This is a genomic window from Paenibacillus sp. JT31N7 (genome assembly GCF_059692095.1).
In genome coordinates this window covers 575069-690411 of sequence record NZ_JCAUAT010000003.1, presented here as the reverse complement: position 1 = coordinate 690411, position 115343 = coordinate 575069, and the positions used below count along the sequence as shown (strand labels likewise).

General features: G+C 56.2%; 92 protein-coding genes, 1 pseudogene and 1 riboswitch (1 of these 94 cut by a window edge). Of the genes and pseudogenes, 27 read left to right on the top strand and 66 right to left on the bottom strand.

Annotation, left to right across the window (positions count from 1 at the left end; translation table 11 throughout):
• Positions 1-167: the 3' portion of a hypothetical protein gene (locus AC58P5_RS17705; RefSeq protein WP_497388743.1), read on the top strand. It extends 16 nt beyond the left edge of the window; 167 of the gene's 183 nt are visible here — the last part of the coding sequence; its start codon lies off the left edge, out of view; its stop codon occupies positions 165-167.
• A gap of 259 nt (positions 168-426) precedes the next feature.
• On the opposite strand, the gene AC58P5_RS17700 is transcribed toward AC58P5_RS17705, so the two are convergent.
• The 17 genes from AC58P5_RS17700 to AC58P5_RS17620 all read right to left on the bottom strand — a co-directional run bounded on the left by AC58P5_RS17700 (position 427) and on the right by AC58P5_RS17620 (position 19915).
• The gene (locus AC58P5_RS17700) at positions 427-786 is read right to left on the bottom strand and encodes a Rieske (2Fe-2S) protein (RefSeq protein ID WP_497388741.1); all 360 of its coding nucleotides are present in this window, start codon (positions 784-786) and stop codon (positions 427-429) included.
• Positions 787-804: 18 nt separating this feature from the next.
• Complete coding sequence (locus AC58P5_RS17695; RefSeq protein ID WP_497388739.1) at positions 805-1869, bottom strand: amidohydrolase family protein; 1065 nt, start codon at positions 1867-1869, stop codon at positions 805-807.
• 49 nt (positions 1870-1918) lie between these two features.
• The gene (locus AC58P5_RS17690; RefSeq protein WP_497388737.1) at positions 1919-3481 is read right to left on the bottom strand and encodes an extracellular solute-binding protein; all 1563 of its coding nucleotides are present in this window, start codon (positions 3479-3481) and stop codon (positions 1919-1921) included.
• A 275-nt stretch (positions 3482-3756) separates the two neighbouring features.
• Positions 3757-4617 carry a carbohydrate ABC transporter permease gene (locus AC58P5_RS17685; RefSeq protein ID WP_497388735.1) on the bottom strand — a complete coding sequence of 287 codons (861 nt, stop codon included), beginning with the start codon at positions 4615-4617 and terminating at the stop codon, positions 3757-3759.
• A gap of 13 nt (positions 4618-4630) precedes the next feature.
• Positions 4631-5551: an ABC transporter permease gene (locus AC58P5_RS17680; RefSeq protein ID WP_497388733.1), complete on the bottom strand. Its 921-nt coding sequence runs from the start codon at positions 5549-5551 to the stop codon at positions 4631-4633.
• A 186-nt stretch (positions 5552-5737) separates the two neighbouring features.
• Positions 5738-8023 carry a helix-turn-helix domain-containing protein gene (locus AC58P5_RS17675; RefSeq protein ID WP_497388731.1) on the bottom strand — a complete coding sequence of 762 codons (2286 nt, stop codon included), beginning with the start codon at positions 8021-8023 and terminating at the stop codon, positions 5738-5740.
• A gap of 320 nt (positions 8024-8343) precedes the next feature.
• Positions 8344-8781 (bottom strand): GNAT family N-acetyltransferase, encoded by a 438-nt coding sequence (locus tag AC58P5_RS17670; protein ID WP_497388729.1) that lies wholly within the window; start codon positions 8779-8781, stop codon positions 8344-8346.
• A gap of 91 nt (positions 8782-8872) precedes the next feature.
• Complete coding sequence (gene cysC, locus AC58P5_RS17665; RefSeq protein ID WP_497389107.1) at positions 8873-9397, bottom strand: adenylyl-sulfate kinase; 525 nt, start codon at positions 9395-9397, stop codon at positions 8873-8875.
• On the bottom strand, positions 9390-10304 hold the full coding sequence (locus AC58P5_RS17660; protein ID WP_497388727.1) for an STM4011 family radical SAM protein: 915 nt from the start codon (positions 10302-10304) through the stop codon (positions 9390-9392). Before AC58P5_RS17660 ends, cysC begins: the two co-directional genes overlap by 8 nt.
• Positions 10301-11701: an STM4012 family radical SAM protein gene (locus tag AC58P5_RS17655; RefSeq protein WP_497388725.1), complete on the bottom strand. Its 1401-nt coding sequence runs from the start codon at positions 11699-11701 to the stop codon at positions 10301-10303. The genes AC58P5_RS17660 and AC58P5_RS17655 overlap by 4 nt, the downstream gene beginning before the upstream one ends.
• Positions 11702-11727: 26 nt before the next feature.
• Positions 11728-12510 carry an STM4013/SEN3800 family hydrolase gene (locus AC58P5_RS17650; protein ID WP_497388723.1) on the bottom strand — a complete coding sequence of 261 codons (783 nt, stop codon included), beginning with the start codon at positions 12508-12510 and terminating at the stop codon, positions 11728-11730.
• Positions 12507-13922: an STM4014 family protein gene (locus tag AC58P5_RS17645; RefSeq protein ID WP_497388721.1), complete on the bottom strand. Its 1416-nt coding sequence runs from the start codon at positions 13920-13922 to the stop codon at positions 12507-12509. Before AC58P5_RS17645 ends, AC58P5_RS17650 begins: the two co-directional genes overlap by 4 nt.
• Positions 13882-14727, bottom strand: a complete 846-nt coding sequence (locus tag AC58P5_RS17640; RefSeq protein WP_497388719.1) for an STM4015 family protein — start codon at positions 14725-14727, stop codon at positions 13882-13884. The genes AC58P5_RS17645 and AC58P5_RS17640 overlap by 41 nt, the downstream gene beginning before the upstream one ends.
• Positions 14728-15075: 348 nt before the next feature.
• Entirely contained in the window at positions 15076-16221 is a 1146-nt protein-coding gene (locus tag AC58P5_RS17635; RefSeq protein ID WP_497388717.1) for a ComEC/Rec2 family competence protein, read from the bottom strand.
• Between the two features lie 80 nt (positions 16222-16301).
• Positions 16302-17933 carry an extracellular solute-binding protein gene (locus AC58P5_RS17630; protein WP_497388715.1) on the bottom strand — a complete coding sequence of 544 codons (1632 nt, stop codon included), beginning with the start codon at positions 17931-17933 and terminating at the stop codon, positions 16302-16304.
• A gap of 94 nt (positions 17934-18027) precedes the next feature.
• Positions 18028-18915 (bottom strand): carbohydrate ABC transporter permease, encoded by an 888-nt coding sequence (locus tag AC58P5_RS17625; RefSeq protein ID WP_497388713.1) that lies wholly within the window; start codon positions 18913-18915, stop codon positions 18028-18030.
• A 16-nt stretch (positions 18916-18931) separates the two neighbouring features.
• Complete coding sequence (locus AC58P5_RS17620) at positions 18932-19915, bottom strand: ABC transporter permease (RefSeq protein ID WP_497388711.1); 984 nt, start codon at positions 19913-19915, stop codon at positions 18932-18934.
• Positions 19916-20105: 190 nt separating this feature from the next.
• Here AC58P5_RS17620 and AC58P5_RS17615 point away from each other — a divergent pair, with 190 nt between their 5' ends.
• From AC58P5_RS17615 to AC58P5_RS17595, 5 genes are all read left to right on the top strand, one after another.
• Positions 20106-22733 carry a helix-turn-helix domain-containing protein gene (locus AC58P5_RS17615; RefSeq protein WP_497388709.1) on the top strand — a complete coding sequence of 876 codons (2628 nt, stop codon included), beginning with the start codon at positions 20106-20108 and terminating at the stop codon, positions 22731-22733.
• A gap of 166 nt (positions 22734-22899) precedes the next feature.
• A complete protein-coding gene (locus AC58P5_RS17610; protein WP_497388707.1) occupies positions 22900-24177 on the top strand; it encodes an ABC transporter substrate-binding protein in 1278 nt (425 codons plus the stop codon).
• Entirely contained in the window at positions 24174-25106 is a 933-nt protein-coding gene (locus AC58P5_RS17605; protein WP_497388705.1) for a carbohydrate ABC transporter permease, read from the top strand. The genes AC58P5_RS17610 and AC58P5_RS17605 overlap by 4 nt, the downstream gene beginning before the upstream one ends.
• A gap of 138 nt (positions 25107-25244) precedes the next feature.
• On the top strand, positions 25245-26006 hold the full coding sequence (locus AC58P5_RS17600; RefSeq protein ID WP_497389106.1) for a carbohydrate ABC transporter permease: 762 nt from the start codon (positions 25245-25247) through the stop codon (positions 26004-26006).
• Between the two features lie 204 nt (positions 26007-26210).
• Positions 26211-26753, top strand: a complete 543-nt coding sequence (locus AC58P5_RS17595) for a DUF1697 domain-containing protein (RefSeq protein ID WP_497388703.1) — start codon at positions 26211-26213, stop codon at positions 26751-26753.
• A 237-nt stretch (positions 26754-26990) separates the two neighbouring features.
• Here the strand turns inward: AC58P5_RS17595 and AC58P5_RS17590 are convergent, their stop codons facing one another.
• Both AC58P5_RS17590 and AC58P5_RS17585 read right to left on the bottom strand, forming a co-directional pair.
• The gene (locus AC58P5_RS17590; protein ID WP_497388701.1) at positions 26991-27317 is read right to left on the bottom strand and encodes an antibiotic biosynthesis monooxygenase; all 327 of its coding nucleotides are present in this window, start codon (positions 27315-27317) and stop codon (positions 26991-26993) included.
• Between the two features lie 61 nt (positions 27318-27378).
• Positions 27379-27690, bottom strand: coding sequence for a GNAT family N-acetyltransferase (locus tag AC58P5_RS17585; protein WP_497388699.1), 312 nt, complete (start codon positions 27688-27690; stop codon positions 27379-27381).
• A gap of 41 nt (positions 27691-27731) precedes the next feature.
• Between AC58P5_RS17585 and AC58P5_RS17580 the strand changes: the two are divergent.
• Positions 27732-27896, top strand: a pseudogene (locus tag AC58P5_RS17580) (spore germination protein); the annotation flags it as partial.
• A gap of 61 nt (positions 27897-27957) precedes the next feature.
• Here AC58P5_RS17580 and AC58P5_RS17575 read toward each other — a convergent pair.
• Both AC58P5_RS17575 and aph(3')-IVa read right to left on the bottom strand, forming a co-directional pair.
• Positions 27958-28473, bottom strand: a complete 516-nt coding sequence (locus tag AC58P5_RS17575) for a DUF6886 family protein (protein ID WP_497388697.1) — start codon at positions 28471-28473, stop codon at positions 27958-27960.
• Between the two features lie 72 nt (positions 28474-28545).
• Positions 28546-29334: an aminoglycoside O-phosphotransferase APH(3')-IVa gene (gene aph(3')-IVa, locus AC58P5_RS17570; RefSeq protein WP_497388695.1), complete on the bottom strand. Its 789-nt coding sequence runs from the start codon at positions 29332-29334 to the stop codon at positions 28546-28548.
• A 308-nt stretch (positions 29335-29642) separates the two neighbouring features.
• On the opposite strand from aph(3')-IVa, the gene AC58P5_RS17565 reads away from it, so the two are divergent.
• Positions 29643-30026 (top strand): hypothetical protein, encoded by a 384-nt coding sequence (locus AC58P5_RS17565; protein WP_497388693.1) that lies wholly within the window; start codon positions 29643-29645, stop codon positions 30024-30026.
• Positions 30027-30138: 112 nt separating this feature from the next.
• On the opposite strand, the gene AC58P5_RS17560 is transcribed toward AC58P5_RS17565, so the two are convergent.
• The 5 genes from AC58P5_RS17560 to AC58P5_RS17540 all read right to left on the bottom strand — a co-directional run bounded on the left by AC58P5_RS17560 (position 30139) and on the right by AC58P5_RS17540 (position 39746).
• On the bottom strand, positions 30139-35028 hold the full coding sequence (locus tag AC58P5_RS17560) for an S-layer homology domain-containing protein (RefSeq protein ID WP_497388691.1): 4890 nt from the start codon (positions 35026-35028) through the stop codon (positions 30139-30141).
• 111 nt (positions 35029-35139) lie between these two features.
• Entirely contained in the window at positions 35140-36633 is a 1494-nt protein-coding gene (locus AC58P5_RS17555; RefSeq protein WP_497388689.1) for an extracellular solute-binding protein, read from the bottom strand.
• Positions 36634-36735: 102 nt separating this feature from the next.
• Entirely contained in the window at positions 36736-37659 is a 924-nt protein-coding gene (locus tag AC58P5_RS17550; protein ID WP_497388687.1) for a carbohydrate ABC transporter permease, read from the bottom strand.
• A 16-nt stretch (positions 37660-37675) separates the two neighbouring features.
• Positions 37676-38632 carry an ABC transporter permease gene (locus AC58P5_RS17545; protein ID WP_497388685.1) on the bottom strand — a complete coding sequence of 319 codons (957 nt, stop codon included), beginning with the start codon at positions 38630-38632 and terminating at the stop codon, positions 37676-37678.
• A 358-nt stretch (positions 38633-38990) separates the two neighbouring features.
• Positions 38991-39746 carry an NAD-dependent epimerase/dehydratase family protein gene (locus AC58P5_RS17540; RefSeq protein WP_497388683.1) on the bottom strand — a complete coding sequence of 252 codons (756 nt, stop codon included), beginning with the start codon at positions 39744-39746 and terminating at the stop codon, positions 38991-38993.
• 23 nt (positions 39747-39769) lie between these two features.
• On the opposite strand from AC58P5_RS17540, the gene AC58P5_RS17535 reads away from it, so the two are divergent.
• A complete protein-coding gene (locus tag AC58P5_RS17535; protein WP_497388681.1) occupies positions 39770-39955 on the top strand; it encodes a tyrosine-type recombinase/integrase in 186 nt (61 codons plus the stop codon).
• A gap of 182 nt (positions 39956-40137) precedes the next feature.
• Here AC58P5_RS17535 and AC58P5_RS17530 read toward each other — a convergent pair whose 3' ends face one another.
• The 9 genes from AC58P5_RS17530 to AC58P5_RS17490 all read right to left on the bottom strand — a co-directional run bounded on the left by AC58P5_RS17530 (position 40138) and on the right by AC58P5_RS17490 (position 50227).
• Positions 40138-41736 carry a response regulator transcription factor gene (locus AC58P5_RS17530; protein ID WP_497388679.1) on the bottom strand — a complete coding sequence of 533 codons (1599 nt, stop codon included), beginning with the start codon at positions 41734-41736 and terminating at the stop codon, positions 40138-40140.
• Positions 41733-43574 (bottom strand): sensor histidine kinase, encoded by a 1842-nt coding sequence (locus AC58P5_RS17525; RefSeq protein ID WP_497388677.1) that lies wholly within the window; start codon positions 43572-43574, stop codon positions 41733-41735. The genes AC58P5_RS17530 and AC58P5_RS17525 overlap by 4 nt, the downstream gene beginning before the upstream one ends.
• Positions 43571-45163 carry an extracellular solute-binding protein gene (locus AC58P5_RS17520; RefSeq protein ID WP_497388675.1) on the bottom strand — a complete coding sequence of 531 codons (1593 nt, stop codon included), beginning with the start codon at positions 45161-45163 and terminating at the stop codon, positions 43571-43573. The genes AC58P5_RS17525 and AC58P5_RS17520 overlap by 4 nt, the downstream gene beginning before the upstream one ends.
• A complete protein-coding gene (locus AC58P5_RS17515; protein ID WP_497388673.1) occupies positions 45145-46260 on the bottom strand; it encodes an SGNH/GDSL hydrolase family protein in 1116 nt (371 codons plus the stop codon). Before AC58P5_RS17515 ends, AC58P5_RS17520 begins: the two co-directional genes overlap by 19 nt.
• A gap of 160 nt (positions 46261-46420) precedes the next feature.
• On the bottom strand, positions 46421-46651 hold the full coding sequence (locus AC58P5_RS17510) for a DUF2188 domain-containing protein (RefSeq protein ID WP_497388671.1): 231 nt from the start codon (positions 46649-46651) through the stop codon (positions 46421-46423).
• Positions 46652-46826: 175 nt separating this feature from the next.
• Positions 46827-47717: a non-homologous end-joining DNA ligase gene (ligD, locus tag AC58P5_RS17505; protein WP_497388669.1), complete on the bottom strand. Its 891-nt coding sequence runs from the start codon at positions 47715-47717 to the stop codon at positions 46827-46829.
• Positions 47714-48619: an ATP-dependent DNA ligase gene (locus tag AC58P5_RS17500; protein WP_497388667.1), complete on the bottom strand. Its 906-nt coding sequence runs from the start codon at positions 48617-48619 to the stop codon at positions 47714-47716. The genes ligD and AC58P5_RS17500 overlap by 4 nt, the downstream gene beginning before the upstream one ends.
• Positions 48620-48622: 3 nt before the next feature.
• Positions 48623-49549, bottom strand: a complete 927-nt coding sequence (gene ku / locus AC58P5_RS17495; RefSeq protein WP_497388665.1) for a non-homologous end joining protein Ku — start codon at positions 49547-49549, stop codon at positions 48623-48625.
• A 132-nt stretch (positions 49550-49681) separates the two neighbouring features.
• Entirely contained in the window at positions 49682-50227 is a 546-nt protein-coding gene (locus AC58P5_RS17490) for a GNAT family N-acetyltransferase (protein WP_497388663.1), read from the bottom strand.
• A gap of 127 nt (positions 50228-50354) precedes the next feature.
• Here AC58P5_RS17490 and AC58P5_RS17485 point away from each other — a divergent pair, with 127 nt between their 5' ends.
• Positions 50355-51011 (top strand): D-glycero-alpha-D-manno-heptose-1,7-bisphosphate 7-phosphatase, encoded by a 657-nt coding sequence (locus tag AC58P5_RS17485; protein ID WP_497388661.1) that lies wholly within the window; start codon positions 50355-50357, stop codon positions 51009-51011.
• On the opposite strand, the gene AC58P5_RS17480 is transcribed toward AC58P5_RS17485, so the two are convergent.
• From AC58P5_RS17480 to AC58P5_RS17465, 4 genes are all read right to left on the bottom strand, one after another.
• A complete protein-coding gene (locus AC58P5_RS17480) occupies positions 51008-51679 on the bottom strand; it encodes a hypothetical protein (RefSeq protein WP_497388659.1) in 672 nt (223 codons plus the stop codon). The genes AC58P5_RS17485 and AC58P5_RS17480 overlap by 4 nt on opposite strands.
• Positions 51676-52125: a flavodoxin gene (locus AC58P5_RS17475; protein ID WP_497388657.1), complete on the bottom strand. Its 450-nt coding sequence runs from the start codon at positions 52123-52125 to the stop codon at positions 51676-51678. Before AC58P5_RS17475 ends, AC58P5_RS17480 begins: the two co-directional genes overlap by 4 nt.
• 221 nt (positions 52126-52346) lie before the next feature.
• Complete coding sequence (locus AC58P5_RS17470; RefSeq protein ID WP_497388655.1) at positions 52347-53069, bottom strand: class I SAM-dependent methyltransferase; 723 nt, start codon at positions 53067-53069, stop codon at positions 52347-52349.
• Positions 53070-53197: 128 nt separating this feature from the next.
• Positions 53198-54712, bottom strand: a complete 1515-nt coding sequence (locus tag AC58P5_RS17465) for a serine hydrolase domain-containing protein (RefSeq protein WP_497388653.1) — start codon at positions 54710-54712, stop codon at positions 53198-53200.
• Positions 54713-55078: 366 nt separating this feature from the next.
• On the opposite strand from AC58P5_RS17465, the gene helD reads away from it, so the two are divergent.
• Positions 55079-57487 carry an RNA polymerase recycling motor HelD gene (gene helD / locus AC58P5_RS17460; protein ID WP_497388651.1) on the top strand — a complete coding sequence of 803 codons (2409 nt, stop codon included), beginning with the start codon at positions 55079-55081 and terminating at the stop codon, positions 57485-57487.
• Between the two features lie 140 nt (positions 57488-57627).
• Complete coding sequence (locus AC58P5_RS17455) at positions 57628-57924, top strand: DUF3817 domain-containing protein (RefSeq protein ID WP_497388649.1); 297 nt, start codon at positions 57628-57630, stop codon at positions 57922-57924.
• Positions 57925-57983: 59 nt separating this feature from the next.
• Here the strand turns inward: AC58P5_RS17455 and modB are convergent, their stop codons facing one another.
• The 7 genes from modB to AC58P5_RS17420 form a co-directional block, all read right to left on the bottom strand.
• Positions 57984-58673, bottom strand: a complete 690-nt coding sequence (gene modB / locus AC58P5_RS17450) for a molybdate ABC transporter permease subunit (RefSeq protein ID WP_497388647.1) — start codon at positions 58671-58673, stop codon at positions 57984-57986.
• Positions 58674-58676: 3 nt separating this feature from the next.
• Positions 58677-59507, bottom strand: a complete 831-nt coding sequence (gene modA / locus AC58P5_RS17445) for a molybdate ABC transporter substrate-binding protein (RefSeq protein WP_497388645.1) — start codon at positions 59505-59507, stop codon at positions 58677-58679.
• Between the two features lie 172 nt (positions 59508-59679).
• On the bottom strand, positions 59680-60135 hold the full coding sequence (locus tag AC58P5_RS17440) for a GNAT family N-acetyltransferase (RefSeq protein ID WP_497388643.1): 456 nt from the start codon (positions 60133-60135) through the stop codon (positions 59680-59682).
• Between the two features lie 41 nt (positions 60136-60176).
• Positions 60177-62747 carry an ATP-dependent helicase HrpB gene (hrpB, locus tag AC58P5_RS17435; RefSeq protein ID WP_497388641.1) on the bottom strand — a complete coding sequence of 857 codons (2571 nt, stop codon included), beginning with the start codon at positions 62745-62747 and terminating at the stop codon, positions 60177-60179.
• A gap of 248 nt (positions 62748-62995) precedes the next feature.
• Entirely contained in the window at positions 62996-63214 is a 219-nt protein-coding gene (locus tag AC58P5_RS17430; protein WP_497388639.1) for a hypothetical protein, read from the bottom strand.
• Positions 63215-63231: 17 nt separating this feature from the next.
• The gene (locus AC58P5_RS17425; RefSeq protein ID WP_497388637.1) at positions 63232-77796 is read right to left on the bottom strand and encodes an Ig-like domain-containing protein; all 14565 of its coding nucleotides are present in this window, start codon (positions 77794-77796) and stop codon (positions 63232-63234) included.
• 215 nt (positions 77797-78011) lie between these two features.
• On the bottom strand, positions 78012-79295 hold the full coding sequence (locus tag AC58P5_RS17420; RefSeq protein ID WP_497388635.1) for an MFS transporter: 1284 nt from the start codon (positions 79293-79295) through the stop codon (positions 78012-78014).
• A gap of 174 nt (positions 79296-79469) precedes the next feature.
• Here AC58P5_RS17420 and AC58P5_RS17415 point away from each other — a divergent pair, with 174 nt between their 5' ends.
• Both AC58P5_RS17415 and AC58P5_RS17410 read left to right on the top strand, forming a co-directional pair.
• Entirely contained in the window at positions 79470-80288 is an 819-nt protein-coding gene (locus tag AC58P5_RS17415) for an EcsC family protein (protein ID WP_497388633.1), read from the top strand.
• Positions 80289-80541: 253 nt separating this feature from the next.
• Positions 80542-81882, top strand: a complete 1341-nt coding sequence (locus AC58P5_RS17410; protein ID WP_497388631.1) for an MFS transporter — start codon at positions 80542-80544, stop codon at positions 81880-81882.
• 69 nt (positions 81883-81951) lie between these two features.
• Here AC58P5_RS17410 and AC58P5_RS17405 read toward each other — a convergent pair whose 3' ends face one another.
• A complete protein-coding gene (locus AC58P5_RS17405; RefSeq protein WP_497388629.1) occupies positions 81952-82626 on the bottom strand; it encodes an SOS response-associated peptidase in 675 nt (224 codons plus the stop codon).
• Positions 82627-82944: 318 nt separating this feature from the next.
• On the opposite strand from AC58P5_RS17405, the gene AC58P5_RS17400 reads away from it, so the two are divergent.
• The 6 genes from AC58P5_RS17400 to AC58P5_RS17375 all read left to right on the top strand — a co-directional run bounded on the left by AC58P5_RS17400 (position 82945) and on the right by AC58P5_RS17375 (position 89570).
• On the top strand, positions 82945-84822 hold the full coding sequence (locus tag AC58P5_RS17400) for an LTA synthase family protein (protein ID WP_497388627.1): 1878 nt from the start codon (positions 82945-82947) through the stop codon (positions 84820-84822).
• 242 nt (positions 84823-85064) lie between these two features.
• The gene (locus tag AC58P5_RS17395) at positions 85065-85505 is read left to right on the top strand and encodes a MarR family winged helix-turn-helix transcriptional regulator (RefSeq protein ID WP_497388625.1); all 441 of its coding nucleotides are present in this window, start codon (positions 85065-85067) and stop codon (positions 85503-85505) included.
• Between the two features lie 6 nt (positions 85506-85511).
• Positions 85512-86162, top strand: coding sequence for a beta-barrel domain-containing protein (locus tag AC58P5_RS17390; protein ID WP_497388623.1), 651 nt, complete (start codon positions 85512-85514; stop codon positions 86160-86162).
• A gap of 14 nt (positions 86163-86176) precedes the next feature.
• A complete protein-coding gene (locus tag AC58P5_RS17385) occupies positions 86177-87826 on the top strand; it encodes a DHA2 family efflux MFS transporter permease subunit (RefSeq protein ID WP_497388621.1) in 1650 nt (549 codons plus the stop codon).
• Positions 87827-87871: 45 nt separating this feature from the next.
• Positions 87872-88408, top strand: a complete 537-nt coding sequence (locus AC58P5_RS17380; protein ID WP_497388619.1) for an NAD(P)H-dependent oxidoreductase — start codon at positions 87872-87874, stop codon at positions 88406-88408.
• Between the two features lie 25 nt (positions 88409-88433).
• On the top strand, positions 88434-89570 hold the full coding sequence (locus AC58P5_RS17375; protein ID WP_497388617.1) for a hypothetical protein: 1137 nt from the start codon (positions 88434-88436) through the stop codon (positions 89568-89570).
• Between the two features lie 108 nt (positions 89571-89678).
• On the opposite strand, the gene pdxK is transcribed toward AC58P5_RS17375, so the two are convergent.
• The 5 genes from pdxK to AC58P5_RS17350 all read right to left on the bottom strand — a co-directional run bounded on the left by pdxK (position 89679) and on the right by AC58P5_RS17350 (position 93858).
• Positions 89679-90491, bottom strand: a complete 813-nt coding sequence (gene pdxK, locus AC58P5_RS17370) for a pyridoxine/pyridoxal/pyridoxamine kinase (RefSeq protein ID WP_497388615.1) — start codon at positions 90489-90491, stop codon at positions 89679-89681.
• Positions 90492-90715: 224 nt separating this feature from the next.
• Positions 90716-91243 (bottom strand): ADP-heptose synthase, encoded by a 528-nt coding sequence (locus tag AC58P5_RS17365; RefSeq protein ID WP_497388613.1) that lies wholly within the window; start codon positions 91241-91243, stop codon positions 90716-90718.
• Positions 91244-91372: 129 nt separating this feature from the next.
• Positions 91373-92362: an L-glyceraldehyde 3-phosphate reductase gene (gene mgrA, locus AC58P5_RS17360; protein ID WP_497388611.1), complete on the bottom strand. Its 990-nt coding sequence runs from the start codon at positions 92360-92362 to the stop codon at positions 91373-91375.
• Between the two features lie 26 nt (positions 92363-92388).
• The gene (locus AC58P5_RS17355) at positions 92389-93060 is read right to left on the bottom strand and encodes an SGNH/GDSL hydrolase family protein (protein WP_497388609.1); all 672 of its coding nucleotides are present in this window, start codon (positions 93058-93060) and stop codon (positions 92389-92391) included.
• A gap of 132 nt (positions 93061-93192) precedes the next feature.
• Positions 93193-93858 carry a YjgB family protein gene (locus AC58P5_RS17350; RefSeq protein WP_497388607.1) on the bottom strand — a complete coding sequence of 222 codons (666 nt, stop codon included), beginning with the start codon at positions 93856-93858 and terminating at the stop codon, positions 93193-93195.
• A gap of 268 nt (positions 93859-94126) precedes the next feature.
• Between AC58P5_RS17350 and AC58P5_RS17345 the strand changes: the two genes are divergently transcribed.
• A complete protein-coding gene (locus AC58P5_RS17345; RefSeq protein ID WP_497388605.1) occupies positions 94127-94489 on the top strand; it encodes a VOC family protein in 363 nt (120 codons plus the stop codon).
• An 82-nt stretch (positions 94490-94571) separates the two neighbouring features.
• Here the strand turns inward: AC58P5_RS17345 and AC58P5_RS17340 are convergent, their stop codons facing one another.
• A complete protein-coding gene (locus tag AC58P5_RS17340; RefSeq protein ID WP_497388603.1) occupies positions 94572-95804 on the bottom strand; it encodes a VPS10 domain-containing protein in 1233 nt (410 codons plus the stop codon).
• A gap of 344 nt (positions 95805-96148) precedes the next feature.
• Here AC58P5_RS17340 and AC58P5_RS17335 point away from each other — a divergent pair, with 344 nt between their 5' ends.
• On the top strand, positions 96149-97018 hold the full coding sequence (locus AC58P5_RS17335) for a cation diffusion facilitator family transporter (protein ID WP_497388602.1): 870 nt from the start codon (positions 96149-96151) through the stop codon (positions 97016-97018).
• Positions 97019-97101: 83 nt separating this feature from the next.
• Positions 97102-97752, top strand: coding sequence for a hypothetical protein (locus tag AC58P5_RS17330; protein ID WP_497388601.1), 651 nt, complete (start codon positions 97102-97104; stop codon positions 97750-97752).
• A gap of 181 nt (positions 97753-97933) precedes the next feature.
• Here AC58P5_RS17330 and AC58P5_RS17325 read toward each other — a convergent pair whose 3' ends face one another.
• The 7 genes from AC58P5_RS17325 to AC58P5_RS17295 form a co-directional block, all read right to left on the bottom strand.
• A complete protein-coding gene (locus tag AC58P5_RS17325) occupies positions 97934-98425 on the bottom strand; it encodes a cysteine dioxygenase (RefSeq protein WP_497388600.1) in 492 nt (163 codons plus the stop codon).
• Between the two features lie 476 nt (positions 98426-98901).
• A complete protein-coding gene (locus tag AC58P5_RS17320; RefSeq protein WP_497388599.1) occupies positions 98902-99711 on the bottom strand; it encodes an HAD family hydrolase in 810 nt (269 codons plus the stop codon).
• A complete protein-coding gene (locus AC58P5_RS17315; RefSeq protein ID WP_497388597.1) occupies positions 99704-100480 on the bottom strand; it encodes a DeoR/GlpR family DNA-binding transcription regulator in 777 nt (258 codons plus the stop codon). The genes AC58P5_RS17320 and AC58P5_RS17315 overlap by 8 nt, the downstream gene beginning before the upstream one ends.
• 196 nt (positions 100481-100676) lie before the next feature.
• The gene (locus tag AC58P5_RS17310) at positions 100677-101630 is read right to left on the bottom strand and encodes an L-lactate dehydrogenase (protein WP_497388595.1); all 954 of its coding nucleotides are present in this window, start codon (positions 101628-101630) and stop codon (positions 100677-100679) included.
• A 73-nt stretch (positions 101631-101703) separates the two neighbouring features.
• Complete coding sequence (locus tag AC58P5_RS17305; RefSeq protein ID WP_497388593.1) at positions 101704-102576, bottom strand: hypothetical protein; 873 nt, start codon at positions 102574-102576, stop codon at positions 101704-101706.
• A 2-nt stretch (positions 102577-102578) separates the two neighbouring features.
• A riboswitch (cyclic di-AMP (ydaO/yuaA leader) is annotated at positions 102579-102711 on the bottom strand.
• A gap of 253 nt (positions 102712-102964) precedes the next feature.
• Positions 102965-103504, bottom strand: coding sequence for a DoxX family protein (locus AC58P5_RS17300; protein WP_497388591.1), 540 nt, complete (start codon positions 103502-103504; stop codon positions 102965-102967).
• A gap of 62 nt (positions 103505-103566) precedes the next feature.
• Positions 103567-103773 (bottom strand): hypothetical protein, encoded by a 207-nt coding sequence (locus tag AC58P5_RS17295; protein WP_497388589.1) that lies wholly within the window; start codon positions 103771-103773, stop codon positions 103567-103569.
• 590 nt (positions 103774-104363) lie between these two features.
• On the opposite strand from AC58P5_RS17295, the gene AC58P5_RS17290 reads away from it, so the two are divergent.
• On the top strand, positions 104364-105434 hold the full coding sequence (locus tag AC58P5_RS17290) for an acyltransferase family protein (protein WP_497388587.1): 1071 nt from the start codon (positions 104364-104366) through the stop codon (positions 105432-105434).
• 540 nt (positions 105435-105974) lie between these two features.
• Here the strand turns inward: AC58P5_RS17290 and AC58P5_RS17285 are convergent.
• Together AC58P5_RS17285 and AC58P5_RS17280 are read right to left on the bottom strand one after the other, a co-directional pair.
• Positions 105975-108329, bottom strand: coding sequence for a YcdB/YcdC domain-containing protein (locus AC58P5_RS17285; RefSeq protein WP_497388585.1), 2355 nt, complete (start codon positions 108327-108329; stop codon positions 105975-105977).
• 69 nt (positions 108330-108398) lie between these two features.
• Complete coding sequence (locus tag AC58P5_RS17280) at positions 108399-109118, bottom strand: potassium transporter TrkA (protein WP_497388583.1); 720 nt, start codon at positions 109116-109118, stop codon at positions 108399-108401.
• A 211-nt stretch (positions 109119-109329) separates the two neighbouring features.
• On the opposite strand from AC58P5_RS17280, the gene AC58P5_RS17275 reads away from it, so the two are divergent.
• Entirely contained in the window at positions 109330-110385 is a 1056-nt protein-coding gene (locus tag AC58P5_RS17275; protein ID WP_497388581.1) for an FUSC family protein, read from the top strand.
• A gap of 105 nt (positions 110386-110490) precedes the next feature.
• Positions 110491-110703 carry a hypothetical protein gene (locus AC58P5_RS17270; protein ID WP_497388579.1) on the top strand — a complete coding sequence of 71 codons (213 nt, stop codon included), beginning with the start codon at positions 110491-110493 and terminating at the stop codon, positions 110701-110703.
• A gap of 171 nt (positions 110704-110874) precedes the next feature.
• Here the strand turns inward: AC58P5_RS17270 and AC58P5_RS17265 are convergent, their stop codons facing one another.
• From AC58P5_RS17265 to AC58P5_RS17255, 3 genes are all read right to left on the bottom strand, one after another.
• Complete coding sequence (locus AC58P5_RS17265; RefSeq protein WP_497388577.1) at positions 110875-111264, bottom strand: hypothetical protein; 390 nt, start codon at positions 111262-111264, stop codon at positions 110875-110877.
• A 110-nt stretch (positions 111265-111374) separates the two neighbouring features.
• The gene (locus AC58P5_RS17260) at positions 111375-111620 is read right to left on the bottom strand and encodes a hypothetical protein (protein ID WP_009672463.1); all 246 of its coding nucleotides are present in this window, start codon (positions 111618-111620) and stop codon (positions 111375-111377) included.
• A 356-nt stretch (positions 111621-111976) separates the two neighbouring features.
• The gene (locus tag AC58P5_RS17255; RefSeq protein ID WP_497388575.1) at positions 111977-112258 is read right to left on the bottom strand and encodes a DUF1294 domain-containing protein; all 282 of its coding nucleotides are present in this window, start codon (positions 112256-112258) and stop codon (positions 111977-111979) included.
• Positions 112259-112495: 237 nt separating this feature from the next.
• Between AC58P5_RS17255 and AC58P5_RS17250 the strand changes: the two genes are divergently transcribed.
• Positions 112496-114370 (top strand): ABC transporter substrate-binding protein, encoded by a 1875-nt coding sequence (locus AC58P5_RS17250; protein ID WP_497388573.1) that lies wholly within the window; start codon positions 112496-112498, stop codon positions 114368-114370.
• Between the two features lie 48 nt (positions 114371-114418).
• Here the strand turns inward: AC58P5_RS17250 and AC58P5_RS17245 are convergent, their stop codons facing one another.
• Entirely contained in the window at positions 114419-115123 is a 705-nt protein-coding gene (locus AC58P5_RS17245) for a SanA/YdcF family protein (RefSeq protein ID WP_497388571.1), read from the bottom strand.
• Positions 115124-115343: the final 220 nt, after the last annotated feature.

Genomic DNA, 115343 nt, shown 5'->3' with positions numbered 1-115343 from the left:
TTGTACTATCAGCTATGGTATTTAACGTTATCTTCATGTTATTTGCTATATATGGTCAGAGCTATGTAGAATATGCTCCAACTATCGGATGGCTAGGTGCTTTGATGACAACCTTGGTCATTTTCATTTCATACCTCACAACAACAAAAGGAATCGCGCGTCGGTAATAGCTGTTGTAAAGGCTGTGAAGTCAACTTTACCCAACATCTCTCATTAAATAATTACAGCAACTTTACGCACACGCTCACACTCACACCTCGTTCACTTCAAGACAAGCTAGTGGCTTATTGCAGTACGTTTAAGGTAATACTGTTTTTGCGGGGAGTCGGTTTCATTATGCGAAGTCTCTACTTACAGGCCGCTACCCTGTTCTAAACAAAAAAAAGAGCTGCGCAACGCAGCTCTTGGCCATTTTGACGGCTATGTTCATCGGGTTCCAAGCACAATACCAATCCGGCCGTCCTTCATTTCCAGTTCGTATTTCTTAACCCGGGTCCGGTCGCTGAACAAGGACTTCCCGGTTTTGATATCGAATTCCCAGCCGTGCCAAGGGCAGCGCACAATCTCGCCCTTGCGGCTGTACTCGTATTCGTAGACGTCCGACGGAAGATTCGTTCCGGAGACAAGACCCGAACACATCGGTGCTCCCTGGTGCGGGCAGTAATTATGAAGCGCGTAGAACTCCCCGCCAATCCGGTAAATGCAAATTTCCCGCCCCTCCACCTCGACCAGGACATGCCCGCCTTCGGGTACGTCTGCCGCATCCAGCACATCGTGTACCGCCATAATCAAACGGCCCTCCGTTTACGTTAAGTTGTACAGCTTTTTCGCATTCTCGTAAAAGATTTTGCGCCGGGCTCCCGGCTTCAGCTTGCGCAGGATCATATCCGGCGCATCGAAGTCCCAGTGCGGATAGTCGCTGGAATAGAGAATCATATTCTCCGCGTCGAACATGTTGAACAAGTCGACCAGATGCTGCGGATTGTCCGGCTCCTCGATCGGCTGCGTCGTCAGGAAGCAGTGCTCCGCGACATATTGGCTCGGCATCTTCGTCAGCCACGGAACCGTGGAGCGGAGCGCCTTGTAGTTCTTGTCGAGCCGCCACATCAGCGGCGGCAGCCAGGCAATGCCGCCCTCGACAAGCACAACCTTCAGGCCGGGGAACTTGGCGAATACTCCCTCGCATACGAGGCTGACCAAATGGGCCATGAACATTTGGGACAGGCACGTATGCCACTCGATGTATCTCGCCGGATACCCGGCCGCCGTAGGCGCGGTCGAGCTGCCCCCTCCTTCGGCACCCGGATGAATGGCGACGGGCAGGCCGTGCCGCTGCGCCGCTTCGTAGATCGGGTGGTAGAAGCGGTGCCCCAGCGGCCAGCGTGCGGCGCTGGAGATGATCACTTCGACGATGTCGGGATGATCCCCGACCCGGTCGATCTCCCTGGCGGCGAGCTGCGGGTCCAGCGTCGATACCGCCATGGCGCCCTTGAACGCCTTATGCTTGCCGAGCCACTCGGCGATAAGGAAGTCGTTGTAGGCGGAGCAGACGGCCGCCGCGTAATCCGGGTCGTGCGTCGTCGAGATGTTGTAGACGACGCCCGTCAGGACGGCGTACTCGACGTTGTAGCCTTCGATGAGCTGCTTGATCATGAAGTCGGGATCGGAGCCGGCTCTGCCTCCTCCCGGCGGAATCGAGTCCTTCTTCATGACGCCTATCGGCGAGTAATAACCGGAGCCCGAATAACCGATGCCCGTTGCCGCGACCCTGGATTTCCATGGCTCCGGCAAATAGGGAATCAGGGCCGAGTCGTTCTGTTCGTTGTGAACGTCGGTATCGATGACTTTCAGCTTTTCCGCTGCTGCCACAACTTTCCCTCCTTCGTACTGATGCTGCCCTTGTACCCGGGCTCCAGGTTTACTTTTTGCCGTACGTCCGGGTATAGGCCGTATTGTACATGTTCAGCAAATCGTCCGCTCCCATCTTCTTAACCTGATCCAGGAACTGCTGGTAAGTCGTATCGTTGATCGGTGTTTTTCCGGTGACGAACTCCGTTAATTTCTGCTCCAGGAATTTATTGAGGTTGTTTAGCTTCGATTTTTCCAACTCCAGTTCTTCCTCCGTTTTCACGATCTGTTTCGGGGACGGCACGATAAACGGCTCATACCGCTTGTTGATATCCTTGCTCTTGTCGCTCAGTCCGCGTTCCCAAACCTCGCGGGATTTTGCGTTGTCCAGAGTGATCAGGTCGTACCAGACGCCCCAGTCCTTGCGCAGCGTATTGAACGGGGAAGCGCCGAATTCTTTCATATAAACGGGCTTGCCGTTTTCCATCGTGTAGGTTTTGCCCTCGATTCCGAGGGACAGGTAGTTCGAGCCTTCCTCGCTGACGAGATAGTCCAGGAACTGGACCGCCCGGTCCTTGTCTTTGACCTTCGCGGAAATCGCCCGCCCGACGGCTCCGATTACGGGGCGGGAGAACTGGTAATTTTTAATGCCGTCCGCGGCAAACTGCGGGATCGCGTCGAGCTCGAAGGTCGAAGTGCCGGCTTTGCGGCCTTTGTCCGTTAACGATTCCAGATCCGCTTTCCAGAAGTAGGTCACGAGCGACTTGCCTTTCAGAATGCGTTCCTCCCACTGGGCCTGGGTGAGCAGGGAATACTCGGGATCGAGCAGCTTTTCGGCATACAGCTTATTCAGGAAAACGAGCGAATCTTTGTAGCCTTTGTGATACGGGGCGAACGCATATTTATCGGTTGTCGGGTCGATGTTGAAGAAGCCCTGGATGCCTGTAAACGCCCGGCCGAACACCGTATACAACCCTGTATCGCCAACGATCGCATTGGGAATGAGCGGATACGAATTCGGTTCTTTCTCCTTATACGCCTTCAGGAACTGGTAAAATTCATCCAAGGTACCCGGCGGCTTCAGGCCATACTTATCCATCAAGTCTTTGCGGGTGTACCAGATGAAGTTAAAGCCTTTGCCCTCGGCGTCCCCCTCGATTACGGGCACCGTGTAAATGCCGCCGTCCGCTCCGCTGGCGACCGCTTTGGCTTCCGGGTATTTCTCGTAGAACGCTTTCAGGTTCGGCGCTTTGTCCAGGTAGTCCTTCAAGTTCAGAAACACTTTGTCGGGACCGTGCTCCCTGCCCTCCTGGGTGCTCACCTGGATAAAATCGGTGACGGAGTTCGTGGCGATCATGATTTGTCTTTTCTCGGTGAGTCCTTCCTGGCTGACAATCTGGAAATCGATGCTGACGCCGGTCTTTTTCTCGATCTCTTTGAAAATGTCCCAGTCCTGCCGCACTTTTCCCTCTACCCGGTCATACGCCAGCCATGAAAATTTCACGGGTTTCTTGGCGTCCGATCCTCCGCCCTCCCCCGGTGATGCCCCCTGGTCCTTGCTGGAACATCCCGCCGCAACGACTCCGGCAAGCAGAGCGACTGTCAAAATCACGGCAAACGGTCTTTTTTTCATTTCCGAACCTCCCCTTAATGGTAGCTTCCGCTCTACTGGCTTGCTTTACTGGTTCTGCTGTGCTCGTCGTACTGTGCTGGTCACGCTTGTCACGCTGATCACGCATGTCACGCTGGTCATGATGCTCATGAGGGTTATGCTGCTCATACCGGAAGCGGAAGTGCTGCCGCATGGCCAGGACGGACTGTACTCCCGATCATCGCGCAGCCCCGCGTATCGCGGATTTTGCTCTATAGCCATGAATTCCAAGGGGAATTCAGAACTATCCCCGCTGTCTAGCCTTTAATGCCGCCGATCATGCTGCCCTGTACGAAATATTTCTGGATAAACGGATAGACGCACAGGATCGGAAGCGTAGCGATCATGATCATCGCGTATTTGAGCGTCTCCAGATGATTCAGATCTCCCTCGCCCTGAACGCTGGTTCCGGCGATGAGAATGTTGCGCAGCATAATTTGCAGCGGGTACATGCTTCGGTCATTGAGATAGATCAGCGCGTCGAAGAAAGCGTTCCACTGGTTGACCGCGGTGAACAAGCCGATTGTCGCCATGACAGGCATGGAAAGCGGCAGGACGATCCGCAGCAGCACCTGCAGCGAACTACAGCCGTCTATCGTTGCGGCGTCCTCCAGCTCCTCGGGCAGCGCCTCGAAGAAGGTCCGCATAATAAACAGATACCACGTGGAAATCAGGGACGGCAGGACAATGGCCCAGATCGTATCCAGCATGCCGAGCTTTTGAACGACCAGGAAGGTCGGAATCATGCCGCCGCTGAACAGCAGCGTAAACGCGGCCAGGAGCAGAATGGTTCTGCGGCCAGGCAGCCATTTTTTCGATAAAGGATAGGCCATTGCCGCCGTCACGATGAGAGTAAGCGCCACATGAAGAACGGTGTAGCGGATCGTATTCCAGTAGCTGATCCACAGATCGGGGTTGGTGACGAGCCGTTCGTAGGCGACCAGCGTGACCTGCTTCGGAAATAGCAGCACCTCTCCGCTCGCCACCAGGGCGTTATTCGAAATCGACGCCGAGAACACGTACACCATCGGATAAATCATGACGATGACAAGAAGCAGCATCAGAATGATGTTGAGGATGTCAAACACTCTGGACGCTATGCTGGTTTTGATTTTCATCGCTGTCCTCCTCCTACCACAGACTCGTCTCGGAATATTTGCGGACGATCCGGTTGGCCGTTACGACCAGGATAAGCCCGATGATAGACTGGAACAGGCCGACGGCCGTGGCGAAGCTGAAATCGGAATCGAGAATGCCCCGCCGGTACACGAAGGTATTGATGACATCCGACGTTTCGTAGTTCATGGAGTTGTAGAGGAGCAAAATTTTCTGGAAGCCCGTCTCCATAAAATGACCGAGCGTCAGCACGAACAGGACGATCATGACCGGCAGCATGCCGACAAGCGTAATATGGCGGATCTGCTGGAACCGGTTCGCTCCGTCCATTTTGGCCGCTTCATACAGCGTAGGATCAATGCCGGCGATAGCCGCCAGGTACAGAATCGTTCCCCAGCCGATCTTCTGCCAGATTTCGGAGCTCACGTAAATCGTCCGGAACCACTCGGGAATGCCCAGGAACATGACAGGCTCCATTCCGAACACCTTCACGAGAAAATGGTTGACGACTCCGGTTGACGGAGACAGAAACGTCACAAGAATGCCCGCGATAACGACTGTGGAGAGGAAGTGGGGCATATAGCTGATGCTCTGGACAAACCCTTTAAACCATTTGTTCCGCAGTTCGTAGAACAAGATGGCCAGAACAATCGGTGCCGGGAAATGAAACAGCAGGTCGTATACGTTGAGCAAGACCGTATTGCGGATCAGCTTCCAGGAATCCGGCGTGACGTAGAAGAATTCGATGAAATGCTTCAGCCCTACGAATTTGCTTTCGAGGATGCCCCGGCCGATGGAGAAATCCTGGAAAGCGATAATGATGCCGTACATGGGCACGTACTTGAAAATGATATAGTACAAGATCCCCGGAAGCATCAGCAGGTAAAGCGCTTTGTGTTTTCTGACGAGATACCAGAAGCGGGCACTCTTCGCCATGGCCTCTTCCTCCTTTCAAGTAAGCGCTTGCAATTGGTGATGGCCTAACTATAGAGAACCCGCCTCTTCCCGTAAAGCGTGCAAATTTGTGCCCGGGTGCCATTTCCTCTATGCCTTGCCGGCCGGGGCTTCCGGGTACGTTCAGGAAAAAAAAGAGACTCCGGAAAATAAGGAGTCCTGCCATTTTCACTGATGGATCGTCCGGTATTTCGCCGGGGTGATGCCTTCGTATTTCCGGAACATGCGGATAAAGGAATTTCTTCCCCAGTAACCGACTTTTTCGGCGATATCGTCCATTTTCAAATCCGTTTGAAGGAGCAGTTCTTTCGCTTTCACCAGCCGGTATTTGGCGATATACTCCACGCACTTCTCCCCGACTTCCTCCTTGAAGGTCCGGCTGAAATGGCCTACGGACATATTCATCGATCCCGCAAACTGTTCGATCGACAATTCTTCATCGTAATGCTCGTGAATATACGTCAGAATTTCGTTGAATTTGCAGGCCCGCTCATCCGGTTGAGCCGTTTGGAACAACAGCCCGTGAAACTCCCGGAAGCAGCGCTTCACTTCCTCCAGCGTCATACAGGCGTTCACCTTATCGAACAGTCCCGCATAAAAAGGCACGTTGAAGTCTTTGCGGTCGGTTTCCACCGCACGTACCCACGTATTTAAAAGGTCCGTGCACAAATATTTGATCTGAACGGCCGTAGCGTTTTTGCGCACGGCTTCTTCCACCATTTCATAGGCCGACTGCAGCAGCTTGTCGTAGTCGCGCGTTTTGTAGCGGTTCAGAATGCGGCCCACCTCCTGCACGCTCAGGAATGTATCGCACTGGGGCGAATCCGGCGCGCTCTGTCCGCTGCAAATCTCGACGCCCGCGCTCAGTCCCCGGCGCTGCAGAACCGATACGGCTTGCTCGTAGGACAGGTGAAGCTCCTCGATGCCGTATACCGTCCTGCCGATGCCGATCGTCGCTTTGAAGTAGCCGCCGTACAACTGCAAAGCCGCCCGGATCAGGTTCGCGTCCTCCTCCGGACTCAGGCTGAGGAAGGGGTCCTTCTGAATGACGCAGACGAGCAAATCGGGCTTGGTTCCGCACAGCCAGATTGTGGAGGGAAGAAGCTGGAGAATGCGCTCTTTCAGCTCCGCCATCAGGAACGATTTGGAGGTTTCCGTAAGCTGGCCGTACACGTGCGGATCGTAGTGCAGCGCTATGCCGAGGACGGTCCGTGCCGCTTTTTTCGTATAGGTAAACCCGATTTCCCTGGCGTACGTCTCGATGGAGAGAGCGTCCCTGTATTCGCCCAGCAAAATTTTGGTCACAAAATGCTCCTGCACGATCGGAAACATGCCCGCCACCCGCTGGGTAAGCTGTTTGTTTTCCGAAATGATCAGCTGCGAAAACCGTTTAATCACATCGTAATCGTTCCCGTCGCTTCGCATTTGCAGCGCCTGGGCCGATCCGTGCGATTTCAGGCCCTCTTTGATCTCCAGGATGGGCCGGTACATGCGGCGGCTCAAATAATACGAGACGAAGCTCCCCACCACAATGAAAAAACCGAGAAAAATCCAGCTGATGAGCCGCGTAAGATGGGCGGGTTTCATAAGCGTCGGCAAATCGACGAGACTCAAATAGTAGGAAGATTCGTCAAAACCCGATTTGACCAGCGAAATCGCTTTGTCCTCCGTGATCATAAATTTGGAGTCTTCCGAGGCAGCCGCCAGGGGCACCGGAAGCCGGCTGATTCCGTCCGATACAACCCCGTTCGAGCTGATGATTTCTCCTCTGCTTCCGAGAATCGCGGTACCGGCCACCCAGTTTTCCCGGATGTCGATCAAATGCTGCAATTTGTCCCTGTTTACATCTACCACCAGGTACACGTCGGGAACATTCGTATTGAACGGATAGCTCATCAAGGCCGACAAGGTGGAGCCATCCGGCTTCGGTTCCGTGAACTCCATCATTTTCTTGTTTGTAAACCGTGCCAGATAGGCCGCCTTCTCCTCCGCACCCATCGGATAACGGAAATCAAAATAGTACGATTTATCCGTATACGTATCCACATCAATGACAAGGTCATGACGAACGAACACCAGGTATGCCTTGGTCACCAGCTCATCCGATTGCAGCTTGATCAGCTGCTCCCGCAGAGAGTGGATCAGCTCCATACGTTGGGGGTTCTCGCCGGATAGATCGCCGGCTTCTTTAATCAGGCTGCGGATGTTGGAAGTACTGAGCATGTTAATCATGTTCGTTTTCAGGGAATTAAAAGCGGTGTCCGTCTGTTCGGAGAAACGGCTCATAATGACGCGGTTTAATTTCTGCGCATCCTTCTCGATCAGAGAGACGACGAGGAAATGAGCCAGCGTGCAGGCAACAATAACGGGAATCAGAATAATGACGAAATAGTTGGCGAAATGACGCCAGAACAGGGCAATGCGGAAAGAACTCGGTTTCGGGATCGGAATCATTATCTGCCTACCACCTTTTCACGGAAGGTTGAAAGAAAGCAATGCAGGAAAGAAAACGGGGACAAAAGGAATCGCGGGACGAAGAACTAGCATCACCGGCTCGGTCAAAAAAAGAAACAGACCCCCGGCACTATGGAATGAGAGCGCTCTCACGCCACCCTTAGTTGTATTATAGTGGGGGTGAAATAATAATTCTACAATTTTGTGAATTTTGAAATATTATTTTCTGACCCATTTAAAAAAGCCTATTTCCTCAAGGGGAAATAGACTTTTATTCAGGCCGGCAGGCTCTTCGTTTTCCTGCTGCGACAATCGGCATGTCATAAAGGAAGGGTCATCGTAATCGTTCTCGGAGCGAAACCCAGCGACTCATACAGATGAAGCGCGTGATTTCCGGCGTATACACTGAGCCTTACTTCAGGGTATCCTTGGCTTTTAAGCTGCTCCACCGCTTCCTGCATAAGCTGCCTGGAGATACCGCGTCCTCTGAACGGCTCAAGCACATAGAGCTCGTACACAAACCCGATCGTCCGGTCGGTAAACGAATCTTTGCTCTCCCCGATCAGAACCCATCCGGCCAGCCGCTTCTCTTCCGCTGCGATCAGGTAATAGCAGCCTTTTTTCAGAAGGGGATTTACGAGTTGCCTCACTTTGTCCCGGTTCGGCTCGGCATTGCCGAGCGTTCCCTCCGACAGAGCCTGCGGCGAAAGCCTCCGGATCTGCTGAATTTCCTCCGGAATCGGTTTGCGGATTTCCACGTCGTTATCTGCCTCCTTTGCATTCCCATTTGCCCGGCTTCTACTCTTCCGTACGGTATAACATACGACCCCGCAGGACAGGTTCCTTCTTTCACCCGTAAAAATCGAGCAGCTTCTGCACATTATGCTCCAGCGTGCCCCCGTTCGTACGGATAACCAGCTCCGGGTTTTCCGGAGCTTCGTACGGGTCACTGATGCCGGTAAAAGCCGGGATCTCGCCTGCTCGCGCCTTCGCGTACAGCCCTTTCACATCCCTGCGCTCGCATTCCTCGAGAGGACAATCGACGAACACTTCGATAAAACGCGGCAGGTTCGCTCTGGCGTACGTCCGCATTTCGCGGTACGGGCTGATCAGGCTGACTACGGTCGTAACGCCGTTGCGGTTAAGCAGGCCGCTTATGTAGACGGCCCTCCGGACATTCTCCATCCGGTCTTCCCGGCTGAAGCCCAGGCCCCTGCCGACCTGCTGCCGAAGCTCGTCCCCGTCGAGACACTCGACGGCGTGCCCCCGGGCCGCAAGCTCCGCAGCGAGGGCTCTCGCCGTCGTGGTCTTGCCCGACCCGGAAAGTCCCGTCAGCCAGTAGGCAAGGCCGGCCGATACCGTTGTATTAAGCATGTGCGTCACAGTTGTCCGCTCCTTCTTCGTAAACGTATGGTATTTGCCGCGAACCGGCCCCTGCGATGCGTTCGAGCAGCCCGCCGCCGTATCGTTTGCGAAGCTGCAGTTCCGGCATATGAATGTAGCCGATATAGCAGTCGCAGCAGTCCATCCGGCACGGGCGCGGCTGCGAAAGCGCGTCCAGGCCGTCCCGGTACAAATGGCCGATGACCCGCCGGTCTTTGTAGCAGCGCTTCACTATGCCGGGCCCCTGCACGTAGAAAACGTCGAGACCCGTGCCGCACGCCCGCCCTCTGCTCTCGTAATCCTCGGCGTTGAGATCGAAAAGCGGGTCGAGGCTTCTCAGGAAAGCCTTATCTTCTTCCGAATAATAATCCCGCTTGTCCTTGAAGGCATTCACCCACATATACACGTCGGAAGGCAGCGAACGGCGGAGCGACTCCAACCGGCCGAAAGCGCTTCTGACGCCCACCGATCCGACACTGAACGGTATTCCCCGGTTATACAGCTGCAGAACCTGCTCCAGAAATTTCTCTTCCGTCGTCTGTCCGGGGTGATATGAGACCCAGAAGGCAGTCTTCCTCGGGTCCAGTTCCCCGGTCCATGCGAGGCCGGCGGACAAATTCGTCTGGATCGCAACTTTATCCACGTGTTCCATGTGCGAGAGCCGGACCATGGCCTCCTTATACCAGCGGTGAGTCAGCCCTTCCCCGTAGGGATTGAAGAAAACGGACAGGCGGTGGCCTTCGGCTCCCTGGCTTTCCGCCCAGCCCGTAAAGGTTTCGACCTGCTGCCGGTCCTTCGCCAGCGTTGCGGCGCTGTCCTTGTTCTTGCTGAACGGACAGTACGGGCAGTCGTAATTGCACGACGACAGGCTCCCCCGGTAATACAGCGTCGCCTTCATGCGAAGGTGTATCCTTCCATCAGGGCGCGGGTCTCCGTGGAGATGAACCAGTCTCCGATAGAATCGGAGAGGGCGAGCCCGTCGTCCGTCAGCCGGAAACAACCGTCCCCTCCGCCCGTTCCGGTCTGGGGAACCCGCTCGGCCAGACCGGTCTCCGTCAGCCGGTTCAGCTCCGGGTGGTCCTCCAGCGCTTCCGTGCCGAACCGGCGGGCGTAGGACGCGAGTTCCAGCCCTTCCCGGTGGAGGAGCGCCTTCAGAATGAAGCGCCGCTTCTGTTCCGCTTCGTTCAGGACAAAGCCGTAGTCGACGAGGTCATGACGCTCCGCAGCGACATAATCGGCGATAATGCCGGCCGTCGCGCTGCGGCTGACCGCATAGCGGGTCGCGTAGTGGACGCTGTGCGTGTACGAGCGGGCCCCGCAGCCGAGACCGACCATGCCTTCTTCCTGACAGCCGTACGGCAGAAGCGTTTTGGGCGAGGAAGCGTTCTCTCTGGCGAACCTCCTCATCGAATACTGCGTATACCCTGCGGCCAGGAGACGGTCGCGCGCCGCCGTGTAGCAGGCCATGCGGATATCCGTGCCCCGCTGCCGGATCTCTTCGGGCTTGACGATCGTATGCTCGCGCGTGTACAGCGGGTATATAAAGATTTCCTCCGGCTCGTAGGCAAGCGCCCGCTCCAGGGAGTAAAGCCAGGTGTCCACGGTCTGGCCCGGCAGTCCGTAAATCAGGTCGAGATTGAGGATCGGGAACTTGACCCGCTTCAACTGCTCCAGCGCCTTCTCGACCACCAGCGGCATTTGCGGGCGATAAATGGCCGCCGCCTCCGCTTCCACAAAGCTCTGGATGCCCATGCTCACCCGGTCCACTCTGTGCGCCTGCAAAATATCCAGGCGCTCCGCGGTGACCGTCTCCGGCGAAGTTTCGACCGAGATGGAAGCTTCTCCGCTGTCCAGCCCCATAACGTCCTCCGCGATCCGGAAAACACGGTCGAGCAGCGCCGGTTCCAAAAGCGTAGGGGTTCCTCCTCCGACGGCAAAACGCGCGAATTTCTTATGCGCGACATGGGGAGCCCACTGGCGGGCCTGCCGCTCCAGCGCATCCACATACTGCTCGTGGGCGCCGGTACGTTTGTCCGGCAGCGTAAACAAATTGCAGAAGCCGCAGCGCGCCCCGCAGAACGGGATATGCATATACAAGAAGAAGGTGTCCGCCGGTTCGTCCGTCCACAGCTCCTCCAGTGGGATTTTTCTCTCCAGCTCGCGATAAGCCGTCTTATGCGGATAGGAATACAAATACGAGCGGTAAGGTGCGGAACGAAGCGTTTCTTCCCAAGCGGAAACGGACATTTCTTCAGCTGCCGGCACCGGTTGGTTCCTCAGTTGAGAAGAGGACATCGGCCGTTCACTTCCTTTTCGTCAATCTATAGAATAAACTCGCGGTAAGGCACATTCCAGACCGCTTCATGAGCAAGCCGGTGGCCTTCGTAGCCGTCTTCGCCGTAGCACGTTCCGTGATCGGAGAAGACGAGGCAGAACACGGGCCGCTCCCGTTCTCTCATCGCTTCGAACAAACGGCCCAACTGGCCGTCCACGTACCGCAGCGCGGCCCTCTGGCTCTCGACCGAATCTTTCTTCGCGCCGGGCAGAAAATAATGATTAGGCCCGTGTATGGCCGAGACGTTCAAAAACATAAACAGCTTCTCATCCGGCTTCGTCCGCTCGAGAAGCTTGAGCGCATGATTGACCTGATGCTCGGTGGAACGCGGGTTCGTCACCCCGAAGGTCATACGCCAGTAGCTTTCCTGGAAATAGCCGGGGAGCACCCGTGCGAGCGGAACTTTTTTCGTAAAAAAAATTACACCCCCGATACAGATCGTCCTGTAGCCTTCTTCCCGAAGACCGGACACCAGATCGGGTGTGTCGAAGAGCCATGTATGGGGATGGGTTTTAAGCCCCGTGTTTTTGGAATGAAAAAGCCGGATATGCTGCGATTTGTCCGTCGTCGCCGGAGTCGGCAGAAAACCGCCGAAAAAAGCGTGATGCGCCGCATAGGTAAAGCTGCCGGGCGTGTGACGCTTTTCCCAGGAGCCGCCGCCGCACAAATTCGGGCAGTTGGCTTCCTCCAGGACGGCGGCGTCGTAACGCAGCGTGTCCAGCGTAATCATCAAGATGTCGTGAGTACCGACGATATCGTTCATATTCATCGAAGCGTTCCTTCCCCGTCCGGTGAAGCCGCTCCGGCTCTCGGCTTCCCTGAAGCTCCGGTTCCGGTAAATCCGGCAAACCCGGCGGAACCCGCGGCTCCCGCAGACCCCGCAGACCCGTAGGCTGCGGCAGCTGCGCCGGAGCCTCCTGCGAGCCGGCTCATCTGCCATTCGTAAGGGTCCATTCCCTTATGAACGACACGGTACAGCAGATCCCCGAACGGATTGATGTCAAGTATGTAAGGCGCATGCGAGGCGCTGTCGAGCAGGACGTCGATACCCGCTGCGGCGGAGCGCGGAAAAGCGGCCAGCGCCTTTTCGGCGCAGGCCGCAGCTCTTTCCCGGACGCCCGGCGCCAGGCCGAGGTCATCTACGCTCACCCGCTCGCTGCGCAGGTGAAGGTTCGTGATCGGCGTGCGGCTTACACGGGCGATGCTGTGGCAGGCTTCTCCCGCCACGACAAGCTGGCGGATGTCGTACGTCCGGTCGCCGTAAGAAGCTTTGGCGATCCACTGCTCGACGTGGGCGCCGTGCCTCAGAAGCCAGTTCAGCACCTGGCGGATCGCGGACGGGTCCGTGTAACGCCGCAGCTTCATCGCGTTATAGAAAACCGGGGCGCGGGCGCCGTAGTTCTCGACGCCGACGGTCGTGACCGCCTGCTCCGCGCCCGTAAGCGGGTTGATGCGGTAAGCGACGACGCCGCAGGCGCCGGAGCCGGAAGCGAGCTTCACGAAGACCCGGTGAACCCGCCGGGACAGCATCAGCCCGCGAAGCGCCTCGTAGTCTGCGATCTCCTCCGGCGGAGCCAGGAGGCGGGGCACCGGCACGCCGGCAGCGGACAGGATGCGGTGCGTCTGCCGCTTGTCGAACATGCCGGCGATGTCGTCCGGCGCGTTCGTCCACTGCGGCTGCGGCCACAGCTCCTCCGCTTCCCGCCGCAGGCGGGCAAGCAGCCGCGCGAAGCCGCGGAACCATTGGGACGGGTGATACTGCCGTCCCTCTTGCTCCGCGAGTGCGAGCGCCGACCGCACGGAGAGCGGCTGCGGATCGCTGCGGTGCCCGAACGGAAGCAGGCGGTCGCCGTACGCCGCCTCTTCGTGATCGAGAGCGCCGAGGGCGATCAGCCCGCGCTCCACCGCGAAGAGCTCGCCGGGGGCGTCCAGCCGCAGCAGCGGGGCGGGTTCGCCCGCCAGCTGCGACGCCGCTCCGGCGAGGCTTGCCGCCTGCGCGAGCGAGGCGCTGCCGTCCAGCAGCCCGGCGTAGGGCAGCACGACGGCCGGAGGCAGCCCCAGCTTCGTCCGGGCGTTCTGCAGCCCTGCCGTGCGGCGGTTGCCCGGGTTGCCGATCAGGATCATCCTCTGCGGCATGCCGTTATTCCGTGAGCGACGGATACCGGTAATCGTCGTCTTCATCCATATCCTGCTGATCGTCCGTGTTCACGTTAAGGCCGGACGATTTCCAGCGGTTTACCATTTCATCGGACATATAATGATGGCTTAAGTCCAGAAACTGCAGCTTTTTCACTTTCTCGCTGTTCAGCAGCGCTTCCGCTCCCGTATCGGTCAACGTTCCATCCGACATGTCGAGGGTGTGCAGCCCGTCCAGAATCGGGGCATCCGCCAGCGCGACGGCCAGCTCGTCCTGGATTTCGCTGTTTTTCAAACCGAGATAAGTCAGTTCGGGAAATTTACCGGGTTCCGTCAGCTTCAGCACGTCTTCCAGGCTGCCGTCGAATCCGTATTCATCCACACCGAGATACAGCTCCAGCTTTTTCAGACGCGGAAAAGAACCTTCGTAAATTTGATGGATCACGTCCTTGCCCAGGCCGCCGCAAATAATGGTCAGTTCCTCCAGGTTTTCGTGACGAGCCGGGTTCAGATCCAGTCCCGTGCTTCCTTTGACCGTAAACGACCGGAGAGCGGGGTAAGCCTCCAGCAGCGGGGCCAGGTTGGACTGCATAATCCAGGACACTTCGCATTCCTCGAAGCTCATGTCTCCGATAAACAAACTCGTCAGTTTCGAAAACCGGTCCTTCAGCGCGACAAGCGTCTCGACCGTTTCTTCGGAATCGTTCTCATAAGCACCGCCCCAGTCACCGATAATGAGGCTCGTCAGCTCTCCGCTTTGCGGGCTGTCGGCAAGCTCTTCCAGCAAATCTTTCATTTTCTTGCCGGCTTCGTACTGCTCGTAATCAATTGATAGTTTAATTTCGGACATAACGGTCCCTCCCGTGTCAACTTTTTCCTTCTATGTACGATATAATCCTAACTATAAACGATTCTAAAAAAGACTTGCAAACATTTCCGGACAACCGGCCCCGTCTTCTGCCTTGTTTCTTTTTCGTTTTTCTGGGTCTGTTTCGTATGGAAGCCGCACCGGATGCGGGTTTTGCGCGACGGATAACGTCTTCTTTCCATGGACCTATTCGTAAAAAAAACCGCCGTGCAGATTGCACGGCGATCAGAGGGACTGCCAGGTTCACAGACAGCAACCGCACCGGATGATTGATTGCAGGAGGGAAAAGCAGCGGCTTTCGGGCACCAGTTCACTTGGAAGCAAGGAATGTTACGGCTTGCTTTTCTTAGGCGCCAGCCCGTCTTTTTCCGTCAGCACCTCGATCTTGGAGCCGTCGGATGTAAGCAGAATATTCCCGTTAAGTCCCGTGGAATATACGGTTGAATTTTTCTTTTCCAGCCGTTCCTTCAAGTTCGGACTCTGAAAATTGGTCTGGCTCATGACCACGATTTGGGGGGAAACGGCGTTCAGAAAAGCTTCGGACGACGAAGTCGATTCGCTTCCGTGGTGAGGGGCGTCCATCATATCGGACTTCAGTTTGTCTTTCCACGGTCCGGAGGACAGCTCGATTTCGCGATGTTTATAAATATCCGCCGTAAACAAAAACGATTTTTCGCGGAATGTCATTTTCAGCACCATGGAGTAATCGTTGATTTCCGGTGCGGAAAATACTTTAACCGCGTCCGGCAGAGCGCCTTTCGGGGGCGAGAGCACTTCGAACTTGACTTCGTTTCCCAATTGGAAAACGTCCCCTTCCTCCAGCGTCTGCACGGGAACCTTTTTCGCTTCGAGAGCGGCCATGGTGTTGTTGTACGGAGTCGATTTGGCGTAGGGCAAATTCACCTGATAAAATCGGCCGATCGGTTTGTTCCCGGCAACTGCGGCAAATCCGCCGACATGGTCGATGTGCGGATGTGTATTGAGCGCAAAGTCGAGCTTATCGACGCCAAGCTTGTTTAAATACCCGATCACCTGCGCGCCCGCTTCCGGTAAACCGGAGTCGATCAGCAGCGTCTTGCCTTCCGGCGACGTGATCAGGAAGCTGTCGCCCATCAGGTTCTCGCCTCTCAGATCGAAGTAACGGATACTGAGCACGCCTTTTCCCGATTCTTTATTGAAAATTCGCGCCGTACGCGGTTCCGTGCTTTGGGGTGCAGGTACTGGTGAAGCCGCTGCCGGTTCGGACATGGAACTTCCGGTTCCTCTGGTACTCCCGTTTTTCCCCGATCCCTCTGCGTTTCCGGCTTTTCCCGTGCCGCCCTCATTCACGGCGCCTCCCGGGCTGCCTGCCGGTTGAACGCTTCCGGCACTGCCGGAGCCGGGTGCCGAGCATCCTGCCGCCGTCAGCAGAACTAAAGCGGCGGCTGCAAGCCTTAAACGCGATGTAAAGCTATGTGTGCCTCTCAGCCGGGACATGGACGTTTCCCCTTTCTTCCTTACTAGGCTGTAAAAAAGGGAGAAAGACATCACGTCCTCCTCCCGTCTGCCGGAAGCTCTTACTTGCTGCTCTTATACCGCTCGTAAGACTGCTTGTAAATCTTCACATATTCGTCCACGCCCATCTTTTGAACGGTCGCCACATATTTGTCCCACTCGGACATCGGCTGGGAGCCGGTAATGAATTTCGCTTCCATTTCGCCGATATACGTTTCCATGTCCTTGCCCACCGTCGAGCGGAATTCGGTCTCTTCTTCGGTGAAGTTGAAGTTGTTCCACAGCTCCTTCACGGCGTGAGGCTCCGCTTTCTTGCCCGTTTCCACGGATTCCGGCAGCGTCTCCGAGCCTTTGAAATACTTCTGCTGCACGTACCCCGGGTAGCTGCCTCCGAGCCAGGTGATGTATTTGGCCAAAGCCTGGTCCATCGTCAGCCCGTTCGGATTTTTCGTGATTTCCTCGACGAATTCGAGCTTTCCGTCCGCCGTTTTCTTATAGGTCTGGCCTTCGATTCCCATGAAATAGAACGTCGCGCCTTCATCGCCGTAAAAATGGTCGATCCACCGTACGGTCGCTTCCGGATTCTTGTTCTTGTCCGTAATGACGAACGCGCCCGGCCAGACGGCCGGCACCTTGACGTGCGAGTAAAGCTGGTCGCCGTGAGGGCCCTTCAGAGCACCGAGCCCGAAATAGCCGGTCTGGTTCATCTGGGTTTTCGGATTCGGATTGATGGTGGCGCCGAACACGCCTTTCTGTCCTTTGGCGAACAGGGCCGCCGTCTTGATCGTAAAGATTTCTTTATCGATCAAGCCTTCGGTATACAGCTTGCGCATGTATTCAATCACTTCTTTGTAGGCGGGGTCCGTCCGGAAAAACCGCAGGTCGTTCGTTTTCGGGTCCACATCGACGAATTTGTGGCCGAGACCGCGGTTTCCGAAGCCCCACGCCCCGCGCAGCTGCTCGATCAGCGGGTTGATTCCCTCTCCCGCATATGGAATTTCATCCGCCTGCCCGTTCCCGTTCAGGTCGGTTTCTTTGATCTTTTTCAAATACTGGTAAAATTCCTCCGTGGTGGCCGGCTCCTTCATGCCCAGCTTATCCAGCCAATCCTGCTTGACCCAGAGCGGAGTCCCGATAAGCATCGGAAGAAAATCCGGGCTGTAGAAGGAAGGGAACGAATAAATGTTGCCGTCCGGCATCGTCAGGCCTTTTTTCAAATCCGGGTATTTCTCCATCAGTTTCTTGAAATTCGGAGCGTACTGGTCGATGAGATCGTTCAGTTTGACGAAAGTCCCCTGCGCCCCGTACTTCATCAGGTCGGAGGAAGGAACGCGGGCCGAATAGAAGGCGTCGGGATAGTCCCCGCCGGCCAGCGCGAGATTGCGTTTTTCCGTCAAATTTTCAAACGGTACGAGCTGGAACTTGATGTTCATGTTAGTCATTTTGGCGTATTCTTTCCAAACGAGTGTTTCTTCGAAGTTATTGCCGTTCGTCGCCGCCTTCCCCGTGAAGAAGGTGAGCGACACCGGCTCCTTGGCGATGGGCATTCCCGTCGGGTTCAAATTCGCCACTTCTTTCTTGCTGTCTTTGCCGTCCGCGCTTCCCGCGCTTTCGCTTCCACCGCTGCATGCCGACAGCACGCTCACGGCCATGGCGACGGTTAACGTCACGGCTGTCCATCTCATTGTTCTCATCAGCAAATCTTCCTCCCTTAGTCCATTGTATCTATCGGCAGCCGGGGTGTCAGCCCCGGCGGACCCGCAAAGTCTTCCGTTCCTTCCCTTCCAATCAGCCTTTGACCGAGCCGATCATGACGCCTTTGACAAAATACCGCTGCAAAAACGGGTACAGCATCAGCACCGGCAGATTGGCCACAATGACGACGGCGTATTTGATCGCTTCGCCCTCCATCACATTCCGGGCATGGGAATCGTCTCCGACCCCGAGCATTTCCTGCATCTGCCCCTGGATGAGAATTTCGCGCAGGAAGAGCTGGAGCGGATATTTGTCGCGGTCGGTCAAATACATCAGCCCGCTGAAATAAGAATTCCAGTGGCCGACGCTGTAAAACAAGATCATGACGGCGATGATCGGCATGGAAAGCGGCAGTACGATTTTCCAGAGAATGCCGAGGTTGGAACAGCCGTCTATCGAAGCCGCTTCCTGCATTTCGCCGGGGATCGAGCTCTGGAAAAAGGTTCGCATGATGATGATGTTATACACCGATACGGCTCCCGGAATAATCAGCGCCCACATCGTGTTGAGCATGCCCAGGTTTTTCACGAGCAGGTAACTTGGAACCATACCCCCGCTGAAAAACATCGTAAACACCATGAGGGCGGAAATCGCGTTCCGTCCGGCAAAATCTTTGCGCGAGAGCGGATAAGCGGCCGCGACGGATAGAATCAGATTGATCGCCGTGCCGACGACGGTGTACACAATCGTGTTCAGGTACCCCGTCAAAATTTCGTTGTTCTGAAAAATTTTCGTATAGCCCATCCATGTAACGCCTTTGGGCCACAGCCATACTTCTCCCCGCATGACCGCTTCCGGACTGCTGAAGGAGGCAACCAGGACGAAGACAAGAGGGTATAACACAATCAGGGAAACGAGAGACAACAGCGCGTAAACGGCCCAGTCGAACGCTTTTTCCCGGGTGCTTTGAATGGTATTCATCGGGCAGTCCTCCTTTCTACCACAAGCTGGTGCTGCTGACTTTGCGGGCGATCCGGTTCACGGTAAGCAGCAGAATAAAGTTGATGACGGAATTAAACAGGCCGACTGCCGCCGAATAGCTGTATTGACCGTCGATAATTCCTTTCTGGTACACATGCGTAGAAATAATGTCGGATGCCTGCATGTTCAGCGAGTTTTGCATGAGATACACTTTTTCGAAACCGACGCCGAGCAGCGATCCCATATTCAGAATGAGCAAAATGGTGATTGTCGGCATAATACCCGGCAGATTAATATGGAGGATGCGCTGCCAACGGCTTGCCCCGTCGACCCTCGCCGCCTCGTGAAGCTGCGGATCGATTCCCGTGAGGGCAGCCAAGTAAATGATGGAGCTCCAGCCCATCTGCTGCCAGACGCCGGACAGGACGTAGACGCTTTTGAACCAGGCGGGATCGGTCAGAAAGTTAACCGGTTCCCCCCGGAACCACGTCACGACCATATTCAGCAGACCGGTCTGCGGCGAAAGGAAAATAAATACCATACCCACCAGAACGACCGTCGACAGAAAATGCGGCGCGTACGTGACCGTCTGGACGAACTTGCTGAACTTTTTAGAGCGAACTTCATTGATCATGAGGGCCAGAATAATCGGAACCGGAAAACCGACGACGAGCTGGTAGAGACCGATGCCCAGCGTGTTGGTCAGCAGCCGCCAGAAATAATAGCTTTCGAAGAAACGCTCGAAATGTTTGAAGCCCACCCACGGGCTGCCCCAGATTCCTTTGGTCGCGATAAAATTTTTAAAGGCAATTTGTACGCCATACATGGGAAAATACTCGAAGACCAGGAAAAACACGAGGACCGGTAAAATAAGCAGATACAGATCCCAATTTCTCCGGACCCGTTTAAAGACCGCGGATCGTTTCGGTTTACGGACGGCCGAAGCGGCCGGGGCTGATGCCGGAGCCGCTGTTTGTGACGATGACGCTTCTTGTGACAAATCCCCACCCCACTTTTCATGTATTCTTTCCGGAGCATAGCAAACGGGGCCGCCGACGGGTATTTACACTTCTTTATCTCCTTGGCCCCAGATTCGCCGGATAAAAAAAAGATAAGAATCTAAAAAAAGGCTTATTTGTTCCCCGGCATTCTTTGGATAAAATAAGAAGACAACACGGTAAGGGAGCTTGATGCGCTTGAAACGGGTCCTGCTTAACCGGCATTCGCTGGTCTACAAAATATTTTTCAGCTTTCTCGGCATTCTGCTGCTGTTTTCCGTTTTTAACGGCGTGTCCGTCTATTTCTTTAACAAAAGCATGCAAAACGAAATTATCCAGTACAACCGGCTGATGCTTAAAAATACGGCCGAACGGTACGAGACCCATTTCGAACGGATCAAAACGATGCTGTTCGACCTTTATTCGAATGAAGCGCTCGTGGCGTTCAACCGCCAACTGCTGACGAAGGCGGAGCCGGACATCGAATACTGGAAGGCGTCCGAGGTTTTGAAAACGGTCCGCACTCAGGCTTACAATCCGATGTTTTATCTCAATAACCTGCTGGTGTATTACGATTCCCATTCGCTGATCGTGGAGAAAGAAGGCAGCGTGAACGCGCCCATGCTGTTCGAGCGCTTTTACCGGAGCGCGGATTATCCGCTTGCTTATTGGAAGGAACAGTTTGCGCGAAGCGGGAACTACGTGCTGCATCCGCAGTCGTCATTCAACGTGACGACCTTAAACTCGTCGGTGGATGTCGAGCTTATCCCGTTCTCGTTCCGCATGCCCGGCTCCAACTACCAGACCGTTGCCCTCCTGGACGCCCGCGCTCTACAGGAAGCGTTCTACGGCCCCGGAGACAGCCGGGAATTTATGATCCTCCGGGAAGACGGTTCCCTGCTGTACCGGTCTTCATCCGCCTTCGGCGCCGGGGATATCCCGTCCTTCGGGCCGGAAGGAGCCGGGTATGTAAAGGCGGGCGACACGTATTTTTTTGCCGAAAAAGATCCCCTCACCCGGCTTACATATGTAACGGCGCTGCCGTACGCGAATATTACGACCAAGGTGCGCAACGCGAGCCTGACGCTGCTGCTTATTTTTGCAGCCGCTCTTCTGCTCGGCATTGCGGCCTCGCTCTTCTTCAGCCGCAGAATTGACCGGCCCGTCAAACAGATGCTCAGCTCCATTGCGAGCCGTGACCCTGTCCGGCCGAAGAGCGCGATCCGCGAGTTCGACCTGATCCATCAGAACCTCCACGAGCTGATACAGGAAAAAGAAGCTGTCCAGAAAGAGCTTCTCGGGAAAAAGTCGCTTCTGACCAGCTTCGGTTATATCAATAAATTGAAAGCGATTACATCGGATATTAACGATTGGCAGGATATCGCGGACATGGACGACCCGTTCTGCCTTGTGCTGACCCAACTGCAGTTCAAAACGGAGCCGGGTCGCGACGGCCATACCCGGACGGACCGGATGGCCTACTATATCCGGGAATATATCAACGTTGTCATGACCGAGCATCTTCCCCATTCGCACACGTTCCAGATTGATACGAATCAGATTTTGACGCTCGTAAGAGGCGGAGATGAGCCGGAAAAACTCGAGGAAGCGCTGGAGAAGCTGAAGCCCATCCTCGACCGGGACAAATCTTATTTTCTCGTCACGCTCGCCGTCGGTTCGGTTCACGAAGGGTCCGGCCAGTTCAACGCCGCCTACAAGCAGGCGCAGGAGATGGCGCAGCAGGCCCGGCCTCTGGACGAGTGCCAGATTATCCGCAGTCACCGCGTTTCGCCTCCCTTCGCGCTGAACGCTGCCCAGGAGCAGGAGCTGTTCCAGCACATCCAGGCGGGAAATCTCGCCCACTGTGTGTCGCTGACGGAACGCATCCTGGAGCAGATGGAGAAGAAGGAGGCGGGACTCGCGCAGTACCGGCAAATCGCCGAGAGCATCCTGCTCCGCGCCGCTAGAGCCGTCGAGCCTTACCACCGCGCCGGGGCAGCCGCAATGGCGGGGCAGGGCAAGGACGCCGAGCCTGACCCGCAGGCCCCGGCGGCGGACAGTAGCGCTCACCGTTCGGCGGAGAAGCCGCCGGACGCAAGCGCGGGCCAGCAGGCCTACGCAGCCAGTGCCGCAGGCCATATTCCCCGGTCTTTGCCGGGGAATATGATGGAGAGCGGCGGGGGCACCGGCCATATTCTTCGGACTTTGCCGGGGAATATGGCGGGGAATGGCGGGGACATTGGCGGAGCCGGACCTGCGGTTGCCGAGACGGCCTGCACCTGCGGCGGAGATCCCGGCGCGCCTTGCGAAGCGGCCTGCGTTTGCGGCGGGGCTTGCGGCCCGGAGGGAGGCCTCTCCTTCCAGGAGCGCCACCAGCGCCTGCTGAGAAGCTGCTACACCCCCGGCCAATTCGCGCAATTTTACGCGCAGCTGCTCAAGGAGGCGGCCGGGATCATCGCAGCGGGCAGGGAAGAGCGGGATTCCGTCATCGAATTCGTGATGAACGAACTGGAAAACAAGTTCGCCGACGATATTTCGCTCGATCTGCTCGCGGATAGGCTGAACTTGTCGGCTGCCTACTTGTCCGTGTATATCAAAGAGAAAACGGGCGCCAACTTCAGCGAACAGCTCAACGCGATCCGCATCCGCAGGGCGAAAGAGCTGCTCGGCGGTACCGGTTTGAGCATGCAGGAGATCAGCGTGAGAATCGGCTACCGCAACGTCACCTCTTTCAACCGGATGTTCAAGAAGATGACAGGGCTTCCGCCCGGTGAATACCGCAAGAGACATGTCATCGGCCGGGAGCTTGGCGGTTTGTAGGTAAGGCAGCTTCTGCTATTTTTTTACCCCGCCTTTTACAGAGCCGCGTTTCATTCGAAGTTTGATTGGTTAAATATTTCTAATATCTGTTGATTATTAATGGAATTATTTACCGTCCGAAGCGTACGATCAACGGATCTATCTCATCCTGACAGGGGGAAAACAAATGAACCCGCGCAAAAGAGCGGTTACGCTTGCATTCTGCGCTCATTTGGCGCTGCTGCCGCTTGCCGGCTGCGGTTCCGGCTCTGATTCATCCGGCGGAGCCGGTACGATTACGCTTGATCTGGCTCTCTGGGACGAAAATTTGACGGAAGTGATCCAACAGTCGCTTGAAAGCTACAAAAAAGAGCATCCGAACGTAAACGTGAGAGTCACGTATACCCCGTTCGCGGATTACTGGAGCAAGCTGCGCACCAGCCTGGCGGGCAAAAGCGGACCGGATGTTTTCTGGATGAACGGCCCGAATTTCTATCAATATGTAAGCGCTAACTTATTGAAGGAGCTCGATCCGCTGCTGGCGGCGGACGGCATAAAAAAGGAAGATTACACGAAAACGCTCGTCGATATGTACTCCACTGACGGGAACTTATACGGTCTTCCATACTTCCTGGACGACATCGCGCTGTATTACAACAAAGAAATGTTCGATGAGGCGGGCATCCCTTATCCCGATGAAACCTGGGACTGGAATAAACTGAAGGAAACGGGCGCCAAACTTACCCGCAAGGACAAAGGCCAATACGGTTACATCTCCCCCGTTACAAACCAGGACGGTTACTACAACCTGATTCATCAGGCGGGCGGGTACATAATCAATGAAAATAAAACAAAATCCGGTTTCGACCTTCCGGAATCCGTAGCTGCCTTGAAATGGCTGAAGCAGCTTTCGGATGAGGGTATCTCGCCGGACGCCAGGCAGCAGCTCGAAACAGAGCCCGTGCAGATGTTCGGCTCCGGCAAGGCCGCCATGGTGCAGGCCATTTCGGTCAAAGCCCCCGAGCTTCACGGCATGCTGGGCGATAAACTCGGTATTGCTCCGCTGCCCGGAGGGAAGCGGAAAGCCACCATCGTGCACGGCCTGAGCTGGGCGGTGAATCAGAATACCGAGCACGAGCAAGCGGCCTGGGATTTAGTGAAAGCGCTTGCCGGCGAACACGGGTCGACTCTTCTCGCTAAATCCGGCTTTAGTATTCCCGCCTATGAGAAAGCCCAGGCCGAGTGGCTGAAATCGATCCCGTCGCTGAATCTGCAGGTATTCGTCGACAGCATCGCTAATGCCGCTCCGTACCCCGTCTCGAAATATACCGCGGAATGGCAGACGGTCGAAACCAAAGAAATCCTGGAGGCTATGCGCGGGATGAAAAGCGTGGAAGAAGCCGCGGGCAGGATCGCTTCCAAAATGAACACGCTGCTGGAAAAAGAACAGGGGGTGGCGAAATGAACACGGAACGATCTATCCGCTCCGCCGTGAAATCCAAGACCGGACGCTCCGGCATGGCGGCTCGGGAAGCCATGTGGGCTTATCTTTTTATTGCTCCGGTCGTTCTGGGACTGGCGGTTTTTTATACCCTTCCCGCTCTTGGCTCGCTGGTCCTTTCCTTCTTTGACTGGGACGGCTTGTCCAGAGCTTCCTTTATCGGCTTCGACAATTTCGCCGCTCTGGCAAAAGATGAGGATTTCCTCCGTTCTCTCTGGAACACCTTCCTGTTTACCGCGGGCTCGGTCCCTCTGTCCATCGCCTGCGCGACCTTGATCGCCGTGCTGCTGAACCAGCCGATCCGCGGGTTGACGGTGTACCGGACACTCTTCTTCATCCCTGTCGTTACGATGCCTGTCGCCGTAGGAATGGTCTGGCGCTGGCTGTACAATTCGGAATACGGCCTCATCAACCAGGTGCTGGGCTTTCTGCATCTCCCCCAGCCCAACTGGCTGTTTGACGAGCATATTGCGCTCATCAGCATTATCCTTGTCAGCGTCTGGATGAATGTAGGGTACAACGCGATCATTTTATTATCCGGTCTCCAGGGGATCTCCAGAACCTATTACGAGGCCTCCTCCCTGGACGGAGCCGGCAGCTGGCGCAAATTTATTCATATTACGGTCCCTCTGCTGAGTCCGAGTCTCTTTTTTGTCCTTATCATCTCGTTCATTAACTCGCTCCAGGTGTTCGACCTGATCTATATGATGATGGGCAAAGACCAGTCCATGCTCACTTACACGAGAACCGCCGTCTTCAGCATCTGGGAACAGGGCTTCAAGTTTTTCCATTTGGGGTATGCCTCCGCCCAGGCGTGGGTGCTCTCCGTCGTGCTGATGCTAATTACGCTTATCCAGATGTATTTCCAGAAAAAATGGGTTCATTACGAATAAGGGGGTGCCGAGATGGCAGCAAAAATGGCAGCAGAACCGGCAGCAAGGACAGCGGTCAGGACAACAGTTAGGACTGCTCCCCAAGGCAGGTCCCGCTTTTTAATCGTCCACTTGTTGTTAATCGCCGGCGGTGTCGTTATGGTCGCCCCTTTTCTATGGATGATCCTGACCTCCCTCAAGACACTGTCCGAGTCGTTAAAAGTACCGCCCGAAATTTTTCCGAACGCGTGGCAGTTTGAAAACTTCACGAAAGTATGGGGGAAAAACAACTTCGGACGTTATTACCTGAACTCCATCTTCGTGACGACTGCCCGCACGGCCGGACAGCTGCTCCTGTGCTCGCTCGCGGCTTTCGCCTTTGCCCGGCTGCGTTTTCCCGGCAAGAATCTGCTGTTCATCGGGATGCTGAGTGTGCTGATGGTGCCTTCTCAGGTTGTGCTCATCCCGAATTTTATTCTCATGCAGCAGTTCAGATGGCTGGATACGTTTTACGCGCTGATCGTGCCGGGTATTTTCAGCGCTTTCGGTACCTTCCTGCTCCGCCAGTTTTTTATGGGGCTCCCCAAAGATTTGGATGAAGCCGCCAAAATCGACGGCTGCAGCCTCTTCGGCATCTATTGGCGCATCTATTTGCCTTTATCCAAACCGGCGCTTGTCGCCTTGGCCATTTTTACCATTCTGGCGGCGTGGAACGATTTCTTCTTCCCGCTCATTATGACCAGCTCGGACAGCATGCGGGTTCTGCCTGTGGGCATTGCGAATTTCCAGGGCCAATACACGACAGACTATCCGCTGCTTATGGCCGGCGCTCTGCTTGCCACCCTGCCGATGATTCTGATGTTCATCTTCCTTCAACGCTATTTTATCGAAGGAATCGCCATGACGGGTACGAAAGGCTGAACGGAGAGATTATCGATTACCGATTATCGGCATCGACCGTCGTTTTCCCAGGTCACAAACAGACGGAAATGGAATGGACGCGAAATGACTAATCCGGTTTCCATCTGCATCGATACGTCCGGAACAGGTGGCGCCCCGTCCGTTTTCTCTCACTTCCCTACCGGTACATGCTATACTGGATCAAAAAAGAATCGGGGCTGAAGCATGACGACGTACCTCGCCTTATTAAGGGGAATCAACGTAAGCGGACAGAAGCTGATTAAAATGGCCGAACTCAAAATCATGTTCGAAGCGATGGGGTTTGCCGCGGTGAAAACGTATATTCAAAGCGGAAACGTTCTGTTCCGGTCAGACCTCGCGAATGCTGAAGATTCGCTCCGGGAGCGGATTGAAAATGAAATCGCCGCCGTATTCGGCTTTCAGGTCTCCGTTATTATACGAACGGCCGAGGAATGGGAGCAGATTATCCGGGACTGTCCCTATGATGCGGCAGATCTGAAAGAGGGCGAGAGCATCTATGTGACGCTGCTGGGAGACCGGCCGGAGCCGGAAGATTTGGGGCGTATCCCTGAGCCGGACCCCCGCCTGGAGGAATACCGGGTGAACGGACGCGAGGTATACTTCCTGTTTCATCAAAGCATTCGCGATTCCAAGGTGGCCGCCAGCCTGCATAAGCTGAAAACCCCCGCAACGACGCGGAACTGGAACACGATGAACAAGCTGCTTACGTTGGCCCGTTCTCTTTAACCCGTCTCTTTTCCGAAGGCAGTCTTATCTCCTGCTCCGCTCCCGGACGGGACGGGACGGGTCGGGTCGGGTCGGGTCGGGTCTGCGAAAACAAAAAAAGCCGCCGATTGGCGGCTTTCTTTGTTCCATCCGGCGGCGTTCCCGCAGCTCCCGGCGCTCGGTAGAGTTCGGGTTGCCGCGGCACAGCTCTCGTCCGGGACAGGCATGTACATGCACACGGGGTGCATTTTGGTGCATTTATTGGCCCGCTTTGCCGATCTTTCTCTTTTTCAGCTCGTAGGAGTTTACGCTGGTAGAGATGATATACTCGGGCTTCGGCTGCCCTCTTTTCTCGCGGTGCCCCTGAATGTGCTCTTCGCTCTTCTCCCAATTCTTCCAGGCTTCTTCCGATTCCCAGCGGATCAGGATCAGCACTTCCTCGTTCTCTTTCTTCGAACGGTTAACCATCACACTGACGTCGATAAGGCCTTCGCGGCTGTCAATGGCGCCTTCTTTGCTGAAACGCTCGACAACCTGATCGGCATTTCCCTTTTCCACTACGACGGATCTCGTTTGAATGAACATGAAGATACACTTCCTTATTTGTGAACTATACCTTCATTGTAGTTGATAAAGATTATCATTGTCAATTTGATCCGCTCTTCCACAAACCGCCTGGGCACGGCTTAAACCCGCTTTTTTCGTAAAAAGAAGCATGCGCTTCGGCAAACGTGACGGTTACGATCTGGAGTCCCGTCCGGTCCGCCTCTTCCAGCAAGCGCGACACCAGAGCCTTCCCGATCCCCCGGCCGTGGTAGGGCGGGGTGTACGATGATGTCCTCCATGTAACCGTGCTGAAGTCCCGTGCCCGCCATATAGCCGATGTCCGGGACATCCTCTCGCCCGAACTGCTCCTTGAAGCCCGCAGCCGGCTGGAGTCCATTGACGTAGACGGCATCTACAGCATTTCCCAAATCGAAGAGCTGGTCACTTTCCCTGATGCCCCTGATGGATTACACGGGGCGACCCGATTTTGCCGTCAGCGCTCTCCTCAACGGCCGGTTTGGGCTGATGGTCGCTGGCAATCCCATGGTACTGATCGCGCCCTCGACCATGGCTATGCAGATTAAATCGCCCGAGGATCTGCATAATAATTTTTACTATACGTCTTTTTCCCTTCTGGTTCGGATTCTCAGCATTTTCCTGTCTGTGCCGCTGCCGGGTTCTACCGGGGAGGCTGCGCATTGCGGAAACGAATCACCGAAAAAAGCGAAACGGATGAAGCCAAAAGAGCGTCGCGCAAAGGATGAAGGCTCGGAACGATCCGCAGTTCGGCGCCCGTCGCCGCCAGCTTAGCCAGCAGATCCCCTTCCCGTTCGACCGATACAGGTGTTACCTCCCGCCCGGCCGTGTGGTAGCCCGCCGTCGCATCGAGCAAACGGAAGTCCCGTTCATCGAAGGTGTACCGGTACAGGACCGTCTCTCTCAGCCGCTCCAGCCAGGCGCTCTCTATCGCGATGACCGTATCGGAGGCGGCCGGTCCGAACAGCAGCCGCTTGTCCTCCTCCCCGACCTCGCCGGAGAGCGCATACACGATTCGCGGGCACTCCCTCGGGAAGTAGTATAAATGCGCATGGGCTTCGTCTACCGCCCAAACTACAGGCGGCAAATCTTCCCGTCCCGGCGTTTTTCGGGGAATGAAGACCGGGATGCCGGGTTCTTCGCTGAAATGATACAGCATCGGGCCGCCTCCTTTTTGCTCCAATCGTGAGTTTTCAGCTCCGCTTACATTCGTCCGCCTTTTTTCGGTTGTTCAAAAAAATTCATCCAGCCAGATATAATACTTGACCTTGTCCTCGTCCAGCCCGTCCAGCCCGTAAAGCTCCAGAAAGAGAGCTTTGTAACGGTCGTCGCCGTAATCGTGCCGGAGGCTGCGGATCGCCAGACTGATATCCTGATAACGGTCCGCCACGCCCGCTCGGCCGAGATCGATAAATCCCGTCAGCTTCTCTCCGTCGATAATCAGATTAGGCGCACAGTAATCTCCGTGCGCAAAAACCAGATCCTCGGTTTCCGGCTTATTGGCGAGCAAAATCCGGTATAATTCCTCCGGCGTACAATCGTACTCCTCTTTTATATCGGTCGGGTCCACCAGACTTTCGTCGACTATTCTTTTCGCATCCCGGAGCTTCTTCTCCAGCCCGTTCGACAGCGGACAATCGCGGATATCGAGACCGTGCACGCTTCGGAGACCTTCCGCGTACAGCTTCACAAAAAGTTCCGGCTTCGCCTGAATCGTCTCGTGGGAGCCGTCTTTTCCGGCCAGCGCCTCCATCAGCAAATAGTCCATCCCGCCATGTTCGGCCGTGTACAAGGCCTTGGGAACCGGGAGCTTCCCGTCCAGCCAAGTGAGCGCTTCGATTTCCGGCCGGAGCGTTCTCCACCAGATGCTAGGGGCGATTTTCAGAAATGCGGGGGCTCCCTTGTACTCCTTCACGTGATAGACGTGGTCTCCGGAATACCCGATTTTGTTCACGGTTAATTCTGTCTGCCCGAGAAGCTCAAGAAGCTCCTCCGGCCAGTTACGCATACTCTCATCCATCTGTCTGTTCCTCCTTAAAACTCCATGTGATACGAATGTGGATGCGGGATTCGACACCGCACGATTCCGTTCCCTGAAATAAAAATTTTCCGGACAGCCTCGTCATCTGCCTTTTCTGGCGCTAGTGTCCGGTAGCGGCTTCAAGATGATCCCGCCTTTGAACGGAAATTACTCCTATTCGCCGTCAGGAACAAAATTCCTTTTAAAGGACCGTTTTCCAGATATCAGATTTAGAAATCTTTAGATTAGAACGGCCGCTCCTGTCTTGCTATACGAAGGATAACATTCTTTCCAAGGAGGTCTCCCGGGTGCTGTACTCCACTGTCTGCCTCATCGCTGCAACGATCTGGGCAGTTATTATGAAGAAAGCGAAAACGGATGCCGTTTACTCGAACACTGTACTCATGTTGCTTTTTTGTGCGCTGGTCGCCGCCATCGGTCTATCGCAAAATTATACCCAAAGTCTGATTCCGGAAGCAAATGATGGAATCGGAATAGCCAACGAGGTGGCCTACTGGATCATTGGAGAAGGAAACTGGTCTCCGGCGCGTTTTAAACACTTCTTCGAAACGTCGCTGTTGGTCAGCCTGTTATTGGCCGTGTCGTACCCGCTCATCCTGCTGATCGAAAAAAGAGCCGCAAAAAACCGACAAACCACGTCTCTCTCCGAAATCGGAAAATCCCGCCCTTGAAGCAAAAGCACTCGAACTTGGCTTCCGTCCGCCCGGCCAAATCAAACAAGGAGCATACCCTCGGGTATGCTCCTTGTTTGATTTAAAACATGCGCGGCAGATGCGCCTGCGCCTAGTTCACGAATCCGGCTGTCTGCAGCAGCCGTTTCAGCACAGCCGCGCCTTCCGCACGGGCAGCCGTGCCTCCGGGCACGAAGCGGCCGTCCCCGCGCCCGTCCAGCAGGCCGGCTTCCACCACCTGCGAGACGGCGGCGGCCGCCCAGCCGGAGATTTCGCCCCGGTCCGCGAAGACCGCCAGAGCACCGGCCCCGGAGTTCTCCTCCGTCCGGACACCGGCCAGCTTCACGGCGCGCATGAGCATCACGCTCATCTGCTCGCGTGTCAGCACCTCCCCGGGGCGGAACTCCCCGGTCTCGAAGCCGTCGGCGAGCCGGGCCTGAACGGCGGCGCCGACGGCGCCGGCATACCACGCGTCACCCGCGATGTCGGTGAAGTCTGCCGCGGCAGGCGCCGGGTCTAGCGCAAGGGCCCGCGTCAGCAGGGCCGTGAACTGCGCCCGCGTCAGCGCTTCGTCCGGCGAGAAGGCGCCGCCCTCCATGCCGTCGACGATGCGCTTGGCGGCCAGCAGCTCGACATCCTTCCGCGACCAGTGGGACGCAAGGTCGGGGAAGCTGACGCCGGAGGTAACCACCGCGTAGGTCCCCCCGCTTCTGTCGCGGATAACGGCCCGGTGCGCACCACCGGACGATTCGAAGCGGGACGGCACGAAGCGGAGTTCTCCGGCGGCCGGGTCCAGCTTCACCGCCGTGGCGCGGTCAGGGTCGAGCGCTTCCGGCAGGTTTACGCTTCTTCGTACGTAGCTTCCGAAGCCGCCGATTTCCTTCGTTTTCCCTCCGCTTTTCAGGAAAACCCGAAATTCAACCGGCATGCCCCGTACCTGCATGCCCTCTTTTGCCGCCCGGGCGGCAAGGTCCGCGGTCTCGCCCGCTGCCGTCTGCCCGATCCGCACAAGCAGATCGAAGCTGCCGTCCGCGGGAATGTCAGCCGCCAGCAGGCCGGCCGGGAGCTCGACGGCGCCGAGATGCGAGGTTACGCTGAGGATCGCGTCCGGCGATTCGGCGGCCGCCTTGCGGAACGCCGCGCCCGGCAGCGATACGGTGCCCATCGGCTCGCTGCCGGGAATCTCGTAGGAAAGGCCGGGGGCCGCCTTTCCTTGCAGCGCCGCGATCTCGGCCTCCATGACGCCGGCATCCGCCGAGACGAGGGTCAGGTTCCGCCCGTCGGAACCTTTCGTCTCCGTTACCGACGTGCGTTCCGGCCCGGACGGGGACGTGCCGCCTCCTCCGGCGGAACCGCCCCCGGAACCGGAGCCCGTGCCCGAGTCCGTATCCGATCCGCCTCCGGTACCGCCCGAGCTTACGTTCACCCGGGCCGACGCGGTATGGCCTTCGTAAGCCGCCTGCACCGTGCCGCTTCCTTCCCGCAAAGCGGTGATCCGTCCGGCAGCGTCTACGGAGACAACAGCCGGGTCGAGAGAGACGTAAGCCGCCTGTCCCGTCACGTCCGCGCTGGACTGTTTATATTCGGCGGTGACGGCAAGCTGAACATTCTCGCCCTTACCCAGACTGTACGAGTCACGGGCCAGCTTTAATGCTTTTACCGCCGCTTCATCCCCGATGATCGTGACGGTCTTCTCGTTGGTCTTGAACCCGTCCACACGGACAGTGACGACGACCGGATTCGCTCCCGGACGGATGGCTGCATCGGCCTGGAATGAGCCGTCTTCCCGAAGCGCCGCTTCCTGCCCGTTTACGGTAACGGAGGCCTTACCCGGTCCCAGTACGTCCACCTTCCCCCGTAAGGTCACACGGTCGGCGGAGGTTCTGAGTCCTTCGTACGCGAGGAAGCCGCTGAGAGCCGCCGCCCGGACGGAGTCGCCGATCTCGTACGAATTCGCGACGAGCTGCCGTTTGGTGCGGATCCCGGAAGCGTCAAGCGTCGAGACGACAAAGCCGCCTTGCGGGATGACGCTGTTGGTTTCGTCCGGCTTGCCCCAGTTCCACGTCATGGCCTGGGTTTTGTTCGGCACGGACGTCACTTTGCCGGAGCTGTCCACGACCGCTTCCACGCCGAAGCGGCTGTTGCCGGTCGAATAGCCGAAAGTGTCCGTGAGCACACCGATGTTATTTTCGATCAGATTGGTGTTGGTGTAGCTTCCCTCGAGGAACGAATCGGGCGAGTCCGGAAGGGAGACGCCGAGCTGATAGTCTCTCACGTAAACGAGATTGCGCAAGGCCGCCCCGGCTACCGGCCAGTTCACCTGAGACGCGTCGAAAAGCATAAGCCCGTGCGTATTTTCCAGACCTGCCTGGAAAACGTCCCGCTGGAGAGCCGGTTCCTGCACATTCGTGAGGGCGATGCCGGCGTAGAGCGGCACTTCCCCGTTCGTTACGATATTGCCGAGCGTAATGTAATGCTCGATTTCGGGAGCCGTCGTCTGATAAGCGCCGATCATAATGAAATCGAGATTTTTGACATAGCCGCTTTCATAGTAACCCGGCGTGTACACGGATTCGTCTTTCATCCGCAGACGCTCGTCGTAGCGGAATTCCGTGCTGCCCCAGTGTACGCCGTTCAGGTAATACGATTCGAACCAGGAGCCCACATAGGCGGATACTTCGATTTTTTTGCCTTTTTCCGCTTTATACCGGTCGGTCAGCTGCCTTACTTCGGACGTAAAGCTTTGAATCGTTTTGGATCGGAATTCCCACCAGTCCCGGATAAGCGGACCGTCTTTGCGCACGTTACCCGCGTAAGTGAATACATCGTCCGGCCAGTTTTGAAGCTGTTTGCCGCGCGCGCCGAGGAACGATTCGAATTTGGCTTTCGTCAAGTCACTGAAATCCGCGCGTTCGTTGTCATACCGGGCACGGTCCAATACGACGCCGTCCACGTCGTAATTTTGCAGCACTTCCTCGATCGTTTTGAGCTGGAAATCGCGCACCTCGTCGTTGGACGGGTTCACGAATGCGACGGCGCCCTGCTTGGCGGATTCGCGCAGCCGTTTGATCTGTCCTTTATCCGCCGCGTTGTACACCCGCTCTTCCCAGTCGAGATGGCTGTTCAGCAGAGCGTATTCATTGCTGGCGATTGACCCCTCCGCAAAAATGTTAAAGGCGACGTGGATATCGAGCCCCAGCTCACGGCTGTAGCGGATAAATTCCTGGAGCAGATCCAGATCCGGATTCGAGCCCGCTTTTTCCGGCGCTTTAATCGCGCTTACGTACGGCCGGCCGGTCAGGGTGCTTTTCTTGTACGAGACGTACCCCTCGACTCCTTTCACGTCAAAAACGACGGAAGTCACGCCGTTCTCTTTCGCGGTCCGCAAAAAATTGTCCACGTTGTCACTGGTTTGGAATTTCCTTGCGTTCGCGGCCTGATCGACCCACAGGATCACCTTCTTTTCGGTTGAAAAGCCCGGACGGCTGTAGACGACCAGATCTTTGGAGTCCTGCTCTTTGCCTTCTTTCGTAACGGCGAGATCCAGGTAATTGATGCCCTCGGCAAGCGTGTACGAAGTCTTGAACTTGCCGTCCGGACCGAAAGGAATCGGAGTCCCGTTCACCGTTAACTCGATTTTCGAAGGATCGTCCATATTCGTAATCGTTCCGGAAAGCTCGGTGGACGGCTTCGTCTCCGTATACATGGCGTAATTGTCGAGCGTCAGCCGGGCAATCGGCCCTCCCGCTCCCATCAGATCCTTAACCGGGACCGCGAAGCCGTTCTTCCGGAGTTTGATCGCATCCCCGACTTTGAAATAAGTCGCTAAATATTTCTTGATGTTCTTGCTGGCGTAGCTCGTATCCTGAGCGATCAAGACATAGCCTCCTGGGGGGATTTCCAGGTCCGTGGGACCGGTCCAGGCCGGCGTTTTGCCGTCAATCGAAGGGTTGATCACCTTCGTCACTTTACTGCCCGCATCCACCTGCACAGCGACGTTGAACTGAGGAACGGTAATCCGCGTCCCCCAATCGTTCGTGAACAGCGCCACAGTGTCGTCGATCCCGGCAATGTCCCGATCCACGTAACCGATCGCATGGCGCGGGCCTTCGATGCTGATCGTAATGTCGATCGGCGCCGCCTCGACTTCTATTAAATCGACCGGCTGCTGACTGTCGTTATACGTCACGGTTACCGTGGACGAAACGATTTCCCGGCCGTCCTTCAGCAGCTTGACCGCAATGGCGTTCGTCCCCGCTGCCAGCCGGATCACGCTTTGAAACGTTCCGTCCGCCTTCAACGCGGTATCCGTTCCGTTCACAGTCAAGGAGATTCCCTGCCCGCTGCCGTAACGGAGCACCTGACCCGATACGGTAAAATCAGGCGATGTGACCGTGGTTCCCGATGCCGTCAGCAGGTTCAGCCCCGGTTCCGCGTTCAGAAAATCACCTGCGTGCACAACTTTTCCCCCTTTATGTAAAGACACGATGTCTCCGTTTTTGTAATGCTCGAAAAGCGGTTTCCGGGTTACGGACGTTCCCCACGAAGAGTCGTTGGCGAGAAGGATGTATCCGCCCTCCGGAACGGGCAGGTTCTGGCTCTCCTCCCACGTGGAACCTGTCGGCGGAACAGCCGTCGGACCGATGACCCGGATCACCCGATCGTTCTTATCCACCGCTATCGCCGTGTTCGTTTTCTTGACGAATACCTTATCGTTCTCCGTCGAGTTCGTCACCTGGGCTCCGCTCGTAAACAGGGCCACATAGTTCGTCTTCTGGGGCGGCGCGTCGACATTGACGTTGATGTGCCCGACCGGCAGCCGGAACGCGCCGTCCTGCGACAGGACGTACACATCGTCCGTCACACCGGCGGCTTGCGGATGACTTCCTCCGCTCTCCCGCCCGGGGCTTTGCGCCGAGACTTTTCCAAATGCGGGAGAAAGCAAAGAAATCACCAGAGCGACAATCAGCATCCCATTCCACTTGCGCAGCAAGTTTTTCATAACGGCTCCCTTCTTTCGGTCAAAGTTTAGAGTCGAACCCGGCCGGGGCCGGTGAAAAAAACGGCAGCCGCTCGTAAGCTGCTGCCGGATGTAAATGATTCTGGATGTGTCTTATTTTTTGGCGCTTTTAAACCACTCGTTGGCCGCTTTGATCATCGCATCGCCGCCGTCCGCCTTCCACTTGGCCAGGAACTGGTCGTAATTGGCCAGCGGATCCGACCCGCTGATAAATTTCAGCATGCTGTCGGTCTGGAACTTGTCGAGTTTCTGTTTACTTTTGGAAATGTCCGCAATCGGCGGCGCCTTGGCAAGCGGATCGGTGACCATGATGCCTTCGGCGTTTTTGTTGATCTGTTCGAAGAACGCTTGCAGAACGGGATCTTTACGTACACGCGCCTGCCAGTAGTCCGGATATTTTTTGTGATCGACGCCCGTCAGGAATCCGCTTCCGTTGTTAAGCTCGTCGTTAAACTTCGGCAGAATCGGGTAGTACTTGCCTTCTTTGATTTCATGATGCTCGCCCTGCTTGCCGATGGCGATCTCGATGAAATTATCCGGCTTCAGCTTCAGATCCAGAAATTTCAAGGCATCTTCCTTATGCTTGGAAACCTTCGGAATGGTGACAAACCAGGTCGTGTTCGCTTTGACGAACGTGGACGCTTTGCCGGATTTATCTTTCAGGAAAGGAATAATGGCTGTTTTAGCGTTAGGATCGTTCTTCTTAAGCGCTTTCTCCGTCGTTCCCGCGTTCCAGTAAGCCTGCTTGAAAATGGCCGCTTTGCCGCTGGAAAATTTCTCGATCGCCTTGGCGCTCGTATTGATCGGCATTTCCTGATCGATCAGACCTTCTTTGTACAGCTTGTTCATATAAGTCAGGAATTCTTTCATCGCCGGTGTCTCTACCTGGTGAAGAAGCGTTCCGTTCTGGTTGACCCAATCCGTCGTCACGCCGAATGCGGCGCCGATATCGCCGATAATAGATTCTTTCGCATCTTTGGAACCGGTAAGCGGTGCGATGTTTTTCTTTTCTTTGATCGTTTTCAGCACGGTGTACAGCTCGTCCGTGTTCGTCGGCGTTTTCAGACCGAGCTCATCCATCCAGTCCTGGCGGACAACCAGTTCTTCCCCGACCGCAAGACCGGAACCCGTTTCCGGAATAGCGTAGATTTTGCCGTTTACCTTGGCGCTTTCCCACGCGGCCGGGTCGATAGCCGCTTTAATGTTCGGAGCGAGCTTTTCAAGCAGATCGTCAAGCGGCTCCAAGGCACCCGATGTAGCCAGCTTCTCGAACTGCGGCGCGCTCAGCTTCATGACGTCGTACTCTTCTTTGTTCGCCATCAGCAGGTTCAGTTTCTCGTCCGGATTTTCCGCCGGAAGCATTTCGTAATTGACCTTATAGCCCGTTTTCTCGGAAATCGTTTTGGCGGTATACTCTTTGTTCGGATCGAAATTTCCGTACTGCATAAGCTGGCGCAGGGCCGGCTTGGCTCCTCCTGCCGGTGCCGGCGAAGTGCCGCCGGTCTGGGTCTCTTTTCCGCCGCCGCATGCCGCCGTAGTGACTCCAAGCGCTGCGACCGTGAGCAGAAGCGCTGCTTTTTTTAACATAGATGTAACCTCCCTTTTTGTTGAACAACAAGACCGAGCCGAGTTTCGCAAGCCACAAAAGAGGGGCCTCACCGCCTTTCATTTCAGGATGGAAGATGCCCGTCAGCCTTTAACGGAACCGACCAGCACGCCTTTCACGAAATATTTTTGCAGAAACGGATAAACGAGCAGGATCGGCAGCGTGGCCAGCAGGATCGAGGCCGCCTGAATCGACTGCGGGGTCGTATTCATAGAAGAATCCAAGTTGTTGTTCCGCAGAAAATCCCCGGTGGACGAAATGAGCAGTTCTTTCAGAAACAGCTGCATCGGCTTCAGACTCGGATTCGTAATGTAAATCATGGCGGCAAAATAATCGTTCCAGAAATATACCGCGAAGAAAAGCGCGATCGTAGCGAGAACCGGCAGGGAAAGCGGAAGCATGATGCTGAACAAAATGCGCAGATTGCTGGCCCCGTCCATTTTCGCCGATTCCTCGAGGCTTTCGGGAAGCCCTTCGAAGTAGTTTTTGATGATGAGCATGTTATACACATTTACCATAGCCGGCAGGAAAAGTGCGGGCAGCGTGTTGACGAGATTCAGGTTCTGCATGAGCAGGTACATCGGAATGAGCCCGCCGCTGAAAAGCATCGTGAAGATGAACAGCAGCAGCAGCCATTTCCGGCCCCGCAGCCTCGTTTTCGAAAGCGGGTAAGCCGTAATCGTGGTAAGAAAAAGACTGAGCAGGGTGCCGGCGACGGTGATCAGGATGGATATTTTAAACGAATTCAGGAACATCTGATCCTGGAGGACATAGGCGTAGGTGCTCAGCTGAAAGCCGACCGGAAATAAACTGACTTGTCCGGATATGACCGCGGATTCATCGCTCAGCGATTTGGAGATCAGGTTCAGGAACGGCAGCAGCGTAGCCAGTCCGAACAGGATAAACAAGGTGTAATTGATCAGATGGAACAGCTTCTCGGACCAGGTGGTCCGGGGTTTTCTGCGTTTGTGCGGCTTTACGGCAGGCAGGGCTGCGTCTGTATTCATATGCGTCTCTTCCTCTCTACCAGATTCCGCGCTGCAAATATCTGCGGCTCAAATAATTGCCGGTGATGACAAGCGTGAAGGCGATGACCGATTCGAATAGTCCGACGGCGGTCGTAAAGCTGTAATCCTGGTTGCCCAGACCCATGCGGTACACGAACGTGCCGATCACGTCGGAGACGTTGTAAACGGTAGGGTTATACATCACGAGAATTTGTTCCGTGCCCGCTTCGAGAACGGAGCCCAGACGAAGGATGAACATCAGGAGGATGGTCGGCAAAATTCCGGGCAGCGTAATGTGCCAGATCTGCTTCAGGCGCCCGGCGCCGTCCATTTTGGCGGCTTCGTAAAGCTGAGGGTCGATTGTCGAGAAAGCGGCGAGGTAAACGATGATGCCCCATCCGGTCTCCTTCCAGCCGGCCGACGTGACGAGGACACTGCGGAATACGCTGCTGTCCATGAAGAAGGCGATTTGCTCCAGCCCCAGGCTGATCAGCACCTTGTTGACGAGTCCGCCGTTTGTGGAGAGCAGATCGATAAAAATTCCGCTTACGATAACCCAGGACAGAAAGTGCGGCAGGTAAATGACCGTTTGGATGGTGCGCTTGAACAGCATGTTTTTCATTTCATTCATCAGAATCGCGACGACAATGGGAAGCGGAAAGAGGATGACGATTTTCAGCAGGGAGATAATAAGCGTGTTGACGAAAACACCGCCGAACTCCTGCGAGGTAAACAGTTTTTTGAAATGCTCGAGTCCCACCCACGGACTTGCCGCCATACCGTCGAAAATATTGAAGTCCTTGAACGCAATGACAAGACCGTACATCGGCGTGTATTTGAAAAGTAAAACAAACAGGATACCCGGCACGAGCAGCAGGTATAAATCCCAATCCTTGCGGATATCCGAGCTGAGTTGTCTGGAAAAACTTTGTTTCGATCGGGAGACGTTTACTTCAGAAGCAGGCTGTCTCATCGAATCCCCCCTTATGCGGTTTCGCTTTTGTATAGTACTAAGTGTAGAACCTGCGCGAAATCCGTAGTAGAGGACTCTCATTACTATTTGTGGTACTTTGATAGCGCGCTGAGCTTCCCGGGAACGCCACGGATGCAAACGCATTCCAGAAAAAAAACTGCCCGCCGTAATGCGGCGGACAGCTTTTTCGCGCTTTTATTGCTGTAATCCCAAAAGGTAACAAAATGCAAATGCAACCTCGCTCTGGCCGTGCGAATCCGCCAGAAGAGCACATAGTAGTCATGTATAATATGTGCTCTTCTTTTATTCAAATTAACGGAATAGTAGCTGATGTAAAACAAAGGGAGAGTTTCGTAAGTCAATCCTTAAAAATAAAGCCGCATTTTTGAAATCCATCGTGTTGAGGGCTATAGTCAAGGACTTCTTTCGTTTTTGAAATATCAAGTCTTTTAAAACGATTATTAGAAACAGCGTGAACAATTTCAAAGGGCTTTTGTAAGGGAGTTATAACACACTGTTCAATTAAATGACACATATCCTCGGGGCTGATATAAGCACTCATATCTCTCGCTGTCAAATCTGTACCTACTTGAGAAACTTCATCGAATGCCCCAATTCTTATCGCGATACTAGGAAGATTTTCTTGGTAAGCAAAATAAGAAGCAAGTGCTTCTCCAAAAGATTTGCCCACACCATATAAATTTTTTGGGCGAACAGGCATATCCGGCTGTACTTGTGTATCAACTGGATACCCCTCTACAACCTGAGCGCTGCTTGCAAATACAACTCGACTGCAACTTTCTTCCTGAGCAGCTTTGAAAATATTATAAGTTCCTTCAATATTAACTTTCAGCACAGATTCAAAACTTGCATGAGGAGAAGGATCCCCTGCTAAGTGAATAACAGTATCTATACCTTTGCAAGCCTGTCTACATGATTCTATATCCCTAATATCTAAATCAACCCATTCATGTCCATCATGTACCCACTTTTGCAGTTTAGATGTGTTTATATCACCTAATGTAAGACTGTACTTATCATTTAGATAAGGAATGAGCGCTAATCCAATTCTACCTCCTGCGCCAGTGATCAGAATTTTTCTGGTTGGATTCATAAGAAGGCCCCTTTCTTGATTACTTGAGTATAAGTTTTAACATAACGGTTTATCTGTTCGAATCCTCATGGAAGAAAAAATATACGGTTCGGGGAATACGAAAGATATTAGCTAAATATTCGGAGGAAGCCGGCCTAGTACAAAACTTGTCGCCTCACAAACTGCGACATTTCCTGTTGACTTGGCTTATAAAAGCAGGGCATCGATGACGCGCTCATACAGCCTTCTTTCCGGTCATGAAAGCCGCAGGACTATTCAAAACTTGCAATCACCGATGCCCAGCAGGAATATAACGAAGTTATCAATAAATTCCCCATTTAATTACATCTACTTTGCGGGTGCTGTCAGCCTTCGCCGGTATTCCCCCTGTACCTTGCCCCGTCCCCTGACGCTACGGCTTCATTTCGCCCGGAGTGACGCCCCAATATTTACGGAACACTTTCGTAAAATAGCTGACGTCCCGGTAGCCGACAAGCCGGGCCGCATCGTACACCTTGGCGCCTTCCAGCAGCGCCGCCTTGGCGCGGTCCATTTTCCGCTCCAGCACGTACGCTGAAAACGCGACGCCCGTTTCCTGCTTGAACAAACGGCTCAAGTACGAGGAATTTACAAAGAGCCGGTCCGCCACGCTGTGGAGCGTGATATCGCTGTCGATCTCCTTCTCGACCATGGACAAGATCGTTTTCACGACTCCGTGACTCGTCGTTTTGCGCTGTTCCTGCAGATAGGCCGAGTAATGGAGCACCGAACGCTCCAGCCAGGCCCGGATCTGCTGCTTCGTGCTCAGCAGCGTGACGTCCCGGTAATACGGGTAGTCCTCCTTCACGACATCCTGCACGCTCCAGCCCTGCTTGTGAATGAGACGGATCATGAGGCTCGTCCAGTACATCAGCGCCTCGTGCATCCCCGCAGCGGTCTCCGTTCCTTCCATCGCCTGATCCCACAGTTCCGAGAGGGTCTCTGCGGCCTTCGTCTCATCGCCGGTTTCCAGCGCGATCTCCAGCGTCTTCTCCAGTCCCGGCGAAAGCGGCACCGACGTCCCGGCCGCCGGCTTGTCCCGGTACGGCACCGCGATGTCGGCCCCGTACACGATGCGGTCCTGCAGCGCCTGGTACGCCTGTGCGTACAGCTTGCTGATCTCCGTGAGGCCGCCGGTCCCTCCGCTGATTCCCGCGCTGCAGGTGACCTTCAGGCATTCCTTGGCCTGGGAGAGCAGCTTCACGACCGCGGCATGCACGCGCAGCATCACGTCGTTGGGCGAATCGTCCGCCGGCATGGCGAACAGCATCAGGGTGTAGCCGCTTGCGTCCGTATTCACCCAGCACAAGTGCGGCTGGAGAAATTCGCGGGCGACACACTGGAGCGAGAAGCGCAGCAGCGGCATATCCCCGCTTTTGTAGCGGGTCTCTCCGGGCGCGAGCGGATCGACGTCGGCTACCGCTACGGCGTACTGCATGCTCTCATCCAGATCGAGCAGATAGTCCCTGCTGATCTTGCGGATTTCCCAGAGGGCGTACTTGCCGCCGATCAGATTCTGGAAAAACGCGCTCTGCAGCTGGGGCAGATGCTCCGACCATTTCTCCTGGAGCTCCGACTGGCTGTGCCAGCGCTCCAGCTCCTGCCGCAGCTGTTCGGCTGCGCTCAGAACCGCTTCCAGGATCTCCTCGTCTCCTGCGGGCTTTAGCAGGTACTGGGAAACCCCGGCTTCGATCGCTTTCTGGGCGAAGCCGAAATTATCGTGCCCGCTGAGAATAATCATCTTCACGAAGGCATCTTTCTCGCGCAGCTTGCGGGCCAGAGTAAGCCCGTCCATCTCCGGCATCTGGACATCGAGCAGAACGATGTCCGGCTTTTTCCGCTCGAACAGAAACAGCGCCTCCGCCCCGCTGGCCGCCTGGCCGATCACTTCGATTCCGTTGTCTTCCCACGGAATATTGTTTACGAGCGAAGTGCGCAGGCGCGCTTCGTCCTCGACGATCATTAAGTTCATGTTCCCGTCTCCTCCTTGTAGTCGATCATGCTGTCCGCACCGGGACTGAAATCTTCTCTGCAGCGGACCAGGGGAAGCCTTAGCGCCGTCCGGGTGCCTCCGCCTTCCGCACTGTCGATGCTCAGCTCCGCGCTTCCGCCGTAATAAAGCTTGATCCTGGACACGACGTTCCTTAGCCCGAACAGGTCGTCCACGCCTTCTTCATCCAGCGAGTAAAGCTTGCCCTTGCGTCTGTGGAGCCTGCCCAGCTCCTCCTGGATATAGGCCAGCCGCTCCTGCGGGATGCCGCTGCCGTTGTCCTTCACTTCCAGCACGAGAAACCCTTCGTCCAGCCGGGAGGAAACGACGAGGCGCCCGCCGTGTTCTTTGCCGTCCATGCCGTGGAGGATGGCGTTTTCCACCAGCGGCTGGAGCAGCAGCTTGAGAAGCGGAATCCCCTTCGTTTCGTCTTCCAACCGGTACTCCGCCTCGAAGTTTTCGAGAAACCGGATCTGCTGGATCCGGATGTAGTAATGCAGGTGCGAAAAGCTTTCTTCCACCGAAAAAACTTCGCGCCCTTTGTTCAGGCTGAGCCGGAAAAACCGCGACAGGTTCAGAACCATTTCGCTGATTTCGTCCGCTTCGTAATTTTTGGCTGTCCAGTAAATGGAATCGAGCGTGTTGTACAGAAAATGAGGGTTGATCTGGGACTGCAAAAACTTCAGCTCCGTCTTGGCCAGTCTCAGCTCCTGCTCGTAATGATCCTCGATTAGATGCTTCTGCTGCTGGGCCATCTGGTTGAACGCCTCGGTCAAATAGCCGAATTCGTCCCTGCGCTTGTTCTCCAGCTGGATGTTCATCTTGCCGCTGCCGAGCCTTTTAATCCCGTGCGACAGCTTTTGCAGCGGCGATGCAATGCCTGTGTAGACGATCCACGAGATCCACAAAGCGAGCAAAAAACTAATCGTAATGATTCCGTACATGTACAGCGTGATCTGCTCCGTCTTGCTGTACAGCTCGCTCTTGGGCTGGGTCATCGTCAGCTTCCATTTGGACGTGGCGGAAGAAATGGAGACCGACAGCATGTCCGGCTCGGAGGGAAGATATTTGTCCCGTGTCTCCCCTTCCTGGCCGACGCCCGCAATCAAGCTGTTGTCGGCGTTCGTCAGGTAGATTTTGGTCTGGGGAGAAGGAAGCAGCGGTTTGATCAGATTGAGCAGCCGCGGTTTGTTCAGCGTAATGAGCAGCACATTCTGTTCCCGCTGAGGGTTGTACAGATCCATGGAGCGGAGCAGGGTTACGCTGTCCGACAGCATCAGGTCTCCGAAGGTGCTGCTCCCGTAAATGATCTGACCCGGCAGCATATACAGAATGCCCGTGCCGTTTTTGAGCGTCATGCCGTGCATAAAATCCTGTTGGCTTTTGTCCAGGCGGCGTGTGCCGTAATTTGTGGAAATCATCATTCCCGTCGGATAATGGTAGATCGAAATCTGGGCGGCAATGTGATTGATCGAGTTCATATTGGCCAGCTGCTTCATCATTTGCGAAAAGTCTATGACGGAACGCGGCGTCAATTCCTCTCCGTTACGCGACAAAGTGCGGATCAGCTCGGAGTCCGTCGAGATCAGCGTGGACAGCTCCTCTACACTCTGCAGCGTCAAATCGATATAATCCATCGCGGAATTCAAAGCCAGCCGGGACCTTTCCGCCGCCTGCTCGACGAGAATCTGTTTGGAGCGTTCGTTGGCGAAAAGACTAACCAGCACAAGCGGAAGCAGAATGAGCAGAAAATAACAGGTCAGCCGGACTTGAATATTCCGCTGAAACTTGTCGCGCAGCCAGCGAAATGTCTTCCTCATCGCACACCCTGCGGAATACCCTGCATCTCGTACCACTCGTTCACTTCACGGGTCATGTCATCCCCGCCTTCTTTCCTCCACTGTTCCACGGACGTTTCGAATGACTCCAAAGGCTCGACGCCCACAATGATACGGACGAAATGCTCCATCAGTTCCTTCCCCTTGGTGTTGTAGTATTTGCTCATCGACGGGGTCGGCGAGCCGTAGAAGGCGTTCGGGATGAGGTGGCCTTCAATTTGCTTTAAATTGTCGTATAAATGAAAATCGCCCAGAGCATCGAGCCGTATTTTCGAAATCTCTCTATCTTGAACATCAACCATCGCCTGATAGATGCCGCGGTACAAATGCTTGTCGTGTTCCTCGAAGTTGATGACCATCTTTCCGTGCTGCATCGACCAGATTTCGTTCTCGAAACCCAGCTTAAGCGTCTTGTAACCATCGCCCGCAATGAAATTCAAATACCGGATGACCCCTTCCGGATTGGTGCTGCCTACCGGAATGACGTTGTACGAGCGGATCAGATTGGTCGCGTAGACCCCGCTGTGCCCTTCCGGTCCCACCGGATATTCCAAAGGAATCCAGACGGCCCGGGGATCCTTCTGCATATTGGCCGCAATCGGCCCCCGTGTATCGTACCAGGCTGCGGAGAACAATCCCACCTTGCCGTTCTTGACTTTGTCCATCAAGCTGGGGTTGCGATTCAACGGAAACTCGGGGTCGAGCAGCTTCTCGCGATACAGTTTGTTCAGAAAAGCGAGCGCTTCTTTCGTCTCCGGCAGCGTACTGGTGTAAGCAAGCTCGCCGTAACGATCGGCCCACTGATCGAGCTGCACGCCGAAAGCTCCGAAGAAGGGCGCCGAACGGGAAAGGGCCTCGCCGAATGTCAATCCGATCGTGTCGTTAAGCCCGTTGCCGTCGGGGTCGTCCAGCGTAAAGGCGCGGATCACCTTGTAATAATCGTCCAGGGTGACAGGCGGAGCGAGTCCCAGACGGTCCAGCCAGTCCTTGCGCGCGTACATCAGTTCCAGCCCTTTCACTTCGTTCAAGCTCGGTACCGCATAAATTTTACCGTCGACAGTGACCTGATCCCATGCTTCTTTCGGTATTTTCTCCTTGAGGGCTTTGCCATATCGGCCGATCAGCTCGTCCAGCGGCATCAGCTTGTTCTGTCTGGCGTTATCGTTCATCCATACCTTATCGGAAAAATTAATGAGATCCGGCAAATTGCCGGAGGCCATGATGACGTTCAGCTTTTCGGGATATACATCCTGGGGCGGGAGAGTCACCTTTATACTCAACCCGGTGCTTTCTTCGATATAGCGCAGGTAAGGATTGTTATTTTCGTCCAGCCCCTGAGGAAAGCTCATTCCGATCGTGTTCGTTACAATCGAGATGGAATCAGCCGCAGATGCGGGGCCGTGCGGAACAAGTCCGCCTCCGATAGCTTCCGGCGCACGTTCGCAGCCGGTAGAAACGGCGGCAAGCGCCCCCAGGAGAAGCGAACTTCTAAGCAAGGCAAGCGGACGAAGCGGACGGCAGCGGAAACGGCGCTTCATGGCCGCGCGTTTTCTTACTCCGTTTGCAAGCATCGCTTGAATACCCCGAGAAGTCCGTCCGCCATCCGTTTAAAGCCGAGATCGGTCGGATGAATCCCGTCCACCGTACATTCGTGGCCGTCTTCGCCGAGCAGCGCCGACCCGTCGAAGAACGTGATGAACCGGTCGCCGTTTGCGATCCGGTCCTCTACGATCTGCCGCTGTATGGCCCGCCGGTCGTCCAGCTTCTTGCGAACAGCCGGGTCGAACGTGACGGCGGCAAACTCGATGCAGGAGAGAACGAGGATCGGAACCTCCGGGTGTTTTTCCCGGTACAACTCGATAAAAACCGGCAGTGTGGCCCGAATGTTTTCCGGCTCCCCCGTGTTGCCTTCGTAATCCAGGACCAGCAGAGCGGGATGTCCGATTTCGCGGATCACTTCGGCCACTTCCGGCTCCCCCTTGCCGCTGCCCGAAAAACCGAGATTAATGAACTCCCGGTTTATTTGCCGGCTTAGAATACCCGGATAGCTCATGCCCGGCCGGTTCGCGCAGCCGCCCTGAGTGATCGAGGTGCCGTAGACGATAATTCTGCCGGAATTTTCATAGGGGAGCGGTTCTTCCAAGGAGGCATCGTCGTCCGTTCCGATCCAGACCTCCTCCACTCCCTGGTACAGGGGGAAGTTCAGCGTGACGTGCCGCATCCGTTTCTCCCCGAACCGGTAAAGCCGTGACGTGTACCCGGAGTCTCCCAGCTTGAAGGAAGCGGTTGCAATATACCGCTGATTACCCGGTTCCCCGATGTAACAGTCGAACCCGCTTTGGCCCAGCAGCGTCATATGGGGCATGGCGGTATCGCCGCCGAGGCGGACTCGGACGGACAGCTGCGCCGTATCGGTAATAAAGCGGATCTGTCCGCCCGCCGTGCAATCCGCGAGCCGGTCGACCGCTTCCGGCAGCTTGCCGGCCGGAAGGACGGGCAGCCGCCGGTACCGGCCTTCCGTCTTCAGCCACGGAAACCCGGAAATCCTGAACGGTGCCTGCCGGGGATCGTGCCACACGGCTTCTCCACCGATCATCGTGTCCGTCTTCAAGTTGCTGTCGTACCGAGCGATATCGATTTTCCCCGCTTGCTTCACTTCCACTTCCATCACTCCCCCGTTTGGTTGAAAGGTCTTTCTTTAAACTTACCTTTGACTTTCACAAAGTGTAAAGAAGTTTTTGTAAATCGCGCTCAATCAAAAAAATCCTTTCTCCATTTCGGAAAAAGGATTGAACGAATTTTAGTTCCATGAAAGTCGCTATCCGAAATCAGCCTTTCGGCGGAAACGGGTCGTTCCCGTAGCTGTTGGATTCCGAAATTTTGCCGTCCCGGTTGTGAATCTTGTGCTCCGTTTCTCTTTTCTTGGCTTCTTCACGGCCTCTTGCCTGCGCTTCTTCTTTCGTATCGTGATGGCTGATTTTCTCCCCGTCGCGCTGATTGTCCCAGCCGCCTTCGGGATTCGGCGTCGTATGTACGGAAGCCGGTTCATGTTTGGACATTGGGATCCCTCCTGTTTTTTTATGATCTACTTACCCTAACTTCCGGGTTGTTACTCACCGGGCGCCCAAACAAACAAAACCTGGAGACCACGCCCGGAAAAACAATAGGCTGAAAATTGCGGAAGCCTTTCCGTTTCGGCATAAATCCGGACCAAGCAAGCATTACACCGGTCGGTCAACGGATAAAATCAAGCACCGGGTCCAGCGACTGTTTTTCTTCCGCTGCGATAAGATCCCCCAACTTCTCCAGCCGTTCCTCAATCGTGAGCAGGGTAAAAAGCTTCGGGCTTACTCCCTGACGGACTTCGTCCCAGGTCAAAGGCGTCGAAACAGTCGCTTCCGCCCTCCCGCGGGGCGTATAGGGCGCCGACAAGCTTTTGCCGGAAGCATGCTGGACGTAATCGATATAGATCTTCTTCCCCCGCTCTTTGATCAGCCTTTCGACCGTGAACAGCCGGGGGTACTTCTCAGCCAGATAGTTTCCGAGAAATTCTCCGACGGACCGGAGCTGATCGAACGTATAGCCTCCGCGGATCGGAACGAAAATCTGAACCCCCGTCGCACCCGACGTTTTCGGCACCGAGCGTACGCCCATCCCTTGGAGCGTTTCGCCGATAATCGCGACGGCTTCCATGAGCCTCGGCTCGTCTTCGAAGCTCGGATCGATATCCAGCACCCATTCCGCGGGTTCTTCTCCCCCGATGTATTCGAACGAAGGATGAAATTCCAGTGCGGCCAGATTACCGAGCCAAAGCAGCGTGGACAAAGATTCCAGGTGGATATAATTAACGCCTCCGTAAGACGCGGTTTTCACGAATTCCGGCAGCTTGGAGGGCGCGTTTTTCTGATAAAAAAACTTCCCCCCGATCCCGTCCGGATAACGGATCGTGGTCAGGTACCGGTCCCGGCAGTATGGAAGCAGGTACGGAGACAGCGCGATCAGCTTCTGCAGGTACACCACCTTCGTAATGCCCGCTTCGGGCCAAAGGAGCTTCTGCGGGTTCGATACCGTGATTTCGTTTCCGTCGACCGTAACGACTCCCGATTCGCTTGAACTTGGACTCATAACGTCATCCCTCCCAGCGCAAGCAGTTTAGGATGCCGCAGCAGGCCGCTTTCGGTCACCTCGCGTCCCGTAACAAGAATCGTCAGCGGCTGTTCCAGCCACAGCACTTCGGCGCTTCGCAGTCCTTCGGGCGTCCCCATGAAATAATCTTCGATAATCCGCCCGGTCTTGAGGCCACGGAGCTCGCGCTTTACCCGCTCGTTCAGCCCGGACGAGACGCGGCCGAAATAACGGCCTTCGCGGCTCATCACGAGACTGGCCACCCGGCCTTCCTTGATCAGAATGCCGACGGCCTGTACCTCGTGCCGGACGGCCCTTTTGCGCTTGAACCAGTCTTTGTGCTCTTTGCCCTCGCGGTAGGGACTCCCGGCACGCTTGGCAATGACGCCTTCCCATTCGTTATCGGTCACCCACTCCCACAGCGTCTCGGCGTCCGCGTACAGATCGGTCCGGTAAAGTGGCGGCTTCCAGCCGGCCGCAAGCTCCTCCAACCGCCTGAAGCGCTCCTCGAAAGCAAGGCCGCGAAGATCTTCTTCCCCGATTTGCAGCACATCGAAGAGCATGTAGTGAACGGGTTCGCAGGCGACCGCACGCCGGATCAAGCCCGGATCGGTCAATTTGTCCCGCTGCTGCATTTTCTGAAAGCTGGGCCGTCCGGTAGCGGGGTCCAGAATAACGGCTTCGCCGTCGAGCACGAAGGTCCCATTCAACTGCCCCAGGGATTCGATCAAGTCGGGATAGTTCCGGTTTTTCGATAACATCTTTTTGGAGAAAAGCTCCACTTTTCCGTTATCCACAAAAGCAAGAATCCGGAATCCGTCCCATTTAAGCTGGTAGATCCATTCATCGCCTTCAGGCAGCGTATTCGTGAGGATGGGCGACATCGGCAGAAACGGCTGCATAAATCAGCTCCCCGTCTTCTTGGACGAAGACTTGGAACGGCTTTTCGGCTTGCCTTTGGCGGCCGTTTTGGGAGCGGTCTCGGCCTTGCTCCTTCCTCCTGAATCGGTTCGTCCGGCTGTTCCGGAGGCCTTTTTCTTCTCGGTTCCAGCCGCTCCCTGCTTATCTTTCATCTGCTTCAGGCTCGCTTGCAGAGCGTCCATCAGGTCGATGACGTTCGATTTTTTCTCCTCCGGGGCCACTTTGACTTCCTTGCCCTCTACTTTATCTTCGATCGCGTCCATCAGACGTTCGCGGTATTCGTCTTCATATTTGCCGGGATCGAATTCCCCGGTGAGCTGCTCGATCAGCATTTTGGCCATTTCCAGTTCACGCTCATCGGCTTCGGCCTCTTCCGGCAAATTTGGAATCTGCTCCTTGGGCCGGATTTCTTCGGCATACCACATCGTCACCATGGAGAGTACTCCGTCGATGACGCGGATTGCGGCCAGACTGCTTTTGGAACGGATCGTGACGTTGGCGATTCCGATTTTCTCCGTTTCTTCCAGTGCGGAAACAAGCAGATTGTAAGCGTGGGTTCCCGATTCGTCGGGCGCCAGGTAATACGTTTTCTGGAAATAGATCGGGTCGATTTCTTCCAGTTGGACAAAATCGAGAATCCGGATTTCGCGGGATTTCTCCGAAGCGAGCCCTTCCAGCTCCTTTTTATCGAACGTGACGAAATGGCCCGGTTCATATTCGTAGCCTTTGACGATCTCGCTCCAGTTCACATCGCTCTCGCATTTCGGGCAGGTCCGGGTGTAATGGATAGGCACATTGTATTCTTTGTGCAGCATTTTCATCGGAATGTCGTTGTCCTTTGTAGCCGTGTACATTTTAACCGGTACGTTGACAAGACCGAAGCTGATGGCGCCCTTCCAGATCGTTTGCATGTGTCAATCCCCTCCGTTTCGCTTAAAGAAGCGTATGTGTTGTACTTAACCGAGAGCCGGGGGGGATCAATCAAAGAGCCGGACGGAAAAAACAGGATGAGGTCATAGACCCCATCCTGCGCGCAAAAGGAATTATTCGTTCAATCTGCCCATCACGAGCGTGCTGTAATAGGTGCCGTCCGAAAGGCGTTTATCCTTTTTCAGAACCCCTTCGATCTCAAAACCGAGCTTCCGATAAAGCTTAACGGCTTTCTCATTCGTTTCCAGTACAGTCAGCGTCATTTTCGTCATTCCGTTGGAATCGGCCCAGTCGATGGAGGTCTTCAGCAGATTTTTCCCGATTCCGTGCCCCCAAACATCTCTCAGCACCCCGACTCCGAATTCGACTTTATGAGAGAACCGGATCAGATCATTGCCTTGGCATCTGGAAAAGGCGACGATGCGGTCCTCTACGGCCGCGACTAAAAACAAGTTTCTCGGGCTCTCCGAATCCGCTTGAACCAGCTGCTCGAAGCCCCGCGCGTCGATAAACGCTTCCCCTTGTTCCCGGTCCATATTTTCGGTTTCTCCGTCGATTTGCACTCTTAACCGGGATAACTGCTCCGCATCTTTTGCGGCTGCAGATCGGATCGTATACGATAATCCGTTCACGTAAAATGGCTGTTCGCCGATAATCATGGCAGTCTCCAATCCTCCTGTTTTTTTGCAAAAAATTTGCGATTAAACCAGTTTATCACAGGTCTTAGACGTAAGGCGACGGTTCAGCCGGATATTTTTAGTGAGCGGCCGGCAAAATTCCTGTACCATGAAACGAAAGAAAGGTTCCCGCGAGATTATGGACGATATACTCGATGCTTTACTTCAGGAGGGATCAACGATGAAAAAAGCCGTATTCCTGGACCGCGACGGGGTCCTGAACGAGGTGATGACCGGCAGGGTGCGCCACGTGAACAAACCGTCCGATCTGCATCTGCCGCCCGGCGTGCCGGAAGCCGTCAAAGGCTTGAAGGAGGCCGGTTTTCTCGTATGCATCGTCACGAATCAAGGCGGGATCGGACTCGGATTTATGACGGAGAAGACGCTTCTGGACATTCACCGGCGTCTGAAAAAGCTGCTGGCCGCAAAGGACGCGGTCATCGACGATATCGCCTACTGCCCGCACCGGCCGGCCGCAGGCTGCCGCTGCCGCAAGCCGAAGCCCGGCATGCTGCTCGACCTGGCCCGCAAGCATGGCATCGATTTGGCGCGGAGCTACATGATCGGCGACAGCGAGACCGACATCGGGGCGGGCCGGGCGGCCGGAACCCGCACGATCCGGATCGGCGGCGGGGAGTCTGCCGAAGCGCTCACCGCCGGTCCGGACGGAGCGGATTTTGCGGCTTCCTCTCTGCTGGAAGCCGCAGTAATTATTGTGCGGCAGGAGGCGGAGGCGGACGCCGGAAAGGGGCGGCGCAGCGGCTAGGCGAGCATAATCCGCCCGCGCTTGGGCTCGCGCATAAGCGTATCCGTCAGCCGCAGAAAATCCATCGAAGCCTGCAGATCGTCCATTTTGGGCCGAATCCGGTAGGCTTCCCCGGTCAGCAGGTTGTAGGCTTCGATCTGCCCCGGCAGCCTGCCGAAAGCCTTGTAGGCGAAAACGAGCGACAACTGAAGGTAGGCCTTCACGACGCACCAGTCCTCGTCAAGATAGTACCGCTTCAGCGTATAGGAGCCGTTCGCCCATTCGCCTACATGCAGGTGCATGACCAGCTCCAGGTCAAGCTCTTCGACCTGTACGGAGAGCGTCTCGAAGAGGAACAACGGGGGGTCCGTCTTCTCTTCCTGAAACAGGGCGAGAATCAAATATTTCGCCAGATTCTTCTTCATCCGCAAATAATCTTCCATCACAAGCCCCGACTCCTCCGGACCGGTCAAGTACATTTCCAGCCTTTCCAGGATAATGTCCGCGGTCCGCCGGGAAGCGTCGATGCCGTAGAACTCGCGGATGATCCGGTCGGCCGAAGCTCTCGCGCTCTCGCGCCACGGCTCGCTCTCCTGACAGTTCCCGCCGGAATAGAAGCAGCCGGGGCAGCGGATAAACTGCTCCAGCCGCCCGTCCTCCATCCGGCCTGCCGCTGCCGCGCCGCTCACAGGGCCCCCTGGAGGCGGAGTACCGCCTGCCGTCCGAATTCTCTGCACGCTTCGCGTTCGGGAGCCGACGGGCAGAGCTCGATTTTCAGCCCTTCCTGCATCGAGCAGCCGAGGGATTGAAGCTTCTCCGTCAATAAATCCACGGCCGCTCCGTACTGGGCGTAGCTCGAATCGCAGGAGCCGAATACCGCTCCGATTTTACCGGGCAGCCGCAGCTCATCCATCTCTTCGTAAAAATCCAGAAACTCGTCCGGCAGCTCTCCGTCTCCCCATGTGTAAGCTCCGAGCACGATGCCGTCGTAGGCTTCCAGTTCAGCGGCACGGGCGTCCAGAATATCCTTGACCGTCACCGTTCCGCCGGCCTGTTTGATTCCTTCCACCACGGCGTCCGCCATTTCTTCCGTATTGCCCGTTAAACTTGCGTACACGACTATAAATGTGCTCATCCGTCACACGTCCCTCCATCTATGTAAATTGATTATGACTGGTCTCATTTCATTGATAATGATTATCATTTTCATAATAAGTATAGAGGGTCTCCGCTCTGTTTTCAATCCCTAATTGAAAATTATTCTCAACGAAAAACAAAAAGAACCGCAGCTTCTCTGCGGTTCTTCGCTTTCCATCTATCTCGTGCCTCTATTCTACTTCACCTTTCCGCAACACGTTAAAACTCCGCCTGCCGCTTCCGGACCGCATAGCTCAAACAGTCCGTTTTCATAATGACGGGCGTTTCGCCCCGGTTGATTTCGATATCCAGCGGCTTATGGGACACATCAAGTTCCTCCCAGCCGGAATATGCCTGCCGGAGTTTTTCGAGCGCCTGTTCTTTCGTCAAAATCAGCTCAATCAGCGTTTCGCGTCCCTCGCCGGTTTCCGCAATCACTTCTCTTATATTCGTGTTCATGAGGATGAAGTTGATGCCTCCGTCTTTGGTTCCTGCCGCAAGTCCTGCCAGCACCTTATCCAGGGCGGCTTCGGAACGGACATGCTCAAGGCTGGAGGCCGCGAGGATATAATCGAACGTGTTCCCGGGCACCTCGTATTCGCTGATGTCCGCTTGCCCGGTTTCGATAAGCTCCCGAACACCGTATTCCTCGCTGTTTGCCTCAAGCTGCTCCAGCGCTTTGTCCAGCAGATCCACGCAGACGACTTTGCCGCCTGCCGGGCCAAGCTTCCGGGCCAGCGGAATGGAATTCCGTCCGACACCGCATCCCAGATCAAGCACCTGCAAAGGCTTCCCGTCCCGGAGCTTCTCCAAATACCCCAAAACCCGCTCATCCGGCTCTTCCAGCCAGCTGTCCTTCTCGTACAAATCGTGCTCTTCAAAATACTGCTCGTGATATGCCTTCTCCTCACGCCGGATACGCTGTAAACGTGCCAAATTCATGCTCATCATCCTTCCGCTGCTTTTTCGCTACCCATGCTTACCCCAAAAAATGCCGGGTTGAAGCGTCTAACGGGCGAAACGTAAAGACTGCGGCTTCGTCCGGCTGCCAGTCCGGGACCTAGTGTCCTCTATTGCGCGAGTTTTCTCGCCCGAAGCGCCCGGACAACAGCCGCGAACTTAAGCAGACCGGTACAAATCAGCAAGATTGCCATAAAATACAACACGTGGGACAGTCCCGGCAGGAAAACCATCAAAACCGGCCAAGGCGCATGAAGCAGCTTGGGCAGCATCAGAATGCCGGCCGGGAGCAGCAGGTGAACCCCCGCAATTCCGGCTGCACTGAGCGCGATGCGGCCAGCCGTCGGCTTCACGCGTTTTTTCCTCCGGAACAGGCCGTAAAAACTGCGGACGGCAAGCGCAAGCACGACGACCATCGCCAGATCGGCAAGCGCATACGTCCGGTTATAGTTCGGAAGGTCATCGACAGGAGCGTCTTCCCCCTGCAAAATGCCGTATATCCCCATTACGATCTGATCGTACGAGACGAGATAATCCATCGTGTTAAGAAGCAGAATTATGCCCGTGTCGCCATGAAGTACCATAAACGAATACGTGTTTTCGGTCGCTCCGTCATGAAAGAGAATCCCGTTTTTGACCGTCCATCCCATCGCGTAGGAAGCACCGCCACCCATGGAAGCTTCCGGTTTGTGCAGCGCCGCGTTGCTATTTTCACTCCAGACCGATTTCTCCTTGTAACGGCCCCCGTTCATCTGCGCGCTGAGGTAGTGGGTCATATCTTCCGCGGTGGAAATCAGATAACCGGAAGGCACCGTGCCGGTATGCGCAAGCTGCCGGGTCGGAGTTTTGAAGCCGAAAACCGACTGGTACCCCGTCGCCAGGTCCGCCCCGCCCGCCTCAGGAGGTGAACCGAAACTGCTTTTCATTTCGAGAGGTTCGAAAAGATTGTTTTTTACATAAGCTGTGTAAGACGTTCCGGATACTTTCTCCACCAGGCCGCCCAATACGTTATAGTTCAAGTTGGAGTATTCGAAACTCGTTCCGGGATCACGGACAAGCGAAATTTTACCCAGACGGCCGATGTGGGCTCCGATTGTGGAATCCCCGTGCGTCAGAGCGGCCACACCGTCGTATTTCGAGAATCCGCTCGTCTGGTAAAGCAGATCCTTGACCCGTATCCGGTCGGACCGCTCCGGGTCCGCCGTCTTGAACTCCGGTAAATAGCGGCGCACCGGCGCCTCCAGATCGATCTTTCCCTGCTCCGCAAGCTGCATCACGGCCGCTGCCGTTATCGATTTGCTTGTCGATCCCAGTACAAATGCGGTCTGCGGGGTCGCTTTTGTACCGTCCGGACCGCTTGTGCCGTAGCCCTGAAGATAGAGCGTATCGCTCCCCTTCACGATGCCGAGCGCGGCTCCGGGAATATGCAGCCGGCTCATGACCGCTTCCATGTAAGCGTCGATCCTTGCGGTATCCGCCTTACCGGAAACGCTCCCCGCCGCTTCGGCGGCCGGCACCGCAATCAAAAGAGCTGCGGCGGCTGCAAGCAGGATCCGCCCCCCTATTCCCGAGCGCGCCTTCCGGGTCCTTGCAAGTTTGATGGTAGCTCCTAGGTTCATCTTCATCCAGTCTCCTCCGGGATCATCATTTCCGTTGATAGGATCAGTTTAAGGCGATAAGGAGAAGAGACCCATCGATTTCCCTTGCAAACACGCGTTTCCGGCTTACAAAATCGTCACCTGAGTCGTGCCTTTCATTTCATCAGAACTCCCTTAAAAATCAAAAAAGCCGCCAGTTATCCTGACGGCTTAAAACAAGTTTGATTTATTTAAGTAAAGATGGTAAAATAAAAAACCGCTGTCAATACTAGTAATTAAACGTATTGAGCGCTTTTATCTGTTATTATCGTATCACCTTAGCGCAGCTTTGTCAACTTTTTTTGCACAGCCGCTTATGCGGGTTGTTTCTTTCACGTTTAAGGAGGGGTTTTCTTGTCGGTTTCCAAAGAAGAATGGCAGCACGAACAGCAAAGGGTCGATCTCGTCAGAAGCAAGCTCAGGCAGCAGCTTGATAAAATCGAACCCGATGTCGGGCAGCTCAAATCGCAGGTTGTCGATATCCGTAAACATTTTTGGGATGAAGTGACCGTCAATCTGGCTCATGACGACGATGTCCTGGATACGTACCTCAGCTTGAGGCAGCAGGCCGAAGTTTTATCCGAGAGAGAGAGAACCCACCGGCAGCTCAAGAAGCTGGCCGACCGGATGAAACGTCTTCTGCCCTCCCCTTATTTCGGGCGGATTGATTTTAATGAAGACGGCGTGAGCCGGACCGAGCGGGTATACGTCGGCGTGTCTTCTTTTCTCGATGAGGACGGCGAAACCTTCCTCGTCTACGATTGGCGGACGCCCATCGCCAGTCTTTACTACGATTACGCGCCCGGCCCGGGCGAATACAACACGCCCGGAGGACTTGTCGGAGGCGAAATCGAACTCAAGCGCCAGTTTATTATCCGCGACGGTCGTATCCATTTCCTTTTCGACACGGGCATGATGATCGGCGACGAACTGCTCCAGCAGGTGCTCAGCAAAGGAGCAGGCTCTCAGATGAAGACGATTGTCGCCACCATCCAGAAGGAGCAGAACCGCATTATCCGCAACGACAGCTCCCGGATGCTTATCGTTCAAGGCGCGGCCGGCAGCGGCAAAACGTCCGCGGCACTCCAGCGGGTCGCCTATCTGCTGTACAAACACCGGAACACCTTAACCGCAGACCAGATGGTGCTGTTTTCGCCCAATCCGCTTTTCAACAGCTACGTTTCGACCGTTCTGCCCGAGCTTGGCGAGGAAAATATGCAGCAGACAACGTTTCAGGATTATCTGCATCATCGGCTCGGCAGACGGTTCGACATCGAAGACCCGTTCGATCAGATCGAATACGTGCTGGCGGACGAAGAGACTCCGGGGTATGCCGCAAGAGTGAGCGGAATCCGCTACAAGGCTTCCTCCCGCTTCCTGCACGTTATTCACGCTTATAAAGATCAGCTTCTGAAGGAGCATATGCTGTTCAAAGACATCGTTTTCCGGGATAAGGCAATCCTGTCCCGTCAAGCCTTATCGGACCGCTTCTACGGCTATGATGCTTCTATCCGTCTGGCCAACCGCATCGAGCTTATGAAGGAGTGGCTGCTGGAGGAGCTTGCGGCGTACCAGGAGCTGGAGATGCAGGAGGACTGGGTCCGCGACGAGCTCGATTTCCTCGACAAAGAGGCGTATCAGCGGGCCTACAATCAACTGCGCAAACGGCGGGGACGCTCCGAAAGCTTCGACGATGCGGACGTGGAAGAGCAGCTTCTGCGGAAAATGATTGTCCGGGAGCATTTTAAGCCCCTTCGGACACGGGTTAAAAGGCTCCGCTTCGTCGATGTTCCCGGCCTGTACCGGCAGCTGTACGAGAACAAGCCGCTGTTTCAGTCCCTTCACCGGGCGGTTGCGGCGGCGGATGCCGCGGTTACCGGGGAGATGGCAGATGACCGGGACGGACTACCGGCCCTGTGGGATGAAATTTGCACGTACACGCTCGACCGGATGAACCGGGGCGATCTGCCGTACGAAGACGCGACACCGTTCCTGTACCTGCAGGAACTGGTCGAAGGCTTCCGTACCAACACGATCGTCCGGCACGTCCTGATCGACGAAGCCCAGGACTATTCCCCTTTTCAGTTCGAATTTCTGAAAAGGCTCTTCCCGCGCTGCCGCATGACCGTGCTCGGCGATTTCAACCAGGCCGTGTTCGCCCAGGCGACCACGCTGGAAGGAAGCACGCCCGTTGCGGAGTTGTACGGTCCCGGCGAGACGGAGCAAATCGTGCTGCACCGCAGCTACCGGTCGACAAGGGAAATTGTCGAGTTTACGCGCGGCATGCTGAAGGACGGCGCTCTGATCGAGCCGTTCGACCGGGAAGGCGGCAAGCCCGCCGTTTTCACGGGCACGGACGCGGGCATGGACGCGCTCGTCCGCCGGATGACGGCGGAAATCAAGGCGCTCCAGGCGGAAGGCAGCGCGTCCATCGGCGTCATCTGCAAAACCGCCGCGGAAAGCGAGCACGCCTTCGAAGCGTTGAGCGGCCTGGATGGGCTCCGCCTCATCCGCAAGGATACGCCTTCGTTCGAGAAAGGCGTCATGGTCATCCCCGCGTATCTCGCCAAGGGGGTCGAATTCGACGCGGTGCTCATCTACGACGCCTCCGCCGCCGTCTACAGCCGCGAAAGCGAGCGGAAGCTGTTCTACACGGCTTGTACGAGGGCCATGCACAAGCTCCAGCTCTACTCCGCGGGAACGGTGACTCCGTTCGTAGCGGCGCTGGATCCGGCCGTTTATACCGTAGTGACCGTGGAATAACGCTCTCGTCACCAAGTCGCGGACCGGTCCGGGGAGCTGCCCGCCCGGCTTGTTTGAGAGTGGCATTCGCTCTGTGATACAGTAAGGAAGAGAGATTTCTCCTTCCCTCACTTTTCTTACACAGGCGGTGTATGTTAACCATGCTCAGTACCCCTATCGGGCGTTTGCGCGTGATCGGCATTCTCGAGGGAGTTTCCTTCCTCCTGCTGCTGCTTATCGCCATGCCGCTCAAGCATTTCGCGGACATCCCTCAACCCGTTACGGTTGTCGGAGGCTTGCACGGACTGCTGTTCGTCCTTTTCCTGCTCGCCGTCGCACACGTCACATTCGTTCACCGCTGGTCGATCCTCAAAGTGTTGATCGCCATCCTGGCCTCCTTCCTGCCGTTCGGCACTTTCGTGCTGGACGCCCGTTTAAAGAAGGACGGCTGGTCCTGACCCGTAAAAAAACGTACGAGAAACGAAAAACCTGCCAAGGCATGCCTTGGCAGGTTTTTCTATGGGGAGGAGCTTCCGTCGGGCGGATTCCGGCGGAAGTTGCCCGCAAGCAGGAGCAGAAAAGAAAAGGAGACGATCGCCGCCGTCCAGCACCAGGCGAGCGTATAGTCGCCCGAATCGACTGCGGTGTAAATGGCCGTCGGAACCGTCTGGGTCCGTCCCGGGATATTTCCCGCGATCATGATCGTGGCCCCGAATTCCCCCAGCGCCCGGGCAAAACCGAGCACAAAAGCGGTCACGAGCGCCGGTCTGGCAAGCGGCAGCGTAACCCGGAACAGAACCTGCCACTCGCCGGCTCCCATAGACCGCGCGGCTCCTTCCAAGTCCAGGTCGATCGTCTGGAAGCCCGTTTTGGCCGACTGGTAGACAAGCGGAAAAGCAACGACCGTCGCCGCGATGACCCCCGCTCCCCAGGAGAATACGACCGGCTGGTCCCAGAGCCATTCCGCCAGACGGCCGATCCAGCTTCTCCGGCCTAAGGCGAGCAGAAGCAGAAAACCGATTACGGTGGGCGGCAGGACAAGAGGCAGCATAAAGACCGTTTCCAGCAAGGTCCTCCCCCTGAAAGGGCGTTTATTTACGAGCCTGGCCGCCAGTATGCCGAGTACGAAGGCGAGAACTCCCGACAGCAGCGCGATTTTCAGCGACAGCCAGACCGGAGAGAGGAACGTTTCCATGTTCACCGGCATACTTCAGGAATTTTTTAAGCCGAAGCCGTATTTCGTGAAAATTTCCCGCGCTTCCGCTCCAGACAGATACTCATAAAACTTCCGGGCCTCCCCCGCCTGCTTCGAGCCCGCAACGATTCCCGCCGGATATTCAATCGGCGAACTTGCCGCCGCTTCTTTTGCCGTATATACCGTTTTCACTTTACCGGAAGTAAGGGCATCCGTTTTGTAGACGAATCCCGCATCCGCATTTCCCGATTCCACATAAGCCAGCACTTGGCGGACATCCTTGGTCCACACGATTTTGGGCTGCAGTTTATCCCAGATCCCGGCTCCATTCAAGACCTCTTGCGTGTAACTGCCCGCCGGAACGGTTTTGGGTTCCCCTACAGCGACCTGCTTGATCTTCTCTTTCAAAAGGTCTTCCGGACCGGCGATGTTTGCTCCCGAATCCCCCGGTACGATCAAAACCAGCTCATTGGTGAGCAGAACGCCGGAATGTTCCTTGTCGATGAGCCGCTTATCCAGCAGTGCCTTCATTTGCGGCACCCCTGCCGAAATGAAGATGTCCGCGGGAGCTCCCTGCTCGATCTGTTTCTGCAGCGTCCCCGAAGATCCGAAATTATAGAGCAGCTTCACGCCGCTGTTCGCGCTCTCGTAACGCCGGCCGATCTCCTCCAGCGTATCCTTGAGACTGGCGGCTGCCGAAACCGTCAGTTCAGCCGCCCTCCCGTCAGCTTCCCCGCTTGTGTCCGGTTTCCCGTTCGAAGTACCGGCTTGCCCGGCCGAACATGCGGCGAGTCCCAGCAGCAGAATTCCTGCCGCAATCGCTTGCCCTACCCGCTTCATCAGCACAGCGGTCCCTCCTTCCTTTCATTACGTAAAAAACTTAACCTGTTCAATGTCGAGACTTCCGGTCAGTCAGTGCCTCGAACTACCGGCAAATCTTCATCTGCACCAGGGATGACAGCCCTTGCTGTCCATCTGTCCCGTCCTCTCCCTGCCCTCTCCCGTTTCCGGTCACCCATTACCACAAGTACGAGATAAAACCGGTTTTGACGTCTTTTTCAAACCCGTTCTTTTCGTAAAAACGAAGTGTCGCGTCCTCTTTGGAACGTGTCAGCAGCATCACTTTATAACAGTCCGCCTTCCGGGCCAAATCCAGCGCCTTTTGCAAAATCAGACTGCCGTATCCTTTTTTGCGGTGATTTTCGTGGGTCACGACGTTTTCAATCAAGCCGTAAGGGCGTCCGCCGCGTGTCAGGTTCTGGACGATGACAAGCACGCATACGGCAGCCAGCTTCCCGTCGTCCTCCACTACGACAAATTTCATTCGGGGATTATGGAACATTTCGTTCCACTGACTATCCAGTTCCTCGCTTGGAGGAATGACGGGGTCCTCCGTATTCAGCTGCCGGTACAGCTCCAGAAGCTGGTCCAGCTCATCGTGCTGGATCAGCCGGATGGTTGGTTTTTCGTTCATATCCGCACCTCGTTTATTCCAATGACGGGTCCGTTTCCGGACTATTTACGCGGCTTCGCCCGGCTGGTCGGAATCGCTTCAAGCGGATCGTCCGGCCAGTAATGCTTCGGGTAGCGGCCTTTGAGATCTTTTTTCACGTCGAAATAAGCCTCTTTCCAAAAGCTTTCCAGATCGCGCGTAACCTGAACGGGCCGCTGTGCCGGAGAAAGCAGATGCAGGGTCAAGGGCACACGTCCGCCGCCGATGGCAGGCGTAGCCTTGAGCCCGAACATTTCCTGAAGCCGGACGAACAGAGCGGGCGCTTCCGGCGCACTGTAATCGACTGGGATGCGGGAGCCGCTCGGCACGGCCAGATGGGTCGGAGCCTGCTCCTCCAGCAGCCTCCGCTGCTCCCACGTAAGCATCGCTTCCATCACCGTCACCAGATTCAGACGCTGGAGGTCTCCCCGGCTTTTCATCCCGTACACATGCGGACCCAGCCACTCCTCCAGACCGGCGAGCAAAGCTTCATCGGAAACATCCGGCCACCGGTCATCATGATGCGCCATAAAGCTCAGCCGCTCGCGCAGCTGCTTTGCCGGTTTGCTCCATCCCAGTACCTCCAGCCCTTGGCTTCTGATCCCCTGAAGCAGGGCATCCCGCATAAGCTCCGGGTCTGGAGCGGCAACGGTGATTTCCTGGAGGGCCAGCACGCCGAGCGACGTCCTTTTCCTGGCCCGTACGGCCTGAGCCTGCCGGTCCCAGCTTACCGCTATTTCCTCGACAATTTCATGCGCAAAATGCTCCTCAAGCTCGTCCCGCCTCACGGGAGCTCCCAAATAAATGGTACTTTCCGCGCCCTGATCGTCCAGATCGGCGCAAACCAGCCAAGGCTCCGACGAGAGGCGCTGCATATCAGGCAGAACGGCCCCTCTGCCGCTGCTGAGGGTAAACCGCCCGGGCGACCGCTGTCTGGCAATGCGGTCGGGAAAGGCGAACGCGAGCAGCAGGCCCGTCCGTTCCGTGCCGCCCGATTCGCCTTCCGGGACACCCAGCTCCCGTTTCCAGCGGACCGCTTCCGCTCCAAGGCGGCGCAGCACGGAAACATCCGCGCTTTCCGGTACGGACCCGGCCGCGAAGTCTTCCGGCTCCGCAGCGGGAGCGCCGGCGGAGCCGCTGCCGTTGTGCGGCGACCGCTTCGTCCCGCGCCCCGGGCCGGAATAGGCCCGCAGAGCTTCGGCGCGCAGCCGCAGGTCCGCATCCCGGGCCGACGGCGTGCCGCGGAGAATGTCCCGCTCGCCGAGCAGCACCGCCAGCTCGCAGGCAAGCCCTCCCGCGCCAAGCGAAAGTGCCCGCAGCGCCATGTGCGCCAGGCGCGGGTGCAGGCCCAGAGCGGCCATGCTGCGGCCGTGAGCCGTAACGGCACCCGATTCGCCCAGCGCTCCGAGCCTGCGAAGCAGGCTGCACGCCTGCGCGTAAGCGGCCGCCGGTGGAGCGTCGAGCCAGGCCAGCTCATCCGGCCGGGCTCCCCACACGGCGAGATCCAGCGCCAGCGGGGCGAGATCCGCCTCCGCGATTTCGGGCCGTCCGGCGGGGGCGAGGCGCCTCTCCTCCTGCTCCGTCCACAGCCGGTAGCAGACACCCGGCGCAAGGCGTCCCGCGCGGCCGCGCCGCTGATCCGCGGAGGCGCGGGAGACCGCGGTCGTCTCCAGGCGGCTCATGCCGGTGCGCGGCGAGAAGCGCGGAACGCGCACGAGGCCGCTATCAACGACGATGCGCACGCCTTCGACGGTCAGACTCGTCTCGGCGATCGTCGTCGCCAGCACGATCTTGCGCCTTCCCTGCGAGTCCGGGAGAATCGCGCGGTCCTGCTGCTCCTGCGTCAGACTGCCGTACAACGGCGCAATGAGAGCCTGTCCGGCTGGGAGCTGGGCAGCGAGTTCTTTTTCCGCCCGACGTATTTCGGGAGCTCCCGGCAAAAACACGAGCAGGTCCCCTTCCTCTTCATGCCAGGCTTGCAGAACGGTATCCAGGACGGCCGCTTCCACGGACCCTTTTACGGGTTCCCGTCTGTAACGGGTTTCGACCGGGTACATCCTGCCCTCGCTCGTGACGACGGAAGCGCCGTTCATCAGCGCCGACACTCCGTCTCCTTCCAAAGTTGCGGACATGACCAGAAGCTTCAGGTCCTCCCGCAGCAGAGACTGGGATTGCAGGCAGAGGGCCAGACCCAGGTCCGCCGCCAGATTCCGCTCGTGAAACTCGTCGAACAGCACGATTCCCGCTCCTTCAAGAGAAGGATCGCGCTGGAGCATGCGGGTAAGGACCCCTTCCGTAATGACCTCGATCCGTGTCTTCGGCCCGACCTTCGTGTCCGAGCGCATCCGGTACCCGACCGTCTCGCCCGTCTTTTCCCCCAGCAGGGACGCCATATAAGCTGCGGCAGCCCTTGCCGCAATTCGCCGCGGCTCCAGCATCAGGATGCGTTTGCCGTCCAGCCAGGGCTCCTTGAGGAGAGCAAGCGGCACACGCGTCGTTTTGCCCGCTCCTGGCGGGGCGATAAGGACGGCGTTCTGCTCCCGCCGCAGCACATCCAGCAGCTCCGGGAGTACTGCCTCCACCGGTACGTTCATATCTGTATCCCCCGTTTAGTTCGTTAAAAGTCAACGCTTGCTTTTCTTTATCATGCTTTGCTCTATTATAGAAGCGATTCTAAACTGCCTTTGCGCGTAACCTTATAGCCCGCCGAACTTCACGGCTTCATCCAACCCGAAGCATGTCTTCATGTCCGCGTCAAAAAATGGCCGCGTCGTTTATCCTGCCGGCAAAACCTTTGTGCGCCAGGATCGGTCATTCGCGGCCGAATCCCGGCCGATCCTAATTACTGCCGGGCTTGCGGGTTTGCGCCGGATCGTTTTTTCAAAAACACGAAAGAGCCGCTCCGTTGGCGGTCGGTCTTCGTATCCGGTTGAATCCGGCAGAGCGAATGACCGGAAGTTCTTTTCACAGCATAAACCAATTGACCGCTTCCCGTCCATTCACCCGATTGCACAAAAAAAGAGGACGCTCCCATCGTCCCCTTGGAGTGAACACCTTGCACGCGGCCCGCCTCCTCCTCTATTCCTCGACCAGCGGTTCCACAATAACCGTAATAACGGCTTCGGTACGGTCCCCTCGGGTGTTGGTGATCTCAATCGTGAAGAAATCCATTCCCGTAAAGTTCCAGCCGGGAGCGTAGGTCCATGTCCCGCCCGCGCTTACCGTGGATATTCCGTATCCGGCGGATTGTTTTAACGAATAGGTCAGCCGCAGTCCCAGCCTGCTCAGTGCCCGCACTCTGCCCTGAATCGGCGTGTTCACTAGAGTCATACGCGTCTCGCTCCGTGCCGTCAGTGTATCGGGGACGGGCTCTCCGTTACCGCCTCCGTCCTCCTTCCTTTCGACCGTTATCACAATCAGCGCTACAGAAACGCCGCCCCTGCTGTCACGAATAAGGACCGTAAACCGGTCGCTTCCCGTGAAGCCCGGATCCGGCAAGTAAATAAATCTGCCTTCCGCCCCGACGCTGACTTTTCCCGATTCCGGCGGCAGCAGAAGCTCGAACCGCAGCGGATCGTTATCCGGATCGGACGCCTGTATCTGCCCGTCGAGCGGAGTGTACGCATACGTGGCGAACTCCTGGTCCGATACCGCGGGAGGGCGGTTGGACGGCGGGAAAGCTTTCGACGGAATGACGGTAATCCGGACCGCCGCCAGCGTTTTTTCGCCAGTACGCAGGCTCGTGACCGCCACCGTAAACACATCCGTTCCCGTGAATCCCTCAAACGGCGTATACGTGAAGGTTCCGTCCGGATAGACCACGACCGTTCCGTAAGAAGGCGAACCCTGCAGTTCAAAGAGAAGCTGGCCTCCTTCCGGATCCGCGGCGGAAATCCGTCCGGTTACCGGCTCCCCTTCGCGGGTAGCGAGTTCGATATTGCCGGCTACCGGCTGCTCGGAGACGGGCAGTATCGTTACGGTCACTTCCAGAACGCTGAATGCCCCGTAAGAATCCGTCACTTCCACTTCAAAAACATCGCTGCCCGCGAAACCCGAATAAGGCGTATAGCGGAAGCTTCCGTCCGGCTCAAGCTCGGCAGTACCGTGATCAGGCGGCCTTTTCACAGTAAAAGCGATGAGATCCGAATCCGGATCGGCAGCGGACAGCTTCCCGTAAACCGCCGTATCTTCCGGTGTCGAATAAGAAGCATTCTCGGCAGCGGGAGGCAAATTTGTGAAAGCGGTATTCACGGTAACCAGCGCTATACTGACAGCTCCACCCGCGTCCGTTACGCTGACCGTAAAGGAATCCGTCCCTGTGAAGTTGCGGCTGGGCGTATAAGTGAACGTCCCGTCCGTACGGACCGATGCCGTCCCGTTAAGAGGCAGGGTATTCAAGTTATAAAAGAGCGATTGCCCTTCCGGATCGGTCGCCGTAATCGTTCCTGAAACCGGCACATTTCTTGTCGTTGAGCTTTGGACATTCCCGACGAGCGGAGCTTGGTTCACCGGCAGGACGACAACTTTAACCAAAACCGTCTGTAAGATGCTTGACTCCGTGAGGACAAACGAATCGCTGCCCGTGAAGTTTTGATTAGGGACGTACGTAAAGCTTCCGTCGGCATTTATCGTTACCGAACCGTTTGAAGGCGGCGTACTCAACTGATAGGCCGCCGAAACTTCCGGTATGAGCGGGACCATGCTCGTAAGAGGTATATTTTGCAGCGTCATTAAAGTGGTTTCGTTGGATGATCCCGCGAAAACCGGCGACACTTCGACGGTAATTGCCGCCGTCGCTGAAGCGCCCGACTCGTCGGTGACACTGACTTGGAAAGAATCGGTTCCCGCAAAGGTTGGATTCGGCACATACGTGTACGTATTTCCGGGTCCTACCGTCGCCGTACCGTTTGCGGGAAGTGTGTCCAGCATGTAGGTCAGGACATCACTGTCGATATCGACCGCATCGATCGTACCGCTAACAGCCTGATTCACGAACGTGGATTCCGATACATGGAGGACCCGAGGCGGATCGTTGACGGGCAGGACCGTAACCGTCACGTCCGAGACGAAGTCGGCTCCATGGTCATCGCTCACGCGGATTGTAAAACCGTCCGTCCCGTTAAAATCCTGTGCGGGAGTATAGATAAAGCTCCCGTCCGCATTTAAAATGACCGCACCGTTGCCGGGTGCCGTATTGACGGTATACACAATCGGATCGCCTTCCGGATCATACGCCGAAATTCGTCCGGATACAGGCGTATCCTCCTGTGTAGAAAGGGCCAGCGGAGCTGCAAAAGGCGGATCGTTAACAGGCGTGACCGTTATGTTTACAACGGCCGATGTGACTCCGCCCTGACCGTCCGAGGCATGGACCACGAAAAAGTCCGTGCCGTTAAAATTCAGGTTCGGCGTATACGTGTACGATCCGTCGGCATTAACGACGGCGATCCCGTTGGCGGCCTGTGCGGCAAGGGCATAAGTAACGGAATCGCCTTCCGGATCGACTGCCGTAATTTGGCCGTTCAGAACGGTATCTTCGGCGGTTGCTTCATTCACCGTCCCCAGAATAGGCGCATCGTTAACCGGTACGACCGTAATGGTCACGACAGCACTGTCCGTTCCTCCCGCCCCGTCACTGACGGTTACGGTAAAACTGTCGATTCCGTTGAAATTCGCATTCGGCGTGTAGCTGAATGCGCCGTCCGCCGTCACCGAAGCGAATCCGTTCGAAGCTTGTAGCGCCAGCGCAAAGGTCAGGAGGTCTCCGTCGGCATCCGACGCGGCAACCGTGCCGGTAAGTGGCGTATCTTCGTACGTGGCTGCAAAAAGATCTTCCGCTGTCGGGGGATCGTTTTGCGGCGTGACGACAATAAATACCTGCGCTTCGGTCGTTCCGCCCTGTCCGTCGCCGATGACGACCGTAAAGCTGTCCGTACCGTTGTAATCGGGATTCGGCGTATAGGTATAGCCTCCGTCCGCACCGATCACGACCGATCCGTTCACCGGAAGCGTGCCAAGTGTGAAACTCAGCGCATCGCCGTCGGCATCAAAGGCCGTAATCTGCCCGGATACCAGCGTATCCTCCGCCGTATAATCCGTCTGAGCGGCTGCAATCGGCGCGTCGTTGACCGGCGTCACCGTTACCGTAACATTGGAAATCGCAGAACCTCCCCGGCCGTCGTCAATCACTACGGTAAAAGAGTCTGACCCGTTGAAATCCGCCCCCGGCGTATACACAAAACTTCCGTCCGCCGCAACCGCCGCCGTACCATGGGTCGGAAATGTGCCGAGCAGATACGTCAGCGCATCGCCGTCCGCGTCCGTGGCGATTACCGCACCGGCAAGCGGCGTATCCTCCGGCGTCGTCAGCGCCAGATCCGCCGTCACCGGCGGGTCGTTCACCGGCGTCACCGTCACCGTCACGGTCGCCGTGGCCGTCCCTCCGCTGCCGTCGCTCACCGTCACGGTGAAGCTGTCGGTGCCGTTAAAGTCCGGCGCCGGCGTGTACGTGTACGTCCCGCCTGCCGACACCACGGCCGTCCCGCTGACCGGTGGAGTCCCCAGCGCGTACGTCAGTGCGTCGCCGTCCACGTCCGTGGCCGTGATCTGCCCCGTCACCGGCGTATCTTCCGGCGTTACGTCGGCCACATCGGCAACTGCCGGCGCATCGTTGACCGGCGTGACCGTCACCGTGACGTGAGCCACCGCCGTCCCTCCGCTGCCGTCGCGGACGGTCACGCTGAAGCTGTCCGTCCCGTTGAAATCGGGCGCCGGCGTGTACGTGAACGTCCCGTCCGCGTTCAGCGCGACGCTGCCATGCCCGGCCGCCGCCGCCAGCGCGTACGTCAGCGCGTCGCCGTCCGCGTCCGTGGCCGTAATCTGTCCCGCCACGGGCGTATCCTCCGCCGTCGTCAGCGCCACGTCGGCCGTTACCGGCGGATCGTTCACCGGTGCTACATTCACCGTGACCGTCGCGGTGGCGGTCCCGCCGCTGCCGTCGCTCACCGTCACGGTGAAGCTGTCGGTGCCGCTGAAGTCCGGCGCCGGGGTGTACGTGTACGTGCCGTCCCCCGCCACCACGGCCGTACCGTTTGCCGGGGGCGTCCCCAGCGCAAACGTCAGCGTGTCTCCGTCCACGTCGGTCGCCGCAACCTGCCCCGTTACCGGCGTATCCTCCGCCGTGTAATCGACCTGCCCGGCCGCAACCGGCGCATCGTTAACCGGCGTCACCGTCACGGTAACGTGCGAGATGGCGAACCCTCCGGCACCGTCGCTCACGACGACCGAGAAGCTGTCGAGGCCGTTAAAATCCGGCGCCGGCGTATACGTGAACGTCCCGTCCGCCGCAACCGCCGCTGTTCCGTGGGACGGCAGCGTGCCGAGCACGTACGTCAGCGCATCCCCGTCCGCGTCCGTGGCGGTTACCGCGCCGGCAAGCGGCGTATCCTCCGGCGTACTCAGCGTCAGGTCCGCCGTCACCGGCGCGTCGTTGACCGGCGTCACCGTAATCGTGACGGTAGCCGTGTCCGTGCCGCCGCTGCCGTCGCTCACCGTCACCGTAAAGCTGTCGGTGCCGTTATAGTCCGGATTCGGCGTGTACGTGTACCCGCCTGCCGCCGTCACGACCGCCGTGCCGTTCACCGGCGGCGTTCCCAGCGCAAACGTCAGCGCGTCGCCGTCCACATCGGCCGCCGGGACCTGGCCGCTCACCGGGGTATCTTCCGGCGTCACATCGGCCACATCGGCGACCACCGGCGGATCGTTCACCGGCGTCACCGTCACGGTTACATTCGCGACCGCCGTCCCCCCGTTGCCGTCATCGACCAGGACCGTAAACGAATCCGTTCCGTTGAAATCCGCAATCGGCGTATACTTGAACGTCCCGTCCGGATTCAGGAGCACGATGCCGTGCGTCGGCTGTGTCCGCAGCATAAACGTCAGCGTGTCGTCATCCGCATCGGTCGCCGCAATCTGTCCGGCCGCCGCAGTATCCTCGGGCGTTGTCAGCGCCAAATCGGCCGTTACCGGCGCGTCGTTCACCGGTGCCACGTTCACTGTGACCGTCGCAGTCGACGTTCCTCCGTTGCCGTCACTCACCGTCACGGTGAAGCTGTCGACTCCGTTAAAGTCGGGATTCGGCGTATACGTGTAGGTGCCGTCCGCCGTCACGACTGCCGTTCCGCTCACCGGAGGCGTGCCCAACGCGTAGGTCAGCGCATCGCCGTCCACATCCGAAGCTATGATCTGGCACGTTACGGGCGTATCCTCCGTCGTGAAGCATTGCTCGTCGAGCACGACCGGCAGATCGTTGACCGGCGTTACGACGACATTCACGTTCGAAATGGCATGCCCGCCGTTTCCGTCGCTGACGACAACCGTGAAACTGTCCGTACCGTTAAAGCCGGATGCGGGTATATACGTAAACGTCCCGTCCGCCGCAACCGCCGCCGTTCCTCTTCCCGGACCCGTGCCGAGCAGATACGTCAGCGCATCGCCGTCCGCGTCCGTGGCGGTTACCGCACCCGCAAGCGGCGTATCCTCCGGCGTCGTCAGCGCCAGATCCGCCGTCACCGGCGGGTCGTTCACCGGCGTCACCGTCACCGTTACGACTGCTGTCGCCGTGCCGCCGTTTCCGTCGCTCACCGTCACGGTGAAGCTGTCGGTGCCGTTAAAGTCCGGCGCCGGCGTGTACGTGTACGTCCCGCCTGCCGACACCACGGCCGTTCCGTTCACCGGCGGAGTCCCCAGCGCGTACGTCAGCGCGTCGCCGTCCACGTCCGTGGCCGTGATCTGCCCCGTCACCGGCGTGTCTTCCGGCGTCACGTCAGCCACATCGGCGGCTGCCGGCGCGTCGTTGACCGGCGTGACCGTCACCGTGACGTGAGCCACTGCCGTCCCTCCGCTGCCGTCGCGCACGGTCACGCTGAAGCTGTCCGTCCCGTTGAAATCGGGCGCCGGCGTATACGTGAACGTCCCGTCCGCGTTCAGCACGACGCTGCCGTGCCCGGCCGCCGCCAGCGCGTACGTCAGCGCGTCGCCGTCCGCGTCCGCGGCCGTAATCTGCCCCGCCACGGGCGTGTCTTCCGCCGTCGTCAGCGCCAGGTCGGCCGTTACCGGCGGATCATTGACCGGCGCCACATTTACCGTGACCGTCGCGGTCGCGGTCCCTCCGCTGCCGTCGCTCACCGTCACGGTGAAGCTGTCGGTGCCGTTGAAGTCCGGGTTCGGCGTGTACGTATACGTGCCGTCCGCCGCCGCCACGGCCGTTCCGCTCACCGGAGGCGTCCCCAGCGCAAACGTCAGCGTGTCGCCGTCCACGTCGGTCGCCGTGACCTGTCCCGTTACCGGCGTATCCTCCGCCGTGTAATCGACCTGCCCGGCCGCAACCGGCGCATCGTTCACCGGCGTCACCGTCACGGTGACGTGCGAGATAGCGAATCCTCCGGCGCCGTCGCTCACGACGACCGTGAAGCTGTCGAGCCCGTTAAAATCCGGCGCCGGCGTATACGTGAACGTCCCGTCGACCGCCACCGCCGCCGTCCCGTGGGACGGCAGCGTGCCGAGCACGTACGTCAGCGCATCGCCGTCCGCGTCCGTGGCGGTTACCGCGCCGGCAAGCGGCGAATCCTCCGGCGTACTCAGCGTCAGGTCCGCCGTCACCGGCGCGTCGTTGACCGGCGTCACCGTAATCGTGACGGTAGCCGTGTCCGTGCCGCCGCTGCCGTCGCTCACCGTCACCGTAAAACTGTCGGTTCCGTTATAGTCCGGATTCGGCGTGTACGTGTACCCGCCTGCCGCCGTCACGACCGCCGTGCCGTTCACCGGCGGCGTTCCCAGCGCAAACGTCAGCGCGTCGCCGTCCACATCGGCCGCCGGGACCTGGCCGCTCACCGGGGTGTCTTCCGGCGTCACATCGGCCACATCGGCGGCCACCGGCGGATCGTTGACCGGCGTCACCGTCACGGTTACATTCGCGACCGCCGTCCCCCCGTTACCGTCATCGACCAGGACCGTAAACGAATCCGTTCCGTTGAAATCCGGAATCGGCGTATACGTGAACGTCCCGTCCGGATTCACTACAGCGGTTCCGTACACGGGAGACGTGAAAAGCGCAAACGTCAGCGTGTCGTTGTCTCCGTCGACCGCCGTTATGGTTCCGGTCACGGACGTGTCTTCCGGAATCGTAACGGACGCGTTGGACAGAACCGGCACATCGTTAACCGGCGTAACGGTCACCGTTACCACGGACGTATCCGTTCCCCCGTTTCCGTCATCGACAAGGACCGTAAAACTGTCGGTGCCGTTAAAATCGGCGTTCGGCGTATAAACAAACGTTCCGTCGGCCCCCACTGCTGCCGTCCCGTTCAAAGGAGCTGTACTTAACGAATAGGCCAGCGGGTCACCGTCCGCATCCTGCGCGGCTATTTTACCGCTAAACGCAATGTCTTCGGGAGTCGTCACCTGCAGATCCGCAGCAACGGGAGCGTCATTGACAGGAGTCACCGTCACGGTGACGAGCGAGAAATCGATCTGGCCTCCCGGACTCGAAGTCACCTGGACCGTGAAGGAATCCGTCCCGTTAAAATTCGGATTCGGCGTATACGTGAACGTCCCGTCGGGGTTAACTGCCGCACTGCCGTTGGCCGGAGCTCCTTCCAGCGCGAAAGTCAGCGTGTTTCCCGGGGGCGGATTTCCCGTGACCGCCCCGGTGAGCGGCGTATCCTCGGGCGTTGTAAAGGCAGTGTCGTTGCCTAAATTGGGATTGAGCGTAGGGATAACCGTTAAGGTAACCTGCGCCGTATCCGTACCGCCGTTCCCGTCGCTCACTTGGATGACGAACGCGTCCGTACCGCTGAATCCGGGATTCGGCGTATAGGTGAAGGCACCGCCCGCTCCTATGACGACCGAACCGTTCTCCGGAGGTGTTGATGTGCTGAACGTGAGTGTATCCCCATCCACATCCGTGCCCACGATCTGACCGGTCACGGCGGAGTCCTGAGGAACCGAGACGGACGTATCTTCGGCAGCCGGCGGGTCGTTGACAGGCACAACCGTCAGGGTCAGAACGGACATCCCGGAACCTCCGTTACCGTCGTCGATCCTTACGACAACCGTATCTGTGCCGTTATAATTCAAACCGGGCGTATAAGAGAACGTTCCGTCCGGATTTAACGTGAACACGCCGTTTTCCGGCGAGACGACCACTGTGTACGTAAGCGGGTCGCCATCCGGGTCAACCGCTCCGATGATCCCGAAAAGCACCGTGTCCTCCGGGGTGCTCAAATTCTGAGGCGGAGCAAAAGGCGGATCGTTCACCGGTGTCACCTCTATTGTCACCACGGCAGTATCCGTCCCGCCGTTGCCGTCGTTGACGAGGACCGTAAAACTGTCCGTTCCATTGAAATTGGCACCGGGTGTATACGTGTAGGAACCGTCCGGATTGACGACGGCCGTGCCGCTGACCGGAGGCGCGGCAAGACTGTATGTCAACGGGTCTCCGTCCGGATCGACAGCGGTAATCTGGCCGTTGGTCGGCGTATCCTCCGCCGTGCGATCCGATACATCATTCGCTACGGGCGGATCGTTTACAGGCGTCACTGTAACGGTCACATTGGAAATCGCCGACCCTCCGTTACCGTCGTTGACCACAACCGTGAAACTGTCCAATCCGTTAAAATCCGGTACGGGCGTATACGTAAACGTTCCGTCTTGTAAAACGGCAGCGGTGCCGTTCGTCGGAACGGTCCCCAGCAGAAAAGTAAGAGAATCCCCGTCCGCATCGGTGGCGGTTACCGCGCCGGCAAGCGGCGTATCCTCCGGCGTCGTCAGCGCCTGATCCGCCGTTACCGGGGCATCGTTGACCGGCGTCACCGTAACGGTAACGGTAACGGAAGCATCCGCCGTTCCCCCGTTACCGTCGTTGACGCTGACAGTAAACGTATCCGTGCCGTTAAAATCCGCTGCGGGGGTGTACGTGAAGGCACCTGCCGGAGTAACCGTCGCCGTCCCGTTAGCGGGCAGCGTACCCAGCGTGAACGTTAAAGTGTCTCCATCCGCATCCGTGGCCGACACTTGACCGCTCACCGGTGTGTCTTCCGGCGTTACCAGTACGATGTTATCCGCTGCGGGCGGATCATTCACCGGGGTGACCGTCACCGTCACGCCGGAGATGGCGGTTCCTCCGTTCCCGTCGCTTACCTGTACGGCAAACGTATCGGTCCCGTTAAAATCGGGAAACGGCGAATACACGAACGTGCCGTCCGCATTGACAACCGCGTTTCCGTTCGAAGGAGGAGCAGCCAATGTATACGTCAACGTGTCTCCGTCCACGTCCGTTGCCGTTACGGTTCCGCCGGCGGGGGTATCCTCCTGTGTCGTCATAGTGACGTCCGTCGTAACGGGCGCATCGTTCACCGGAGCCACCTGTACCGTCACCCGGGCCTCGGCCGTTCCTCCGCTGCCGTCGCTGACGGTAACTGTAAAGGTATCGGTTCCGTTAAAATTAAGCGCCGGCGTGTAGGTGTAGGCTCCGTCGCCTCCCACAACCGCCGTCCCGTTTAAGGGAGGCGTCCCCAGAGCGAACGTCAGTACGTCGCCGTCCGCATCTGTCGCTCCTATGTGCCCCTGGACAGGGGTATCTTCAAGTGTGAAGACCGCTGCATTTACTGCGACCGGAGGATCGTTCACAGGCGTAACCGTAACCGTCACATTCGAGATTGCGGTTCCTCCGTTCCCGTCATTTACGACCACGGTGAAGCTGTCCGTTCCGTTAAAATCCGAGGCGGGAATATACGTGAACGTTCCGTCGGCCGCAACCGTTGCGCTGCCGTTTACCGGACCCGTGCCCAGAACAAATTGGAGTGCATCTCCATCCGCATCCGAAGCCGTTACCGCTCCGGCAAGCGGGGTATCTTCCGGGGTGGTCAGATTCAGATCCGCCGTCACTGGCGCATCGTTCACAGGCGTGACGGTGATCGTTACGGTAGCGGTATCCGTTCCTCCGTTCCCGTCGCTAACGGTCACGGTAAAACTGTCGGTCCCGTTAAAATTCGGATTCGGCGTATACGTAAACGTGCCGGCTGCAGTAATGACTGCCGTTCCGTTTGCAGGCTGGGTGCCGATGGCAAACGTCAGCGCATCGCCGTCCGGGTCCGTCGCCGTAACCTGACCCGTTACAGGTATGTCTTCCGGAGTCACATGCGCAAAGTCCGCTACAGCGGGAGGGTCGTTCACAGGCGTAACCGTAACGGTTACGCTCGATAAAGCACGCCCGCCGTTTCCGTCGCTCACGCCGATTACAAAAGAATCGGTCCCGTTAAAGTCCGGTCCGGGGGCATAAACAAACGTCCCGTCCGGATTCAGCGTAACGGTGCCGTGTCCCGCGGCGGCTTCCACGGTGAAAGCGAGGACATCGCCGTCCGCATCCGTCGCGACGACCGCTCCGCTCACCGGCGTATCTTCCGGCGTCGTCAGCGTCACATCGGAGGTGACGGGCGGATCGTTGACCGGCTCCACCACGACGGTTACCGTCGCGGTCGCCGTACCGCCGCTGCCGTCGCTCACGGTAACCGTAAAGCTGTCCGTCCCGTTAAAATCCGGTGCGGGTGTATACGTGTAGGTGCCGTCGGCCGATACGGCCGCAGTTCCATAGGCCGGCGGCGTGCCAAGCGTGAAGGAGAGCGCATCGCCGTCCACGTCGGACGCGGTTACCTGCCCGGTTACCGGTGTATCCTCCAAGGTGACGTCCGCCGTGTCCGAGACAGTCGGCGGATCGTTCACGGGCGTGACCGTAACCGTCACATTGGAAATCGCCGTACCCCCGCGGCCGTCGCTGACGACAACGGTGAAACTGTCCGTCCCGTTAAAGTCGGGGTTCGGCGTGTACGTATAGCTCCCGTCGGAGGCAAGCGATACTGTTCCGTGCGTAGGTAACGTTCCGAGCACGTAGCTCAGGGCATCCCCGTCCGCATCCGTTCCGCTCACGGCACCGTTCAGCGGAGTATCTTCCGGGGTCGTCACCGCCGCATCCGATGTTACCGGAGGATCGTTGACCGGAGTCACAATAATTGTGACAACAGCCTCCGCGTTCCCTCCGCTGCCATCGCTTACGGTTACCGTAAAGCTGTCTGTCCCGTTATAGTTAAGCGCAGGCGTGTAGGTGTAAGATCCGTCTGCCGCTACGGTTACAGTCCCGTTGACCGGTGCCGTTCCCAAAGCGAAAGTCAGAGGATCCCCATCGACATCGGCAGCCGTGACCTGACCGCTTACCGCCGTATCCTCGGGCGTAGTCAGCGTCAGCGATTCCGGCACGGGCGGATCGTTGACCGGAGTTACCGTCAGGTTCACATTCGAAACGGCCTTCCCTCCGCTGCCGTCGCTCACCTCGACGACAAACGAGTCGTTTCCGTTGAAATTCGGTGCCGGAACATAAGTAAACGTCCCGTCGGGATTCAAGGAGACGGTGCCGTTCGATGCAGGTGCCTTCAACGTGTAGGTTAAGGAATCACCGTCCGCATCCGTTGCGGCGACCAGACCGCTTACCGGCGTATCCTCCGCGGTGGTCAGCGCGACATCCGAAGTGACGGGCGGGTCGTTGACCGGAGTCACCGTTACCGTCACCGCAGCGGAATCGGTTCCGCCTTTTCCGTCGCTGACGGTAACGGTGAACACATCGGTCCCGTTGTAATCGGGCGCCGGCGTGTACGCATAGCTCCCGTCGGGCGCTACGACCGCCGTTCCGTTGACAGGCGGGACAGCCAGGGCAAAGGCGAGCGCGTCCCCGTCCACATCCGCCGCGAGGACCCGGCCCGATACCGGCGTATCCTCCGGAGTAACGACGTTCTCGTCCTGCGCCACGGGCGGATCGTTGACAGGCGTTACCGTGACAACGATATGAGAAATCGCCGAACCGCCTTTGCCGTCGCTAACGACCACATTGAAGCTGTCCGTCCCGTTAAAATTAAGGTTCGGCGTATAGATCAGGCTTCCGCCTGTGCCCAGCACGGCCGTGCCGTGAGTCGGCAGCGTCCCCAGCACATACGTCAGCGCGTCGCCGTCCATATCCGCTGCCGTCACAGTGCCCGTAACCGGTGTATCCTCCGCCGTCGTCAAAGCGAGGTCGGACGTTACGGGCGCATCGTTTACGGGCGTGACGCCGACTTGTACGGAAGCGCTCGCCGTACCGCCTTTTCCGTCGCTGACGGTAACCGTGAAGCTGTCTGAGCCGTTGAAGTTCGCAAGCGGGGTGTACGTATAGCTCCCGTCGGAGGCCAGCACGACCGTGCCGTTGAGCGGCGCGGTGCCCAGCGCATAGGTCAGCGCGTCGCCGTCCACATCGCTCGCGGTAATTTTCCCGCTGACCGGAGTGTCTTCCGGCGTGACGACACTTCCTCCGGCGGCGACCGGCGGGTCGTTGACGGGCGTCACCGTAATCGTGACGTTGGAAACGGCCGAACCGCCTTTGCCGTCGCTTACCCGGACGGCAAAAGAGTCCGTTCCGTTAAAGTTAAGCCCCGGCGTATAGACGAACGTTCCGTCCGCGTTAAGCGTGACGCTTCCGTGCGTAACGGGAGCTGCCAGCGTATACGTCAGACTGTCGCCGTCGACGTCCGTCGCGGGAATGGCACCGGTGACAGGCGTATCCTCGGCCGTCGTCAAATTCACATTGGAGGCGACCGGAGGATCATTCACCGGCGTAACCGTAATGGCTACGGAAGCCGAAGCCGTTCCTCCATTGCCATCGCTGACCGAATAAGTGAAACTGTCGGTACCGTTGTAATTGAGATTGGGCGTGTACGTGAACACTCCTGTCGGACCGAATACAACCGTCCCGTGCGCGGGAGGGACGGCCAGGCTGAACGTCAGCGTGTCGCCGTCCACATCGGTTGCCGTTACTTTTCCGCTCAGCGACGTATCCTCCAGCGTAGTAAGCGATAGATTCTGGGCGACCGGCGGGTCGTTCACCGGTGTAACCCGTATGGTGACGAGCGAGTTTGCCGACCCTCCCGCGCCGTCGCTGACCGTAACGGAGAATGAATCCGTTCCGTTGAAGTTCAAACTCGGCACATACGTAAAAGAGCCGCTGGCGTTAAGCGTGACCGTCCCGTGCGCGGGCGGGCTTCCGACTGTATAAGACAAAACCGCGGATTCGGGATCCGATGCCGGAATTTGTCCCGTAAAGGCCGTATCCTCGGCGATTGTTCCCGTTACGTTGGAAGCGGTCGGCGGGTAATTACCGGCCGCTACGGTCACAACGGAAGAGGCGGCCGTACCGTTGAAAACCGTCCCTCCGGTCACACTCTGGAACTGGTAAGTGACCGTCGCCTGGTCGGCGAACTGCGCAGGATCGGTAGGACGCGAAGTGACCCGGCTTTGAAATTGGACCACGATGGACTGGCTGTTCGCCAAATTTCCCAGGGAGATTCCCGTGTAAGGATTTGCCGAAGCTTGAGCCGTGCCGTTGACGGTCACGCTGCCCGCAATAAACGTCGTACCCGCCGGCTGCTGGTCCGTAAGCGTAAGCGTATTGGCCGTGGCGTTGCCGGAATTTGCAATCGTAACTTTGTACGTGATCACATCGTTAATGTATGCGGTTGTCTTGCCGGATTCCTTCGTTACACTAATGACCGGCGCATTGATGTTCACTTGAAGGGCCAGCGCATTGATCAGATACACGTCGCCGGACGTCGTTCCCCGGATATTGGCGGACGTCTGCGAATTAACCAGTTTGGACGATACGTCCACATTCGTGATGTCCCATCCCTGACGGCCGCCGGATATAACGTTCCCCGTAGGATGATTCCGGTCTCCGAACGTCCCGGTCGCGTCGAGCAAGCCGCTGTCGTTATTAATCTGCGAGCAAAAAAAGTTGCTGACGGGATTGTTCGGCCCGTAAATCGGTGCAAGATCGGCTGCCGTGGGTCCAAATTGCATCTGGTCGCCCGTAAGCGGAGAGTCCCCTTCCTGGGCGCTTACGAGCAGCCTCCCGCTGAGCGGACCGCTCGTCGGGGTAGAAAACCCGCTAACGACGGCCGAGTTCGTGCTTGACGGGGTATCCACCATCTCATTGCCGACGAAAATGGTCATGTTCCGCGATGGGAGCGTCGCATTCTGATAAATGACGGCGAGCGTCCAGCCCGCATGATTAGTGCTGTTCTCGCTGTCTCCCTGCGTACCCGGAACTTTACCGACCGTATAGGTCCCGCCTCCGCCCGCCTGGACAAGACTCGTTACATTGGCGGTCCTCACATAAAAGTAACGAGTTGTATTCACGCTGGCGGTAGCCGTATCGGGTGTAACCGTAAAAACGCCGGCACTGTTCGCGAGCGACACCGTATTCCCCAGGGCGCTGCTTACGTTCTCTCCGCCTAAGTTGTAGCTCCCTCCCCAAATCAGCTCCGCATACAAAACGGTACTCTGAGAAGGCAGGACGAGGATGGCCGAAGAAGAATTCAGCCGATAATCGGACGTGGTCCCGAGCGGATAGGTTCCGTCCCGGAGACTTGTATTGGCCGTGGTGAACGTGCCGATGGAATGAGCCGTTCCCGGCGCGTTTGTATTATTCTGTTTGCTGAGACCGAGCGTATTGCCCGTAAACGTGATGGCACCGTTGGTGGTGGTCGAGTATCGGTTTATAAAAGGCATCCGTATCCCTCCTTTCCGCTATAGGTAGTTTATGCTGCACCCTCCGCCGATTTGCTTCGACAAAGCTCGACCACTGGAAAAAAATAAAAAAGCGCCATGCGGACAATCCGCAAGACGCTTTCTTCATTTTACATACAGCCGTTATATTCCCGGATTTATTTAAAAAAGGGATATCACCCCTCATTCTCCAGCCGAACTCGTTCCATCTTCCCTTCTCAAAGAGCGGAAGCGACTTTGCTATTACCGGCCGCATCGGAGACGGGCGCGAGCTTGGGAAGGATAGAGCCCAGAAGCAGCATCCCCGTCATGCCTGTCGCAAAAAGCACCAGGGCCATCCCCCAAGCAGGCAGGAACCCTCCGATCACGACATTGATAGCGCAGATGAAATGGGCGCCGCTGTACAACATCCCGTTGATCGCCATATAAGAACTTCGCGCATGGTCGGGAACGATGTTCACGAGGAACGCCTGCTTGATCGGAACGTAAACCAGTTCGCCGACGGTGGCGATGAGCATCAGGGCAAGGAGAGCCCAAGGTTGATTGCCCATGGCCAGGTAGCTGTAGCCCGCAATGTTCAGGAAGAGACCGACGAACATCGTGCGCGTACCGCCGTATTTTTTGAGCAGATAACCGGTAAAAAGCGAAAGAACGACGATGGCGAGAGTATTCTCGGTTCTCAGAATACCCAGAAGCTCAAGACCGTTCAAACTCGTCATGCCCGGCAGCAGAACGGCTCCGTGAATATCCCTTTCCAGGCGGATACCGATGTACTCCGTCAAATTAAACTCCACCGAAACCAGAAGCAGACTGGCCAGAACATAAACCATAAACGTCCGGTCGCGGAACACCTCTCCATAGCTTTTGAGAATATGAAAAGGTCCGCCTGTTTTCGGGACACCTTCCCGCTCTACCGGCTGAACAGCCGGCTGCAGCGTTTCAGACAACCAGATCAGGGTAACGAGGTAAGAGATGAACGTGACCGCCGATACCCCGATTAACAGTTCGAACAAGTGCGAGCTGAACAGGAACGCCCCGATAATGCCCGCGATCGAGATGGACAAGTTATTCAGCCAGTATGTAATGCGGTACATAAATTTACGGGCGCCGGTCTCGGTCACGTCGATCAGCATAGCGTCCGCGGCGGGCTTGCCCAGTCCCCAGGCGGCTCCGATGACAAGGCTCATCGCCAGGGTCAGGTACGGCGACTCGTACCAGGGCGAATTCGCGGCCGCCATCACCGCGTAAGCCGCCGTACAGACAAGCTCGCTGATCAGCATCAGCTTCTTGCGTCCGATGCGGTCCGCGTAATATCCACCGATAAACGTCGCGGCGACTCCTGCGATAATGTTGCCCATGACCGCTAATCCGGCGGTCGTCGTTCCGAGCGTTTTGGCGAAGTAAACCGCCATGAACGGCAGAACCATGCCGCTTAGAATGCCCGTCACAAAGTGCAGCGTTATCCGGATTTTTACATTGGGATGAAAATCTCTGAATCTCATGTCCGTTTCCTCATCTTCCGTCGGTACTGGGTGCTTGTTTTCGTTTCCCCAGTTTACCAAATCGTTCCCCACTAAAAAAGGTAAATGAACGGAGACAGTTTTCCCCTTTTCTGAACCGGTTTTCTTCTTTTATGCGTATTACTAAAAAACTGAATCACACCAGGAGGTCCGGCCATGCACCCGACGGAAACAAAAGACGAACTTCTCATGCAGCTGAACGAAATCCACAAATGGGAAAAAGAGCAGAAGGATATATTTTTCTGGGAAAAGCTCAGCCGCCTCCCCTTCGCCCTGCTGGACAAGGTTACCCCGCGCTTTCTACAAGACCGCATCGGACAGCTTATCGATGAAATCGGAAGCTATATTCAAACCGGCGGAAAATACCTCGTTTCGGAGAAAGGCATGCTCGAACATCTTTCCAAACATACGGCAGAGGAAAAAGAAGCCCGCCAAGTCGTCCCATCCATCCGGGAAGCGGCGGATCTTCCGCTCGTCGTCATGGACCGGGCCGTGGGTTCCTTGGCCGAATCCAGATCCGCGCTCGCGACCGTGCAAGGAGCCACCACGGGTTTCGGCGGCATTTTTACTCTGGCGATCGACATTCCCGCCCTGCTGGGTCTTTCCCTGAAAGTGCTCCAGGAAATTGCCGTCTGCTACGGCTACGACCCCAATGACAAGAAGGAGCGAATCTTTATTATCAACTGCCTGCAGTTTTCGTCCTCCGATATCGTGGGGAAAAAAGCTATCCTGGAGAAATTGTCCGATTACGATACGGAGGGCCGGCAGTCCGTATCCCAGCTTCAAGGCTGGCGGGAAGTCGTCACGACGTACCGGGATAATTTCGGCTGGAAAAAGCTGTTTCAGATGATCCCGGTCGCAGGCATGCTGTTCGGGGCGTATTTTAACCGGGGGACGATACGGGATGTCGCCGAAGCCGGGAAAATGCTGTACCGGAAGCGCCGCATTCTCGAAAGGTTGAATGAAGCCGCTTAAAGGAGTATCTCCATAGATATCTCGCATGAAAGCGGCATTCCCCAGCCCCCCCGTGCAATTGAACCGGCAGCTCCTGCGTCTGCTTTACACGGGCTGGGGCTTCTTTCGCCCGGATACGTTAAGCGAGCCAGTGAGAAACGCCTCCGGACCGCAGGATAAAATTCCTCTCATCTGCACAAAGTATTCCTAGCTTTTGGCGACCGGATCACCGGAGATCCTGAGGAATTCTTACCGAGGAGAGTGAATCCGCCTTATGGAGGCGAAAAAAAAATGGGATCTCATTTCTGTGGCGTCCATCCCGCTGATCATGACTCTTGGAAACTCTATGCTAATTCCTATCCTGCCTTTGATTCGTGAAAAGCTTCACGTGACCTCGTTTCAGGTCAGCCTGCTTATTACGGTCTATTCGATTGCAGCGATTCTACTTATTCCGGTCGCCGGGTTCCTATCGGACCGATACGGCCGTAAAATCGTGATCATCCCCAGTCTGATTATCGCCGGCATAGGCGGTGCCGTTTGCGGATTTGCAGCCTGGTTTATGCCTAATCCTTATATGACGATCCTGCTCGGCCGTTTGCTGCAGGGTATAGGGGCCGCAGGCGCGGCTCCCGTCGCCATGCCTCTCGTCGGAGACATGTTTACGAAGGAAAGCGATGTCAGCAGCGGCCTTGGCGTTATAGAAACGGCCAACACCGGGGGCAAGGTGCTGAGCCCCATTCTCGGGTCCGCGCTTGCCGCCCTGATCTGGTTTCTGCCATTTATGGCTATCCCCGTTTTCTGCCTGATTTCCGTCCTTATGGTTCTTTTTCTCGTCAAAAAACCGGAGAAAATAGACGGCAAAGAAGCCGTCCCGGACCAAAAGCAAGCGAAGGCGGAAGGAAAGCCTGCGGAGAAAACCGGGAAGCCGACGAAGGGCCCGTCCAAAGAATCGGAAGAGACCGACGGAGCACCGATCTCGCTCCCCGTTTTTCTGAAAGATCTGAAATGGATCTTTTCCAGGAACGGGAGATGGCTGTACGCCATTTTCGCCATCGGCTGCATCTGTATGTTTTTGCTTTTCGGGGCTCTTTTTTATTTGTCGGAGCTGCTCGAAGAGAAATACAAGCTGCACGGCATCCTCAAAGGATGCGTTCTGGCGATCCCCCTGACGCTGCTCTGCCTGACGTCTTTTATTACCGGCAAAATCATCGGACAGCATAAAAAGCGGATGAAATGGCTGACCTTTATCGGCAGCCTGCTTGCTTTGGGCGCGACCCTGGGCTGCCTTTTCTTCAACTCGCTGTACGGCCTGCTTACGATGCTTTCTCTGCTTGGAATCGGAATCGGGCTCGCTCTTCCCTGCCTGGACGCCTTCATTACCGCGGGAATCGACAAAGCCCAGAGGGGCACGATCTCTTCCTTCTACAGTTCCATGCGGTTCATCGGAGTCGCGGTCGGTCCTCCCGTCGTATCCGTTCTGCTGTCCAAATATCCGACTATTCTGTTCTATGTACTCGGTGCGGCCAGCCTACTGGCAGCTCTTCTCGCTTTATTCGCCATCCACCCGTCCACGGATGAAGAGCCCCCGCCCAAACCGGAGCCTTCTCCCGCCTAGAAACGAAAAGGCTTGTCCCTCAGGGACAAGCCTCCTCTCCTTCATTCTACTCTCGCCGCTGCTCACCTATCACTCTTTTATCCAGGCTGCTTTTAAATTCATCTCTTCTATACAATGCGATTCGTCCAGTTCCAGGTTGGAAATGGCGGGCGTGACGGGATAGGCTTCCATCGCTTCGGCCTTAAAAGGCTTGAGCAGGGGGATCAGCCGGTCTGTATCCATCGGCCCCTGCGACATCCACTCTCCGATTGAGTGCTGATTCAAAATAACCGGCATCTGGTTATGGAAGGAAGTAATCAGCGCGTTCGATTCCGTCATCAGCAGCGTACAGGTCCGAAGCTCTTTCCCTCTCGGGTCGCTCCATACATCATACAAACCGGCGATGCCGAAAACTTCACGATTCCGGGGCACCACGCGAACGGGAAAACTTTTCTTCCCTTCCGTCTTCCAATAATAAAAACCCGAGCACGGAACGATGCAGCGCTGACGCATAAAAATTTTACGGTAAGCAGGGTCCTGGTGAACCGACATCCCGTCCGCGTTAACCGCATCTCTTGCCCAAAAAGGAACGAATCCCCACCGGTATTCATCCAACACAAGCTCACCGTTTACGGAAACGATTACAGGCACATGCTGTCTGGGCGATAGGTTATACCGGGCTTTGTAAGGAAACGCTATCTTGTCCACTTGGAACCGGTTTTGAATCTCGGCTAAATCGGCCGTCAGGGAATATTGTTTGCACATGGAATTCACCATCCTTTTGTGCTTTATTGTGCCGCGGACCCAGGAAATATATTCTATTTCTCCTTCCTTTTTTAGACATTTACCGACATTTTCAGACAAAAAATTTGGTCAACCGACCTTTTTAGGGTACAATAGTCCAGAAGAATATGGGGTTCGGCGTTCCTTTGTTAATAAATAGACTTTTTCGATATGAATGGGTATTTCATCAATTAAAGTCTTATATCCACGATTTGGATTTACATGAAAAGGGACGCGTTCATAATTCCTTAATATTTTTCTTGTATAAAAGTATAGATCGAAAGGAAAGGAGCCTATTGCATGAGCATTCGATGGAAAGAATGGTATAAAAGCATGTTTGTTTGGACGATCGTGCTGCTGCTTGCCAAGATGGCACTGTTCCGGATCTTGGTCTATGACAAACTGACCCTGGACAAAATTTTAATCGACACCTTCGATGTGATGGTAGCAGCCTGTCTAATCGAGCTGTTCCGGCCCGGGCGTGTGAAAACAGCACTTTTCTGGATTTTCAACATCTTAGTCAGTTTGGCATTGCTCGCATCCGCTATCTACTTTCAAAATTTTGGAACAGTCCCCATCTACACAACGTTGAAACAGCTTCATCAAGTGGGACAAGTTTCTTCGTCCGTACGTTCGATTATGAGACCGGAAGATTTGCTGTTCTTCGCGGATATTCTCATCGTTCTGCTGTTCAAACTCGTCGTGCGTAAAAAAGCGAAGAGAAATTACGTGCCTTTCCGGCTCCCGTCACCGGTTACATACGCTCTCATGATCGTGAGCGTTCTGCTGGCCTCCACTTCCATCGCGGCCGCTTCCGGCACCAAAAACGAACTGAAAAAAGGAGAAGAACTCGGTTTCTTCGCTTATCAGGCCGTTTCTTTGTTTGACGGGCTCCGCGCCAACAGAACCAATTACGCGGACATTTCCGAGGTGAAGCAAAATCTGACGGAGCTGGAAGCCTCCTTCCCTCGCAGCGCCCCATTGGCACAAGGAGCGGCGCCTAATTATTTCGGCACGGAAAAAGGCAAAAACGTGATCGTGGTCCAACTCGAAGCGTTCCAGAACTTCCCGATCAATCTGGAAGTGAACGGTCAGACCATCACGCCGAACATGAATGAGCTGCTGAAGTCCAGCTTCTATTTCAATAACTTCTTCCAGCAGGTCGGGCAGGGCAATACATCGGACGCCGAGTTTATTTCCAATACGTCCATTTACCCGACAGCTACCGTGGCGATGTCCAGCGGCTTTAACAACCGCGAGCTGCCCGGACTGCCGAGAGCGCTTAACGCCCTCCAGTACGAAACGAATACGTTTCACGTCAATGACGTCAAATTTTGGGACCGGGACAAAATGTACCCCGCTCTCGGATTTAAACAATATTTCGATAAACCGTCTTTCACGAACGATAATTTCAATGCCTTCGGCGCATCCGACGAGGAGCTGTACCGGACCGGCATGAAACGTCTCGTTGAGCTGAACAACGAAAATCAGCCGTTCTACGCCCAGTTTATTTCGGCCTCCAGCCACCATCCGTTCAAAATACCCGCGGATAAACAGACGCTGGATCTGCCGGAGAACATCAAGGGCAAACAGCTCGGGGACTATCTGGAAGCCGTCCATTATACGGACTATGCCCTCGGAACCTTGATCGATCAGCTCAAAGAGAACGGCATGTGGGACAACACGATTCTCGTTCTGTACGGGGACCATTTCGGTCTGCAGCCGCAGGATAACGATCCGAAGATGGTCAGCGAGACGCTCGGAATCGACTACCACGAGCAGATTTCCCGCTACAATATTCCGCTCATTGTCCGTGCGCCTTCCCAGAAGGAAGGCCAGCAGATCGAAACGGCCGGCGGCCAACTGGACATTATGCCGACCATAGCCAATCTGCTCGGCATCCGGCTGGAAGAAACGGGAATTGTGCCGTTCGGGCACGACTTGCTCAACGTTACGAAGAACGTATCCGGTATCCGGTACTACCTGCCGACCGGCTCCTTCGTCAATAACGATATCTTGTTCGTTCCGGGCGAAGGCTTTGACGACGGGACTGCCGTCTCGCTCAAAACGCACAAGCCTGTGGCTGATTTCAGCCAGTACCGCAAAGATTACGACTACATCATGGACCTGATGCAGCTATCCGATGAATATGTGAAGCTGCTTCCCGTCCGCAAATAACCATCGTTAAGAATCAGGAACCGATTGTGCCGTAAAGGCCACCTGTCAAGAAGGCGACGCCCGCCCGGGCGTCGGCCTTCTTTCTTTTTTGATGGCTCGGAAGCAGCCGGGACGGGTTGGATAGAGTTGGAGAAACTTCCGTTTTGATTTGTTTGACATGTCATTTATTCCGTAGCATAATATTGACTATCGAATGTTTCACATGTGAATCATTAAACAGTGCAACGATAGGAGGCGAGAGCATGGATAGCCCGCTTTACCCCATCTATACTTCTTTTCGTGAAGTTAATCAGACGATCAAGCGTATCCTTCGCACGAATGCGGAAGCGATGGGGTTGTCCCATGTGCAATTCACGATTCTTCGGCTCCTAAAAAATTGTCCCGATACCAATGTGACGGAATTGGCCGAACGCTTGCAGCAGACAAACAGTTCGGTCAGCGTAGCCATTGAGCAGCTGGTCGGGATGGGGCTTGTCAATCGGATCCGCAGCGACGAAGACCGCCGGAACGTCAAATTAAACTTGACCGAAAGAGGTACGGAGAAGGTAAGGCTGTCAATGAACGAAGATTCGCAGCTTTATAAGCAGCTCGTACGGATCTTGGAAGTCCCGCCTCAGGAGCTTCAAAACATGTTAGACACGCATCAAAAAATTTTAGATCAGCTAAATGCCAAGGAGGAATAAAGTAAGATGGGTTACACCAGAATCGTTATCACCAACGTAGTAGTCATTATTGTTTTAATTGTCGCCGCTGTTACCGGCTATTATTTCTATAATCAGTCGACCACTTATATCAAAACCGAAAATGCGCAGATCGCCGGCCAGCAAATGCTGATTACCGCTCCTGCCACAGGCAAGCTTGAAGACTGGAAAGGCAAAGTCGGCCAAGTGTTTAAAGCCGGCGACGTGATCGGTACCGTTCAAACAGCCGGAGCTCAAGGAACTACAGCTGTGAACGTATCTATGCCGGCCGACGGCACTGTCGTACAGACGAGTGCTTATGACAACGAAACCGTAGCTCCGGGCACACCACTCGGTTATGCCTACAACATGAGCAGCCTTTTCGTAAATGCCAACATTGAAGAAACGCAGCTTAAAAACGTGAAAGCCGGCCAAACCGTCGATATCTATGTCGATGCTTTCCCGAACAATACGCTGACCGGAACCGTGAATCAGATCGGCCAGGCTACGGCCGGTACGTTCTCCATGCTTCCGCAAAGCAACAGCAACGCGAACTATTCGAAAGTCACTCAAGTTGTCCCGGTTAAAATCATGCTGACCGATAATCAAGGGGTTGCACTCGTACCCGGTATGAGCGCAGAGGTCCGCATCCATAAGTAAGGAGCGATTAAGGAATGTCTGAAACAAAAGCGTTAGTTGTCTATAAGGAGAAGGAACCCGAAGAAGACATGACGAAGCATCGTGGTACGGTGCTTCTCGTTTTAATTCTGGGTGCCTTCGTCACTATTCTTAATCAGACGCTTCTCAATGTGGCTCTGCCCCATTTGATGAATGATTTCAATGCGTCTGCGGACACCATTCAATGGCTGTCCACCGGTTACATGCTAATTAACGGGATCATTATTCCGATTTCCGCGTTCCTGATCGGTACGTTTACGACCCGGCAGCTGTTCATCTCCGCGATGATTTCCTTCACTGTCGGTAGTTTGATATGCGGCATGGCGCCGAATTTCACGATTATGATGATCGGTCGTCTCGTACAGGGCGCGGGAGCCGGTATTATTATGCCGCTCATGATGACTGTTATTCTGAACATCTATCCCCCTCAAGTAAGGGGACGTGCCATGGGTACGATCGGGATTGCCATGTTCTTTGCTCCGGCGATCGGCCCTACTTTGTCGGGCTGGATTATCGAGCACTGGACTTGGAGAATCTTGTTCTACGTCGCCATGCCGATTGCCATTCTCGATATTATTTTTGCTTTCTTTGTGCTGAAAAACGTCACGAAAGTAACGAAACCCGCATTCGACTTCCTCGGATTCGTTACGTCGACGATCGGATTCGGCTCGCTCCTGTACGGCATCAGTGAAGCCGGCAGCAAGGGCTGGGATTCCGTTCCTGTCGTCCTGACCATCCTTATCGGCGTCGTCTTTATCGCTCTGTTCATCGTGCGCGAGCTGACCGCCAAAAACCCGCTTCTGAATCTGCGGGTTTTCAAGTACAACATGTTTTCCCTTAGTACCGTCGTCAGCTGTATCGTGAACATGGCCATGTTCGGGGCATCTATCCTGGTTCCGATCTATGTCCAGAACATCCGGGGATATAGCCCGATGGAAGCAGGTCTGCTTATGCTGCCCGGCGCGCTCCTGATGGGGGTCATGTCGCCTATTTCAGGCGCCTTGTTCGACCGGTTCGGCATCAAGCCCCTCGCCTTTATCGGCCTTACCATCACGGCCATCACGACCTGGCAATTCGCTCATCTCAATGCGGATACGACGTATTCGACTCTGATGTGGCTGTACACGATCCGTATGTTCGGCATGTCGTTCATCGCGATGACGATTATGACGACCGGACTCAACCAACTGCCCAGAGAGCTGGCCAGCCACGGCACGGCGGCTTCCAATACGGCCCGCCAGATCGCCTCTTCGATCGGTACAGCCGTTCTGGTTACCATCATGACAAATCGCACAACCTATCATGTGGGCCAATATGCGAACGAACTTTCCCTGTCCAACCCGAACTACAATTCGCAGGGCCTGGACAGCATGGGCGCCGCATTTGCCCAGCAGATGGGCCAATCCCTTGCAGCAGGCAAAGCGTATGCCAGCCAGATGCTGTATGGGCTGGTTACGAAGCAGTCGACCATTCAGGGAATCAATGACGCCTTCGTGGTCGCAACAGGACTGACTATTGTCGCATTAGTTGTCTCCTTCTTCTTCCGCCGCGTCGCTCACGGCAAATCCGCCAAGAAAAAATTGGCCGAGAAGCCGGCAGAACCGATTGAATTGACGGATTCGAGAGGACAAACGGCGCGGGTATAACATCCGCGCTTTCCAATTTGATCTTGTCAGGAAAGGAAGTCAATTATGAAAATTTACGTAGTGTACGATAGCGAAAGCGGCCACACGGAAGCGCTCGCCCGCTCCGTCGCGGAAGGCGCCGCCGGTCATCCGGAGGCCGAAGTCCTCCTCCGCCACGTCAACGAGGCACAAATCAGCGAGCTGGAAGACGTGGATGCCATCATATGGGGGTGCCCGGGCCATTTCGGCACGATCAGCTCCGGACTTAAAAGCTGGATCGACAAGCTCGGCTACATGTGGGCCAAAGGCGAACTCATCGGGAAAGTCGGCGCCGCATTCTGCACGACGGCAACCGTACACGGCGGCATTGAAATGACGCTGTGGAACTTGATTACACCGATGCTCCACAACGGCATGATCATCGTCGGCCTACCGAGCAATGTACCGGAAAATGTGCTTTACGGCTCCTATTACGGCGTCGGCATCACTTGTCCGGTCGAGGCGTCCAAGGATGCTCCTCCCAACCTGCCGACGGAGTCGGATCTGGCTCTGGGACGGGCCCTGGGCAAACGGGTCGCCGATATCGCCCAAAAGTTAGCCTAAAGCGTTAAGGAAAGGATGATACCCGTTGGACTTATTTTATTTTCTGGCCATAGTGGTCATCGGCCTTCTGGTGCTCATCCCGGTTAACCTGAAGCTGTTCCGCAAGTCGGCACAAAGCCAGCGGCCGGAAAAACCGGCTGAAGAGCAAGCTTCCGGAAGCCGGGGCAACAACTTGACGGACGGCCGTGCTCCCGAAACCGCCGGTCCGCATGGAGAAGCTCCTTCCGTACAGACAGACACACCTGCCGCAGCGCCGTCGACGGACCAGGTGGACGCTTCTCTTGTCGGCACGCGTCCCGAGCGCCCGGAAGAAGAACGCGCGCCGGAACATACCGTTCCGGCGGCTTCCCAGCAGGCACGGGAAACCGGCACTGCCGGGCATACCGCTCCACCTGCGCCGTCTGCGCCGCCTGCTCCCTCTGCTCCTCCAATAGTCGAGCAGGAAGAGGCACGCTTCGCGCAGGAGGCCGAGGAAGCCCTCCCTCCGCTCGCGCGGCAGGAGGAAGAGCCTGAGCTGCCTCCGCGCAGCCAGCGGCATGCGGGCCACACGCACGGCCGCAAAGCGTCGCTGCGCGGCAGCGGCATCAGACCGGCAGCGCAGACACGGCCTGCCGAGACACCGCTGCCGGTGGACTCGCCGCATGAAGCGGCCGCACCGTCGGCAGCCAGTGCGCTTGCCGCGGCGGACGCCGACGGAAGCGGCGCTGCGGAAAGCGCGGCCGCTTCCGCCGAGGATGCGCCGCGGCTGCAGCTGCACCCGTTCGCGGACCGGAAGCGCAGCGCCGAAGCGCTGCCCACGGCCGGCGCGGACGGTGCAGCCAGCCTTCGGGCGGGCGAAGCGCCGGCGGAACGCACAGCGCCGTCTGCTCCCGCGGATCGCGCACCGGCCGGCGTCCCTGCGCCGGAACACGCCGCCGAAATGACGGCTGCGGCTCCCGCCGCACCGTCCAGAGCGGCCGATGAAGACGGCGGCGCGCATTCGGACATGGACTACCGCGACGCGCTGCGCCGCGGACTTCGTCCCGAACCGGTGCCAGAAGTCACGCCGGAACCGCGGAAGGACGAGAAATACGACGACCGGAAGTACCGGGATACACTCCGCGATATGTTCCGTGAAGCGGCGAAAAACACCGGAAACGGCGGAACGGACAACCGCAAGTAAAGCCCGCGAATCGAGCAGTCGACACGAAAAAACCCCGCACACGGAGATTTCTCCGCATGCGGGGTTTTTGCTATATGCCGATCAGACTCTAGCCGTTGGAACAACGGTTCAGTTTCCGCCGCCATACATACGGTACGCCGAATGAAGCGTCGGCCCTACGTACTGGTTCAGCGGGAACGAATGGCGAATCGCTTCGGTGATGAAAGCCTTCGCCGTATGAACGGCTTCCCTCACGGACTTGCCTTTGGCCAGCTCCGCCGTGATCGCCGCCGAATATGTGCAGCCTGCGCCGTGCGTATTCGTCGTTTCGATACGGTCGGACTCCAGCAGCTCGAACGTTTCGCCGTCGTACAGAACGTCGACCGCTTTGTCGTGCTGCAGCTTGCCGCCGCCTTTGACGAGCACATACTTGGCGCCGAGCTTCTTGATCGCCGCAGCCGCTTCCTTCATATCTTCCACGGTGCGCAGAGGAGCATGTCCGCTAAGCTGAGCCGCTTCGAACAGATTCGGCGTCACGATCGTGGAACGCGGCACCAGAACGTCGCGCAGGCTGACGGTCGTTTCGGGATGAAGCGCCTCGTCATTGCCTTTGCAGACCATAACCGGGTCGATGACGACGTTTCCGACGTTCTCGCGGTCGATAGTACGGCCTACGAGCTCGATGATTTCAACGGAGCCGAGCATGCCTGTTTTCATGGCATCCACGCCGACTCCGTGAAGAACCGTCTCCAGCTGCGGCGCGAGCACCTCGGTGGAAATCGGGAAAACCTGGTGGGCCCAGCCGTTGTGCGGGTCCATCGTGACAATCGTGGTTAGAGCGGTCATTCCGTATACGCCGCGCTCCTGGAATGTTTTCAGGTCGGCTTGAATGCCGGCTCCTCCGCTAGTGTCGGAACCCGCAATCGTTAATGCTTTGTACATAGTCTTGTCCTCCTTGCGATAAGGTCTTCGGTGTCGAATCCGGGATGCGGTTTTTAACGATCCAACTCGAAAATCGTCTACTCTCTATCCTACGGCACCGCGTGAAAATGTGCAATATGCCCGCTTGCCTACGGGAAGCGCCATCTGAGCTCGTAACAGACGCAAACGAAAAAAACCGCCTTTCGGCGGCTTTTCACCTGGCAGCATACCCTGAACGGGACGCCTTACAGCAAATTTTTAAAATCGTCCGCGGATATGCCCTCTTCCACCGCAAACTCGAAATCGTCCACATCGTAAATCTGTACCGGAATTTCCGCCTGGATGATTTTTTCCACCAGCTCGACCTGATCGGTCAGCATAGGCGCCTTTTCGTGCAGAGCGGTCAAAATCAGCTCGGTTTCCACCGGATCGAACGATTCTCCGTAATGAGCGTTGTCCACGGAATTAATAACGATGAAGGAAACCATATCGTTCACGAGAATCGGCGGGCTTTTGCGCCACGGAACGGTCAAGGCCCGTTCGATTTTTTTCTTGTTCAGCGGATCCTCGAAAAAAGTGATCAGCTCCCCGATCATCCCTTTAACATGCGCGTCCTCCTGCGGATCGGGCATAACCGGCTCCGGGCTGTCCTTCAACTCGTACAACTCGGCAACGGTGGAGTACGGCAAAATATATTCTACCGGACGCCCGGGTACCAGCAGTTGTCCATATATGGCAACCAGGACGGACTCGATAATAAAGCGTCGGCCCATCTTTTCTTCCCCCTTTGTAGATCGGCACAGCCAAAATAGTCAACTACCATCATAACACTTCCTGTAGGGTCCTTCCAGCGTTATGGGAATATTTTGTCCGCCGGGGGGTTGGCAAGGAGTAGGTTCTATTCAGGCAAGTACGGATTCGATCAGTTCCAGCTCTTCTCCGGTGAAGTCAAGGCCCGAAACAACGGCCGCATTCTCTTCGATCTGGCCCGGCCGGCTGGCGCCGATCAGCGCGGAGGTCAGGCGACCTTCTCTCAGCACCCAGGCAAGCGCCATCTGGGCCAGTGTCTGCTTGCGGTCGCCGGCGAGCTCGTTCAGTCTCCGGATTTGTTCGAGCTTCTCCGGAGTCACGTCTTTTTCCTGCAGGAAGACGGACGGTTTGGCCGCGCGGGAGTCCGCCGGGATTCCGCCCAGGTATTTGGTCGTCAGCAGGCCCTGCGCCAGAGGACAGTAGGCAATGCTGCCGACGCCGTTCTCCCGGAGCACGTCCTGCAAGCCGTTTTCGATCCACCGGTTGAACATGGAATACGACGGCTGATGAATGAGCAGCGGCGTGCCCAGCTCTTTCAGGATACGGACCGCTTCCGCCGTCTGTTCCGCCGTATAATTGGACACGCCGACATAGAGCGCTTTGCCTTGTCTGACCATCGAATCCAGCGCCATCATCGTTTCTTCGAGAGGCGTTTCGGGATCGAAGCGATGGGAATAAAATATATCCACATAATCGAGCCCCATCCGCTTCAGACTCTGATCCAGGCTGGCCGTCAGATTTTTGCGCGAGCCCCATTCCCCGTAAGGGCCTTCCCACATGAGATAACCGGCTTTCGAAGAAATGATGAGCTCATCCCGGTAGGGCGCGAGGTCCGTTTTCAGAATCCGGCCGAAATTTTCTTCCGCCGAACCCGGCGGGGGACCGTAATTGTTCGCGAGATCGAAATGGGTAATTCCCAGATCAAATGCTTTTCTGATCATCGCGCGGCTGTTTTCGTAGGAATCCGATCCGCCGAAATTGTGCCACAGTCCCAGCGAAATGACCGGAAGCTTTAAGCCGGAGCGTCCTACCCGATTGTAAACCATGGAACCGTAGCGATCCTTATCCGCCAAATAATGCATGAGTATAAGCACCTCCGAAGATGATGTTATATGGAACGGGGTTCTCCATGTTCCCAATTGAAACCGATTGCATGAAGAAAAGCGCGTGCGATAGCCATGTGACCCGGCAGGTTGGGATGAACCCGGTCCCAGGCCAGCGAAGCCGGATAGTTGTGGGCGAGCAGACGGTCTACGGCCGCTTGGGTATCCACAAACAAGGCGTCATGCTTCTCCGCAATCCGCCGTACAACCGCTCCGTATGTATCCATTGTGGCTCTCATCGGCTCCTGTTTGTCAGGCTCCAGATAAAAAGGCGTCATCAGCACGAGCCCTTTCAGCCCCCGACGCGTAGTGCGGACCAACTCTTCCAGGACCGCGGCATATTCTTCCAGATGAACATGCTTCTCCGTCATAAGCGGCGTATCGTACTGCCGCCACACATCATTGATGCCGATCATCACGGACAGCCAGTCCGGCTTCAGATCCAGCACATCGGTCTGCCAGCGCTCTTTCAGGTCGCGCACCGTATTGCCTCCCGTGCCCATATTGACGATCCGGACCGCAAGCTCCGGATAGACCGAGCGAATCAGGGCATCCGCCTGGGCCGAATATCCGCTGCCCAACGCATCGGTTCGCCCTTCTCCGACCGGCCTTGCACGGCCGCAATCGGTGATGGAATCGCCGATCATAACCAGCTTGTCGTGCTTTTCCAGTCTCATGGTGTTCCCTCCTTCATGTACAGGCTCTCTCCATTGGAATTCGCCCGCAAGTTTCATTTACCTGCCGAAGCGCTTCCTAATAAATCAGGCAAGAAATAAAAAAGCAGTTCCCTTACGGGAACTGCCTGACTTTTATCCGGCCATCAGATTTTTGGTATCCTCGGGACTGTATACCGAGATGTGGTCCACCTTGCCGGTCGATTTCGGGATAACGAATTTCAACTGATACCGGCTTCCGGCTCCGTACGTATAAATCGTGTCGCCGCCGTTGATCGTTACTTCCGCAGGCTCGCCGAGCGTCTGTTTGATATCCGCTAGAGCAAGCTGCTGCAGAGCTTTGTCATAGGAACGGACATCGAAGATCAGCATCCCTTTGTTAAAGCCGAAAGCGACTCCGCGCTTCGTATAGGTCGCATATTGGCCTTTTCCTGCGCTTTCCTGTTTGTCGGGCTTGCCCCATTTCTTCTCCACGTCGTCAATAAGTCCCGTGTGGGCGGCATATTCCACGCCCGCAATCTGACCTTTGCGCGCCAGCTCCATTATCCCTTTAACTTGCGCCGCTTTATCGGAACCGGTCGAACCCGCTTCGCCCGGCTTGGCCGACGGAGCCGGCGTTGCGCTCGGTGGCGGGCTCCCGCTCGGACTCGCGGACGGAGTCGGTACGGCGGATACGGTTGGCGCGGCCGTAGGACTGGGCACGGCTTTCGAATCCGAACCACATGCCGCCAGGGCAAGCGGCAGGGACACAACGGCTGCCATCATCAGTATGCGGCTTTTGTGCGTTACGTTTGAGTTCATGGCTTCAATCACTCCTCGGATCGTTTCAGGGAGTCTATGCTCCCCTTTCTTTTCTAGCTGCGATAGGCGGAACGAATAGTTGCCGGGTCCGCGTTACGGTTGGCCGAATCGGACTAAGGCTTGTCGGGTCGTTTCGGGTTCCGGTTCGGCCGCTTTCGCTTGCTTGCGTTTCTCCCTGCCGATTTGATCTCGGACGGGAGCTTGACTATACTAAAAGCTGGATACACCATCCAGATCCCTATGTCGAGTATACTCCAGGAGGACAACCATGATCAAACAAGCGGGCACCATTGCGGTTTATGTGAATGACCAGCAGGCATCCCTCAAATTTTGGACGGAGCAGGCCGGGTTCGCCGAAGTGGCCAACCATCCGATGGGTCCCGATGCGTCCTGGATAGAAGTAGCGCCGCCCGGCGCGCAGACGCGCCTCGTGCTTTATCCCAAGGCCATCATGCCGGGTTGGGAAGAGCAGAAGGCCGCCGTCGTTTTCGAATGCGACGATATCCAGGAAACCTACAAGGCTTTATCCGCCAAAGGCGTTCATTTTCTCGAAGCGCCCAATCAGATGCCTTGGGGAACCTATGCGCGGTTCGAGGATATCGACGGAAACGAATTTTTGCTGAAGCAGTAGGATTTCCGGAAAATCCGCCCGAACCCTCCAGCCGCACAAGAACACCCGCCCTTTACGTTACGGACGGGTGTTTTTAACTTTTCTATAAAACGGACCACGATTTCCCGCCGTCTTTGGTCTGCACGAGAACGGACCTCTTCTGATCCTTCGTTTCGAGAAGAATCCAGCCCACATTTTCGGAAATAAATTGGAGCTGGGTCAATTGGGGATATTTGCTCCACGTTCTCGACAAAATTTTGTCCTCGCTCAGCGGTGCCCACGTTTTACCTCTGTCGGTCGAATGGTAGACGATATTTTTATCCAGGTACCACCCGTCCGTTTCGCTCAGGAAAAAAGGCAGGGTGAACGCGTTGGACTCTTTGCCCGTTCCGACTTTGAAAGGCGCGTAACTCCAGTTGACGCCACCGTCGTCGGTGAACAAACCGTGGAACTGATCGGCCTCGCTGCTCGGACAGCTGAACGGAATCCAGCCTTTGCTGCGGTCCGACCCGAAGAATACCGGCTGCAGCACGTCCACAACCTCGCAGGCATCGCTGCTCCGGGCTCCGGCGATCACCTTGCTTTCCTTCCAGGTCCGCCCGCCGTCCTCGCTCCGGTACATTTTCGGCTGCCCCTTCACTTCCATGGAGAGCCAGCCTGTCCGCAGATTCTGAAAAGTCAGTCCGGTAATGGTCCCTTCCTGGGGAAGCTGGGCATCGGCGGTCCGCTGCCAGGTCGATCCTCCGTTGGAAGTGGCGTACAGGACGTGCCCGGAATCCGTCTTGGACGGGTCCGTGATGCTGAGCATCCAGCCGTTCTGCGGCGTCTGAAAATCCAGCACGACCGGATTCATCTGTTCGGGCAGTTCAACGGCTTTCCAGCTTTCTCCCCCGTTCTCCGTCTGCCAGATCGTGGTCTGTTTGCCCTCCATATCGCTGCGGACGATCCAGCCCCTCTGCTTGTCCAGGAAGGAAATCGCCTGACCGTAGCCCGGCGAAAATTTAAAATTACCGGCTGACGGCGGGGACACGTTCTGCCAAGTCTGCCCGCCGTCCAGCGTCCGGTACATGCGCAAAGACTGGTTTGTCACGCCCCAGGCGTAGCCCGTCCTCTCATCGATCAGATGAAAATCGAGCAGCCTCGTCTGAATCTGGAACTCCGAAGGAGTATCCTTCTTAGTATCCGCTCCCGGCTTTACCGTCGGCTGCGGTTCGGGAGTCACTGTCGGTTCCGGCGCCTGAGGCGCACCGGCCTCGTTGGAGCTGGTGCTCAGGCAGCCGCTTAACAATCCTGCAAGCAGCAGGCTTATCAGGAGCAGGGTGCTTCTGCGAATCATGCTGATACCTCCTAACCGGTCAAATACAACTCTTGTGTAAACCTGTTTGTATCCATTTTGCAAGCAATCGGCGCTCTCTCTATGGAAAACATCCCTATATAAAATTTCGCGGGGTTAAATACCTCACTCTATTGTAAAGAATTTTTTGCTTTCATTCCACCCCCCGGTGAATAAGGTACCTGAACTTCCCTCCGTTTCCGCCTTTCCGAAAGTTGTCCAGAGCCAACATAGTGGACCCGGCCCATGTTTTCAGCCGGGGGTCAACACTGTTTCTCTAGACCCACACGGGCATCGTCCGGTACGATAGAAGTCCAGAACTAAGCAGGGCAATGGAGGCAGCGCAAGTGGATGCATATAACGATTTAAAACAAGGCGAACGGGGTGCCTGGACATCCATTGTCGCCTATATCGCACTAACCGTGCTTAAACTCGGCATCGGATATCGGGCCGGTTCGGAGGCGCTCACGGCCGACGGTCTTAACAACGCCACGGATCTGATCGCTTCCGTGGCGGTCCTGATCGGGCTGCGGATCTCCCGCAAACCGCCCGACAGCGATCATCCTTACGGCCACTTCCGCGCCGAGACCATCGCGGCGCTCATCGCTTCCTTTATCATGTTTGCCGTCGGCATCCAGGTATTTATCCAGGCGATAAGCTCTTTCACAGGACCGGAACTGGAAGCCCCCGGCATGCTGGCCGCGTGGGTCGCTTTATTGTGCGCGGCGGTTATGTACGGGGTGTACGCGTACAATATCCGGCTTGCCCGCAGGATCAACAACAAAGCGCTGCTGGCCGCCGCTTACGACAATCGCTCGGACGCTTTCGTCAGCCTGGCCGCATTCGCGGGCATTCTCGGCGCTCGGCTCGGGCTTCCCTGGCTCGATCCCGTTGCCGCCGTCCTTGTCGCCTTCCTCATCTGCAAAACGGCCTGGGGCATTTTCATCGATGCCGCTCATGCCTTAACGGACGGCTTCGACGATCAAAAGCTGGTGCTCTATAAACAGACGATTGCCGGAACACCCGGTGTGGAAGGCATCGAAGATGTCAGAGCCCGCGTGCACGGCAATCAGGTGCTTCTCGACGTCGTGATCGTCGTGGATCATCAGCTGACCGTCGCCCAGAGCCACGATATCGCGGAGGACGTGGAGCAGCGGATGCTCCGCAAGCATAAGGTCGGTCATGTGCACGTGCACATCGAGCCGACCCGGATATGAACCGCAGACGATTTTCTCTTGAACCTGACGCTGCGTCATGTGTTATTCTCCAGGCATAGACATGAAGCAGAGGTGATCGTCGGATGTTGGATTTCATTTTACAGTACAAGTGGGCGTTCTTTATCGGAGGAGAAGCGGTTTTCTGGGGCAGCATCGCGTGTTTTCTCCTCCTTCGCTACGTTTGGAACTACCGGAAGCTAAGCAAGCTGTTTATTCTTCTGTTCCTGCTGAGCGATTTGTGGATGGCGGCAATCGGTTACCTGGATTACAGGCGGACCGGTCAATTCGAGACCTTTCAACTGGTAATCCTGATCTTTCTCGCCTATGCGCTGTTCTTCGGACGAGGCGATCTGCGCAAGCTGGATGCCTTTATCGCCAGAAAAACGGCCAAATGGCGGGGGATACCGGAAAACGAGCTTCCTTCCGCCGAGCCTAAATTAACGGGAGCCGCACATACACGCCGCGAGCTGAAAAACTTCTCCGTTCATTTCGCTCTCTATGCCGCCGTTACGGCCGTCCTGATCGTGATGTACGGAATTTTGCCTGCGGAATCACTCCCTCCCGAGCCTTCGGGTCCGCTGGCTCTCCGCCTTGTTCTGGCCGGCATCGTGAACCACGAGACTGCGGCATCCGTTTTGAAAGTATGGAGCCTCATCCTGGCCATTGACGCAGCCATTACGTTGTCGTATGTGATTTTTCCCAAAAAACCGAAAAAGACCACGATTTCCGGGTAGCGATTTGGCCGCGGCGTGGTGGTTGATAGAAGACCCGGACGTATGTCCGGACGCTCGAAAGCAGCTCACAAAGCCCTGGTTCATCCAGGGCTTTGTGTCATTTGCAGCAGAACTGCCGTACAGTGCCGCGCGCAGCCCGGATTCAGTCGGCAGGTAAGATGCATGGAATCATGCGTGAACGTCAGATCACAAAATCGAGCACTTCGCGGTAAGGCAAGTAGGCTTTCGTCCCCGTTAATGGAGGCGAATACACGTGAAGGCTTACAATCCGTTCCTCATGTTGGTTGCGCATTTCGTGAATTTGTCCTCGGGGAGCGTACATGCACTCCCCGCTGGCGACGGGAGCTGCCATAAAAGGCTCGGGATAACCGCTCCGGTCCAGTTCGTACCACACATTGAGCATCTCGCCTTCAATAACGCGGGCACAGCCGATCGAAGACCCGTGATCGTGAATAGCCGTTTTGCCGTGCCCCGGCAGATGGATCACGACGACCTCCACATCGGCTGTCCGCAGAAGCACATGCCGGCCATAAGCCAGCCGCTCCGGCTCGGTAACGTGCGGGGCGATTTTGTCCCTCGTCAGGGACAAGGCTTCCAGCCCGGCCCTCAGCTCGTTCATCGTCGGTTTTTTTAAGCCGCCGAACGCATGTTCAATCGATTGAAGCAGATTCATACCGTATCCTCCTGTATATCAGGTATTCTTATGGAATGAATAACTGGAATTGATATCAGGATATGGGCCGGACAGCAGGTTGGTGCCTGATCACGGCAAGCCGATTAACCAAAGGAATCCGGCGGTGCCGGGCTCCGCATTATCGTTAAAAGGCCCGCCCCGAGATCCCGGGCGGGCCTTTTAGCGTTTGTATCGTTGGCCGTCATCGTTCGGCACCGCGCACAGGGTACTGCGCGCCGCGTGAGTCGTGTCAACGGCTCTCCCGCAAAACGCCTGCGGACCCGGCAGGATCACGCTCCCGCTCCGGAAAGCTGCCTTTCCGAGGGGGATTACGCTCCTGCGGGTCCGCTCCGGCTTACGAACACCGCCGGCTGCAGGAACGGCCGGGGCTGGCTTCGAAAGCCGGGAAACTCCGGCCGGACGAGCGTACGCTTAAAGACGTGTGCTCACCGTCTTTAAGCTTGCGCTCCGGCGGCCTAATGGCCGCGGCCGCTGCGGTTGTGCTCCAGAACGGCCGTCACCGCTTCCGCCACCGACGAAGTCGTATGACCCGCTCCCGCCTTTACCTCATCGCGGCTTTTTATCATGGCAAAGCTGTGGGGCGTCAGGGCGAACATCGGCAGATCGTTATAGGAATCGCCTACGCAGGCGGCCTCCTCATGCTTCAGTCCCAACTCTTTAAGCAGCCTGGCCAGACCGGTTCCTTTGGAAATCCCCGCCGGCATCAGATCCATACAGTCGTGATCGGAAATGACGGCCTCCACGCTGCCCGCATATTTTTCCATCAGTTCCTCGCGGAAAGACAGAAGCTTATCCATATCGCCGAACAGGGAAAACTTGCAAGGCTTCACCTGTCCCGAGCTTATCTCCAAGCCGATGTCGGCCTGATGATGGACGGGGCTGAGCTGACGCTCTTCGTATGGCCGGGAAGCGTCCGTGCTCTTGTATAGACGGATCGTTTCGTCCGAGCAGCAGACGAAGAAGACGATGCCCCGCTTCGAGACAATCTCGAACAAGTCCGACGCGCGGTCCGCCGGGAAATGCGAGGCATCCAGCTGTCCCCCTTCCAGAGTGTAAACCGCGGATCCGTTCTGGCTGATGCCGTAAGCCTTGACGCCGACCCGGTCCATAATCTTCCGGATATCGGGGTACAACCGGCCCGATGCGATGCAAATCTGCACGCCCTGCCCGGCCGCCTCCCGCAGCATACGGGCATCCGCGTCCGCGACCTCCAGATCGGCATTCATCAGAGTCCCGTCCAAATCCGTTACGATCAGTTTAATCATGCTGATTGTCCCCCTCTACGATGAGCAGCTCCACATCATGCCTTTCCAGCAGGCGGAGCATGCTTTCTTCCGGTTCCCGGTCCGTCACGATCACATCCAAGTCGGCCAGACCGGCCACTTTATAAAACAACTGTTTGCCGAATTTCGTATGGTCCGCCAAAACGACGACACGGTCGGCTCTGCGGATCATTTCGCGCTTGATGGAACCGTCCTCTTCATGCGGGTAGGAAAGCCCGTCCGGACTGATTCCGCAGGCGCCAAGAAACAGCAAATCGACGTAATAATCACCCAGCTGCGCCAGAGCAGTCGCTCCGAACAGAAACCGGTGCTCCAGTTCAAGCTGCCCGCCGAGCATATGCACCTTCAAGCTTTTAGTGTCCGCCAGTTTCGCCGCAATATCGATGGAATTCGTCACGACCACGTTGCCCGTCGTCTGAATATGCTCGGCGACCGTCGCAACCGTCGTTGACGTGTCGAGAAACAAGTAATGCCCGTCGCGGATCAGCTTGGCGGCTTCCCTGCCGATCTGCCGCTTCTCGTCCGGAGCTTTCTGCATCCGGTCCTTATAAGCGGTCACCGCGCGGTTCAGCGTCGGCAGCATAGCGCCTCCGCGGGTCCGGACAATTAGCCCGATCTCATCCATCCGGACGAGATCCCTGCGAGCGGTGTCCCGCGACACGTCGAATTTGTCACAGATTTCCTTGACGTCCATCCGCTGATGTTCCCTTAAGTATTCCATAATCGCTTCAATTCGTTCTTCCTGAAACATATCGGCACGCCCTTAAGTGAATTCATGCAATTCGATAATTGTTTGTAAGTAATTATAAGCGTTAATAAGCGAATCTGTCAATCAAAGCGCATATCACCTTGAAAATACACTTGCAGCATACAAAAAAGCGGCTGATAACCAGCCGCTCTTTCCGCGTTTTACTCGCATGCTCTATTCTTGTTCATGTCTCTCCCGCCTACAGCCGTTCCGAAATCGAATCGATCATTTCCCGGATTTTGGCTCCCGATTTGCGGAGATTAGCCTCTTCCTCATCGCTCAAGGGCAGTGTAATAACCTCCCGCACACCCGTACGGTCCACAATGCACGGAACTCCGAGATAAACGTCGGACATCCCGTGATAATTGGAAACATACGTCGATACGTTCAGCACCGCGCCCTCATCTCGCAGAATCGCCGTACAGATCCGGTCGAGCGCCAAAGCGATCGCGTAATACGTTGATCCCTTCGCTTCGATAATCTGATAAGCCGCGTCTCGCGTATTCCGGAAAATTTCGTCCTTATCCTCCTGATTCAGCTCAAGAGGCAGTCCGGCAAAATTCGCCAAGCTCCACAGAGGCACTTCCGAGTCTCCGTGCTCCCCGATAATCGCCGCGTGAATGCTTCGCGGATCCACTTGAAGCTTCTCGCCGATCAAATAGCGGAAACGCGCGCTGTCCAGCAGAGTTCCCGAACCGATGACACGGTTAACGGGCCACTCGGACTTTTTCCAAGTAAAGTAAGACATGATATCAACCGGATTGGTCGCCACCAGAATAATGCCTGTCTGGTTGTACTTCGTCACATTCTCGACGATGCCGTTAAAAATGTCGACGTTGCGCTTAAGCAGATCGAGACGGGTTTCCCCCTGCTTCTGCGCGACGCCCGCACAAACAATGATAATATCGGCACCTTCACAGTCGGAATAGTCACCCGCCCACACTTTCACCCTGCCCGTAAACGGCAGGCCGTGATTCATATCCAGTGCGTCCCCGTTCGCTTTCGCGTGATTATAATCGATGAGGACAAGTTCGGACATCCGCTCTCTGAGCAGCAGGGTATAAGCCGTGGTGGAACCGACGGCACCCGTTCCGATGACAACGATACGTGTTTTTTTAAGTGATTCCAGGTTTTCGAATTCATTAGCAGACACGAGAACCTCTCCTTTCAGGGGAATTCTGGTATTATTGTAGGCGAACTTCCCCCCAAAAAGCAAACGTCCCGCCCTACAAAACGACAAAATAAGCCCGGGACTCCTCGAAAAGCACCGACTGATCCAGCTGAAATCCGGTGCCGGCTATCCGCTCGCAAGCTTGCAGAGGGGCAAGGCGAGCCGGTTCGGGATAACGGCCCTCTTCCAGCCAGTCCGCTCCCAGCACCGCTGCGGTATGCTCCCATAAGCAGCAGGCCGGACCGATCAAATAATCTTTATGCATCGCGAGCGTCATTCCTTCCTGCCGCAGCATGCACGCGCTGCGCAGATCATCCAGCAGAGAGCTGCCGCAGCCGGGGTGAATCTCCCGCTCAGCCCGGAAGAACATGTTTACGGGAAATTCCCCTTCCGTCGCTGCAGCGTGTTCACAGCGCTCTACCTCTCCGCTGCGGGAAGGAAAGCGCGTTTTCGCGTCAGACCGTAATCCGTCTTCCGCACTCCGGACAGCTGCCGTTTGCGGGCGGAGGGAGCTGACGCCGGAACGGCTGAAGCTTCCGTTATTCCCGAAGCCGCCAAAGCTTCCGAGAATGTCGACAAACGGTTTGCGCTGCGACCGGGCCGTCAGATCGAACAATGCCATTTCTACCAGATCCGCTTTGACATTCCCCCAGAGAACGCGGTACAAGCGAACGATATCAAGCGCCTGCGCCACCGTGCTTTTGGGGAGGCGGTACAGAAATCGCGCCCATTTCACAAGATCGAAATACTTCTCATCGACGGACATCAAACATTCTCCCCAGCCTGTCTCTCCGCCCTCGTCCGTGAGTTTCAGAAGCCCGTATCTGCAGTTCTCGAGCTTTCCTTTGGCATGATGGTAACAGCAGGGTACATCGAATTCAAACAGTTCAATCCGGATAATTCGTGAGTCCATTTCTTCCTTTTCCACTCCTTTTCTCCCAATGACGCTTGCGAGGTTAGCTGCCGGGTTCGGATTTGAGAGGCCCCTACGGAATAAACATTCCGATTCACCCCAGTTCGTGGGTCCCCCGCTTCTCGTTCGAGAATTAAGCGCGCAGATGAAGATGATAGTATGGCCACCGCCGGCGTCCGGGCATGCTGCCCGAAGCCTGATCCGACGTACCATGAGAGTATGTTACTCCCGCGAATCGGGCCTGTAAACAAAACGGCGGACAGCCCTCTGCCATTCTGTTCCATGTAACCCTATTCATTTAATCGTTGCTTCTTCAAGCTGATTCCAGCTCATTCTTTCTCCGTTTAACAAAAAAAAGCCCCGGATATCCGGGGCTTTTGCTTGGATCGCGTCTATCGTCCGATCAGATGTGGGCGCGTGTCTTGCCTCCACCGAGGGTCGGGTTTGCGCCGTGGTCTCCGCGATGGCGAAGGAGCTTGCGGAGGTAAGGAAGGATGTAATAGTCGGCTCCGAACTTGCCGGCGTTGGCTCCGGCGGCGATGACGATGACACCGAGCAGGATCATCCAAGGGTTGGTGCTTACAGTACCTGCGAAGAGGAACATGAAGTTCATCAGAACCCCGAAGAATGCTGCCGCCGTTGTCAGTGCGCCGAGGACAAGACCCAGTCCTACCAGAAACTCTCCGAGCGGAATCAGTACGTTAAACAGTTTGGCGTTCGGCAGTGCAAAGTTTTCCAGGAATGCGGTGAAGGTCGGATAGACCAGCTCATTGGTCGCTTTATCGACAATCGGCTTCGTTACCGCGCCTTTCAGAAAGCCAGTGGCGTCAAACCCGCCTGTCAGCTTGTGCCATCCTCCCGTGATCCATGCGTATCCGAGATAGAAGCGGAGGATTAGCATCAGACCTGCCGCATAGACGTTCGTTCTTAACCAGTTAAACATATAAATTTCCCCTTTCAAGCTGCGTATTCTGTATGATGATGATCTTGCGTGTTTCCGTTTTTTTAAAGCCAGTACTGCTCGATCAATCCGCATTCCGCTTCCAGAGGAAGAGGAAGTCCGGTTTTGCCGACCGCTTGCATTCGGACGATTTGCCCTGCCTGCACACAGTCGAAGCATAAATCCTTATAACCCTCAGGGTGCGGTTGAAGCCGGGCGCCGCATGCCTCGCAGTGTGCGGGAGCCGCGTTTACAAGATGAAGGGCGGTCATGATATTCGCATCCTTTCGTAGTTCGCTATTTTATTGTGAATATTTTCACATTCTTGGCCGTAAATAGCTTTCTTCCCCTTCCTGAATCAATCAGGAAGTTCGGATGAGCCGGCGGAGCCGTCAGCTCTGGATACCAGAGGCTTTAACCGGCAGTCTTCGCAAATCCAGGCGGATTTGATTTTTTTCACGACCGGAATACCGGAACCACACTGCGGGCATCTTCCTTGTTGGACTTGCGGGTCAGCTGTCTCTTTCATGGCTCCTTCACCTTCTTTCGTGTGTTGTTCTCTCTTTCTGACTTTAGTATAGTCCTCTCCGCGAGGAGTGTATGTGATATTAATCACACTTAGCCCGAAATAAGTGATTATAATCATGTTCTAGCATTCTTCATAATGAAAGCCGTTACTTAATAAGGGCATGTGAATAATATCACAATCTATTAAAAGAAGAAGTTCTATACTTTCTTTAGAAAGCCATCTTCCCGTAACAGCCGCATCCAGGCAGGTTTGGCTGCTTGCGTTTCTTCTATAGAAACTAAGTAGAGAACAATCAAAACCTAAACAAAATTTGCACAAAGCGAGATGACCCCTATGCGAAACCCTACAGCCGTCTTTTTTACGAATGTCCGTTTCTTCCTGATCCTGCTGGTCGTTCTGGTCAACCTGCTGCTTACCCTTCCGCCTCTGCCGGAGGCAGCGCAAGCTGTTGTGACTGCCATCTTCACTTTTCATCTGCCGGTGTTCGTGCTGGTAACCGGTTATTTCGCCAAAACATACTGGCAGAAACCCGAAGCGGCAGCCGGAATGCTGCGGATCGCTCTGCAGTATCTCTTCTTTCAGACCTTGTACTCGGTCATGGATCTGTTCTGGCTCCACAGCCCCGGCATCCGCTATTCGTTCTGGCTGCCTTACTGGATGCTCTGGTTCCTGACCGCGCATTTCGGCTGGAAGCTTCTTCTCATCCCGTTCGCCCGGCTCAAGCACCCGGTGGCCGCCGCCGTCCTGCTCGGCGCGGCAGCCGGCTTCCTGCCGGCGGAAGCGGGCGCGTGGCTCGGCCTGACGCGCACGCTCGTGTTCTTCCCGTTCTTCCTCGCCGGGTACTACTGGCGGGAAGAACGGCAGCCCCGGCGGCGCACGGCAGCCCGGCGCCGCGTGATCCGGGCCGCCGCGGCGCTTCTGCTGCTGGCGCTGCCCGCGTTGTGGCATGCGGCGGGTGCAGACAGCGCCGCACAGTGGCTCGCCGGAGGCAGCGGCTATGCGCAGCTCGGCGTTCCCGCCGCAGCCGGCACAATGCTGCGCCTCGGCTGCTACGCGGCGCAGGCCGCCGCATCGGCCGCGTTCCTGCTGCTGCTCCCGCGCGCGGAAAGCCGCTTGACCGTCCTCGGAGGACGGACGGTCTACGTCTTCCTGCTGCATGGCGCCGCCATCAAGCTGCTGGGCGCGGCAGGGCTCCTGCAGCTGCTCGCCCGGCTGATGGACGCGGGAGCGGCGGGGACTGCCGCGGCTCTTGCGGCGGGATGCGCGGCCGCAGCCGCGATCGTGGCCGCGCTGTCGAGCCGCAGGTTCGCCGCCGCGGTGCGGCCCTGCATCGAGCCGGATGCGGCCCGGGTGCTGCGCTGGCTCCAGCGGAGGCTCCCCGGCCGGGCGCGCAGCACGTACTAGCCGCCGTGCGGGTACGCCGGTGCCTTTGTTTTTCGCTGCTTCTCCCCTGGCGCAGACGATACGGCGCGCGGCACGGCGCCAAATGGCAATGGGTCAGCCGCATGTCATGTGCATGCGCCGCCAGCCTACATCGCATGACATCGGCAGTCCCAGTGCTTTCAACATCAGCCGTGGAGCCTGATTGTAATCAGACTCCTCTTCCAGCCGATCATTGACTATATTTGGGTGGTTCTTAAGCATCCGCAACCCGGATAAGCCCGGCCTGAATAATCAGGCCGGGCTTATTCAATACCGCTAGGTTAACATCCATTTCCGGACTCAATGCTCCTGCTTGCTCCTCAAAGTTCATGTCTCATTCAAGTACGGTTCAGAGCTTCGTTAACGTCATGACCGGGCCACATTCTTTCTCTCCGGGCTAAAGTTGCGCTCTATCGCTAATGTCCGGCTGATCCGTTCATCTCCCTTCAGTACCTTCGAGTTCGCTCCGCTACTCTGCACGGCTTCATCTGTTTAGTCTTATACCCCCGGCTCTTCCGCCGCTTAATAGGATACCGGCTGATCCGTTTTGCCTTGAAGCCCCGCCATCCGCATCAGAACGATGGCTGCCTGTGCCCGCGTGACTCTGTCCTGCGGACGGAATTCGCCGCCGATGTCCTGCAGCAGGCCCAGCTTCATGACAAGGAAAACATCGGCTTTGTTTTTGACGCTGCCTTCATCTGTGACGGCAAGCTTGCCGAGCGGCTTATCCAGCAGGGACGACAGCTTCTCGTAACGCAGCTCGTTCACAAGCGCCGAGGCCAGCCTCTCGCGCGTCAAAGGTTCATCCACTCCGAGTTTTCCCTCCGGGTCTGTCTTCAACCGGTTCATATCGGTCAGTAAACGGACGGCTCCGTAGTAAGGGCTCCCCGGCTGCACATCCGCATAAAGCGGCTCACCCTTCCGGTAGTTCTCTCCATAATACGAATCCGGTCTGATTCCCCGGGCAAACATCGTCAGCCAGTCCCCGTAAGTAAGAATGGCATCCGGGTTCAGATTACCTTCCGCATCGGAAACGAGTACTTTGAGACGGACGAGCTCGGTCAAGTCTTTTTGCGCCCAATGCCCCTTAATATCCTTCGCCTCGGACGGCTTGCCGGCACCAGGGATCAGCGGCCTCAAATCACGCAGCTTACCGGAAACGGCATCGAGCACCTGCCAGGCCGACTCCACCTCGGAATCCTGCCGGTAGACAAGCAGCAGCTTTCTTTCCTTAACGTCGGCGCCGGTATAAAACGCTCCGTTCATTGTATAGGACAAGCTTACCCGCCCGTCGCCCTGCAGCCGTTTCAGCGCCTCTTCCTTCGTCACGACGGCCGGCTTAACCGCCTTCAAAGCCTTCTCAATCTCTTCCTGTTCATAGGGAAGCTGGAGGGTGTAGAGACTTCCGTCTCCGTTCAAATTGAGGATAATCTGCTGATCCTGGACGGGAATTCCCTTATAGACCCGCTGAAACTGGTACGTAAACGGCTCGTTTTTCTTGGACGAGACGTTGTCCTTTACTGCACTGTTCTTCACCAGCTTCCAGTTTTCAGAAGCCTGTGGAACGAGTTTGTCAAACAATTGAAGCGCTCGTGCATCCGCCGTTTCTTTTGTGACGCTTCGCGCCTTCACGTTAGGATTTTGGTTCCAGGGCGGATATATCCCGTTCTCGCTCAGTTCGAGAATTTGACCTGTCCGGGCATCGACAATCGCACTGTATTTGATGCGGTTTTCGTTCTCGTCCTCCCAGTTCAGACTCCAGACGAGCTGCCCCGGCATGCGCCAGCCTTCCTGCTCGGACTTCTGGGCCAGCTTGCTTCCCTCCGGAACGTAACCCGTCGCTTTTACGAGTTCGGCGGCTTGCTCCGCACTTAACGGTCCTCCCGTATGCGCTTTAAAAGAAGATCCTGTTTTCGGAATGTCCGCATAAGCCGAAGTACCGTAGGCGGCATACAAGCCTTCAAATACGTACTCCCCGGTTTGAGCGTCGACAGGGGTGTAAGATAACGGGTTCCGCACATAGCCGAGGACCCATTCTTTTGGGCCCGATCCATTCTGCAGCTGCACATATTGCAAATCGACCGCAAAATCCTGCTTGTATTTGGCGGCGGCTTCCCGCTCGGTTATTTTGGGAGTCACGGAAGGATACGTATTGGTATAGAAACTGGCGTGCAGCCCCGTAATCTGTCCGTCCCCGCTCATCTGTACGTTGATGCCTTCGAAATCGACAAACAGCCCGTTCACTTTGCGCTTGAATGAAAAATCGTAAAGGACCTGACCGAACAGCGCGTTTTGCGAGCCATAGGAAAGAATAGGTTCCAGCGTATCCTTTTGCAGGGACGGAATCGCCTTTTTCACGAATTCCAATGCCAGTTGAGCCGCTTTCTCCTGATTGACTGCCGGCGGATAAAAGCTTTCCTGCTCCTTGAGCCGGTCCATAGGAAAAGAAGTCGACAGAATATCTCCTGTCCGGGCATCCACCGTACTGTGAAAGGACGAAGTGGAATTCCCTTTCGTCACGGACCAGGAAATGGTCCATACAAGCCCCGGAACGGGCGGGTACCGGTCTGTCGACTCCCCCAGCTTCACCGACGACACTTCCGCTTTTTTCAGATCGGGAAATAATTCCCGCAGTCTTCCGATCGCCTGCTCCTTCGTAATCTTGGCCTCTTTCTCCAGCTTGTCGCTGTCCGGAGCATCGGCCCCCCGAACCGGTACGCTTTCGGACACGGCTTTCGCGTCCTCTTGAAACCTGTATGCAGGAGCGGACATAGTTTCCGCATTGGTAATTCCGGGCAGCAGAAGACCGACTCCAAGAGAGCCGGCCACCGTAAGCAACCCCGCTTTGCGCAAGCGGGCCGCGTGTTTGTTGTTCATCCTAATCCCTCATCTCCATTTGTTAGAGTTTCCCATATTATTTAACGCATGGAAGAAGGAATAGTTTCTTTACAAGAGAGAGACGGTCTTGTTTTCGTCGATCAGATTTTCATGCCGGTATTCCAGTTCCTTGCTGAATTTTTCCGAGATATGCTTTTTATTCCCATATACGTACAGAACATCCCCCGCTTCTATGCGGGTATCGGAATCCTTGTTCTGTTTCCGGATTCTCAGCGATCCCCGCTGCACAAAGAGCAGGTTAATGTCTTCATCGGCCGTACAGAGATCGTCGATAAGACAATGCTCGTACTCGGAATTTTCCATGATGGGAATATCCGTGATCCAGTCTTCTTCGTCATTGTAGAGCAGCTCGCTTACCGGCAGCTCCTCCACGCCTTCGTCTTCCTCCAGTGGAGCATGAAGTTTTTTGCTCAGCCGGTTTTGCATCGGTTTCAATTTTAAAACGACCAGCAGAAAAACCAGAATGCCCGTGATCACAAGCAGCTCCGGTAGTCTGAACCTTTTTTCAAGCAGGTTGGACACCAGTGTAATGATAACGGCCAGAGAGAATACGCCGAACAAAATGAGAAAAATACCGATTCGCCTGCGAACCGGATGCCGGATAATGAGCTCGGATTCCTGTGTGGTAAAGCCCGTGCCTGTCAGCAGGGAAGTGACCTGAAAGCGGGCGATTTCGTGATCAAGCCCGGTGAGCATCATCAATACCGCCGAAATTTCGATAACGAGCAGTACGATTCCCAAATAGATGACGATTAATAGTAGCTCCATGATATGCCTCCCAGCCTCTACACCTTTTCAATAACCGTTCCCGCGGGTATGTGAAACTAACAGCTTTTAACTGCAATCGGGGATTTTTTGCGGTTCGCATGCCCCTTATATAGCCCGCTGCGCCGGGAATTCTCCGGCCGATTGACTAGTCCGCACCTGCAATGCGATAATGAGTTCGTCATCTTGAACCATCTGAAGGGAGTTACTGCATGTGACGTTCGGAGCCAGAATGTTAAAGACGGGCATGGCCGTCACTCTAGCTTTGTACTTAAGTATGCTTTTGCATACGACCGCCCCGGTCATTGCCGCGGTTGCCGCGATTTTCGCCCTGCAGCCGTCCATCTACCGGTCCTGGCGTTATTTCCTCGATCAGCTGCAAACCAACACCTTGGGAGCCGCGCTCGCGCTCGTCGCCGGTACGTTTTTTCCCAAGCACCCGATCGCCATCGGGATCGTTTGCATTCTGGCCATTATGATCTGTCTTAAAATGAAAATGGAAGCGAACATCGGCCTCACCCTCGTAACGGTTATCGCGGTCATGGATGCTTCCGGCGGCCACTGGTGGTTCGCCGTTAACCGCTTTCTGCTCACTTCGCTCGGAGTCGGGTCCGCTTTCGTCATTAACGTGCTGTTTTTCCCGCCTAACTGGCAGAAACGATTTATGGAAGAAGTGCATGGGGTCTTCAGTCAGATATCGCCTCTACAGAGGACGGTCATTTCCAATGAAATGAAAGAATCCGTTTTTCAGGAAACGAAAGACGGCGTCGTCAGCGCGCTGTTCCGGCTGGAGGAGAAATACAAGCTCTTCGAAGAAGAGCAGAAGAAACTCAAGCGGTTGAAATACAGCCAGTCCAAGCGCCTTGTCGTCTACAAGCAGATGCTTCACACCCTGCGCAAAGGCGTGGACATTTTACAGCTGGTCGAAGAGCATTATTTCCAAGCGTCGCGCACTTCAAACATGAACGCGTTCGTCGACGAGCACTTGGAAGCCCTTACCCAATACCACGAATACGTGCTTATGAAATTCGAGAAGAAGTACAAGAACGAGTCCTACGAGAAGCTCGAAGCGATGGATCTCAAAAACGACGCCTTCCTGAGACTCATAACGGACGCTTCCAGCAGCACCGGGGATCTGCATCGGCTCGTTGTGGTTGCTTCCGGGATCTATGACTACGGTCACCAGATCGTGAGGCTGGATAAACTAGTCGAGCAATTTTTCAAAGGCGCCGAAGAAAACGAAAAACAGACGGGCATTAAGTTTTTTTAATGTCCCGCCTGTTTTTTTCTTTTTTTATAATCCGCCTGGAACCGGAACATACTAAACCCAATCACGGCCTCCAAGCGGAGGTCCTTCTAAAGGAGGTCCTTGTCTATGACCGAAAATCACGATCCCAATTTCGTATTGGGCGCACCCCGTTCCTCGGAGGATTCCGCCGAAGCTTCTTCCGCACAGGGAACGGAACTGACCCGGGAGCAATTCCTCCAGTCCTACGAAGCCGGCACTATCGAAGACGACCATGGTTTGGGCGCGGAAGCACAGGCGGAAGCCGGCTACCGGCCCGAATCCACGCCGGACAGAGCCTGAGCCTTCCGCTGAAGACGATGTACGACGGCTAAAGCCTGACGCGGCACGGACGCCGCTGCCGCCGCAACCGGCTATGCAAAAACCCCCGCAGTCGTAAGGCCGTAAGGCTTTCCTGCGGGGGTTTTGTATGTGCGTCTCGCTGTGTTCCGGCGGGTTGCGGCGCTTGCGCCCTTACTCAACGGCGTGAAGCCCGCTCAAGCGCGAGACGGTCATCAGCAGCTCGTCACGCAGCGGAACGATGAATTCCACCGCGCCCATGGTGAAGATGCCGCTTCTGTTGTGAAGCCTTACGCCGCTGACGCTGAGCTTGTAATGCGGAAGCCCGGCTGACATCGAAGTCAGCTCGTTTCCGCCTCCGCTCCGGGAAGACAGCGTCAGCGTGCGTCCTTTGGCTTCGAACGGCACGATGCTGAGAATCGCGTGCAAAGGAATATAGTAATTGACGTGGGGTTTCTGGACGATGAGTTCTTTCGTCGTGACCGTAAGTCCCAGACCACTTTTCTTATGGGAATATTTCAATTCGCCGTCTGTCATCTGGATGGAAATAAAATCGGGATTCATTCCGTCTGGCGCCCCCTTCAAAAAAGGATGTACGTCCACCTTAGCATACCGGTCATGGACTGACAACCTGACGGGCTTTCGTCACGGACGGGCGAAGCATGGAAAATGCGCTACGAGGCGAGCATCAGCACCTGAAAATCCATCTCGATGCTCTGAGCCGACATCAGTCCGCCCAGCAATAGTTTGGCCTCCGTCAAGCGTGCGAGATCCCCGCGCAGAATCAGATGGGACCGGTGTCTCTTCCCGGGCGTCTTCCAGGCCAGCAGAGGAGCCAGCATATGTTGTTTTAAGGTTCGGATCACCGTATGTAATTGTTCCTGTTCCGCCACTTTGACGATCAGAAATGTATGGTCCATCACGATCTCCTCCGGTCGTTAAAAAGAATGTGCGTTGCCGGCCGAAACCAGGACGCGTCCGCGCCAGGAGCCGGGGATTGAAGTCCACAGCATAAAGCCATCCGCGAGCAGCAGCGGACGGCAGCCTTTCCATCATAGGGTGTTTGGTTCAAGGAGTCAAGTCGGATGGCTTCCTTCCCTGCTCTTCCGCCGGGGCCTTAGGGCATCCCGGTAAAACGACTGTACCTTACCTGTGTGATCCCGATTGCAACAGTTTCTATGTATTTTTTTATTCTACCACATCAATTGGAGTTTTTCTTCATTATTCTTCAAGCGGAGTCCAGTCTCGTTTACCCGGCTCTCCCCCGTATGAAACTTTACTCCCCCACAAAACGGAACAGCTTCCAGAAGACGATCACATTGACGATCAGCAGAAGCGGAATTCCGTATTTGAACGTGAAATGTCTGGTTTTGTGCTTGTAGGCATACATGCCCGCCCAGATACCCGGAGCCCCCCCGATAAGAGCCGTCAGGAATAGCCGCTTCTCCGGCACGCGCCAGTCCCCGCTGCGCGCCCTGCGTTTGTCGGCGCCCATCCATACGTAGGCGACAAGATTAACGACAAGAAGATATAAGACAAGAATCTTGATGGAAAACACCTCTTTTTTAGTATAAAGTCCGCTTCCTTATTAGTTTACAATTATTTGGGTAAAAAGCGAAGACCGGAGCTCGGCTCCCCCGGTCTTTCTATTCTTCATACATCATGTTGCCGTTCTGCTCTACTTTCATGGATTAAACCCTCCCGGGATCGATTTATTTTTGAGCCTGTTCGCTTTCGCTCCTTACCCGCTTCTTGTATAATCAGGAGAAAATTCTCCTGTAAAGGCGGGATCGGGATGCAAGTCACCCATCATTATCTCGAATTGTGCAGAGCGTACAGCGCGGTGCCGCAAGGGCTTCCCATCTCCCTCACCCTAGAGGAAATAGCCGAACGGCTCCACTGCACGGTGCGCAACGTCAAACTCGTGATCCGCAAAATGTCCGAAGCCGGTTGGATCACCTGGATTCCCGGCCGCGGCCGGGGGAACAAATCCGAGCTCCACTTCCGTTATACCCTGGAAGAAATGCTAATGAAGCAAACGGCCGAATTTGCCGAAAAAGAACAGTACCAGCAAGCTTTTGAATGGATTCACCAGTATGCGGACACACCTCTGATGAAAGAACAGCTGCTCCAGCATGTGTCCCGCTATTTCGGGTACAAAGCGAAGGAAACGGAACAGGACGCGGACGTGCTGCGGCTGCCCATTAACAAAACTTACCGGACGTTCGATCCGGCCGCCCTGATTTTTGCCAATGATGTGCATCTGAGCCGTCAGTTATTCGATACGATCGTGCGGTACGACAGAGCCGCAGGCGACTTCGTTCCTAGTCTCGCCCATCACTGGGAGTCGGATGAAAGCTGTACCGTCTGGACGTTCTACCTGCGCAAAAGCGTGCTCTTCCACCACGGCCGCGAGCTGGAGGCGGCCGATGCCGAGTATTCCTTACGGAGGCTGCTCGATCCCGGGGTGTTCTCGCCCCAGCGCTGGATGCTGGAAGATGTCCGGCAGATTCGCGTCCCGAGCCGGATGACCATCCAGTTCGTGCTGAGTAAGCCGCACGTGCTTTTCCCGCACTGTCTGACCTCCCCGTCCGCAGCGGTCCTGCCCCGGGAGCTTTGCGAGGCGGATCCCGAGGCTTACTTCGCCTGTCCGGTCGGCACCGGGCCTTTCCGGCTGGAGGTTCGCCCCGGCTACGGGTACCTGCTGCACGCCAACGACCGCTACTGCCTGGGACGCCCTTTCCTGGATGTCGTCGAGCATATTCTGCTCCGGGATTCTCCGGAGCTTGTTGACATGACGGACGCCTGCAATATGGTTCAGCGCGCTCCTTACACGCCCGGCTCCAAGCCTCAGCAGGACTGGCAGGCGGTGGAATGCATTTCGTCGGGGTGTGCGCTTCTTTCGTTTAACCGCCGCAAGAATGGCCCCTTGCAGGACGCCGGACTCCGCCGGTACGTGCGTTCGGTGATTCAGGCGTGCGCGATGGTGGAGGAGCTCGGGGAGAGCCGCGCGATAGCGGCGGCAAGCTTTTTGCCCGATAAAAGCCTGCGGATAGGCTGTGATCCTTACGGGGATGAGGAGGAAGAAGATGTCCCCGGTATTCCGTATTCCTCCGCCTACGCCGGAACGGAACTGACGCTGCACGGCAAAGATTCATACAAAACGCACGAAGACTTCGACTGGATTGTTAAACGCTGCCTGAAAGCCGGACTTCACATCAAGGTGGTGCTCCATGAGCGGGATGAATTCCTCACACCCGATGTCATGGATGAAGCCGATCTTGTTCTGTGTGAAGTCGTATTGGACGAAAGCGAGACGCTTTCTTTGCTGGAGCTGTTCATGCAGGAGGAAGGGTCGATCCGGCGCATGTTCGACGACCCGCTGCGCGCGGAGCTGAGCCGGAGAGTGGCCGAACTGCTTGCTGAACCTGATCCACGCAAACGGCTGGATCTTTTCGATAAGCTGGAATCCCTTCTCACGGAAGATAACGCGATCCATTTTCTCTATCACCGGAGAATGCAGACCACTTACCACAAAAGCGTACGAGGGCTTAGGCTGAACGCCTTCGGCCATATCGATTACCGTCATATCTGGTTCGAGCCCGAAGACCGGCTTAACGGACATGCAGGCCCGGCGGACACAAGTTGCCCGTTCAGCACGATTTACTGAAAAAAGCGCCCGCAGAGGCGCTTTTTCTTTGGAAGCCAATCGTCTTTCTCAGGCATTGGGCCGCCACACCGCCTCCTCGATCAGCCAGGAATCTTCGGTCGCCCGACCGTCGCCGGTGATGGGAATCACTTCCCCCAGGTAAGTCGGCTGCGGCTTGAAGAACCGGATCAGAGCGAAATCTTTGCTTCTCGCCGCCATTTCGCGGGCCGCGAATTTCGCCATTCCCCGGTAATCCTGACGGTCTGCCGCCACGCCGTACGCTTCGACGCCGAGTCCCCCCGCATCATACAGCGCGCGCGCCAGGTGATAATCCTGGGTTACGACGATAGCTTTGCGGATCTGAAAAATAGCCTTGGCCCGGTACATCGACTCATACGTACTAAAGCCGGCATGATCCATAAAAATGCGCTCTTCCGCAATCCCCCGCTCGAGCAGAAAGTCTTTCATCGCCCCTACTTCGTTGTAACCGAGTGTCCCATGATCGCCGGATACGAGGATTTTGTCCGCCTTTCCGCCCTCATACAGCTCCGCGGCCGTAATCATCCGGTCCTTTAACATATCCGAAAGCCGCCCGTCCGGGTGCACCTTTGCTCCGAGCACGATAATCGCATCGGCCGCAGGCGCCTGTTCCACGCTTACTTTGCGGGCCGCCCCTTCTTTTCTCACTTCATAATCCGAGGTAACCAGCCAAATGCCGCCCGCAATCGCTGCAACTCCCAGGCCGTATGCCATCCCTCTCCAACGCAGTTTCATCCCCAGCTCTCCCCGCACCGTAATCTTGCTTTCATTCCCGATTTCGCTCCAATGGAGTGAATGGGATGTCGGGGCCATTATACCTTAATTTTCCTTTTTTTCGCTATCGTTTAAAAGGGAGTTTCGGTTTTATCCGGCGTTAAACGTTACATCCGAGGCGTGGCGTCGGGACTGCCAGGTCCGATCCTTACAGGTGGGTTAGAAATTTTGAATGAATTGT

What these genes read in the sequence shown, in the direction of transcription:
- AC58P5_RS17700 (WP_497388741.1), bottom strand. Translation starts at nt 786, where the DNA reads ATGGCGGTACACGATGTGCTGGATGCGGCAGACGTACCCGAAGGCGGG.
- AC58P5_RS17690 (WP_497388737.1), bottom strand. Translation starts at nt 3,481, where the DNA reads ATGAAAAAAAGACCGTTTGCCGTGATTTTGACAGTCGCTCTGCTTGCC.
- AC58P5_RS17685 (WP_497388735.1), bottom strand. Translation starts at nt 4,617, where the DNA reads ATGAAAATCAAAACCAGCATAGCGTCCAGAGTGTTTGACATCCTCAAC.
- AC58P5_RS17680 (WP_497388733.1), bottom strand. Translation starts at nt 5,551, where the DNA reads ATGGCGAAGAGTGCCCGCTTCTGGTATCTCGTCAGAAAACACAAAGCG.
- AC58P5_RS17675 (WP_497388731.1), bottom strand. Translation starts at nt 8,023, where the DNA reads ATGATTCCGATCCCGAAACCGAGTTCTTTCCGCATTGCCCTGTTCTGG.
- cysC (WP_497389107.1), bottom strand. Translation starts at nt 9,397, where the DNA reads ATGCTTAATACAACGGTATCGGCCGGCCTTGCCTACTGGCTGACGGGA.
- AC58P5_RS17660 (WP_497388727.1), bottom strand. Translation starts at nt 10,304, where the DNA reads ATGAAGGCGACGCTGTATTACCGGGGGAGCCTGTCGTCGTGCAATTAC.
- AC58P5_RS17655 (WP_497388725.1), bottom strand. Translation starts at nt 11,701, where the DNA reads ATGTCCTCTTCTCAACTGAGGAACCAACCGGTGCCGGCAGCTGAAGAA.
- AC58P5_RS17650 (WP_497388723.1), bottom strand. Translation starts at nt 12,510, where the DNA reads ATGAATATGAACGATATCGTCGGTACTCACGACATCTTGATGATTACG.
- AC58P5_RS17645 (WP_497388721.1), bottom strand. Translation starts at nt 13,922, where the DNA reads ATGAAGACGACGATTACCGGTATCCGTCGCTCACGGAATAACGGCATG.
- AC58P5_RS17640 (WP_497388719.1), bottom strand. Translation starts at nt 14,727, where the DNA reads ATGTCCGAAATTAAACTATCAATTGATTACGAGCAGTACGAAGCCGGC.
- AC58P5_RS17635 (WP_497388717.1), bottom strand. Translation starts at nt 16,221, where the DNA reads ATGTCCCGGCTGAGAGGCACACATAGCTTTACATCGCGTTTAAGGCTT.
- AC58P5_RS17630 (WP_497388715.1), bottom strand. Translation starts at nt 17,933, where the DNA reads ATGAGAACAATGAGATGGACAGCCGTGACGTTAACCGTCGCCATGGCC.
- AC58P5_RS17625 (WP_497388713.1), bottom strand. Translation starts at nt 18,915, where the DNA reads ATGAATACCATTCAAAGCACCCGGGAAAAAGCGTTCGACTGGGCCGTT.
- AC58P5_RS17615 (WP_497388709.1), top strand. Translation starts at nt 20,106, where the DNA reads ATGCGCTTGAAACGGGTCCTGCTTAACCGGCATTCGCTGGTCTACAAA.
- AC58P5_RS17610 (WP_497388707.1), top strand. Translation starts at nt 22,900, where the DNA reads ATGAACCCGCGCAAAAGAGCGGTTACGCTTGCATTCTGCGCTCATTTG.
- AC58P5_RS17605 (WP_497388705.1), top strand. Translation starts at nt 24,174, where the DNA reads ATGAACACGGAACGATCTATCCGCTCCGCCGTGAAATCCAAGACCGGA.
- AC58P5_RS17600 (WP_497389106.1), top strand. Translation starts at nt 25,245, where the DNA reads ATGGTCGCCCCTTTTCTATGGATGATCCTGACCTCCCTCAAGACACTG.
- AC58P5_RS17595 (WP_497388703.1), top strand. Translation starts at nt 26,211, where the DNA reads ATGACGACGTACCTCGCCTTATTAAGGGGAATCAACGTAAGCGGACAG.
- AC58P5_RS17590 (WP_497388701.1), bottom strand. Translation starts at nt 27,317, where the DNA reads ATGTTCATTCAAACGAGATCCGTCGTAGTGGAAAAGGGAAATGCCGAT.
- AC58P5_RS17585 (WP_497388699.1), bottom strand. Translation starts at nt 27,690, where the DNA reads ATGCCGTCTACGTCAATGGACTCCAGCCGGCTGCGGGCTTCAAGGAGC.
- AC58P5_RS17575 (WP_497388697.1), bottom strand. Translation starts at nt 28,473, where the DNA reads ATGCTGTATCATTTCAGCGAAGAACCCGGCATCCCGGTCTTCATTCCC.
- AC58P5_RS17560 (WP_497388691.1), bottom strand. Translation starts at nt 35,028, where the DNA reads ATGAAAAACTTGCTGCGCAAGTGGAATGGGATGCTGATTGTCGCTCTG.
- AC58P5_RS17555 (WP_497388689.1), bottom strand. Translation starts at nt 36,633, where the DNA reads ATGTTAAAAAAAGCAGCGCTTCTGCTCACGGTCGCAGCGCTTGGAGTC.
- AC58P5_RS17550 (WP_497388687.1), bottom strand. Translation starts at nt 37,659, where the DNA reads ATGAATACAGACGCAGCCCTGCCTGCCGTAAAGCCGCACAAACGCAGA.
- AC58P5_RS17545 (WP_497388685.1), bottom strand. Translation starts at nt 38,632, where the DNA reads ATGAGACAGCCTGCTTCTGAAGTAAACGTCTCCCGATCGAAACAAAGT.
- AC58P5_RS17540 (WP_497388683.1), bottom strand. Translation starts at nt 39,746, where the DNA reads ATGAATCCAACCAGAAAAATTCTGATCACTGGCGCAGGAGGTAGAATT.
- AC58P5_RS17530 (WP_497388679.1), bottom strand. Translation starts at nt 41,736, where the DNA reads ATGAACTTAATGATCGTCGAGGACGAAGCGCGCCTGCGCACTTCGCTC.
- AC58P5_RS17525 (WP_497388677.1), bottom strand. Translation starts at nt 43,574, where the DNA reads ATGAGGAAGACATTTCGCTGGCTGCGCGACAAGTTTCAGCGGAATATT.
- AC58P5_RS17520 (WP_497388675.1), bottom strand. Translation starts at nt 45,163, where the DNA reads ATGCTTGCAAACGGAGTAAGAAAACGCGCGGCCATGAAGCGCCGTTTC.
- AC58P5_RS17515 (WP_497388673.1), bottom strand. Translation starts at nt 46,260, where the DNA reads ATGGAAGTGGAAGTGAAGCAAGCGGGGAAAATCGATATCGCTCGGTAC.
- AC58P5_RS17510 (WP_497388671.1), bottom strand. Translation starts at nt 46,651, where the DNA reads ATGTCCAAACATGAACCGGCTTCCGTACATACGACGCCGAATCCCGAA.
- ligD (WP_497388669.1), bottom strand. Translation starts at nt 47,717, where the DNA reads ATGAGTCCAAGTTCAAGCGAATCGGGAGTCGTTACGGTCGACGGAAAC.
- AC58P5_RS17500 (WP_497388667.1), bottom strand. Translation starts at nt 48,619, where the DNA reads ATGCAGCCGTTTCTGCCGATGTCGCCCATCCTCACGAATACGCTGCCT.
- ku (WP_497388665.1), bottom strand. Translation starts at nt 49,549, where the DNA reads ATGCAAACGATCTGGAAGGGCGCCATCAGCTTCGGTCTTGTCAACGTA.
- AC58P5_RS17490 (WP_497388663.1), bottom strand. Translation starts at nt 50,227, where the DNA reads ATGATTATCGGCGAACAGCCATTTTACGTGAACGGATTATCGTATACG.
- AC58P5_RS17485 (WP_497388661.1), top strand. Translation starts at nt 50,355, where the DNA reads ATGAAACGAAAGAAAGGTTCCCGCGAGATTATGGACGATATACTCGAT.
- AC58P5_RS17475 (WP_497388657.1), bottom strand. Translation starts at nt 52,125, where the DNA reads ATGAGCACATTTATAGTCGTGTACGCAAGTTTAACGGGCAATACGGAA.
- AC58P5_RS17470 (WP_497388655.1), bottom strand. Translation starts at nt 53,069, where the DNA reads ATGAATTTGGCACGTTTACAGCGTATCCGGCGTGAGGAGAAGGCATAT.
- AC58P5_RS17465 (WP_497388653.1), bottom strand. Translation starts at nt 54,712, where the DNA reads ATGAAGATGAACCTAGGAGCTACCATCAAACTTGCAAGGACCCGGAAG.
- AC58P5_RS17455 (WP_497388649.1), top strand. Translation starts at nt 57,628, where the DNA reads ATGCTCAGTACCCCTATCGGGCGTTTGCGCGTGATCGGCATTCTCGAG.
- modB (WP_497388647.1), bottom strand. Translation starts at nt 58,673, where the DNA reads ATGCCGGTGAACATGGAAACGTTCCTCTCTCCGGTCTGGCTGTCGCTG.
- AC58P5_RS17440 (WP_497388643.1), bottom strand. Translation starts at nt 60,135, where the DNA reads ATGAACGAAAAACCAACCATCCGGCTGATCCAGCACGATGAGCTGGAC.
- hrpB (WP_497388641.1), bottom strand. Translation starts at nt 62,747, where the DNA reads ATGAACGTACCGGTGGAGGCAGTACTCCCGGAGCTGCTGGATGTGCTG.
- AC58P5_RS17425 (WP_497388637.1), bottom strand. Translation starts at nt 77,796, where the DNA reads ATGCCTTTTATAAACCGATACTCGACCACCACCAACGGTGCCATCACG.
- AC58P5_RS17420 (WP_497388635.1), bottom strand. Translation starts at nt 79,295, where the DNA reads ATGAGATTCAGAGATTTTCATCCCAATGTAAAAATCCGGATAACGCTG.
- AC58P5_RS17415 (WP_497388633.1), top strand. Translation starts at nt 79,470, where the DNA reads ATGCACCCGACGGAAACAAAAGACGAACTTCTCATGCAGCTGAACGAA.
- AC58P5_RS17410 (WP_497388631.1), top strand. Translation starts at nt 80,542, where the DNA reads ATGGAGGCGAAAAAAAAATGGGATCTCATTTCTGTGGCGTCCATCCCG.
- AC58P5_RS17405 (WP_497388629.1), bottom strand. Translation starts at nt 82,626, where the DNA reads ATGTGCAAACAATATTCCCTGACGGCCGATTTAGCCGAGATTCAAAAC.
- AC58P5_RS17400 (WP_497388627.1), top strand. Translation starts at nt 82,945, where the DNA reads ATGAGCATTCGATGGAAAGAATGGTATAAAAGCATGTTTGTTTGGACG.
- AC58P5_RS17395 (WP_497388625.1), top strand. Translation starts at nt 85,065, where the DNA reads ATGGATAGCCCGCTTTACCCCATCTATACTTCTTTTCGTGAAGTTAAT.
- AC58P5_RS17390 (WP_497388623.1), top strand. Translation starts at nt 85,512, where the DNA reads ATGGGTTACACCAGAATCGTTATCACCAACGTAGTAGTCATTATTGTT.
- AC58P5_RS17385 (WP_497388621.1), top strand. Translation starts at nt 86,177, where the DNA reads ATGTCTGAAACAAAAGCGTTAGTTGTCTATAAGGAGAAGGAACCCGAA.
- AC58P5_RS17380 (WP_497388619.1), top strand. Translation starts at nt 87,872, where the DNA reads ATGAAAATTTACGTAGTGTACGATAGCGAAAGCGGCCACACGGAAGCG.
- pdxK (WP_497388615.1), bottom strand. Translation starts at nt 90,491, where the DNA reads ATGTACAAAGCATTAACGATTGCGGGTTCCGACACTAGCGGAGGAGCC.
- AC58P5_RS17365 (WP_497388613.1), bottom strand. Translation starts at nt 91,243, where the DNA reads ATGGGCCGACGCTTTATTATCGAGTCCGTCCTGGTTGCCATATATGGA.
- mgrA (WP_497388611.1), bottom strand. Translation starts at nt 92,362, where the DNA reads ATGCATTATTTGGCGGATAAGGATCGCTACGGTTCCATGGTTTACAAT.
- AC58P5_RS17355 (WP_497388609.1), bottom strand. Translation starts at nt 93,060, where the DNA reads ATGAGACTGGAAAAGCACGACAAGCTGGTTATGATCGGCGATTCCATC.
- AC58P5_RS17350 (WP_497388607.1), bottom strand. Translation starts at nt 93,858, where the DNA reads ATGAACTCAAACGTAACGCACAAAAGCCGCATACTGATGATGGCAGCC.
- AC58P5_RS17345 (WP_497388605.1), top strand. Translation starts at nt 94,127, where the DNA reads ATGATCAAACAAGCGGGCACCATTGCGGTTTATGTGAATGACCAGCAG.
- AC58P5_RS17340 (WP_497388603.1), bottom strand. Translation starts at nt 95,804, where the DNA reads ATGATTCGCAGAAGCACCCTGCTCCTGATAAGCCTGCTGCTTGCAGGA.
- AC58P5_RS17330 (WP_497388601.1), top strand. Translation starts at nt 97,102, where the DNA reads ATGTTGGATTTCATTTTACAGTACAAGTGGGCGTTCTTTATCGGAGGA.
- AC58P5_RS17325 (WP_497388600.1), bottom strand. Translation starts at nt 98,425, where the DNA reads ATGAATCTGCTTCAATCGATTGAACATGCGTTCGGCGGCTTAAAAAAA.
- AC58P5_RS17320 (WP_497388599.1), bottom strand. Translation starts at nt 99,711, where the DNA reads ATGATTAAACTGATCGTAACGGATTTGGACGGGACTCTGATGAATGCC.
- AC58P5_RS17315 (WP_497388597.1), bottom strand. Translation starts at nt 100,480, where the DNA reads ATGTTTCAGGAAGAACGAATTGAAGCGATTATGGAATACTTAAGGGAA.
- AC58P5_RS17300 (WP_497388591.1), bottom strand. Translation starts at nt 103,504, where the DNA reads ATGTTTAACTGGTTAAGAACGAACGTCTATGCGGCAGGTCTGATGCTA.
- AC58P5_RS17295 (WP_497388589.1), bottom strand. Translation starts at nt 103,773, where the DNA reads ATGACCGCCCTTCATCTTGTAAACGCGGCTCCCGCACACTGCGAGGCA.
- AC58P5_RS17290 (WP_497388587.1), top strand. Translation starts at nt 104,364, where the DNA reads ATGCGAAACCCTACAGCCGTCTTTTTTACGAATGTCCGTTTCTTCCTG.
- AC58P5_RS17285 (WP_497388585.1), bottom strand. Translation starts at nt 108,329, where the DNA reads ATGAACAACAAACACGCGGCCCGCTTGCGCAAAGCGGGGTTGCTTACG.
- AC58P5_RS17280 (WP_497388583.1), bottom strand. Translation starts at nt 109,118, where the DNA reads ATGGAGCTACTATTAATCGTCATCTATTTGGGAATCGTACTGCTCGTT.
- AC58P5_RS17270 (WP_497388579.1), top strand. Translation starts at nt 110,491, where the DNA reads ATGACCGAAAATCACGATCCCAATTTCGTATTGGGCGCACCCCGTTCC.
- AC58P5_RS17265 (WP_497388577.1), bottom strand. Translation starts at nt 111,264, where the DNA reads ATGAATCCCGATTTTATTTCCATCCAGATGACAGACGGCGAATTGAAA.
- AC58P5_RS17260 (WP_009672463.1), bottom strand. Translation starts at nt 111,620, where the DNA reads ATGGACCATACATTTCTGATCGTCAAAGTGGCGGAACAGGAACAATTA.
- AC58P5_RS17250 (WP_497388573.1), top strand. Translation starts at nt 112,496, where the DNA reads ATGCAAGTCACCCATCATTATCTCGAATTGTGCAGAGCGTACAGCGCG.
- AC58P5_RS17245 (WP_497388571.1), bottom strand. Translation starts at nt 115,123, where the DNA reads ATGAAACTGCGTTGGAGAGGGATGGCATACGGCCTGGGAGTTGCAGCG.